Source organism: Halomonas sp. C22, assembly GCF_007655045.1.
In the GTDB taxonomy this organism is placed as follows: Bacteria; Pseudomonadota; Gammaproteobacteria; order Pseudomonadales; family Halomonadaceae; genus Vreelandella; species Vreelandella hamiltonii.
The window spans coordinates 1-115343 of the sequence record NZ_VBVC01000002.1 but is presented as its reverse complement, the minus strand read 5'-3'; the positions used below and the strand labels follow the sequence as shown (position 1 = coordinate 115343).

Below are 115343 nucleotides of genomic sequence, written 5' to 3'. Positions count from 1 at the left end.
GACGGCCAGCCGCTCGGGCGTATCCTTGAAGCCGAACATGTCGGCGATGGTGCGCTGGTGATCGAACAGCAGGCGGTCTTCGGCGCGCCCGGTGAGCATGTGCAGGGCGTAGCGAACCTGCCACAGGAACGACTGCCCCTGGCTGAGGATGCGCAGCTCGGCGTCGTTCATGAACCCGTTGGCGACGATGTCGGTGTACTGCTCGGTGCCGAAGTGCCGCTTGGCGACCCAGCCGATCATCTGAATGTCTCGCAGGCCGCCGGGCGAGCTTTTCAGGTTGGGCTCCAGGTGGTACTCGGAGTTGTTGTAGCGATAGTGGCGGGAGATCTGCTCTTGCCACTTGGCCTCGAAAAAGCGGTCGGCGGGCCATACGTGGGGGGCGCTCAGGCGCTCACGCATCTGTTCACGCAGGTGCTCGGGACCTGCGATCAAGCGCGACTCCAGCAGGTTGGTGATGACCGTCACGTCGGCTTCGGCCTCCCGCTCGCAGTCGTTGAGCGAGCGTACGCTATGGCCGATCTCCAGACCGATGTCCCACAGGAACGTCACGAAGGCGCTCAGCGGCTCCCGGTAGGGGGTATCGTCATCGTGTTCGAGCAGCAGCAGCAGGTCGATGTCCGAGTGGGGGTGCAGCTCTCCGCGCCCGTAGCCGCCCACCGCCACCAGGGCGATGCCGGTGTCGGGCCAGGCATGGCGCTGCCAGGCAATCGCCAGCAGCTGGTCGAGATACCATGCGCGGCCACGTACCAGGTCACGAATGTCTGCACCCGCGCGAAACTGCTCGTCGAGGCGCGCCTGAATCTCCTTGAGCGCTGCCTTGAACGGAGCGATGGGAGAGCGTGCCCCGGCCAGCTCGGTGCGAAACAGCGCCAGATCGAACAGCGACGTATCCGGCTCGAACCGGTAGTGGTGTAGTAGCATCAGGCGTTCAGGAAGCCGAAGTCTTCGTCGCTGCGCGCGGTGAGCACTTCCACGCCGGTCTCGGTGACCAGTAGCGTGTGCTCCCACTGTGCCGACAGGCTGCGGTCCTTGGTCACCGCGGTCCAGCCGTCGCGCAACACTTTGGTCTTGTAGCCGCCCACGTTGATCATCGGTTCGATGGTGAAGCACATGCCCGCGTCGAGGCGAATGTCGGCATCCGGGGCGTAGCCATCGTAGTGCAGGAACTGAGGGTCTTCGTGGAAGTCGGCACCGATGCCGTGGCCGCAGAAGTCACGCACCACCGAGTAGCCATGGGCTTCGGCATGCTGCTGAATCACGCGGGCCAGCTCGGAAAGACGCACGCCGGGTTTGACCAGGGCGATGCTCTTGTACAGACACTCCTGGGTGATGCGGCACAGCCGCTCGCCCTGGATGGTCTCGCCGATCACGAACATCACGCTGGAGTCGCCGTGGTACCCGTCGGGGGTGCGCACGGTAATGTCCAGGTTCATGATGTCGCCGCTTTTCAGCTTTTTGGCGTCATCCGGGATGCCGTGGCATACCACGTGGTTGATCGAGGTGCAGGTGGCCTTGGGGAAGCCGTGATAGTTCAACGGCGCCGGGACCGAGCCCAGTTCGTTGACGATGTACTCGTGGCACAGGCGGTCGATCTCGCCGGTGCTGATGCCTGCCTGGATGTGCGGCGTGATCATTTCGATGACGCTGGCGGCCTGGCGTCCGGCTTCGCGCATTTTCTCGATTTCAGAAGGCGTCTTGATAGGAACGTTCATGAATTCTCGATGTGGCTTCAGAGTAGGTGATGAGTAGCAATTTCGGCGGGTAAACGCAGCGGCGACTTCATCTTGGCAATGATCTATGGTATAAAGCCGCGCGCTTTCCTGCAATCGCCATCCGCAGCTTCTTTTGCTGGCGCAGGCGGCAGGCAAGGGCAACAAGAGCGCAACTCAGCATGGCTGGGTTGCAAGATAGCAAGCCTTGAAAACACACATGCACCGGCACATGGTCCCGGGTGCCTTTAGCAACGCCTGGCGGTGCTACTGGTCGGATCCATGGGGTGCGTGGAGGCCTAACCCGAGTTTCAGGAGTTTTACCATGTCTCACGTCAATATGCGTGACCTGCTGAAGGCAGGCGCTCACTTCGGTCACCAGACCAAGTACTGGAATCCGAAGATGGGCAAATACATCTTCGGCGCGCGCAACAAGATCCACATCATCAACCTTGAGCACACTCTGCCGGCGCTGAACGAAGCGATCGACGTGATCGAGAAGATGGCGTCTTCCAACAACAAGATCCTGTTTGTTGGTACCAAGCGCAGCGCGAGCAAGATCATCAAGGAAGAAGCCAACCGTGTTGGCCAGCCGTTCGTCAACCATCGCTGGTTGGGCGGCATGCTGACCAACTTCAAGACCATTCGTCAGTCCATCAAGCGTCTGCGTGACCTGGAAGTCATGCGCGAAGACGGCACGTTCGACAAGCTGACCAAGAAAGAAGTCTTGATGGCCACGCGTGAGCAAGAGAAGCTCGAGCGTTCTATCGGTGGTATCAAGAACATGGGCGGCCTGCCGGACGCACTGTTCGTTATCGACGTTGACCACGAGCGCATCGCGATCAACGAAGCCAACAAGCTGGGTATCCCGGTCATTGGCGTGGTAGATACCAACTCTAACCCGGATGGCGTTGATTACGTGATCCCGGGTAACGATGACTCCATCCGCGCGATCCAGATCTACGTGAAGGCGATTGCCGACGCGTGCACCCGTGCGAAAGAAGGTCGTCCCGAAGAGTTTGTCGAAGTGACGGAAGAAGCCGCTTCTGCCGACGCTGACGCTGCTGCCGAGTAACACTGGCAGTGGGTGCGGCGGGCAGTTGAGCCGCATCGTCAAGAGGGGGCCTTATGCCCCCTTTTTCCCGCTTTGGGCGCGCCCAGGCGGGCCGATCACGCCGAGCACCAGGTGCCGGCAAGCGCTCTGCACCGTGATACGCAACGGTCATCTATCGTGCGTATACTCTGTAGCGCGTTTAACTCTCAGTTAGAACCATTTCCGAGGTGAAATCTCATGGCAGCTATCAGCGCCTCTCAGGTTAAGGAACTGCGCGAACGTACCGGTCTTGGCATGATGGAGTGCAAAAAAGCACTCACCGAAGCCGGCGGCGACATTGACGTGGCGATCGAAAACCTGCGTAAAAGCTCTGGCCTAAAAGCCGCTAAGAAAGCGGGTCGTACCGCTGCAGAAGGCGCCGTGGTAACGCGTGTTGCTGAAGACGGCAGCTACGGCGTCATGGTCGAAATCAACTCTGAAACCGATTTCGTTGCCCGCGACGACAACTTCATCGCTTTCTCCAACAAGATCGCTGATGCGTTCTTCGCTGCCAAGAGCGAAGACGTGGCTGCCGTGATGGCGGGCGACCTGGAGTCTGCGCGTGAGCAGCTGGTTCAGAAAATCGGCGAGAACATCGGCGTGCGTCGTGCCGTCGTGGTAGACGCAGTGGACGCTGGCCTGGTTGGCGAGTACGTTCACGGTGGCCGTATTGGCGTATTGACCGTGCTGAAAGGCGGCAATGCCGAGGTTGCCAAGGACGTTGCCATGCACGTTGCTGCCATCAACCCGGCCGTGGCTCATCCGGCCGACATGCCCCAGGAAGAGCTGGACAAAGAAAAAGCCATCATCCTGGCGCAGCCGGACATGGCAGGCAAGCCCGAGCAGATCGCCGAGAAGATGGTCGAAGGCCGTCTGAAGAAGTATCTGGCCGAGAACAGCCTGACCGAGCAGCCCTTCGTCAAAGACCCGAACCAGACCGTTGCCGAATTCGTCAAGGCAGCTGGCGGTGAAGTGGTCAGCTTCACTCGTTTCGAAGTGGGCGAAGGCATCGAGAAAGAAGAAGTCGACTTTGCCAAAGAAGTTATGGAACAGGCTGGCCGTCGCTAAGGTCGAATGTTTCTGTAAGATGATGGCGTGCGCGCGAGCGCACGCCTTCGTGTATCCGGCCCCTGTGAAATACAGGTGCTGTCTCGCCCACCTGTGTCCAGGTCTGCCTCAGGAGAGATGCCATGTCACGTGAGATTCAAGAGTCTGCCCCCGCTGCCACGAAACTCGACAAGTCGAAATCGAAATACAAGCGTATTTTGCTGAAGCTGTCGGGCGAAGCACTGATGGGAGAGCACGATTTTGGTATCGACCCCAAAGTGCTGGACCGAATGGCACTGGAAATCGGCCAGCTGGTCGGGATCGGTGTGCAGGTGGGTATCGTGATTGGAGGTGGTAACTTGTTCCGTGGCGCTGCGTTGAACGAAGCGGGCATGGACCGAGTGACGGGTGACCACATGGGAATGCTGGCCACCGTGATGAATGCCCTGGCCATGCGCGATGCGCTGGAGCGCTCGAATATTCGTTCACGGGTGATGTCGGCGATTCCCATGAGCGGTGTGGTGGAGCACTATGACCGCCGTACTGCCATTCGCTACCTGACTTCCGGTGACGTGGTGCTGTTTTCTGCAGGCACCGGCAACCCTTTCTTTACCACGGACTCGGCCGCCTGCTTGCGCGGTATCGAAGTGGACGTGGACGTCGTCATCAAAGCCACCAAGGTGGACGGCGTGTACAATAAGGACCCGGTGAAGTACCCCGACGCCGTAAAATACGACCAGCTCTCCTACGACGATGCTCTGGAGCAGAAGCTGGGCGTGATGGATTTGACCGCAATCTGCCTGGTACGTGACCATGATATGCCGGTGCGGGTATTCGATATGAACAAGCCTGGTGCCCTGCTGAATCTGGTAGTAGGGGGCAAGGAAGGCACGCTGATAGACAGAGGGTAACAACGTGATCAACGACATCAAGAAAGATGCAGAATCTCGCATGAAGAAGAGCGTCGAGGCGCTGCACGTCAACTTTAACAAGATTCGTACCGGGCGTGCGCATCCCAGCATCCTGGATGCCGTGACCGTTGAGTACTACGGTGGCCAAGTGCCGTTGAATCAGGTGGCCTCGGTCAGCGTCGAAGACGCGCGCACCTTGGCCGTTGCTCCTTGGGAGCAGGGTATGGTGCCGAAGATCGAAAAAGCGATCATGACCTCTGATCTGGGGCTCAACCCCTCCAGTGCGGGTAACGTGATTCGCGTGCCCATGCCGATGCTCACCGAAGAAACGCGCAAGGGCTACATCAAGCAGGCGCGTGGCGAGGCCGAGACGGCCCGTGTGGCGGTGCGTAACGTGCGTCGTGACGCCAACGGTGACTTCAAGTCGCTGTTGAAAGAGAAAGAGATCACTGAAGATGATCAGCGCCAGGGCGAAGACGAGATCCAGAAGCTGACCGACAAGTACATCGCCGAGATCGACAAGGCGTTGGCAGCAAAAGAGCAGGATCTCATGCAGGTATAACGATGTCGTCGACATCGCAGACTGCGTTCACTTCACCACGGGCAGCCTGGCTGCCCGTGGGCCATCGCTTGGCTTTAATATGATTGATCTTTGGTGCGAGACCCCATGACCTCCCCCCAGCTTCCCCCACAGCAGCCGGGCGGCACGGAGCCTTCTCGATCCGAGGGGGTGATGCCGTCCCATGTTGCGATCATCATGGATGGTAACAATCGCTGGGCTCGGGCGCGTGGGCTGTCAGGTGCGCGGGGCCATCGAGCGGGCGTCGAAGCCGTGCGTGCCGTCATCGAGCGTGCCGCCGAGCGGGGCGTTGGAACCCTCAGCCTGTTTGCGTTCTCCAGTGAAAACTGGAAGCGTCCAGCGGCCGAGGTCAACGCGCTGATGGAGCTTTTTCTGATGGCCTTGAAACGCGAGGTCAAGAAGCTTCACGAGCGCAATATACGGCTTTCCATCATTGGCGAGCAGCGTGGCTTTTCCCACGCCATCCAGAAACACATTCAGCGTGCTCAGGCACTGACTGCCGACAATACGGGCATGCACCTGGTGATTGCCGCCAACTACGGCGGCCAGTGGGATATCACTCGCGCCGCACGCCAATTGGCCGAGCAGGTCGCCGCAGGCGAGTTGAGCCCCGACGCCATTGACGAAGCGCGGATGGATGCTGCCATGGGGGTCGAGCAGGTGCCGCCGGTGGATCTGTGTATCCGCACCAGTGGCGAGCAGCGCCTGTCCAATTTCCTGCTTTGGCAGCTGGCCTATGCAGAACTGCATTTTTCACCCTTGCTGTGGCCCGACTTCAACGGGGCGGCTTTCGACAAGGCGGTCGACGATTTCTGCTTGAGACGTCGCCGTTTTGGCATGACCGACGAACAAATAGAGGCGCAAGGTGCTTAAACAGCGAATCATCACCGCTGCCTGGCTGGCACCCCTGGTGCTGGCCGGGCTGTTTGGATTACAGGGCGGCGCGTTTGCGCTGTTTACCGCCGTCGTGGTGCTTCTGGGTGCCTGGGAGTGGACCAATCTCGCAGGCGTGACGCAACCGAGCCAGCGGCTCGGTTGCGTCGTCGGAATGGCAATGCTCATGGCGCTGCTGTGGTTCAGTGGGGCGGCTTATGCCATCTGGCCGCTATGGCTGGCTGCCGCCGGTTGGCTGCTGAACCTGTACTGGGTGACCCAGTACCCGGCGGCGGGCCAGCAGTGGCAGAGCACCACCCGGCGGCTGTCGATGGGCGCCTGGGTGCTGCTGCCTTGCTGGGTGGGGTTCAACGTCCTGCGTGATAGCGGCGCCGTGTGGCTGCTGTTCGTGCTGCTGTTGGTGTGGAGCGCGGACATCGGCGCGTACTTTGCTGGCCGCCGTTGGGGCAAGCGCAAGCTGGCCCCGCGGGTCAGCCCCGGCAAGTCCTGGGAAGGCGTGCTGGGCGGGCTTGCCGCTACGAGCTTGCTGGCGCTGCTGTTCGCCCTGTGGCAGCCCTTGGGCGTCGCTGGTGGCATCGCGCTGCTGTTGGTCACGGCCGTCGTCACGCTGATCTCGGTGCTGGGTGACCTGCTGGAAAGCATGCTCAAGCGTTACCGTGACATCAAGGATTCCAGCCAGCTGCTGCCCGGCCATGGGGGCGTGCTGGACCGTATCGATAGCCTGACCGCCGCCATACCGATCTTTGCCTTGTTCTACCTGCTGGTACTACAGGCCCAGGTGAGTGCGCTATGAGTACCGTGCCTGTTCAGCAAGTGACGGTGCTCGGGGCCACGGGCTCGATAGGCACCAGTACTCTGGATGTGATCGCCCGCCACCCTGACCGCTATCGCGTTTATGCGCTGACGGCCCATACCTCAAAAGAAGCCCTGCTGGCGCAGTGTCGGGAACATCGGCCCCGGTTTGCGGTGCTGGATGACGCGAACGATGCCGAGTGGCTTCAGCAGGCACTCGCACCAACGGGCATCGATACCAAGGTGCTCTCTGGCCCCGAGGCGCTATGCGATGTCGCCAGTGAGCCAGAGGTCGATACCGTCATGGCCGCCATCGTGGGGGCCGCTGGCCTTCTGCCAGCGCTGGCGGCGGCAGAGGCAGGCAAGCGCGTGCTGCTGGCCAACAAAGAGGCGCTGGTCATGAGTGGCGCGCTGTTCATGGAGGCGGTCGAGCGCTCTGGTGCCATCCTGCTGCCGATCGATTCTGAACACAATGCCATCTATCAGTGTCTACCCAGCGAGCATCGTGGTGGGCTGGCCAAGCATGGCGTGCGTCAACTGCTGTTGACCGCGTCGGGCGGTCCCTTCCGGGGCTGGGCGGCGGCCGACATCGCCAAGGTGACGCCCGAACAGGCGTGTGCACATCCGAACTGGTCCATGGGACGCAAGATCTCCGTCGACAGCGCCACGCTGATGAACAAAGGGCTGGAGCTGATCGAGGCCTGCTGGCTGTTCGACGCCGCGCCTGAGCAGGTACAGGTGGTCGTACACCCGCAAAGCGTCATCCACTCGATGGCAGCCTATGACGATGGCTCGGTGATTGCCCAACTGGGCAACCCCGATATGCGTACCCCGATTGCTTACGGCCTGGCGTGGCCGGAGCGCATCGATGCTGGCGTCGAAGCGCTGGATCTGTTCCAGGTGGCACGACTGGATTTCGAGGCGCCTGACGAGGCACTGTTTCCCTGTTTGCGGCTGGCGCGAGAAGCGATTCAAAAGGGTGGCGCGGCGCCAGCCATTCTCAATGCGGCCAACGAAGTGGCGGTGGATGCCTTTCTGACCGAAACCATCGGCTTCAGCGAGATTGCCGAGGTGGTGGCAGCGGTCATGGCACAGCCTTATCAGGGCGATGCCGCGTCTCTCGAGCAAGTATTGAATGCGGATCGCTGGGCGCGTGAGCAGGCGGAAATCATCGTGCGCCAGCGAATGGCTGAGCACTCTCCACTTTAACGGCGGGTCATGTAAAGGAGCACGGCGTGGGCCTGATACAGAATATTCTAGCGGTTATCGTGGTATTGGGCCTGCTGGTCACGTTTCACGAGTTTGGCCACTTTTGGGTGGCGCGCCGGTGCGGTGTGAAGGTGCTGAGGTTCTCGGTCGGTTTCGGCAAGCCGCTGTGGTCGACGGTGGACCGCCACGGGACCGAATTTGCGGTGGCCGCCATTCCTTTGGGTGGCTACGTGAAAATGCTCGACGAGCGCGAAGCGCCGGTCCCTGAAGATCAGCTGGACCAGGCGTTCAATCGCAAGACCGTCTGGCAGCGTATCGCCATCGTGGCGGCGGGCCCCATCGCCAATTTCCTGCTGGCCATCGTGGCTTATTGGGCGCTGTTCGTGGCCGGTACCACCACGGTGGCGCCGATTGTCGGGCCGGTCACGCCCAACTCGCCAGCGGCCGAGGCCGGCTTGCCTCAGGGCAGTGAAATTACCGCCATCCAGGGCGATGCCATGCGCTCCTGGGAAGAGATCAATTTGAAGCTGGTGTCGATGATCGGCTTCAATGGCGAGCTGGAGATCGAAGCGCGTCCGGAAGGCAGCAGTGCCTCGCGTGCGTATCAACTGCCGATCAGCCGCTACATGGTTCGCCAAGACCCGCCGCAACCGCTGGAAACGCTGGGCTTCGTGCCGTGGCGGCCTGATGTCCCTGCCGTGCTTGGGCAGGTGCTTGAGGGGCAGGCAGCGGCCGAGGCTGGCCTCCAGCCGGGAGATCGTATTACGTCGTTGAACGGTGAGCCGGTTCGCGACTGGATGCAGTTCGTCGAGATCATCCGTGACAGCGCAGGCGAAGCCCTTCGCGTGGATTACCAGCGCAACGGTGAATCCGGCACGCTCACCATGACCCCAGGTCGCAATACGCTGGAGAGTGGCGTCGAGGTTGGGTACATTGGGGCAGGTGCCGAGCCGGTCAACTGGCCTGACGAGCTGCTGCGCGACATTCGCTATGGACCCATCGAGGCATTGGGCCAAGCGTTGTCACGTACCGGTGACATGGTCGTGCTCACGGTAGATGCCATTCGTAAAATGCTGGTGGGGCTGATTTCGCCCTCCAACCTGTCGGGGCCCATCACCATCGCGCAAATCTCCGGAGATTCGGCGCGTGCGGGCACCGAAGCCTTCGTCAGCTTTCTGGCGTATCTGTCGATCAGCCTGGGTGTGCTAAATTTGCTGCCTATCCCCGTGCTCGACGGTGGTCATTTGCTTTACTATTTTGTCGAGGTGCTGCGCGGGCGACCGGTATCCGAGCAGACACAAGCAATAGGTCTTCGCATAGGGCTGGCCATGGTAGGCACCCTGATGCTGATGGCGCTCTATTTTGACTTGATGCGCCTGTGGTAATAACGCGTGTAGCGCGTGGATGGCTTGTCATCTGCCTGCACAAATGTATATGGTGCCTGTCTCAACGACAGGCAGACCAACGCGAGCGAACTGACTGCATGAAAATCAAGACCCTTGGAATGGCGGCACTCTTGCTGGCGGGCGCCAGCGGCGCCCAGGCACAATCCTTTGATGTTTCGGACATTCGTGTGGAAGGACTACAGCGGGTATCCGCCGCCTCGGTCTTTAATGCGTTTCCTGTCAGTGCCAATGATCGCGTCGATGAGCAGCAGCTGGCCGCCGCCGCGCGTGACCTTTTCGCCACCGGCCTGTTCGAGGACGTCTCGCTGGCCCGCGAAGGCGATGTTCTGGTCATCCAGGTCGTCGAGCGTCCCACCATTGCTCGCCTGAACATTACCGGCAACCGTCAGATTTCCGATGACGACCTGCGTAATGGCCTGCGCCAGTCCGGCCTTTCCGAAGGGCAAGTGCTGCAGCTCTCTACCCTGGACGACATCGAGCGTGAACTGGAAGGGGTGTACCAGGCGCAGGGCCGCTACAGTGCCAGCATCAATGTCGCCGTGGATGAAATCGATGAAGGCCGAGTGCAGGTCAACATCGATATCAACGAAGGTGAAGTGGCCAAGATTCGCCAGATCAATATCGTGGGCAACCGTGACTTCGATGACGACACGCTGCGTAGCGTCTTCGAGCTGAACGACCGCCCAGGACGTTTCTTTGGCTGGTTCTCGCGGGACGAGTACTCCCGAGAAGCGCTCTCGGGGGACATCGAGCGCCTGCGCTCTTTCTACCTCGACCGTGGCTATGTCAACTTCGACGTGACCTCCACGCAAGTCTCGATTGGGCCTGAAAAGTCCGAGATCTTCGTGACGCTGAACATCGACGAAGGCACCCAGTATCGGGTCGGCAACATTCGGTTTGCCGGAGACCTGCAAATCAGCGAAAGCGAAGCGCGCAACCTGCTGCAGGTCAGCAGTGGCGAGATTTTCTCCCGTGGCGACGTCAACGCCTCTACGGAAGCCCTGCGTCAGCGCCTGGGGGCCGAAGGCTTTGCCTTTGCCGAGGTGCGCGGTATCCCTGAAATGGCCGGTGACGGTGAAACGGTCGATCTGGTGATCGCCGTGGACCCAGGCCAGCGTACTTACGTGCGTCGTATCGAATTCTTTGGTAACACCACCACGCAGGATGAAGTGTTGCGCCGTGAAATGATTCAGTTGGAGGGCGCGCCTGCCTCCACGGAATCCATCACCCAGTCGCGCCAGCGTCTGGAGCGTCTTGGCTTCTTCAGCCAGGTGGAAGTCGACACTCAGCCCGTGCCAGGGCAGCCTGATCTGCTGGACGTGACCTACAACGTCGAAGAGCAGCCGTCTGGTTCGGTCTCGGCCAGCGTCGGTTTCTCGCAGAGCGCCGGGGTGATCTACGGCGTCGGCCTGGCCCAGAACAACTTCCTGGGTACCGGTAACCGCGTCAACATCGGCGCTCAGCGCAGTGACACGTTCACCAGCGTGAACTTTGCCTTTACCGACCCGTACTGGACCCTGGACGGTATTTCACGGGGCTATAACGTTTTCTATCGCGAGACGGACTACGCCGACTCCGATATTTCCACGTTCTCCACCGACGCCTACGGCGCGGGCATCAACTTCGGTTACCCCATCAGTGAGCTGTCGCGGCTCAACTTCGGGGCGAGCATCGAAGACATCACCGTCAAGACCTACTTCGATACGGCCTCTGAAATTCGCCGTTACGTAGAAGATGAGGGTGACAACGCTCAGAGCCTGAAGCTGACCGCCAGCTGGACCCGCAACAACCTGAACCGCGGTATCATGCCGACGGCAGGTAATTACCAGCGTCTCTCGCTGGAAACCGGTGTGCCGGGCAGCGATGCGGAGTACTACAAGGTTCAGGCCCGCGCGCAGCAGCTCTTCCCGATCAACGACGATGAGACCTGGGCATTCAAGTTCAGCGGTAACCTGGGCTATGCCGATACTCTGGCCAGCAATGACCCTTACCCCTTCTACGAGAACTTCTATGCAGGGGGCCTGGGCTCGGTGCGTGGCTTCACGTCCAATACTCTGGGGCAGCGCACCACGCCCGCCCGCGAGGGTGCACGTGACCGTACCCTCGGGGGTAACGTGCTGGTTCAAGGCAGCGCAGAAGTCCTCTTCCCGATGCCGTTCGTCGAGAACCAGCGCTCGGTACAGCCTTCGCTGTTCCTGGATGCCGGTAATACCTTCCTGAGCTCCTGCTATGACGTGCTGGAAGAAGACGCGGGCCGCCAGCGTTGCAGTTCCGGCGTGGATCTGGGCGATTTACGCTACAGTGTGGGTATTGGCCTTTCCTGGCTGACGCCCGTGGGTCCCTTGACCTTCAGCATCGCAGAGCCGTTAAACGATGAAAGTGGCGATGATACGCAGTTCTTCCAGTTCTCGCTTGGCCAAACGTTCTAATTCAAGGAGTGTCATGATAATGCGTAAACTGACCGCCGCTGTGTGCCTGTTCGGGGCCATGACGCTACCCGCCTACGCGGCTGAAGTCGCTGTACTGGATTGGCGCGCAGCGCTGATGAACACTCAGTCGGCACAATCCTCGCTGAGCCAGTTGGAAAGCCAGATTGGTGGCCAGCAGCGCGAAGCTCAGTCGCTGGGTAACGAGCTGCAGCAGCTGCAAACTCGCTTGCAGCAGCAGGGCGAGACCATGTCGCAATCCGAGCGCGATGCGCTGATTGCCGAGCTGCAGCAGAAGGGCAGCCGTTTCGAGCAGCTTCGTCGTGAAGTGATGCAGGCGCAGCAAACCTCCGAGCAGCAGTTCCTCGAAAGCGCCGAGTCGAAGCTCGAGCGTGCCGTCGAGCAGGTGCTGGAGCGTCACAACATCGACGTGCTGGTAGAGCCGCAGGGAGTGCTGCACTCTTCGACGGATCTTCCCAACGTGACCAACGAGGTCACGCAGATTTTTGATTCGCTGAACTAATTCATGACCGTGGGTGCGGCGCTCGTTGGCCGCACCGCTGCTTTCCTGGGCTCCCATGACGCACGCTTCTCAACACCTCACCCTAGCCGATATCGCACGTCACTTGGACGTTGATTTCGAGGGCGACGCCGACCAGCCAATTCGTGGCCTGGCCACCCTCAAGGAAGCAACGCCCGATCAGGTGGCGTTTCTTGCCAATCGTGCGTATCTCAAAGACCTGGCCACCACGCGTGCAGCCGCCGTTCTGCTGCATCCAGAGCACGGCAAGAATTGCCCCGTGCCGCGGCTGGAAATGAGCAACCCCTATCTTGGCTATGCCAAGCTGTCGCAGCTGTTTGACCCGTTGCCTGCGCGTGATGTCCCGGGTATCCACCCGAGTGCCATCGTGGCGGAAGATGCCACCTTGGGCGAGGGTATCTCGATTCAGGCCAATGCGGTGATCGAGTCTGGCGTGGTGCTGGGGGATCGCGTGGTGATTGGCGCAGGCAGCGTGGTGGGTGCCGACAGCCGATTGGGCGACGATACTCGGCTGCACGCCAACGTGACGGTGTGCCACGGTGTCATCGTCGGGAAGCGCGCCATTTTGCAAAGCGGCTGTGTGATCGGTGGCGATGGTTTCGGCTTCGCTCATGATGGTGCCGGTTGGCACAAGATCGCTCAGTTGGGCGGCGTGATTCTCGGCGATGATGTCGAGGTCGGCAGCTGTTCGAGTATCGACCGTGGTGCGTTGGGTGATACGGTCATTGGCAATGACGTCAAGATCGACAGCCAGGTGCAGATCGCCCATAACGTCACGATTGGCGACCACAGCGCCCTGGCGGGCTGTGTAGGCATTGCGGGCTCCACCAAAGTGGGCAAGCACTGCATGCTGGGTGGCGGCGTTGGCCTGTCGGGTCATCTGACCCTGTGCGACGGGGTGCAGGTAACGGGCATGAGTCTGGTCACCAACTCGATTCATGAGCCAGGTGTCTACTCCTCCGGCACGGGCGCCATGAGCAACACTCAATGGCGCAAGAACGCAGTGCGCTTCAAACAGCTGGATGATATTGCCAAACGATTGGCGCGATTGGAAAAAAGCCAGCGAGAATCGTGAAGCAAACAAGGAATTCAAGGACGAGTGGCTTGAGGCTTGATAACAGCAAGTTATAATCCTCTGCCTTTTGGCCAGCAGGAGTGCTGGTACCTGCCTGACAGGGTTCAGGCGCTATGTCTATTTAGAGGTCGTTACGATGGTTATGGATATCAACGAAATTCGCGAATACTTGCCCCACCGCTATCCCTTCCTGCTGGTGGATCGAGTCACGGAACTGACCGTGGGCGAAGCCATCGTGGCGTACAAGAACGTAAGCATCAATGAGCCATTCTTCAATGGCCATTTTCCGCATCACCCCATCATGCCGGGCGTGCTGGTCGTCGAAGCACTGGCGCAAGTGTGTGGCATTCTGGGCTTCAAGACGGTCAACAAGCTCCCGGCAGATGGCTATGTCTACTATCTGGTCGGCAGCGATAACGTACGTTTCAAGCGCCCGGTCATGCCGGGTGACAAGCTGACGCTGGAAGCCAACGTCATTCGTGGCAAGCGCGGCATCTGGAAATTTGCCTGTCGCGCCACGGTGGACGGCGAGCTGGCGTGTGAAGCAGAAATCATTTGTGCCGAGAGGAAGGTGGCTTGATACATCCTACTGCACTGGTCGACCCCACGGCACGACTGGCCGATGACGTCGAGGTCGGCCCTTTTAGCGTGATCGGGCCCGATGTCACCATCGGCGCCGGTTCCGTCATCGGCCCCCACGTGGTAATCAAGGGGCCTACCGTGCTCGGCGAGCGCACGCGTATTTTCCAGTTTGCCTCGGTGGGTGAAGATTGCCAGGACAAGAAGTACGCCGGTGAGCCGACGCGGCTGGTCATGGGCGACGATAACGTGATCCGTGAAGGGGTGACGCTGCACCGTGGTACGGTGCAGGATCGCAGCGAAACCACCATCGGGTCGCGCAACCTGTTCATGGCATACGTGCACGTTGGCCATGACTGCGTGATCGGCAACGACTGCATCCTGGCCAACCAGGTCACCCTGGCAGGGCACGTGACGCTGGGCAACCATGCCATTCTGGGCGGGCTCTCGGCGGTGCATCAGTTCTGCCATTTTGGGGACCATGCCATGGCGGGCGGTGGCTCGATCATCACCAAGGATACCCCGGCGTTCGTCATGATCAACGGCAACCCTGCCGAAGCGCGTGGCCTGAATCTGGTCGGCCTCAAGCGCCGTGGCTTCAGCCGCGAGGCGATTGCCGCCCTGACCACTGCTTACAAGCTGGTCTACCGCCAAGGGCTGACCGTCGAACAAGCTGTCAGCGATATGCGCAGCCGCTTCGACCTGCCGGAAGTCGCGCAGTTTGCCGACTCCATCGAGCGCTCCACGCGCGGTATCGTGCGCTAATACACCTCAACTGGCTGTCTTGTCTCCATGACACTGCAACGCGTATACCTTGTGGCAGGCGAACTCTCTGGCGATATTCTGGGCGCGGGGCTCATGCGTGAGCTACGCGCCCGGTTTCCTGACGTGGAGTTTCGCGGGATGGGCGGGCCACGCATGGAAGCTCAGGGCCTGCAAAGCCGCTTTCCACTGGAAACGCTATCGGTGATGGGGCTGGTCGAGGTGCTCAAGCACCTTCCCGAGCTGATTCGCGTACGCCGTACTCTGCGGGAAGACGCGCTGGCCTGGCAGCCGGACATCATGATTGGCATCGATGCGCCCGATTTCAACACGGGGCTGGAGAAACAGCTGCGGAAAGCGGGCGTGACCACGGCCCATTACGTCAGCCCTTCTGTATGGGCTTGGCGCCAGGGGCGGGTCAAGAACATTGCCAAGGCCGTGGATGGCATGCTGACGCTGCTGCCCTTCGAGGCCGACTTCTACCGTCAGCATTGCGTGCCGGTGGCGTTCGTGGGCCATCCCCTAGCGGATGAGCTGCCCTTGGTCAACGACCGTCAGGCGGCCCGTGAAGCATTGGGCTTAAAGCTCGACGGGCCGGTGTTGGCGCTGCTGCCGGGCTCCCGTGGCAATGAAGTCCGCTTCATGGGAGCGACCTTCCTGGCGGCGGTCACGCTGCTTTGCCAGCGCCATCCTGGCCTGCAGGTCGTGATCCCTGCGGCGACAGCCCAGCGGCATCGGGAGCTTGCCGAGCTGCTGTCCGGCTATCCCGCATTGCATCCGTCGGTAACGCTGCTGGACGGCCAGGCAAGAGAGGCCATGGTGGCCAGCGATGCCGTGCTCCTCACCTCAGGTACGGCCGCTCTCGAAGCGATGCTGTGCCACCGGGCCATGGTGGTGGCCTACAAGATGGCGCCCGCAACCCATTGGCTTGCCCAGCGGCTGGTCAAGACGGCCTGGATCTCCTTGCCCAACTTGATCGCCCAGGAGAGTGTGGTTCCCGAGCTGATTCAGCACGCCGCCTCGCCGGAGGCCATTGCCCTGCAGGTGGGCGAGCTGCTGGAGGGTGCTTCCACCCGTCAGGCGCTGGAAGAGCGCTTTGCCGCCATGCACGCCGCGCTACAGCGCAATGCCAGCCAGCGTGCTGCCCAGGCCGTGGCGGCGCTGGCGGCGGGGCAGCCGCTGGAGGCCGTCACGGATGGCCATTGATTCCAGTGATTATCCCCCGCTGGTAGTGGCCTACACCGGCCCCTACCTGGCCGGTGTGGATGAAGTGGGGCGTGGCCCGCTGATCGGCAGCGTGGTGGCGGCGGCGGTGATACTCGACCCCCAGGCGCCCATCGAAGGGTTGACCGATTCGAAAAAGCTCACGGCCCGCAAGCGGGAGCAGCTGGACGTGCAGATACGGGAGCGGGCATTGGCCTTTGCGTTGGCCGAGGCCAGCGCCGCCGAAATCGACACGCTCAACATCTATCATGCCACGCACTTGGCCATGCGGCGCGCCATCGATGCCCTGATGCCCGTCGCCGAATACCTGCTGGTGGATGGCAACCGGCTACCGGGGCACGCCTTGCCGGGCCAGGCCGTCGTCAAAGGCGATGCGCGCCACCCTGCGATTGCCGCCGCCTCGATTCTGGCCAAGGTGGCCAGGGACGCACAGATGGCCGCGCTGGATTTACGCTATCCTGAGTATGGTTTTGCGCGCCACAAGGGCTATCCGACCAAAGAGCACTTGGCGGCTCTGGAAGCCCATGGCCCGCTGGCCGAACACCGCAAAAGCTTTGCACCGGTACAGCGTCAGTTAGCGCTGCTGTAGCGCTGCCTTTTTTCATTTGCGCTTTATGCTGAGAGTCTCATGACGGTTCCGTTCGTTCATCTTCGTTTGCACAGTGAATACTCCCTGGTCGATGGTCTGGTCAAGCTCAAGCCGCTGGTCAGTACCACCGCTGAACGGGGGATGCCCGCGCTGGCGCTGACGGACGAGACCAACCTGTTTGGCCTGGTGAAGTTCTACAAGGCGGCGCAAGGGGCGGGGCTCAAGCCCATCATCGGCAGCGACCTGTGGCTGGCCAATCCCCACGATGAAGCGCACCCGTATCGCATTACGCTGCTGGCCATGAACCAGGACGGCTATCGCAACCTCACCGAGCTGATCTCCAAGGGGTGGACCCACGGGCAGCGCCAGGGGCGGGCGATTCTCGACAAGCAGTGGGTACTGGCTCAGAGCGACGGACTGATTGCGCTGTCCGGCGGCCGCGATGGCGACATTGGCCGTCATTTGCTGTCGGAACACGATCGTGAAGCGCGCCAACTGCTGGAGGAGTGGCAGCAGGCATTTCCCGACCGTTTCTACCTGGAGCTGGTGCGCACAGGGCGGCCGCTGGAGGAAGCCTGCGTGCACGCCAGCGTCAAGCTGGCCATCGAGACCAACACGCCGGTGGTGGCCACCAACGACGTACGCTTTCTGGCCCGCGACGATTACTGGGCCCATGAAACCCGTGTTGCCATCGGGGAAGGCAAGGCGCTGGACGATCCACGTCGCGAGCGCCGCTATACCGAAGAGCAGTACCTGAAAAGCCCGGAAGAGATGGCGGCCCTGTTTGCCGACATTCCGGAAGCGCTGGAAAACAGCGTGATGATTGCCGAGCGCTGCAGCGTGGATGTGCGCCTGGGCGAGATATTCCTGCCGGAATTCGGCATCCCCGAGGGCATGACCCAGGATGAGTTCTTCCGCCAGGTCTCCCATGACGGCCTGACCGAGCGGCTCGACTTTCTGTTTCCCGCCGAGGAGTACCCCCGCGACGGCGACGCCTTCCGTGAGATCGAGCAGCGCTACCGTGACCGCCTGGAGTTCGAGCTCAACGTCATCATCCAGATGGGGTTTCCAGGCTACTTCCTGATCGTCATGGACTTCATCCAGTGGGCCAAGGACAACGGCGTGCCCGTTGGCCCTGGGCGGGGTTCCGGCGCGGGCTCGCTGGTGGCCTACGCCCAGAAGATCACCGACCTGGACCCGATTGGCTACGACCTGCTGTTCGAGCGCTTCCTCAACCCCGAGCGTGTCTCGATGCCCGACTTCGACGTCGACTTCTGCATGGAGAAGCGCGACCGGGTCATCGACTATGTTGCCGACCGCTATGGCCGCAACGCGGTCTCCCAGATCGTCACTTTCGGCACCATGGCCGCCAAGGCCGTGGTGCGTGACGTGGCCCGTGCCCAGGGCAAGCCGTACTCGCTGGGGGACAAGCTCTCCAAGCTGATCCCGTTCGAAGTGGGCATGACGCTGGCCAAGGCCATCGAGCAGGAGCCCGCCCTCAAGGAGTTCATCGACAACGATGAAGAGGCGGAAGAGATCTGGGAAATGGCCCTGAAGCTGGAGGGCACCACCCGGGGCACCGGCAAGCACGCGGGGGGCGTGGTCATCGCGCCCACCAAGCTGACCGATTTTTCGCCGCTGCTGTGTGACGAGGATGGCGCCGGGCTGGTGGTGCAGTTCGACAAGAACGACATCGAAGACGCCGGGCTGGTGAAGTTCGACTTCCTGGGGCTGCGGACCCTCACCATCATCGACTGGGCGCTGGAGATGGTGGACAAGGTGCGCGATGCAGCAGGCCAGGGCCCGCTCAATATCGATGCCATCCCGCTGGACGACGGCAAGACCTTCGAAATGCTCAAGCGGGCAGAGACCACGGCGGTGTTCCAGCTCGAATCCCGCGGCATGAAGGAGCTGATCAAGCGGCTGCTGCCCGACTCCTTGGACGACATGATCGCCCTGGTAGCCCTGTTCCGTCCGGGCCCGCTGCAGTCGGGCATGGTGGATGACTTCATCAACCGTAAGCATGGCCGGGCGGAAGTATCTTATCCACACCCGGATTACCAGCATGAACTGTTGAAACCGGTACTGACGCCGACCTACGGCATCATCCTGTACCAGGAACAGGTCATGCAGATTGCCCAGGTGATGGCGGGCTACACCCTGGGCCAGGCGGACATGCTGCGCCGGGCCATGGGCAAGAAAAAGCCCGAAGAGATGGCCAAGCAGCGCTCCGGTTTCATGGAAGGCTGTGCCGCCAACGGTATCGACAAGGACCTGGCGGGCAACATCTTCGACCTGGTGGAGAAATTCGCCGGTTATGGCTTCAACAAGTCGCACTCGGCGGCCTACGCGCTGGTTTCTTACCAAACCGCATGGCTGAAGGCCCACTACCCAGGCCCGTTCATGGCGGCGGTCATGTCCACCGAGATGGACAACCTGGACAAGGTGGTACCGCTGATCGAAGAGTGCCGCCACCTGAAGCTCACCGTGACACCCCCGGATGTCAACGTGGGTGGCTACAAGTTCACCGTGGATACGGAAGGCCGCGTAGTTTACGGCCTGGGGGCTATCCGGGGTGTGGGCGAAGGCCCGATTGGTGCCATCGTCGAGGCGCGCAATGCCGATGGCCCCTTCAAGGACCTGTTCGATTTCTGCCGCCGTATCGACCCCAAGCGCATGAACAAGCGCACCCTCGAAGCGCTGATTCGCTCCGGGGCGCTGGACACCCTGGGCCCCAACCGTGCCGTGCTGGCGGCCGCCATGGAAGACGCCCTCAAGGCCGCCGCCCAGAACCATGCCAACCAGAATCTGGGCATGCTGGACATGTTCGGGGACGCGTTTGCTGCCGAAGAAGAGGCTGGGGATGTGTACGCCGAGTACCGCCATGCCCGGGAGTGGACCGACCGCGAGCGTCTTTCGGGGGAAAAAGACACCTTGGGGCTTTACCTCACCGGTCACCCCATCGATGAGTACGAGCGCGAGCTCAAGCGCTTTGTCTCTACGCGCATCAGCGACCTCAAGCCGTCCCGCGAGCCCCAGCGGGTGGCAGGGCTGGTGGTGGCCATGCGCACCATGAAGTCCAAGCGTGGCGACACCATGGCCTTCATCACGCTGGACGACCGCACCGGGCGTATCGAAGCGTCGCTGTTCGGTGAGCTGTTCGACCAGTTGCGCGGTCAGATCGAGTCGGATCAGGTCATCATCGTCGAGGGAGAAGTCTCCAGCGATGACTTCTCGGGCGGGCTGCGCCTGCGCGGCAAGGACGTCACCCCGATGGTCACCGCCCGGGTGCGCTATGGCCAGGCCGTGGAACTGGCGCTGGATGCCGGGCAGATCAATGGCCGCCTGGTGGATAGCCTGCGCGACAGCCTTGCGCCTTACCGGGATAGCGAAGGCCTGCCGGTGAGGTTGCAGTATCGCCATCCGGACGCCGTAGGGTGGCTGGAGCTGGCCGATGAGTGGAAAGTGGCCCCCAGCGACGACCTGCTGCTGGCCCTGCGTGACGTTCAGGGCCAGGTGGGGGTTCAGCTACGCTATCGCTGAGCCCTTGCGTGGTGGGGTCAGGGTGCGATAATGGCCCCAACCGAGATGCGTTTTGACAATGCCTTTTTATGACAGGCAGCTTACAGGCAGAGCCGATGAATCCAAATTATCTTGATTTTGAACAGCCCGTTGCCGAGCTCCAGGCAAAGATCGAAGAGCTGCGTCTGGTCAGCTCCGACAGCCAGGTGAACCTCTCTGACGAGATTGCTCGACTGGAAGAGAAAAGCCGCAAGCTGACGGAGTCGATCTTCAAGGACTTGACCCCCTGGCAGGTTTCCCAGCTATCGCGGCACCCGCAGCGCCCCTATACGCTGGATTACCTGGAGTACATCTTTACCGACTTCGACGAGTTGCACGGTGATCGCAACTTCGCCGACGACGCGGCGCTGGTCGGTGGCGTTGCTCGTCTGAACGATGCGCCGGTCATGGTCATTGGCCATCAGAAGGGCCGCGACGTCAAAGAGAAAGTGCGCCGCAACTTCGGCATGCCGCGTCCGGAAGGCTACCGCAAAGCGTGCCGGTTGATGGAGATGGCCGAGCGCTTCAAGATGCCCATTCTCACCTTCATCGACACTCCTGGCGCCTACCCCGGCATCGATGCCGAAGAGCGTGGCCAGTCGGAAGCCATCGCCTATAACCTGGCCGTCATGTCGCGGCTGAAAACGCCGATCATCTCTACGGTGGTCGGGGAGGGTGGCTCCGGTGGTGCCCTGGCGATTGGCGTGTGTGACGAGCTGCACATGCTGCAGTACTCCACCTACTCGGTCATCTCGCCGGAAGGCTGCGCCTCCATTTTGTGGAAGAGTGCCGAGAAGGCCTCCGACGCGGCTCAGGCCATGGGTATCACGGCCGAGCGCCTCAAGGAGCTGGGGTTCGTGGACTCGTTGATCAAGGAGCCGCTGGGCGGCGCCCACCGTCATCCCGTCACCACCGCAGAGCGGGTCAAGGAAGCGCTGACGGCAAGCCTCGATCGGCTCCAGGCGCTGGACCATGAGGCGCTGCTGGAGCGCCGCTACGCACGCTTGATGAGCTATGGCGCCCCTGCCGCCTGACGCACTGCTTGCGCTGCTCGACGACGCCCTGGCGGAGACCCCGCCGGGGCGTTGCGTTTGGGTGGCGCTCTCGGGCGGACTGGACTCCTCGCTGCTGCTGACTCTGGCTGCAAGGGCCTGCCAGCTGCGTGGCCGCAGCCTGCGTGCGCTGCACGTTCACCATGGTTTGCAGCCTGCCGCCGCCGACTTCGAAGCCCACTGTACAGCGCTTTGCCAGCGGCTCGGCGTCCCGCTCAGCGTGGCGCGGGTCAGCGTCGAACCGCAGGGGGAGGGTATCGAAGGCGCTGCCCGGCGGGCGCGCTATCAGGCCTTTTTCGAGTACCTCGCCCCCGGCGACACGCTATGGCTGGGCCAGCATCAGGATGATCAGGCAGAGACCTGGCTGCTGGCAGCGCTGCGCGGAAGCGGTATTCGTGGGTTGGCTGGCATGCCTTGGCGCCGTGAGTGGCAGGGGCGTGTACTGCTGCGCCCGTGGCTGCGCGTTCGGCGAGACCAGCTGCGCGAGGCTGCCCGGCACGAGGGGCTGGCGTGGTGCGAAGACCCTACCAATCAGGATACCTATTACGATCGCAACTACCTGCGCCACGCCGTGCTGCCCGTGCTCGGCCAGCGTTGGCCCGGGGCCGCCCGGGCGTTGGCCCGCAGTGCCGCCTGGGCGGGAGAGGCCGATGGGCTACTGGCCAGCTACGCTGCCGATGAGCTGGCCGGTTTGGCGCTGTCGCCCGGGTGTATCGACGCCCATGCCCTGGCCGCGCTGCCACTCCCTCGCCAACGGCTGCTGGTGCGGACGCTGTGCCAGCAACACGGGTTACCGACGCCGCCACAGGCGCGGTTGGCCAGCCTGCTGGACCAGTTGCGTGCTGCCGCTCAGGCGTGCGTGCACATCACATGGCCCGGGGCAGAAGCGCGGGTATGGCGGGGCGGGCTTTACGTGATGGCTCCGCAGGCACCGCTGGATGGCTGGCAGGCGGTGTGGGATGGCCGAGCAGGTCTGACGACGCCGCTGGGCACGCTGGCGCTCGAGGTAGCAACGGAAGCACAGGATGCGGCTAGCGCCTCATTCGTGCTGCGCGGGCGTCAGGGCGGAGAAGCGCTGGTGCTGCCGGGGCGTGGCCGTCGTGACCTGAAACGCTGGTTGCAGGAGCAGTCGATCCCCCCTTGGGAGCGTCAGCGGCTGCTGCTGGTGATGGAAGGAGAATGCTGCCTGGCCATATTGCAGCCGCCTGCCAGAGTGCTCTGGCAGGCGGCGGGGGTGACGGTGCGGTATCCTGACTAGCTGACGAGCGTCAGCACGAAACCCGCCCCCGCAATATGCCCCTGCTCTTGCTCCAGGTCGGTGCTCAGCAGGGTAGGCTCATCGCTCTGGGGGAGCGTGATCACCAAACCTTCGCCGCTGTCATCGACCACGATGTGTGGCAGCGCCGGAGGGCTTTCGGGCCGAGAGTGATTGAGCAGAACCGCCAGACGCAGCAGGCGAGCCAGCTTGCCCGCCGTGGGCTGTTGGGATGCGGGCAGTGCCTGCCACTCCTTGAGCGGAAACTTGCGTCGATGGGCGCGCACCAGAAAGGCCAGCAAGCGCTGTTCCGGGCGTGAAAACCCGGCCAGGTCCGAATGCTCCAGTAAGTAAGCGCCGTGACGATGGAACTGGCTATGGGAAATGGCGAGCCCGATCTCGTGGACATGGCTGGCCCAGTTCAGGAAATGTCCCTGTTCGTTGCTCAACCTCCAGGAGGACTGGAGTCGTTTGAACAGCCGCCCAGCGGTGTCGGCCACGTTCTCGGCTTGCCGGGTATCCACATCGTAGGTGCGCTTGAGCAGCTCCAGGGTACGCGAGCGAGTGTCTTCGGCACTGTTGCGCCCGGCCATGTCATACAGCACGCCTTCCCGCAGCGCGCCATCGGCAAAACGCATCTGGTGCAGGTCGAAGGCTTCGAAAACGGCATTGAGAATGGCGATGCCCGCCGGGAATACCCGGGCGCGGTCTGCCTTCAGGCCATCCAGCTCGACCTTGTCCAGGTGCTTGCACTTTACCAGCCGCTCTCTGAGCTTTTGCAGGCCGCTGCGGGTAATCACCCCTTCCTGGGGCGCATCGCCGTAGGCGAACAGAACGCTGGCGGCAGCCTTGATCGTGCCGCTGGAGCCCACCGGGTCATCCCAGCCCAGGCGCTGGTAAGGCCGCTGGATATTGGCCAGTTCCGAGAGTGCCGCCAGCTCGGCGCGGCGCATGCGCTTTTCGGTAATCTCGCCATCGGCAAAAAAGCGCTGGCTGAACGTCACGCAGCCCATGCGCAGGCTCTCCAGCGCCTTGGGCTCGAAGGCTTCACCAATGATGAATTCCGTGGAGCCCCCGCCAATGTCGACGATCAGGCGGCGGCCGTTCTCGGCCAGGGCATGGGCGGCACCCAGATAGATCAGTCGGGCCTCTTCACGCCCCGCAATGATTTCAATGGCGTGGCCAAGCTGGGCTTCGGCGCGTTCGATGAAGTCCTGGCTATTGTGGGCGTCGCGCAGCGCGTTGGTGCCCACCACCCGCAGGTTGGCACTCTCTATGTCGGTCAGGAAGGGCGCAAAGCGGCACAGGCAATCCAGCGCCCGCTGCATGGCGGCTTCGCTGAGGTAGCCATTAGCATCCAGGCCTGCAGCAAGCTGCACCTTCTCACCCTGCCGGGCAACGACTTGCAGCCGCTCGTTCTGGTAGTTGGCAACCAGCAAGTGAAAGCTGTTGGAGCCCAGGTCAATGGCGGCCAGGCGCTGAGGGGCAGCGCTGTCTACTTCGCTGTTAGGCGCATCGGTGGGGAGCGAAATGTCCTTGGGCATGAGCTATCCTTCAAGTTGGCTATGCCAAGGTTGCGGCGCCCTCTGGCTATTGTCAATTGCCAAAGGCTTGCGTTTGTCGCGGGGCTTGACTACCATCGGGTAACTGGCCTGATCCGAGTTGGCTTGTACGTCCAGACAAGCGTGTTGACTCGGCACCCCGAGCAAGACGTATTCCGATGGCATCAGCCAGATGTCCAAGTCGTCAGATAACCTACCCTCACGCCCAGCGGTCACCAATTACGGCTAATGGCTACATCATGGCCGACGCGACTGCCCATACTTATCAATCGAGCGTGTGCCTGGATGGAGTCTGAACGCATCACTCGGCGCTTTGCCCTAATGACTTAGGCCTCGCCTCCTGTCTTATTCCCGGCGCTCGTCGCCCAGCTTTCATGAGCAATTTTCTAACACACCGATGAATCTCACTGAACTCAAGCAAAAAACCGTTCCCGAGCTGCTCGATATTGCCCGCGAGATGGGTATCGACAACCTCGCCCGTTCGCGCAAGCAGGACATCATTTTCGCCATCCTCAAGAAACACGCCAAAAGTGGCGAGGACATCTATGGCGACGGTGTACTGGAAATTCTTCAGGACGGCTTTGGCTTCCTGCGTAGCGCGGATAGCTCGTACCTCGCCGGACCGGACGACATCTACGTCTCGCCTTCACAGATTCGTCGTTTCAATCTGCGCAAGGGCGACTCCATTTCTGGCAAGATCCGTCCGCCGAAAGAGGGTGAGCGTTACTTTGCCCTGTTGAAGGTGAGTCAGATCAACTTTGACCGCCCGGAAAACGCCAAGCACAAGATTCTCTTCGAGAACCTGACGCCGCTGTTTCCCACCGAGCGTCTGCGCATGGAGATCGGCAACGGCTCCACCGAAGATCTCACCGCACGTATCATCGACCTGACCGCCCCCATCGGCAAAGGGCAGCGTGGTTTGCTGGTGTCGCCCCCCAAGGCGGGTAAGACACTGATGCTGCAGAACATCGCCACTTCCATCACGCGTAACAACCCCGAGTGTCATCTGATCGTACTGCTGATCGATGAGCGCCCGGAGGAAGTCACCGAGATGTCGCGCACCGTGCGTGGCGAAGTCGTGGCCTCGACGTTCGATGAGCCGCCGGCGCGTCACGTTCAGGTCGCCGAAATGGTCATCGAGAAGGCCAAGCGGCTGGTCGAGCACAAGAAAGACGTGGTGATTCTGCTCGACTCCATCACCCGTCTGGCGCGGGCCTACAACACCGTGGTGCCCAGCTCTGGCAAGGTACTGACCGGTGGTGTCGATGCCCACGCGCTGGAGAAGCCCAAGCGGTTCTTTGGTGCGGCGCGTAACATCGAAGAGGGCGGCAGCCTGACGATCATCGCCACGGCGCTGGTCGACACCGGCTCCAAGATGGACGAAGTCATCTTCGAAGAGTTCAAGGGTACCGGCAACATGGAAGCCCACCTGGACCGCAAGCTGGCCGAAAAGCGCGTCTTCCCGGCCATCAACATTCGTCGCAGCGGCACGCGTCGCGAAGACCTGCTGGCGTCGGAAGACGAAATGCAGCGCATGTGGATTCTGCGCAAGCTGCTCAACCCGATGGAAGATACGGCCGCGACCGAGTTCCTGATCGACCGTCTGAAAGATACCAAGACGAATCTGGAATTCTTCGAGGCAATGAAGCGCCGTTAAGGCGCTGCATTGTGGCGCCACCCGCTACGCGGCGACTGATATCCGGGTTGAGGAGAGGACCTTGAAGTACAACGACTTGCGCGATTTCATAGCAGCGCTGGAAGCTCAAGGTGAGCTCAAGCGCATTACCGCCGAAGTTGACCCCTACCTTGAAATTACCGAAATCTGTGACCGTACGCTGCGTGCCGGTGGCCCGGCACTGCTGTTCGAAAATGTCAAAGGTCACGACATGTCCCTGTTGGGCAACCTGTTTGGTACGCCCAAGCGTGTTGCGCTGGGCATGGGGCAGGAGTCGGTAGAAGCCCTGCGGGAAGTCGGCAAACTGCTGGCGTTTCTGAAGGAGCCTGACCCGCCCAAAGGGCTGAAAGATGCCTGGGAGAAGCTGCCGATCTTCAAGCAGGTGCTCAGCATGGGGCCGAAGAACGTCAAACGCGCCCCGGTCCAGGAAGTGGTCTACGAAGGTGACGACGTAGACCTGGACCGTCTGCCCATTCAGCACTGCTGGCCGGGTGATGCAGCGCCGCTGGTGACCTGGCCGCTGGTGATCACCAAAGGGCCGCACAAGAAACGTCAGAACCTGGGGATCTACCGCCAGCAAAAGATCGGCAAGAACCGGCTGATCATGCGTTGGTTGTCTCATCGTGGGGGCGCGCTGGACTTTCTGGAATTCCAGAAGGCGCATCCTGGCGAGCCCTTCCCCGTGGCCGTGGCCCTGGGGGCAGACCCCGCCACGATCCTGGGGGCGGTCACCCCGGTGCCCGATTCGCTCTCGGAGTACGCGTTTGCCGGGCTGTTGCGCGGGTCGCGCACCGAGCTGGTCAAGTGCGGCCATGCCGAGCTGGACGTGCCTGCCTCCGCCGAAATCATGCTGGAAGGGTTCATCTACCCCGACGACATGGCCCCGGAAGGCCCCTTCGGCGACCACACCGGCTACTACAACGAAGTAGACCGGTTCCCGGTGTTTACCGTGACGCGCATGACCATGCGCCGCGACGCGATCTACCACTCTACGTACACGGGGCGTCCTCCCGATGAGCCCGCCATTCTAGGCGTGGCGCTCAACGAGGTGTTCGTGCCGATCCTGTGCAAGCAGTTCCCCGAAATCGTCGATTTCTACCTGCCGCCGGAAGGCTGCTCCTACCGCATGGCGGTGGTCACCATGAAGAAGCAGTATCCGGGCCATGCCAAGCGGGTGATGATGGGGGTGTGGAGCTTTTTGCGTCAGTTCATGTACACCAAATTCGTGATCGTGCTGGACGACGATGTCGATGCCCGTAACTGGGAAGACGTCATGTGGGCAATCACCACCCGCATGGACCCGGCCCGGGACACGGTGATGGTCGAGAACACCCCCATCGATTACCTGGACTTTGCCTCGCCGGTTTCCGGGCTGGGCTCCAAGATGGGCCTGGACGCCACCAACAAGTGGCCCGGGGAAACCGACCGAGAGTGGGGAACGCCCATCGTGATGGACGATGCCATCAAGACCCGCGTCGACCAGCGTTGGGAAGAGCTGGGTATCGATATTCCCCTGCCCGCACCGCGACACGGCTAGTGCTGCCGTGGGACTGAACGATTTGCCAAAAAGAGGCTTTCATGAGCGTTAATACGTCAACGTGTAAAACGCTGACCTGCCAGGTGACCGCCGTTGAAGATCTCACCCCCGATGTCTTCAGGGTGGCGCTTGCCGGACGCGCAGAGGCAATGCAGCATGCGCCCGGCCAGTACCTGGAACTCAAGCTGGACGACGATACCTGGGTGCCTTTCTCGATTGCCAGCGCCGACCGCGGCGACGGCACCTTGGAACTGCAGATCCAGCACTGGCCCGAGCGCGAGAACTCCCGTCGGTTACGCCAGTTGCTACAGGTAGCCAACCAGTTGACCGTACGCCTGCCCAGCGGTGTCTGTGTGCTGGATGGGCAGAGTGAGCGCCCCTTGCTGCTGATCGCCGCAGGAACCGGGTTCGCGCAGATGAAAGCCATCGTCGAGGCGGCCCTGCGTGACCAGCCACAGCGGCCGATATCGCTGTGGTGGGCAAACCGCGAGCACCGCGACCTGTATGCCGAAGACCTGGCATGCCAGTGGGCTCAGCAGGCCGAGCAGCTGTCGTTTCATGCGGTGACCGAGTTTCCGCTGACCGAACCTCTCGCTGCTGGCGAGCGTATTCACCACCACCAGGGGCGGGTAGACCTGGTGCTGGAGAGCCAGTTGGTGAAGGCGCTGGAAAAAACGCTGGGCACGCCGGAAAGCTGTGATATTTACCTCTCTGGTTCGCCGGGCATGGTGTACGCCTGCGTCGATGTGCTGGAGCGGCTGGGCGCGAGCAGTGAGCGTATGTTCTCGGATGTGTTTGCCTACGCTCCACGCCCTCACTAGAATGATCCACCGACGTAAGCAATAGAGCGGCAAGAGCCGCCTGTAGACCCTTGACGAGGAGGCTATATGGCCCATCATGATGAAGACTTCAAAGATGAATCCGGACTGCTGCCTATCGTGCTGGGCATCGTCGTGCTGGTCAGCATGAGTGCGCTGCCCGCCACCATCGGCTGGATTCAGGCCTTCAGTAACTGAGGCTGCCGCTGGCCTGGCGGGCAGGCCAGCCCCTTGAACGGAAAATCTTGCATGAAGAACCTCGAATGGCGGGTTGCCATTTGGCGTTTTGGCAGGCAGGATTAAGCAGTATCGTCGTTATGACTTTTCATGAGGAAGCCGCCATGCATCATGCTGCGTGTTCAGACCGCCGCCAGCGCCAACCGGAAACGGTGGCGAGCGCGTGGGCGAATACGTCGCTGAGCGTCGCGTCTTCCCAGTCCGTTTGTTATGCAGCGTATTGGTTTAGCCAGGGTGTGCCGCTGGCCGACGCCTGATGTCGGGCCGGCAGGCACACCGCACAGGTGACCTGCCGCATGCAAAAAAGCCTCGGTGGGGTAACCCACCGAGGCTTTTTTCGTTTTACGCTGCGGTCAGCCAGGCTGGCCTGAACGGGCCACGGGTTTTCATTCAATGCAACACAGGAGCTGCACCATGTCTTACCGCAACCGCGCAATCGTTAGCCCCCAGGCCTTCCGTCATATCGGTTATGGCTATGGCTGGCGATTTAGTGACGCGCGGTCGGTGCAAGCTGCCACCTCCGATCGTGCTTGCCTGGGTGGCAAGGAAGAATTGCGATGTTTAGCGCTGTGTCCCACGATCTCGGAGAGTTGACCCATGAATGCCCCTATTGCCCCCCAACGTGCCCCGCTGGCAGACGACCACGTCTCCTTGTCCTCCACACCCTTGCCGTTGCCCGCTGAGTTGCGCCAGCGCATTGCCATCAGTGCCCCCTTGGCCGCACAGATTGCCGAGCAGCAGCGTGCAGTGCAGCGTATTTTGAATGGCCAGGATGACCGCCTGCTGGTGGTGGTCGGGCCTTGCTCCATTCACGACCCGGATGCCGCACTGGAGTATGCCGACCGCCTGGCGGCGCTCAGCGACGACATTGGCCAGCATATCCTGCCGGTCATGCGTGTCTACGTGGAGAAGCCGCGTACCACGGTGGGCTGGAAGGGGCTGGCCTACGACCCGCACCTGGATGGCAGTGGCGACATGCCTCATGGGATTGCCCTGTCGCGGGAGTTGATGCATGCGGTGGCCTCGCGCGGCTTGCCGGTAGCGACCGAGCTGCTGCAGCCCATGCTGGCGCCTTACCTGGATGACCTGCTGAGCTGGGTGGCGATTGGCGCGCGGACCACGGAGTCCCAGCTGCACCGGGAGCTGGCCAGTGACCTGACCGCCGCAGTGGGTTTCAAGAACGCCACCAGTGGCGATGTGCAGGTGGCCATCGACGCCATGCAGGCCGCGGCGCACGCCCATCAGCGGTTTGCCATGGACCGCCAGGGGCGCCCCATCATGCAGGAAACCGCCGGTAACCCGCACACCCATGTGGTGTTGCGTGGCGGGCACGGCGAGCCCAATTACCAGGCCCACCACGTGCAGGCGGCCATCGACACGCTGCAACGTGCGGGGCAGAACCCGCGCCTGATGGTGGACTGCAGCCATGCCAACGCTCGCAAGGATCATCGTCGGCAAAGCGAGGTCATGCGGGAGGTGCTGGCGCAGCGCCAGGCAGGCGAGGCCCGCCTGGTCGCGCTGATGCTGGAGAGCCATCTGTTCGAAGGCAAGCAGCCGCTGAGCCCGGGCCAACTGCGCTATGGCGTCTCGGTCACCGATGCCTGCGTGGGTTGGGAGACCACCGAGCGGCTGCTGAAGAGCGCCGCCGAACAGCTGGCCTGAGCGCGTTGACTGACCTGGTCAGCCCCGTATCATAAGAGGTTCCTTTCGATAACGAGGTTGGCCATGGCCTTTACCCTTGAGCACCACGACCCAGATACCTATCGGCGCAAGGCGCGCATCATCAGCATCATCATGGCAGGGCAGCTGGTGGTGTTCGGCCTGCTGTTCTCCATGCTGCTGACCGCGACTTTCGGCAGCAGCTTCTGGCTGAATGCCCTCGGGGTGTTGCTGGGCCTGCTGGCGACCAGCGCCATGTTTGCCGCCCTGCGTGAGCGGCCCTGGATGGTGGAGATGCGCTACGTCTGGCAGCTCAAGCATCACCTGTCGCGTATCAGCAGCTATCTGCAGCCGCTGCGTCGTGGGGTAGAAGAGGACAATCGTCTGGCGCTGGATATCCTGACCTTTTATCACCAGGGCATGTCGCAACTGGCCGAACTGAACGGCCGCACCACCGATGACGATGCCGAACGGCTGGCCGAAAAGATGCAGGTCAAGGTCCGGCGCGAAGCGCTCGGCTTGCCCGCAGAGGTAACGTCTTTCGATCCGCACGATCTCAGCGCCTTCAAACCGTCATAACGGGAACCTGCCTCATGATCGCCAAGCCCATTACCTTTCGTCCGCTGTTGGCCATGGCCTCGGTGGCCCTGCTGGCAGGCTGTGCCAGTGCCCCACCTGCGGCGGAAGCCCCCACCCGCACCACGGTGCATAGCACCGCGCCCTTGCTGCCTTCTGCGCTGTTTCCCGGCAGTGCGGAGCAGTTCCAGGCCTGGCATTGCCAGCCTGCTCATCAGGATCTGGTCACCGCCTTGAATGGCGACGAATTACGCTTGTGGTCGCTGCACGGTGCCTGGCGTTTGCCGCAGGCCGTGGTGGCCAGTGGTGCGCGTTATCAGGATGGCGAGATCAGCTTCTGGAACCGTGGCGAGCAGGCCCAGGTAGAGACGCCGCGTGGCCAGTTGCAGTGCCAGCAGGGGTTGGCACGCGCTGCGGCCACCCGTTCGGCACATCCGGGCGTCATGTTCCTGGCGCGAGGCAACGAGCCCGGCTGGAGTATCGAGCTGGCCCATGACGCACCGGTCATGACCTGGACCACGCAGTACGGCAGTGAAACGACCACGCTGCCTTATATGGTCAGCGTCATGGATAACGCCGCGGGTCGTGTGGTGATCGAAAACGCCGATGCCGAGTCGTTTTTCCGGGTAAGGATCGAATCAGGGGCCTGTTTTGACGACATGAAAGGCCAGCCGTACCCAGCCCGTGTCACGGTCAGTATCGGCGGCGAGCAGTACAAGGGGTGTGGCCAGGGCATTGCGCCCTGACCACAACTCTGAACTTCCCTTCATGCGGGGTCAGCAGCGATAGAGGAAGGGCTCTGCTCGCCATTGAGGATCGACGAAGTCAGTGGCGCAGAGTGCCGAAATATCGCCGCCTGCCCGTGACGCCAGGCGCGCCAGCGTTTCCAGCTCCAGCCCGCGAGGGGTGCTGACCTGTTCGCTGCTCTCCAGCGGTACCCAGCGCTCATCTTCCCGGGTGGCCAGGGTGAAGTTGAAGGGGTGAAAGCCGGGGAACCCGAGGCGAATGTCGGTGGCGACCAGCGTATCGACGCCATCGATCTGGCGGATCTCGTAGCGCAGGAATGGCCCCGTGAACCAGGCCAGGCGCTCCCCTTTGGGGTTGCCAAGGGCCGCGCTTTCCAGTGCCACGTTACGCCGCAAGGGCTCAAGCGTAGGTGTGCGCTGGCGGTCGAACACGCTGATCAGACTCTCGTAGTAGTGATCGTCGTCAATGATCGTGGCGCGCCATAGGGCAATATTGAAGGGGGTGGGCTGCACCATTACCGGCGCCTGCTGCAGGTTGGCCTCGGCCAGGGCGGGGGCCAGGCGCTGCTCGACGTGCCACTTGGCGCCCGCTGCCAGCAGCAGGTAGGCGCTGGACACCGCCAGACCCACGCGACACGCTTTTTGCACCTTGTGGGTCGAGGCGCCAATCAGCAGGGCCAGCAATAGCGGCAGCGTATAAAGCGGGTCGATGATGAACACGATCGGCCAGGCAGCCGGGGGCACGTCCAGCGGCCAGAACAGCTGAGTGCCGTAGGTGGTCAGGGCGTCCAGCAGCGGGTGGGTGGTGAGGCAGAGGACGTAAAACCACCACCAGTGGCGCAGGTGAACGGGGCGCTGCCGCGTGGCGGGCCAGCGGTAGGCGGTCAGGAGGGCCAGCAGCGTACCCAGCCCCGTCAGCACGAACAGCGAATGGCTGAAGCCACGGTGCTCGGTCACATTGGCCACCGCATCGCCGTAGTCCAGCACCACGTCCAGGTCGGGCAGTGTGCCCAAAAGCGCGCCCACCACGATGGCCTTGCGGCCCCAGCGGCGCCCCAATATCGCGCCGCCCACAGCGGCGCCCAATGCCGCCTGTGTAATCGAATCCACTGATGCCTCCCGGGGTCGTCCCGTCTATCGCGTGATGGTGTTAGTATTATACAGATCTTTAGTGATGGTGATGAAATGTCAAAAAAACGTCTAATAATGCCGCTGTTGATGATAGCAGGGCTGGCCGTATCGTTGTCGTCTGCACAGGCCGCTCCCGTGATCGAGGTACACAGTGACCCACACTGCGGCTGTTGCAGCGACTGGGTCAGCCATCTGGAAGAGGCTGGCTTCGAGGTCGACCACCACCGCCATGATGGGGTGCGCGCCATCAAGATAGAGCATGGCGTTACCCCTGAGCTGGCGTCCTGTCATACGGCGCTGGTAGAGGGCTATGTCATCGAGGGCCACGTGCCAGCGGGTGACATTCAGCGCTTGCTGGAGGAGCGCCCGGCTATTGCTGGCCTGGCCGTACCCGGTATGCCGCATGGTTCACCGGGCATGGAAACCGGCAGGGTAGACGACTACGCGGTGCTAGGATTCACCCGCGATGCGCGTCCGCCTGCTATCTTTAGCGAGTATCTTCAACCATAGCAAAGGGTTAGCGCTGACCTACTGGCGCTGCACTTGACCAGAGAGAGACGACTCAATGCAATTTCTACATACCATGGTTCGCGTCCATGACCTGGACGCTTCGCTTCACTTCTATTGCGACCTGCTAGGTCTCAAGGAAGTACGCCGTAAAGAGAACGAGAAAGGGCGTTTTACGCTGATATTCCTGGCTGCGCCGGACGATGAAGAGCGCTCAGCGCGCCTGACGGCGCCCGAGCTGGAACTGACCTACAACTGGGACCCCGAGGAGTACACCGGCGGGCGCAATTTCGGTCACCTGGCTTACCGTGTCGAGAACATCTACGACCTGTGCCAGAAGCTCCAGGACAATGGCGTCACCATCAATCGTCCGCCTCGGGATGGCCATATGGCGTTCGTGAAGTCGCCGGATGGCATCTCCATCGAACTGCTGCAAAAAGGCGATGCCCTGGCACCGCAAGAGCCCTGGGCATCCATGGAGAACAGCGGTAGCTGGTGATTCAGTCGCGGTGGCGCTCCTTGTAGATGTCACCGCTGAATTCCATGTGGAGCTCTACGGTTTCACCGAAGGGGTTGATGGCGCGTAGCTCCACGTGGCGTGACTTGTACTCCACACCGCCCAGCGGCTGATACCCCGCCTGGCTTGCCTGCTCTCGGAAAAAATCATCATCGTTGCGGAGTTCGGTCAACGAGGCATGTGCCACGGGTGCCGAGCGGTCCAGCCGGTTTCCTGCCAACGGGGGCGATGTCATTGGCTCGTCTACTTCTATCAGCGCGTTACCGATCACCAGCCAGCGTGCCTGCATGCGCTGGCCGTCCGGCAGGCCGAAAACCCCGACCTCGTCACCCGGTTGCACCTCGGTGTTGGCACTGCCTTCGGGCCAGGTGTCGATCAACAGCCGCCCGCTGGCATCTTCCAGCACGAAACTGGTGCCGAAACGCTCGCTGACCACGCCTTCGACGTACAGCCCCGCACTTTGTGCCGTGGCAATGGGCGTTGCGGGGGTATCCAGGTCCGGTTGAGCCTGTGCCGGCAGGGCCAGGAGAGCCAGACACAGCGCCCCCAGGCGCATGAGCGGGGCGATGATGGCCGTCGCCTTCGCTTGCCAATGGTATAGCAGCATAGTGGTTACCCATTTTATTAACGCAATACGTTCGGCCATTATAGGCCCTGCAAGCTGACGGTAACCTGAACGGCAGCGCTGTTCAGTCAGGGTTAAGGCGATGCTGGCTATAGTAGCAAGCCCCATTTCAGAGTGGTCTTGCAAGGAGTCGCGACGATGATTAAACGCTTCAATCACATACGAGCCCTCATGCTGGGCGCCAGCTGGCTGTTGCTCGGGTTGCCTGCCATGGCCATGGCCCAATTGACCGCCAACGAGGCCATCGACATCGTTCAGCAGCGTTATCAGGGCGAGCTGCTGGATATCGAGGTCAAAAGTGGCCGAGGGTGGGAGAACAGCGACCAGGTATACGAGCTGCGCTTGTTGACCGAGCAGGGCAACGTGCTGAAGATTCGCATCGCCCGTGAGAATGGCCGTTTTCTGGAAATCGATGGCCGGGGTCAAATAGAGGCTCGTCTGCTGCCTGCCTCCGCCTCGGAGGGAACCTGAATCATGCGTATCCTGGTGGTGGAAGACGAGACGCATCTGGCCGAGCAAATGCGTACGGCCCTTGAAGTTAGTGGTTTCGTGGTGGATGTGGTCGGCGACGGCAACGAAGCGGTCTACATGGGCAATCAGGAAAGCTACGATGCGGCAGTGCTCGACCTTGGCCTGCCGGGGCGTGATGGGCTCAGCGTACTGCACGATTGGCGGCAACACGGCCGCACTCTGCCCGTCGTGATTCTGACCGCACGGGATGGCTGGAGTGAAAAGGTCCAGGGGTTTCGTGCAGGCGCGGATGACTATGTCACCAAGCCCTTTCGCATGGAAGAGATCATCATGCGGCTGCGTGCGCTGATCCGCCGGGCGTCAGGTCATGCCGATGTGGTGCTGCGCTGTGGTGAGCTGGAGTATGACTCCCAGCTGGGGGTCTTCAGCTTGTCGGGTCTGCCTCTGAAACTGACGGCCTTCGAGACGCAACTGCTGGTATACCTGATTCATCACGCCGAGAAGGTGGTGAGTCGCACCGAGCTCTCTGAGCATTTGTACTCCTATGACAGTGACCGAGATTACAACTCGCTGGAAGTGATCATCAGTCGGCTGCGCCGCAAGGTCGGGGCTGGGCGTATCGAAACCCTGCGTGGCCAGGGGTATCGGCTGTGTCGTCAGCCATGAATCTCTCCTTGCGGGCTCGTCTGCTGGGGTCTGCGGGGCTATGGAGCGCTCTGGCGCTGATAGCGGTAGGCATCTTCATCTATTGGCTGTTCAAGGCGCATGCCGAACGCACCTTCGATGCACGTCTGGAAGCCAACTTGCTGGGGCTGATGGCGTCGGTGGAGTTCAACGAGCAGGGGCAACTGGTCAAGACGCGCGATGTTGGTGGGCCGCAGTTCGACCGTATCTATTCGGGCTGGTACTGGCAGATTGCCCACGAGGGGGAGGTGCTGATTGCCTCGCGCTCCTTGCTGGATGCCAGCCTGGCCGTGCCGCCCGTCTCGGCAGGTGCCTTTAGCCTGGCTGGGCCCGATAAGGAGCCTTTGCGCGCCAGGGCACGCCAGTTTTCGGCGCCGGGCAGTGGGCCTGGGCTCACCATTACCGTGGCAGGCCCTCAACAGGATATCGACCATGCACTCTCCCAGATCATTCTGCCTTTGGGGGCGTCGCTGGCGGCGCTGGGCATCGGGCTTGGCCTGGCGGTATGGTGGCAAGTGCGCTGGGGATTGACGCCGCTGACGCGGCTGCGGCGCGATCTGTTGGCGGTGCGACAGGGGCGTCGCGATCGACTCGCCCTTGCCACGGTAGAGGAACTCAAGCCGCTGGTGGAGGAGATCAATGCCCTGGTACAGCACAACCGCGAGGTGATTGCCCGCAGCCGACAGCACGTAGGCAACTTGGCCCATGGGCTCAAGACGCCCCTGGCCATGCTGGTCAATACCCTGACCAAAGCGCAGGTCAACGACCCTGTGATCAGTGAAGCGCTGACCCGTCTTCAGCGGCTGGTAGACCACCATCTGCGTCGCGCTCGTGCGGTAGGCGCCGGTTATCATCTGGGCGAGCGTACCTCTGTGGCCGATACCCTGGAGGGCCTGGTGGTGGTAATGCGCCATGTCTATCCGCAGGTGGCAATCGACGTCCGCTGCGATCCTGAGCTGGCCTTTCGCGGGGAGTCCCAGGACCTGGACGAACTGCTGGGCAATCTGTTGGATAACGCCTGTAAATGGGCGCAGCGCCAGGTAACGGTGGAGGCCCATCTGGAAACCCCCAACACCCTGCATCTGGTCATCTCGGACGACGGCCCCGGTATGTCGGAGCAACAGCGTGTGAAGGCCGTAGAGCGAGGTGAGCGTTTCGATGAGTCGACGCCTGGCGATGGTCTGGGGTTGGCCATCGTGCAGGACTTGGCTCAGCTCTATGGCGGTCAACTGACCCTGGCTGAGGGCTCGGCGGGGGGGCTGAGTGTTCAACTGGTGCTCCCGGCTGCGGAAAGGCCGCCCTAAGGCGGCCCTGATGGGGCGAAGCGTTAGTTGAAGAAGCCCATGGTGTAGTGGCGTTTTTCACGGTAGACCTGGCCTGCATAATCGACGTGCAGTTCCACGGCTTCACCGCGACTGTTTTGGGCCAGTACTTCCAGGTGGCGGCCCTTGCTGTCGACGATTCTGGGGCTGGTGTAACCCTGCTGTGCGACCAGCTGGCTGACTTGCGCCATGGGCACCGTGCCCCACTCACCGGCACGCGGCCGCGACTTGCCTGGGCGATGGATGCGCCACTCACGGAAGCTGCCGTCATGTTCGAAGCGTACTTCTACCGGCATGCCATTGGCGGTGGTCTGTACACGAACATGGCTACTCTTGGGCTCTACCCGATAGATGTCACCAAAGCCACGCTCCTGCAACTGAGCCTGCAAGGCGGCGATATTGGCTTGTGGCGCATGCCACTGGCCTCGCGCTCCCTGTGCCATGTGGGGCGCGGGAGAGAACGCAGATGCGCTGCTGAGGGAAGTGCCATCACTGTTGAGCACTTCCTGTGCCTGCAGGGTGCCCTCGAAGCGCTGTCCGGTAACCGTGACGGTGTCTCCCTGGGTCACGTTGGCGCTGGCATGCGGAGATTGGCGAACCAGAACCCGCTCGCCGTTGGCTTCGATGACGAAGTCATGGCCGAAGTGCTCCTGTACTTCGCCCTCCAGGGTGCTGAACCCTGGGGTTTGGGCCACGCTGCTCAAGGCCGTGGCGCTGAGTAACAGTGCAAGCGTGGGGGTGATGACGCGACGCGTGAGACGTGTTTTGAGTGCTGTGTTCATGAGATGTCCTCTCTATTGGTCAGCAAGTCTGGTCGGCATGTGCCGGGTTATTGGGCGGGCCACTCGGGAAGGCGTTTTTCCCGGTAAACATCGCCGCGGTAGTCCACGTGCAGCAATACCGTCTGCTCATCGGCATTGCTGGCGACCCACTCCATGTGTCGGCCTTTGAACTCCAGCAGCGTGGCATTGAGGTAGCCCTGCTCTGCCAGTGAATCGATCACGCTCTCTTGCGCCAGGCTGTCCAGCGTTTCGTCACGGTGGGGGCGGTCATGGCCTGGGCGCTTGATATGCCAGCTCAACAGTTCGCCCTGTTCATCGATGTCGCTGCGCACCTCGAAGCCATCGCTGTTGATGCTGGTGATACGGAACGTGGCGTCGCGGCGCTTCAGCTCCACCATGTCGCCGAACGCTCGCTCTGCCAGCAGTTGCTGGATGGCAGCCACGTCTGGCGCACGCACCGATGGGCGCTGAGGCTCGGCGTCCTGGTCACGCTGCTGTGGCGAGCCCACCACGGCCTCGGTGATGGTGTCGCCTTCCAGGCGGCCTTCGATGCGGATTTCGTCACCTACCTGAAAGGTCTGTTCAAGCGCTTCGGCTGGGCGAACCAGCAAACGGCGGTCGCCCTCGTCAATGATGAACAGATCATCGAAGCGCTCGACGATTTCGGCGTTGAGTTCCACGTTCTCCTGCGCGGCCAAGGGGGTGGCGAGCGCCAGGGTGCAGACGGCAGTCAATAGGGTTTTTAAAGGCAGTTGTGGCATGTCGATATCCTCTGATGGTGAAGTGAGGCATGCTTGTGGTGCGCTAGCCCCTCAGGTAACAATGTGAACTTTAAGCAATAGGGGCTGAACCCTGACTAAATCGCTGGTTCAAGTTTGATTCAGGTTAGGCATATCCCATGGAGAGACAGCAGATATGAAATACGATGGCGTGAAGTGGGTACTGGCTGCCTTGGGGGCAGCCGTGTTGGTAGGGTGCAGCAGCGCGCCTGAGCAGGAACGAATCGAAGCGCCGCAATCCACGCTGTCGGGGCCGGTCGTCGAGCAGCGCTGGAACCTGCTGCTGGTGGGGACCGATGAGCGTTTGTCGATGCCCAGTACGCCATTTTTCCGCATTGGGCGTGACGGCAAGGTGAGTGGTTCGGATGGCTGCAACCAGTTTACCGGTACGGTCAGCCTGGGAGAGAGTCAGCGCATCGAGTTCGGTGGGCTAGCGTCCACCCGCATGGCCTGCCCGAACATGGAAGATGCCAAGCGGGTCACGGACATGCTGGATAACGCCTACCGCTACCTGATCGACCATGATCGGCTGGTATTCTTCGGCCCGGATAGCCGGGTGCTGGGCGGCTGGCGCAAAGCCAACGGCTAGCAGCGGCAGGGGCGGTGTTAATGCGTGAAGGGCGGATTGAAGCGGGCAATGAAGCGCGCATCGATCCGCTTTTTCCATTCCCATACCCAGCGGCCTGAAAAACCGATGGCGCCTCGACTGGCAATGGCGCGACCGTCCCCCGTGCCAATCAGTGCCAGCACACGCCTGGGGGGCTTCCAGGTGGCCAGCGGGGCGCCGTGGCAAGCGGCTCGCAGGTTGTCGGCCAGCACGGGCCCCATGCGCACTGCGTATACGCCGGCCTTGGGCAGTGGCGGCGTGTGCTGGGCCAGCGCTGCACAGTCTCCCGCCGCAAATATCCCCGAGTGGCCTGTGACTTCGAGGGTTGTGTTCACGCTGATGAACCCCCGTTCGTTGCGGGGCAGCGCGGTTTGCTCAAGCCAAGGCTGGCCCACGGCGCCGGTGGCCCAGAGCACTATATCGGCGTCGATACGCTGGCCTGCTTGTGTATTCACGCCGCCCGCCACCAGGGCGCTGCCCCGTAATCCCGCGTGTACGGCAATATTGGCCCGTTGAAGTGCGCGCAGCACCAGTCTGCGCGGTAGCCAGCCAGCGCCAGGCAGCAGCGAGGGGGACGCGCTGATGATGGCGCCTTTCCATGCTACGTCGGGACGCCGCTGGCGCAGCTGTACCAGTACGCTCATCAGGGTTTCACAGCCCGCCGCACCGCCCCCCACGCTTACCACGTTCTGCCGTGTGCCGGGAGTCAGCTGGTCGACATCCTCCAGCAGCGCCTGCCAGCGATGGTGCAGAGAACCGAGTGGCCGCATGGCCAGCAGGGCGGGCAGCGTGCGCTCAGCGTTTTCGGCGTGCTGAGGCTGCTGGAGAGTTGCGCCCACGTTGAGCGAGGCCACGTCGAAGGGCACCACATGGCCATCTGCCAAGGTGACCTGGCGTTTCATGGGGCACAGGGCCACGGCCGGTGAGGTGATGAGTCGAGCCCCCGCCCGCTGGCAGAGCGCGGCGATATCCAGCTGGGTGTCGCGCAGCGTGCACTCCCCCGCAAGCCAGGCAGGCACGCCACCGGAATAGGCGGCAAATGGACTATCGCTGACCACCGTGAGCGATATCGTCGGGTCCGGGCGCTGGGCAAACGCTTCCAGCACGAAGGCGTGGGCGTGGCCTGCGCCGATGAGTAGCAGCCGCTTGGATGGGGGCATCGGGAGTGCTCTTTTGTCGAGGGCTGCAGGGCAGCATCAAGGGCAAAGAACGCACCGGTTCTTGCCAGCCTGCTTGGCAAGATAGAGGCCCTGGTCGGCGCGTTCAAGCCATTGCCGAGGCGATTCATGGGCGTGTACCAGCGTGGCTCCCATACTGATCGAGACCGGCGCCGCCACGGCGAAGCGGGCGCTTGCGACGGCTAGCCGTACGCGGTTGGCAAACTGCAAGGTGCCCTCATGGTCGAGCTCCCTGGCCAGAATCATGAACTCTTCGCCGCCCCAGCGGCCAAGGTGGTCTCCCTGACGCAAGGTGCCCTGCACCACTGCGACCAGATCGCGCAACACATCATCGCCTACCGCATGTCCATGAGTGTCATTGATGCACTTGAAATCGTCGATGTCGAACAGAATGAGCGCCATGGTGGTGTGGGTAGGGTCGATACTGTCGAGCACCAGTTCGGTATAGTAACGGTTCCAGCACTGGGTCAGGGCGTCCTTGTGCGCCAGGGTTTCCAGCCACTGATTCGTGGCAACGAGCTGCTGGTTGAGATTGGCGATTTCGATGGCCGTGATGACCGAGGTCAAGTCATCGGCCAGCTCGGCAAGGCTGTGGATCTCGGACGCGAGCCAGCAGCCGACAGGAGTATGCGGGCAGCTCAGTTCGGGCAGCAGTGGCACGGCGTGACGACGACGAAACAGCATCAGCCACGCTGGCTGTGCGTCGGCAACATCAACACTGACGGCAATCCCGCCCGCGCACTCGCCATCGAGCTCGATGGTCTCCGTGTCATCCAGCGGTGCTGCCAGGGACGCGATGGCCGCTAGAAGCTGGCGCTCAGGGGGGCACTGGCCAAAGCAGGCCAGCTCTTCCTGATAATAGAGCGCTATGCCGACCGCTTGAAAGATGTGACACCAGCTTTGTCCGTGACGTTGAACGAGATGCTCGATACTGCATGTGTGCTGCATGTCTTTGAGAATCGAGCGTCTTCGCCGCCTCAGGCGTATACGCCGCTGCGTTGCATTGGCGGCCTTCAAAAGACGCAGGCGCTGGCTGGCAAGGTCGATGAAGAGCGTCAGCCACTGGGTTTGCTCATGAGTATCCGGCGTTGGATAAGCCACATAGCCCCAGGTGCCGAACTCGCCTTGGATGTCGCGATAGTCCAGCCCGAGCGTGGACAAAGAGGCGAGCGAGGTGATGAGCCGCAGCGCATGGGGGGCTGCCTGTTGGCCAGCAGGCGAAAGATAGTAGGTCAGGTGCAGTGCTTTGGCGTCGTGAAGACGGTACAGGGCGATGGGCTGCTGACGGTTGATATGGTAAAGCGTGCTGGCCAGCCCCTTCAGCAGCGTATCCGGGTCGGGTGCCGAACCAAGGGTCGATAACGCACGGTGCAGATAACTCGGTTCAGGAAGATAAGGCGTCTGGCTCATCCTGGCAGACTCCTGGCGCGCTAGTGGCCGTCTTGCGTATCTGTGGGGTGCGTGGGGGTGCATGCACGGCGTAGTTTAATTCGGAATTGAAGTAATGATTCAATCAGAAGGTTAACCGTTATTCAACTCTTATTGAAGAATCACTTCACATTGGCGGCATGAATGAAAAAAGCATGTTTGCCGAGCGTTTGATAGCCGCCATGCAAGCGGCAGGGTACGAAGCCCGACCCTCCGTTCTGGAGCGTGAATTCAATCTGCGCTATTGGGGAAAACCCATCACCTTCCAGGCGGTCAGGCGCTGGTTGCGGGGAGACTCGTTTCCAAGCCAGGAAAAGCTGCTGGTCCTGGCCCAGTGGTTGTCCGTCTCTCCGCACTATTTGCGTTACGGCGCGGCTGAGGTGGCGGGTGTCAAGGAGCCTGCCGCCGCCTGGCAGGTATCCCCCGATGCCGATGAGCTGAGGCTGTTGGACCTGTATCGCCAGTTACCCCAGGCACAGCGGAAGCTGGTGCGCGACATCATGGAAAACTTCGTAAACGACCCTCAGCACCCCTGACCCATCGCATCCAGGCGCCCCTGCCCACGTTGGTCATTCGCCACGGCGCCAGTGAAAGTAGCGGTTCAACCAGGCCAGCACACGCTCGGGTTTGTGCGCGTTCTTCCATACGCCTGCGGTGGCCTTGGCCGCTTCGCCCAGGGTGGGGTAGGGGTGAATGGTGCCGAGCAGCTTGTTCAGCCCCAACCCGTGTTTCATGGCCAGGGTGAATTCGCCCAGCCACTCGCCAGCATTTTCCGCCACGATGGTGGCGCCCAGAATCTTGTCCTTGCCGGGCACGGTCAACACCTTGATAAAGCCTTCGGTGGCACCTTCGGCAATGGCGCGGTCGCTGTCGCGCATGGCGTAGCGGGTCACTTCGTAGGCAATGCCTTTGGCGGTGGCCTCTTTTTCATTCAGCCCCACCCGCGCCACTTCCGGCTGTACGTAGGTCACGGCGGGCATGAAACGGTAATCCACGGCGAAGCTTTTCAGCTCGCCAAACAGGGCGTTGACGGCGGCGTGCCAGGCCTGATGCGCCGCCGCATGGGTCAGCTGATAGGGGCCTGCCAGATCACCGCAGGCCCAGATGTTGGGCACCCGGGTTTGCAGCCGCTCGTTGAGGGCCAGGGTGCCGGCCTGGGTCGTACTAATGCCCAGTGTTTCCAGCCCCAGGCCTTCCACGTTGGCCTGACGCCCCGCGCTGACCAGCAGATAATCGAACGCCAGCGTCAAACGCTCCCCCTGGTGCTCGATGACGAGCTGGTGCGCACCGTCTACTTGGCTGACTTCCAGCGCAGTGGCGCCCGTCATCACCGTCACGCCTTCCCTGGAGAGCGTGCCTGCCACATGCTCGCCTACCTCGCTATCTTCCCGGCCCAACAGCTGGGGCGCACCTTCAACCAGGGTGACCTGACTGCCCAGCCGAGCAAAGCTTTGGCTGAGTTCGCAGCCAATGGCGCCGCCGCCCAGCACCACCAGGCGCTTGGGCAGCTCGGTGAGTGACCACAGGTTTTCCGAGGTGAGCAGCGGCGCGTGCTCGATGCCGGGCAGCGGCGGCACCCGTGGGCGAGCCCCCGTGGCCAGCACGATATGGCGCGCGGTGAGCGTGGTATCCCCCACGCGAACTTGCCAGGGCGTGACGAGCTGGGCGTGGTCCTGGTACACCGTGACCCCCAGCCCGGTATAGCGTTCGACGCTGTCGTGGGGCTCGATGTCGGCAATGGCTTGATGGACATGGCCCATTACTTTGGCAAAGTCCACCTCGGGGGCACTGGCGCTGACGCCAAACCGATGGGCGGTGCGAATCTCGTGGGCCGCCCGTGCCGCCCGTATCAGCGCTTTGGAAGGCACGCAGCCGGTATTCAGGCAGTCGCCGCCCATCTTGTGCTTCTCAACGAGGGCTACCTTGGCGTTGACGGCGCTGGCGATGTAGCTGGTGACCAGCCCCGCCGAGCCACCGCCGATCACCACGATGTCGTAGTCGAAGCGTGCAGGCCGGGTAAAGCCCTTATAAGCCTTTCGCGTTTGCACGGCAGCGGCAATACGCCGGGCCAGCCAGGGAAACACCGCCAGCAGTGCAAACGAAGCCAGCAGCCCCGGCGAGACGATTCCCCCCAGGCTCTCCAACTCACCTAGCTGGCCGCCCGCGTTCACATAGACGGCCGTGCCCGGCAGCATGCCCAGCTGGCTCACCCAGTAAAACGTGGTGAGCTTGATCCGCGTGAGCCCCATGACCAGATTGATCATGAAAAACGGGAATATCGGCACCAGGCGCAGCGTGAACAGATAGAACGCGCCGTCCTTCTCCACGCCCCGGTTGACCGTCTCGAACTGGCGGGGAAAGCGCTTTTCAATCGGCCCACGAAACAAGAAGCGCGAGAGCAGGAACGCCAGGGTGGCCCCCAGGGTGCTGGCAAAGGAGATGATCAGCAGCCCCCAGCCCAGGCCAAACAGTGCCCCGCCCAGTAGCGTCAACAAGGCTGCGCCGGGCAAGGAGAGCGCTGTCATCACCACATACACCGCGAAGAACAGACCCGCCACTTGCCAGGGAGACTGCTGGAACGCGGCCTGAAACTGGCTGCGGTAGGCCTGCAAGGTCTCTAGGGTAAAGAAGGTGTGGGCGCCACTGACGTAAAAGCCCAGTATGGCCAACAGCAGCAGGGTGATGAGCAGCAGACGCTGACGATTCATGGCAGGCTCCGGGAGGGGAAAAGGTGATGGTCAGTGACGATACGCGAGAGTGCCTTACACACTCGCTTGATGAAGTTGTTGCCAGCGAAACCAGTCTTCGGGTCGGTCGATGTCCCACATGGTGTCGGGGTAGGCGGCCTCCAGGCCCAGCGCGGCAAGGCGCTCGCGGGTCACGCTCAGCACCTGCTCGGTGCCCCAAGGAATCGCCGTGAACAGCTCGGGGTAGTCCTGTTGGCTGCCAATCAGCCCGTAGCCGCCATCTTCGGCGGGCAGAATGACCACATCGAAGGTGGCCAGGGCTGCTTGACAGCGTCGCAGCATGGCCACGCTGATGCTGGGGCAGTCGGTGCCCATGACCATGGCCGGATAGCCTGACGTGTGATTCAGTGCCCGACGAACGCGCATGCCCACGTCGCCAGGCTGCTGGGCCGCCAGGGCAATGCCATGCTGCGCCTGCAGCTCCAGAAACAGCGGGTGATTATGCGCCAGCGAGGTCCAGAGCGTGACCTGGCTCGCCCCCAGGGCCTCGCAGGCCGTGGCCACGCAGTGGCGCACCATGGTGGCATGGGCATCGGCAGCCCCCTGAGGGCCCAAAGCGGGGATCAACCGGGTCTTGGCGTGGCCGGGCAGTGGGGCCTTGGCCAACAGGTGCAAGTGGGCAGGCAGCGAGTCAACGGGCATCACGGTACTCCTTGGCCAGTTGCGTGGCACTGACGCCACGCCAGTAGCGGTAGCGCAGCCGCCACATCAGGCAGATGGTTGTCCAGGCGCCCTGCTGGTCCCAGCGCCTGCCCGAGCTTACCACTTTATGGGGCAGACAGGCGGGCGGTGAGTACGCCTTCAGGCGCTTGCTGAGTTCGATATCTTCCATCAGCGGCTGGTCGGGAAAGCCGCCCAGCGCAAAAAACGTCTCACGACGCACGAACAGCCCCTGGTCGCCGGTGGCGATGCCGCTGAGCCGAGAGCGTCGGTTCATCAGCGCGGCGACGAACGGCAGCCAGCGGCTTTTCCCTGCCAGACGAATGTCAAAGCGCCCCCAGTGGCGGTGCAGCAGCGCCTGGCAAAGCGCATCGATGGCCCGGGGTTCATGGCCCTGGGGCAGGTGGGTGTCGGCGTGCAGGAACAGTAGCAGGGGCGCTTGCGCCTGCCGGGCGCCCAGGTTCATCTGCCGCGCTCTGCCCGGCGGGCTTTCGAGCACCGCGTCGGCCAGCGGGGTGGCGAGTGCCACGCTGGCGTCGCGACTGCCGCCATCCACCACCAGCACTTCGACGCCTTGCGAGCGCAGCGGTTGCAGGCGCATCAGCGTGGTGCGGATGCTCGCCGCTTCATTGAGCATCGGGATGATGAGCGTCACCCTGGGAAGCCCAGGGCCATGGTCAGTCGAGGACAAGCACGTCGCCTCCCGCTGCCGAGGCGTCGGCCTCGTCGTGGGTGACCAGCAGGGTCGGCAGCCCGGCGTCGCGGAGCTGCCCGAACACCAGCGCACGCATTTCCTGGCGCAGCGCCGTGTCCAGTTTGGAAAACGGCTCGTCCAGCAATACGGCCCGGGGCTGGGAGAGCAGCAAGCGCATCAGTGCGACCCGGGCTTGCTGCCCGCCGGAAAGGGTGGTCGGGTCACGCGCTTCGTAACCGGCCAGCCCGACCTGAGCCAGCGCATGGGCCACCTGTGCCTGGGGTTGCGGGCTGCGCCTGGGCAGGCCAAAGCGCAGGTTGCCCGCCACGCTAAGGTGGGGGAACAGCAGCGGGTCCTGAAACAGCAGGCCGATACCACGCCGCTCTGCTGGCAGGGGGGAGAGCTCGCGCTCGCCCAGCCATAGACGGCCTTCGGCACGAAAGGGGGCAGCGAGAAAACCGGCCAGCAAGGCCAGCAGGGTCGATTTGCCCGAGCCGGAAGGCCCCATGACGGTTAGCACGTCGCCGGGGGCGATGGTGGCTTCGACGTGGAGCAGTTCGCGCTCGGCCAGGAAAATGCGCACCTGCTCCAGGGTCAGGGCGTGTCGAGCAGTGTTCATTACCGGGCTCCTTCATTGGACGAGACGCTGCGGGGCACTCCCAGCCAGCGGGGGATCGCCAGCGCCAGCATGAAACCCGCCAGCGGCAGAACGGCCTGCACCAGCGCCCAGACGCCAATCAAGCGTCGATTGCCGCCGGAGGCGAGGGCGACCGCCTCGGTTGTCACGGTGGAAACCCTGCCCGCCCCCAGCAGCTGCGTGGGCAGGTACTGGCTGATGCTCACGGCCAACCCGACGGCCAGCGACGTCAGCAGCGGGGCAAGCAGCAGCGGCAGCCGCACCCGCCAAAACGCGCGGTTGGGCGTGACACCCAGCGACTGTGCCATGTGAATCCAGCGCGGGTCTAGCTGTCGATAGGCTTCCGCCAACGACAGGTAAAGATAGGGCAGCACGAACAGCAAATGGCCCGCCATCACCAATGCCAGCTGCGGGCGAATCCCGAGGCTTTCCGCCGCCACGATCAAGCCAAACAGAAACGCAATCTGCGGCACCAGTAACGGCAGGTACAGCAGCCACAGGGCACGGGAAGGACGAATCTGCTGGCGCTGCTCATGCTCCAGCGCTGCGACCACCAGTAGCGCCGCCACCCCCGTGGAGACCACCGCAATGGCCAGGGTCGTCCGCAGGGGGCCTGCGAGTTGAGGGGCGCTGCGCTGCCAGTGGTCGAGGGTCAACGCTTGCGGGAACAGCTCAGGAAAGCGCCAGAAACCGGCCACCGAAAATAGCGCAAGCCCCGCCAGGGCTGCCAGGGCGGCGACGGTTACCAGGGGCAGGCCGCCTCGGCCCGCTATTTTCACTGCCGTGGCGCCGCGCTGGCGGCTGCCGTTGACGAGCCAGCCCCTGCTTGATCGGCGTACACCCTGCTCCATGAGCCACCAGAGCAGCAGGGCCAGCACCGTGACTCCCAGTTGCAGCACGGCCGCGGCAGAGGCCATCAGGCGGCGGGTGATGTCCGGGTCGTTGAACCATCCCAGAGTCGACACGCTGAGGGTCGGCGGCAGGCGCGGGCCCAGAATCAGCGCCATATCCACTACCGAGGTGGCGTAGGCGATCACCGCGTAGACCGGCAGCCGAATCAGCGGGTAGAGCGAGGGCAGCACCACCTTCAACCAGCCGATCACCGGGGTATAGCCCAGCGACCGGGCAAGCCGAAGCCGCTTTTCGGGCTGCAGCTGGGGCAGCGCTGCCAGGCTCATCAGCAGTAGGAAGGGCGCTTCCTTGAGCACCAGGCCAAGGGTCAAGGCCACCCCCCAGGGGTCATTGACCACCAGCGCGTCTGGCGGGCTCTCCCAGCCGGTCAGCCAGGGCGAGAAGAGCCGCGCCGTCAGGCCGGACGGGGCGATCAGGAAGGCAAAGCCAAAGGCCACCGCCGCATGGGGAATCGACAGCAGCGGCGACACCCATCGCCGCAGGCTGCGGTCCAGCCAGGTGCCCTGGCTGGCGGCCAGAAACAGCACCACCACCAGCAGCGCCAGGGCAGTGCTGGCCAGGCCGCTGAACAGGCTGACCAGCACCGAGCGGCCCAGCCCCGGCTGGGCCAGCAGCTGCTGCCAGGGGGCGAGGCTCAGCTGCTCGTGACCAATGACCGGCAGATAGCCAAAGGCGGGCAGCAGCACCATGGCCAGCCCTGCCGTCACCGGCAGGACCAGCAGCGCCACGAGGGTGATGGGCGCCAGTCGCAGCATCATGAACGAAAGGCCATGCTCAGTTGACGCCGTAGCGCTCGAGCCAGTCGGCTTGCAGGGCGGTCATCCAGCTGGGGTGGGGCTCGGCGAGGGTATTGGAGAGGGCGTCGGCAGGCAGGGCCGAAGGATGGTGGTCGCCCTCTTGGAACAGTGCCTGTTGCGCGTCGCTGAGCTGGTCGATGGCCAGCACGCTGCGGTCGCCCCACATGCTCAGCGACTGCTTCTGCGCTTGCGCCTCCGGAGAGAGCAGGAAGTTGGCCAGCGCCATGGCGCCCGCCTTGTGGGGCGAGTTATAGGGAATCGCCACAAAGTGGACGTTGCCCAGGGTGCCCCCTTCCAGCACATAGCTGCGCACGCTGTCCGGCAACTCGTACTCCATCACGGCCACGGCGGCATCGGTGGGGTAGAAGGAGAAGGCCAGGCTGATCTCGCCATCGCTCATCAGCGTGCGCAGGTTGGGGCCGGATGCAGGGAAGCTGCGGCCGCTGCGCCACAGGTGGGGGTGCAGCGCATCCAGGTAGGCCCATAGCGGGGCCGTGATGGCCTCGAAATCCGCGTCTTCGACAGGCTGGTAGAGCGCCTCGTCTTGTTCCGTCAGTTCGATCAGCGCCTGCTTCAGGAAGGTACTGCCGGTGAAGTCGGGGATGCGCGGATAGCTGAACTGGCCGGGGTTCTGCTGCGCCCAATCCAGCAAAGCCTCGATGCTCTGGGGAGGCGTGTCGATGTGGGCGCTGTCGTAGAAGAAGGTGATTTGTGCCTTGCCCCAGGGGGACTCATAGCCTTCGGTGGGCAGCGTGAAGTCCGTCACTACCTCGGGGTTGTCGTCGGGGTGGGTGAGGGCGAAATGGGGCAGCGAGTCGGCAAAGGGGCCGAACAGCAGGTCCTGGGCGCGCATGGCGGCAAAGTTCTCGCCGTTGATCCAGATCAGGTCGATGCTGCCATCGTCGTGATTCCCTGCCTGCTTTTCCCCCAGCACCCGAGCCACGGCGCTGCTGGTGTCATCGAGCTTGACGTGCTCGACGCGCACGCCGTAGGTGGTGCGCATCTGCCCGGCGACCCAGTCGATGTAGCGATTGGTGCGGTCATCGCCACCCCAGGCGTTCCAGTACACGGTCTGGCCTTCGGCATCGGCCAGGACGCTTTCCCAATCCTGAGCATGCGGCTGAGCGTTCAAGGGCAGAGCCAGCGAGGCGATGGCGAGCGTGGTAGCGAACAGTGCGCCGTGAGATACGCGTGATGACATTATTCACCCTCTTAATCAATATTTTACAAAGCTGTTTGCAGACGTTGTAGCTCGCCATGGATATGATCGATGATCGGCAACGAAAGATAATGGTTCACGCGTTCGCGGGCATGCTCGATGACCGCGGGATTGGTCAACTCTGCCGACCAATCCTCTCCCTGACGGGAGCCATCCTGACGCTTCAGGTGCTGCGCACGCCACTTGGCACACCAGGTCAGTGACCAGAGCCAGGTCGCTCGACGGCAGGCGATCAAATGGGTGGCGCTGGGCCCTGTCTGGCCATGGGTATGGTGCATCTGCTGGCGCCAGCGTCGATAAAAGGCGACCACGTCATCCAGTTCCAGTACCGCATGGCTGTGAATGTCCCACGTGGTGGAGGTATACAGCGAAGTGTGGGCCAGGTCGATGCCGGGCAGTCCGTAGCGGCACTTTTCCAGGTCGACCAGGACTGCCTTGCCCGTCTCCGTCACGATGAAATTGCCAGGGTGGGTATCGAAACTGATCAACGTGGGGGTGGCGTCCTCCAGGGCTTTGGGCAGCAAATCCAGCTCCTGCTGAATACGCAGATGAACACTACGGGAGAGCTGTGCCTCGTCCAGCCAGGCTGCCTGCTGGTGAACTTCATCGATCATGGCTTGCCAGGGCGATGCCGGGGCAAGCAGAGGCGCGTGCTGCTGAGGCTGCGGCTGGCAGTGCAGGCTGGCCAGCGCATCGGCAATGGCGGGCAAGTCGTGAGGTAACGTCGCCAGCTTCCCTGCAATGGCATCCACCAGTAAGGCGCCTCGGGGCAGTGCCTGGGTTGGTGGCAGCACATGGTGCAGGCGAGGTGTATGGCCACCCTGGCTGGCACGCTCATAGCAGGCGGCCTGGTAGTCCAGGTTTTCCTTGGGCGGCAAGTTCATCTGGCTCTGCTTGGGCAGCCTGGCGACCCAGTCGCCCCCCGCGCGGTGAATCCAGACATGGTCATGGGCCAGGCCGGTGTCGGCCATGGGGGAGAGCGACCGATAGTCGATCCCTTCGCGCTGCAAGGTCGCTGCCAACGCTTGCAGGCGTGGCTCTGAAAGAGTGGACATAGTCGTCATTCTGCCTGGTTGAGGCCATGGTGAAGCCGATGGATGAAGTGGTCACCGATGACGCTTGGTGTTTGTCATGGTGAATACCTTACACTGTTCATCCTGAAAAAAGATGACGACCGTGATGATGAATTTTCAGGGGCGCTGACCAAAACGGCACCCCAGGGGGTGCCGTCGTGTCGTGCATCAGCGGTGCAGCGTTACATGGCCGCAATCTTGGCCTGCTGCTCTTCCAGCAGCTGCCGAGTGGCCTGGAACTCGGCGAGTTTTGCCCGCTCCTTTTCCACTACCGCCACGGGGGCCTTGGCAATGAAGCCATCGTTGCCCAGCTTCTTCTCGATGCCGCCAATCAGCTTGTCCTGCTTGTCGATCTCCTTGGCAAGGCGGGCAAGCTCGGCGTCCTTGTCGATCAGGTCGGCCATGGGCACCAGCACTTCCATATCACCGACGAGCTGGGTAGCCGAGAGCGGCGCTTCATCCGGGTTGGCCAGCCACGTGACGCTTTCCAGTTTGGCCAGCTTGGCCAGGAAACGACGGTTCTGGTCCAGGCGTTCGGCGTCTTCCGGCTGGCCTTTGGTCAGCAGCACGTCCAGCGGCTTGCCGGGGGCAATGTTCATTTCGGCGCGGATATTGCGCACCGCGATGATCACGCCCTTCAGCCACTCGATATCCCGGGTGGCCTGCTCGTCGATCTTGTTCTCGTCGGCTTCTGGCCAGGCCTGGTGCATGATGGACGCGCCCTCGCCCATGTAGGTGCCCGCCAGAGGGGCGACCCGCTGCCAGATCTCTTCCGAGATGTAAGGCATCATCGGGTGGGCCAGGCGCAGGATGGTTTCGAGTACCCGCACCAGGGTGCGGCGCGTGCCGCGCTTACGCTTCACTAGCGCTTCCGCTTCCGACGTCCTGTCTCCCGCGGCATTGGTACTTCCCTGTACGTCATCCTCCCACAGCACCGGCTTGGAAAGCTCGAGATACCAATCGCAGTACTCGTTCCAGACGAACTCGTAAAGCGCCTGGGAGGCGTGGTCGAAGCGGTACTCGTCCATCGCCTTGGTGACCTGCGCTTCGGTTTTCTGCAGCTGGGAAATGATCCAGCGGTCGGCCAGCGAGAGCTCCACTTCCTCGCCCAGGGTGCCGCAGTCTTCGCCTTCGGCGTTCATCAGCACGTAGCGCGAGGCGTTCCACAGCTTGTTGCAGAAGTTGCGGTAGCCATCCAGGCGGTTCATGTCGAACTTGATATCGCGCCCGGTGGTGGCCTGTGAGAGGAAGGTAAAGCGCAGCGCATCGGTGCCGTGGGGCTCGATGCCATCTTTAAATTCCTCTTTGGTGGCTTTGGCAATCGCCTTGGCTTTCTGGGGCTGCATCATGTTGCCGGTGCGTTTTTCCAGCAGCGCATCCAGGGTGATGCCGTCGATCAGGTCGATGGGGTCGAGCACGTTGCCCTTGGACTTGGACATCTTCTGGCCTTGGCCGTCGCGCACCAGGCCATGAACGTAGACGGTCTTGAAGGGGACTTCGCCGGTGAATTTCAGCGTCATCATGATCATCCGGGCGACCCAGAAGAAGATGATGTCGAAACCGGTGACCAGCACGCTGGAGGGGTGGAAGGTTTCCAGCTCCGGGGTTTTTTCCGGCCAGCCCAGGGTGCCGAAAGTCCACAGGCCCGAGCTGAACCAGGTGTCCAGCACGTCTTCGTCCTGGGTCAGTACGACGTCAGCGCCGAGGCCATGCTTCTCGCGGGCTTCCTCTTCAGTTCGAGCCACGTACACATTGCCGTCGGCGTCGTACCAGGCAGGAATGCGGTGGCCCCACCACAGCTGGCGGGAGATACACCAGTCCTGCAGGTCGCGCATCCAGGCGAAATACATGTTTTCGTAGTTTTTGGGCACGAATTGGATGTCGCCATTCTCTACCGCCGCGATGGCGGGCTTGGCCAGGCTTTCCACCGCCACGAACCACTGGTCGGTGAGCAGCGGCTCGATGACATCGCCGGAGCGGTCGCCGTAGGGCAGCGTGTTGTTGACGCTTTCCACTTGCTCCAGCAGGCCGAGCGCGTCCATGTCCGCAACGATCTGCTTGCGTGCCTCGAAACGGTCCAGGCCTGCGTATTTAGCCGGCAGGCTGGCGTCTTCATCGGGCTGCGGTTGACCTTTCAGGTTGAAAATTTCTGCCTGCTCCAGAATCGTCGCATCTTTGGTGAAGACGTTGATCAGCAGGTGGTTCTGGCGCTTGCCGACTTCGTAGTCGTTGAAGTCGTGGGCCGGGGTGATCTTCACGCAGCCAGAGCCCTTCTCCATGTCGGCGTGCTCGTCGGCCACGATGGGAATGCGGCGGCCCACCAGCGGCAGTTCGATGAACTTGCCGACCAGCGATGCATAGCGCGGGTCTTCCGGGTTCACGGCCACGCCGGTGTCGCCCAGCAGGGTTTCCGGGCGGGTAGTGGCGACCACCACGTAATCCTTGCCGTCGTCGGTTTTGACGCCATCGGCCAGCGGGTAGCGGAAGTGCCAGAAGCTGCCCTGCTGCTCCTTGTTTTCGACTTCCAGGTCGGAAATGGCGGTGTGCAGGGTGGGGTCCCAGTTCACCAGCCGCTTGCCGCGATAGATCAGGCCCTCTTCGTGCAGGCGCACGAACACTTCCTGAACCGCCTTGTAGAAGCCGTCGTCCATGGTGAAGCGCTCACGGCTCCAGTCGACGCTGGTGCCCATGCGGCGCAGCTGGCGGGTGATGTGGCCGCCAGACTCCTCCTTCCATTCCCACACCTTGTCGATGAAGGCATCCCGGCCCAGGTCATGGCGGGTCTTGCCTTCTTCTACGGCAATCTTGCGCTCCACCAGCATCTGCGTGGCGATACCCGCGTGGTCGGTGCCTACCTGCCACAGGGTGTTGTTGCCCTGCATTCGTTTCCAGCGCGTCAGGGTATCCATGATGGTGTCCTGGAACGCGTGGCCCATGTGCAGGCTGCCGGTGACGTTGGGCGGCGGAATCATGATCGAGAATGGTTGGCCATGGCCCGATGGCGCGAAGCGATTGTCGGCTTCCCAGCGCTCGTACCAGCGGGTTTCGATCTGTTCGGGTTGGTAGGTCTTATCCATGGAGTCACTCACAGCAGAGACGCCCCGCTTGGCGAGGTATCGAATTCATAGGTCAAGGATGCAAAATGGCGACAAGTATAGCGCGACTCGCCTGGGGGCGTCAGGGGGAGGGTCGTCTCCTCCCGCTGGTTTAATCCCTCAGCGCACGATCACGGACCTTGACGACGGGCTCCATCAGGTAGTCCAGCACGCTGCGCTTGCCGCTGAGAATGTCGATTTCGGCCACCATGCCCGGAATGATCGACAGCGGCTGGTTGTCGGCATCGTACAGATAGCCTTCGGTGCGCACTTCGACCGGGTACATCAGCTCTCCCGTTTCCGGCATTTGCACGGCATCGGCAGCAATGGTCACCAGCTCGCCGTCGAGACCGCCGTAGCGGGCGAAGTCATAGGCAGTGAGCTTCACCTTGACCGGCTGCCCGGGGTAGAGAAAGGCGATATCGGAAGGCCTGATGTGGGCCTCCACCAACAGTGCATCGTCGGCAGGGACGACCTCGATGAGCGGCTCGCCGGGGCGGGCCACGCCGCCAACCGTGCTGATGTGCACCTGATTGACCACACCGGCCACCGGCGAGCGTATCGTGGTGCGTGCCACCTGGTCGGCACGGCCGGGCAGCGTTTTTTCCAGCTCGGCGACCTGCGAGGTGGCTTCGGCCAGTTGCGCCAGCGCATCGGCTTCGAACGCGTTGCGCGCCGCTACCTTGCGGTCCTCTATTTCGGCAATGGAGGCTTCGGCCCTGGCCACGGCGCTCTGCTGGCGAGCCACGTCACCGCGCAGCTCGTTGAGGGTTTGTCTTACCCGCAACAGGGAGGTCTCAGGCTCGATGCCGCGCTGGGCCAGTGGCTGGATGATCGCCAGCTCCTGCTCGGCGAGCTGGACACCGGCTCGGGCCGTGCTGAGGGCCGCTTCCAGCTCGGCTTTTTCCTGGCGGCGCTGATAGCCTTGTTGTTCCAGTACCTGCAACTCGGCCCCCAGCTCGAGCTGGCGACCGTGGAACAGGCGCGTTTCGCTGGCCGCGACGCTGGGCGCGCCCTGGCTCAATGCCTCATCCAGTGCCAGCGGCACCTGATTGATTTCGGCTTCGAGCCGCTGCAGGCGCAGCTGCAGTGACCGCAGGCGCTGCAGGCTCTCTTCGTAGTCCCCTTCCAGCGTGCCGCCGCTCAGGGTCATGAGCGTATCTCCCTGGGCCACCACATCACCACGGCGTACGTTGATTTCCGTGACGACCCCGCCTTCCAGGCTTTCGACGACCTGCAGACTGCGCGAGGGCACGACCTTGCCTTGGCCACGCGTGACCTCGTCGACCTCCGTGAGGTAGGCCCAGATGAAGCCCACCAGCAAAAAGCCGATGATGGTCATCAGCAACAGGCTGCTACCCATGGACCGCCTGGCGCGGCCGTGACGCACGAAATGCTCGAAATCCAACGGAGAGTGCGACTGGCTCACGGGGCTGTTCCTTCACGCGTACGAGTGGGGGAGGCTTCTACCGGGCGCATCACGCTGGCTTTGGGGCCGTCGGCGATGATGCGGCCCTGGTCGAGAATCACCACGCGGTCGACCAGCTCCAGCAAGCTTGTCCGGTGGGTCACCACCACCAGCGTCTGATGCGTGCTGGCGGCCTTGAGCCGTGCGATGACCTCTTTTTCGGTCTGGATATCCATGGCGCTGGTAGGCTCGTCCATCAGCAGGATAGGCGGCGCGCCCAGCAGCGCGCGCGCCAGGCAGATCAGCTGCCGCTGGCCGCCGGATAACCCCTCACCGCGTTCGCCAATGGGCATGTCATAGCCCTTCGGGTGACGGGCAATGAAGTCGTGGGCTCCCGCCAGCCTGGCAGCGTTCAGGATCTGTTCGTCGGTCGGGTGGTGTGCACCGATGGCGATGTTCTGACGTACCGTGCCGGAAAAGAGCCAGGCTTCCTGCAGGACACTGCCGATGTTGTGGCGCAGGTCCGCAGGATCGATTTGCCGCAGGTCCGTGTCGTCCACCAGAACGGCGCCCTGCTCAGGCGGGTAAATTCCCAGCAGTAGTCGCGCCAGGGTGCTTTTTCCAGAACCGACACGACCCAGCAGGGCGACCTTTTCGCCGGGATGGATGGTCAGGTTGATATTGGCCAGCGCGGCGGTGGTCTGCTCGGGGTAGCGAAAGCTGACATCCTGCAGGCACAGCTTGCCGTCAAGCGAGGGGCGGCTCAAATAGTGGCGCCCGGCGGGGCGCTCGGATGGCATGCTCATGAGCTGGTCGAGGGCTCGGTACGAGGTGCGAGCCTGATTGATGCGCGTCATGGTCTGGGCCAGCTGGGCCAGCGGCGCGAGGGCGCGGCCGGTGAGAATGACACAGGCAATCATGGCGCCCATGGAAATCACCCCATCCCCGACCAGGAACACGCCATAGACGACGATGCTTACCTGGGCGGCCTGCTGCGCCAGGGCCGTGGCGTTGAGCGCAAACTGCTGAATGGCGCGACCCTGACGACCCACCTTCGACTGCTGCTGAACGCTCTCTTCCCAGCGCTGGCGAATCATCGGGGCTGCACCGCTGGCCTTGATGGTTTCAAGACCCGCCACGGCTTCGATCAATACCCCCTGCTTGGAGCGGCTCTCTTCGAAGGCCTGCCCGGACAGCCGCTTGAGGAAGGGCTGCACGGCCACGCCAATCAGCAGCACCAGCGGGACCGCCACCAGTGGCACGATGGCCAAGGGGCCGCCAATCAAATAGATGACGCCGACGAAGAGTAGTATGAACGGCAGGTCCACCACGGCCACGAGGGAGGCAGAGGCGAAAAAATCGCGCAGCGTTTCGAACTCCCGCAGGGTATTGGCAAAGCCGCCGGTGGAGCCCCGCTTGGCGCTCATCTGCAGGTTGAGGACGTGATCGAAGATACGTCGCCCCATGCGCAGGTCCGCTTCCTGGCCTGCCCGCTCGATGAACAGCTGGCGCAAGGTCTTGACGGCAAAGTCGAAGACCAGCGCAATACTCACCCCTATGGTGAGCGCGACAAGCGATTCGATGGCCTCATTGGGCAGCACGCGGTCGTACACCACCATGATGAACAGCGAGGTCGCCAGGCCGAGAAAGTTGGTCAGGGCGGCGGCGATCACCACTTGGGTGTACACCCAGCGGTTGTTCGTGAGTGCGCTCCAGAACCAGTGGCCACCCTGTACCTCGGGAGCCTGATTGAGCGCGACGGGACGATAGCGGGCGCGCACGGCGATCACATGGCCGATATATTCGGCCTGCAGCGCTGTTAGGGTGGTCTCCACCGGCTGGTCACCCAGGGCCGGGTCGTAAAGCGCAAACCGCTGCTGATCGATACGCCCGATGATCACCACGGCGCGGCCATGCTGGAGCAGGGCAACGGCTGGCAGCAGCGAGTTACCCAGCGTTTCCAGGCCGTGCTCGCCCAGCGCCGCCACCATGCCATGGCGCTCGGCGGCGTCGATGAAGCCATCGGGGGTCATGGCGGTCTCGTTACCAACGCGATGCGCCCGTACGGCTGCTGCCGACACCGGCAGCTCCAGATGCGAAGCGACAAACGTCAGGCATTGTTCAAGGGCGTCGGAGCGCGAATCAGCGGCGTTCAATATGTATCTCCAGGGCGTCCAGCAGTTCGCCGGTCACGGCCAGCTGTTGAAAGCTGGCCTGCTCCCAGCGTACTCGGCGATTGACCAGCTCGAAGGCGGCTTGAAACAGGTCTCGTTGGGCATCCAGCAGGTCGTTGATGCTGCTGCGGCCGACGGCAAATTGATCACGGTATGCCAGCAAGGCTTCCTCTTCGGCGGCCAGGGTGGCGGTCTGGGCTGCCAGTTCGGCACGCCGGGTATGGGTATCGGTCAGCGCAGAGCGGACTTCGCGCTCCAGTTCGCGGCGCAGCGCCTGCTGCTCGTATTGGCTTTGCTGCTGGCGCTCGACGGCCTGGGCCACGCGCGCGGAAGTGGCGCCGCCGCTGTAGGGCGTGTAATCCACATTGAACAGCAGGGCCACGTCGTTATCGGACTCATTGAAGTCGTTGACATCGAACTGGCGACCCTCGACGGCGACACTGACGCTGGGTAGACGCGCATTGCGGGTGGCCTGCGCTTCGGCGCTGCTGGCTTCGCTGGCCAGGGTGCGGCTGCGTAACGCGGCATTGCGGCTGAGGGCGCTGTTCAGCAGCTGGTCGGCGTTGACGTCGCGCAGCATGGCGGCGCTTTCAGGCAGCGCCAGGGTGTCCGGTGTCGTGAAGAAGGCTTCCTGATAGACATTGATGGCACGGGCCAGCTCGCCTTCCAGGGAGATCAGTCGAGACTCGGCATCGCTCAAGCGGCTCTGTGCGCGCAGAACGTCCGCTCGCGAGCCCGCCCCGGCATCGCGCCGCAGGCTGACATCCGTGAAAATGCGCTGGTGCTGCTGAAGATTGTGCTCTGCCAACTGTCGCTGCGTGGTCAAGCGCGCGACATCCAGGTAGGCATTGATGGCGTAGAGGACTTCCTCTTCGATGCTGACCTGGGATTGCCAGAATGCCGCTTCCGCGCTGAGATCAGCGGCGCGCAAGCGCTCACCGCTGGCGCCAAAGTCCAGCAGCAGTTGGCTGAGGGTGACCACGGCGTCCATCCGCGAGCCGCGGTCGGGCAGCGCCTCGGTGCGCTGGAGATCATTGCGATACTCGAGGCCTGCGTTGACTTGCGGGCGACGTACGGCGCGTACTTCATCGATCTGCAGCACCGACTCACGCTCCCGGGAGCGCTGAGCAAGAATTCTCGGCTGCTGTTCCAGCGCGCTCTGGAGGCGGTAGCGCAAGTCATCGAGGCCCTGGTGCCGTTGAGCTGAGCGACCTTCCTGCCAGCGGAACGCGTCCAGCTGCTGGCGCAGTTCGGGCGTAAACACCGGGCCTTCCAGTGACGAGGCGGGCAGGGGGAGCAGTTCCTCCTGAGCGTCGGATACAGGCTGTGCCACCAGCAGCGGGCAGGTCAGCAACAGCATGGCCCCCAGGCAACAACCCAGGCGTACTCGGCGAGGCAGCGCCATCACATTTACGTTCATACACTTTCCTGATCTAGGTGGTGCCGAGCACTCACTTACGAGGGTCTTGCCAGTGGTATTGCTCTTCATCGTTCAGCGCTTCCTGCCACTGTGCCAGGGTGGAAGACGTGTCGGCAGGCGAGGCGGCCGGCGCGGGGGGAGTGCGGCGCTGTCGATAGGCCAGCAGTCGCCCCAACTGGTGCTGCGATTGCAACTGAGCGTACACCAAAGGCACGGCTCCCAATTGCCAGAAAAGCCCCAGTTGTGTGTCGGTAAGTGATTGCCAGGCGCTTTCGTCCACCTGATGCAGCGTCACGCTCCCCTGGTAGGCCTTTGGCGCCCAAGGGGTGAGCAGCCTGGCCTGGTCGAGGGCGGAGAGCGCCTTTGCAACACGCTGGCAGCCTTGCGCTCGCTGGGTCAAAAAGCGCAGCACCTGTTGTGGAAAGTGGGCCAGGCCACCCTGTTGCTGAAACAACGGCTCGCCATCGAGGGCCTCGACCACACAGGGGGAGTGGGTGTCGATGCAGAGTTGCCCCGGCGCGTCGGGATGCAAGCCAAAGGGGTGGCTGCGCAGGGCCGAAGGAACGTAAGCGGCTTGCCAGCGGCCGTCGGCATCGACCAACAGGTTGTGGGTATCATCGAGGCTCAGCAGCGCCACCGCTTGCCACCCTTGAGCACCGTTCACGAAGGCCATTGGAAAACAGGCAGCCGCATGCCGCAGCTCCGCATCGGCCAGGGGCGTCATGAGGGTGTGGCGGGCAAAGTGGTAACGGGTAAAACGTCGCCACATCAACGCGCCGTGGCGTTTTGGGTCCAGCGGTTCCCAGTGGGCTGCAAGGGTCATGGGGCACACCTTATATCGTCAAGCGCGCACCTTACCAAATCCAGCTCGGTGCGTCAGCGCAAGATCAGCCTGCGCATGGTCAACAGGCCAATCACGGGGCCGGGCAGTAGCCACCAGGTCACCCAGGGCCCCTGGCTTTCCCATAGCGACGTTACCAGCGCGATGGACGGGATGGTCAGCGCAAAGCCGATGGCATTCATCATGGCCAGGGCGGCACCCAGCCGCTCGGGGGGCGCGCTGGCCGACGCCAGGGCCGAAAACTGCGCCGAGTCGGCAATCACGCTGATGCCCCAGAGCGCCAGCAGGGCCAGCAGGAACCCTGGGGAAAGGCCCGCCAGCAGCGGGTATAGAAGGCAGAGGGTGCCGGATGCCGCCAGCGCTACGAAGGCCACCTTTGCGCTGCCTATGCGACGGCTCCAGCGGCCTGCCAGCACACACCCGGGCAGGCCCAGCGCGATCACGGCAAAGCTGAGCCACGGCTGAAGGCTGGCGGCGGCGCTGAGCCGTTCCAGCTCTCTGGTCACTAGCAAGGGGACCAGCGCCCACAGGGCGTAGAGTTCCCAGCAGTGGCCAAAATAGCCCAGCGACGCGGCGCGGAAAGCTTTCTGTTTGAAGGCAGCAAGCCCTGCCCAAGGGCGGCCTGCCGAGGCCTTGGCAGGCAGGTGAGGCCCTGTGCCCAGCCGCAGAATCAGCAGGGCGGCCAGCAGCGCCAGCACCGAGGAGAGCAGCAGCGGCCACTGCCAGGGCAGGTGCAGCGTGACGCCCCGCAGCAGGTGCGGCGAGGCAATGCCGAGGGTCAGCATGCCGACCAGCCAACCCAGTGCCGAGCCTGCATGGCGGGGTGTCCAGCTGACCACCAGCTTCATGCCCAGCGGGTAGATGCCTGCCAGGCAAAGCCCCACCATGAAACGTGCCATGGCTGCCAGCGAGAGGCTCTCCACCACGCCAATGAAGGCGGCATTGAGCACGGCGCCCAGCACGGCCGAGACGGCAAACAGCTGGCTGGCCCGTACGCGGTCCGCCAGGCCCGTGGTGGCGATGGCCAGCGTGCCGGTAATGAAGCCCGCTTGAACGGCCATGGTCAGCAGACCCAGGTCGCGCTCGCTGAGCCCCGCCGCTTCCTGCAGCGCCAGGCCAACGCCGTTGATGCTGAACCAGAGCGAGGTACCAAAGAGCTGAGCAATGACAATGACGGCAAGCGGCCAGCGGGCCAGGACAGTTGACGGCATGGGGTGTCCCATCCTTGGAGTTGTTGTTATTGAATGATGCTTGGAGGACGGCAGGGGGTGAGTTGCTCGGAGCGCCTGGCCCTCAGCCTAATTTGTGCGGCACCACCTCGTGCCCCAGCTCCTTGTAGCGCTGCCAGCAGGCGCGCTTGGCCAGCAGCACCTGCTGGTGCTGGTTGATGATTTCCGCGACTCGGGCGTAATGCTCGAAACCCTCGGGGATCTCAGGGTGCAGATTAAGTAACGCGGTCGCTTCCGTGGGCACCGGCAACCGCTGCCAGCCCAGAGTGATGGGCACGCTGGCCGCCAGCTCGCTGTCTTCCAGCGCATGGGGCAGGTAGGCATCGTCGCGAAAGTGCCACAGGGCGTCGTCGGCCTGCTCGGCCAGCGCCTTGTCTTCGCAGTGCAGGTGCAGGCGGTAGCCTTTGCGATGGATGGTCTCTGCCAGTTTACAGGCGAACTGCAGGCGGGCGTCGAGGGTGGTGTCGGGAAGAATATAGAAATCGATACGCGCCATCGGATGGCTCCAGCAGTCTGGCGGTGCTCCCCCCGGCCGAGCAGCGGCCGGGGGGCAAAGCCCGGTGTGATTAGACCAGGCGGGTCAGCCAGCCGTACTTGTCTTCGCTGCGGCCATACTGAAGGTCGAGCAGCGTCTTGCGGATGCGCTTGGCTATTTCGTTGTTGCCGTCACCCTGCAGGCGGATACGCTCGTTTTCGGTCACCAGTTCCCCCACTGGCGTGATCACGGCGGCGGTGCCACAGGCAAAGACTTCGGTGATCTCGCCGGAGGCCGCGCCTTCGCGCCATTCGTCGATGCTGATGGCGCGCTCTTCGGGCGTCAGGCCCGCATCCTTGGCCAGGGTCAGGATAGAGTTGCGGGTCACGCCTTCGAGAATGGTGTCGGTCAGGCGCGGTGTGACGATGCGGCCATCCTTGTAAACGAAGAACAGGTTCATGCCGCCCAGCTCTTCGATCCACTTGTTCTCGGCCGCATCCAGAAACGCCACCTGGCTACAGCCATTGGCAGCCGCTTCTTTTTGAGCTGCCAGGGAGGCCGCGTAGTTGCCGCCACACTTGGCAAAGCCGGTGCCGCCGGGGGCCGCGCGCTTGTAGTGGGAAGAGAGCCAGATGGAGACCGGCTCGATGCCGCCTTTGAAGTAGGCCGCCGCGGGCGACGCAATCACGTAGTAATCGACTTCGTGGGCCGGACGCACGCCCAGAAACGCTTCCGAAGCGATCATGAACGGACGCAGGTAGAGGCTGCACTCGTCGGCGTCGTTGGCGGGGGTGGGTACCCAGACGTGATCCTGGGCCAGCAGCGCTTTCAGCGAGCCGAGGAAGTCTTCATCGGAGAGTTCCGGCAGGGCCAGGCGGCGAGCACTGCGGCGGAAACGCTCGGCGTTCTTCTCGGGACGGAAGGTCCACACCGAGCCATCCGCGTGACGGTACGCCTTGATGCCTTCGAAGATTTCCTGGCCGTAGTGCAGCACAGAGGCGGCAGGGTCCAGGGTCAGCGGGCCGTAGGGGCGCACCTGATGGCCGTGCCAGTCGGCATCGATGGTCCAGCGTACGTGGGCCATGTGGTCGGTGAAGTGCTTACCGAATCCTGGGTTTTGCAGAATATTGTCACGAATCGCATCGGCCACCGGCTGGTTGGAGGGCAGCGTTTCAAAACGTGAGTCGAACTGAGCATCTGAAGCTGTGGGCACGGCGTGTTCTCTCCGCTAGAGCCAGGCCCCGAAGGGCGTAAAAGCGTTGTATGGGGTATCGCGTGTGCCGAGGTAGCCCCGGCACACGCTTATGCTGTCAGGTTTAACGGTTGCGCTACGGAAAGGCAACCATTGTTGGCCTGTTTTGGCGTCAGTCGCCGCTGTTTTCCACTTGGGCGTCGGCTTCACGGTCCAGCAGGTATTGGGTCAGCAGACCCACCGGGCGACCCGTGGCGCCTTTCTGTTTGCCGGAGTGCCAGGCTGTGCCCGCGATGTCCAGGTGCGCCCAGGGGAAGTGGTCGGCGAAGCGCGACAGGAAGCAGGCCGCCGTGATGGTGCCCGCTGGGCGGCCACCGATGTTGGCCAGGTCGGCAAAGTTGGAGTCCAGCTGCTCCTGGTACTCGTCCCACAGCGGCAGGTGCCAGGCGCGGTCCCAGGCGGTTTCACCGGCGTCCAGCAGGTCGAGGGCCAGGTCGTCGTCATTGGCCAGCAGGCCGGTGGCGTGATGGCCCAGGGCAACGATGCAGGCACCGGTCAGCGTGGCGATATCCACGACGCTGGCCGGCGTGAAGCGCTCGGCGTAGGTGAGCGCATCGCACAGCACCAGCCGGCCCTCGGCGTCGGTGTTGAGCACTTCGACGCTCAAGCCCTTCAGGGTCTTGATGATATCGCCCGGCTTGGTGGCAGCGCCGTCGGGCATGTTTTCGGCCGCAGCGACGATGAACACCGCATTGAGCTTGGGCTTGATGGCCAGCACGGCCTTGACGGTGCCGAACACGCTGGCGGCGCCGCCCATGTCGAACTTCATCTCGTCCATGCCTTCGCCGGGCTTGAGCGAGATGCCGCCGGTATCGAAGGTAATGCCTTTGCCGATCAGCACGTGGGGCGCTTCGTCGGCATCCTCGGCACCTTGATACTTCATCACGATCAGGCGCGAGGGTTCGCGGCTGCCGCGACCCACGGAAAGTAGCGAGTGAGCGCCCAGCGCTTCCAGCGCTTCCTCGTCCAGGATGTCGACGGCCAGCGCACCTTGTGAATCGCGCCCCAGCGCTTCGGCCTGTTCGGCCAGGTAGCGGGGCGTGCAGACGTTGCCGGGCAGGTTGCCCAAGGTGCGAGTGAAGTTGATGCCTTGCCCAATCGCGCAGCCCAGCGCGGCGCCTTGTTTGGCCAGCAGGCCTTCGGCGGCGTCCGTCACGATCAGGTGAAGCTTGGCCAGGGTGGGCGGTTTGGCGGGCGCGAACTTGAAGTGATCGAAGCGGTAGAGGGCACGCTCGGCAGCTTCGAGGGTCTTGCGCGCTTTCCAGCTGGCATCGCGGCCTTCCAGCGGCACGTCGGTGAAGGTGGCGCTGGCTTCATCGATGGGTAGCTTGACCAGCGCTGTCATGGCCGCATCCAGTGCCTTGAGGAAAGCGGCTTCCTGGCATTTGCCGCGCTCTCCCAGCCCGACCAGCAGCAGGCGCTCGGCGCCGAGCCCCGGCGCAAAGGGAATCATCTGCACATTGCCCAGGGCGGCGTCGAAGTCACCGCGGCTCAGCAGTTGGCCGATCAGCCGCTCGCTGGCATCGTCGAGTTTGGCGACAGCGGGGAGTAAGTCGCTATCCTTGTAGACAGGCAGAACGAGGCAAGCCGTTTCGGCTTTGGCTGGGTTTGCGGTCTGAACGGAAAATTCCATGACGTCTCCAACAAGACAAGCAACGAGTGATTCGGGATAATGCCCCGTCATTTACGACCAGTGTGATCAGTGTATCCAGTTCAATGAATAGTGTACCCAAGCCACGGGCGCATTGCATGGCAACCTGCACCGCTAGCCGGAGAGTACGTTGATATTATTTCGGTACTTAACTCGTGAAGTATTACTGACCATGTCTGCGGTGGCAGGCATTCTGCTGCTGGTGATCATGGGTAGCCGGTTCATCCGCTATTTCTCGGATGCGGCCGAGGGCGATTTTCCCGTGACGATTCTGGGCAGCCTGATGGTGTTCCATCTGCCTGGGTTCATGGAGCTGATTCTGCCGCTGTCGTTTTTCCTCGGCATTCTGCTGGCGTATGGCCAGCTCTACATGAACAGTGAAATCACCGTCATGGTGGCCTGTGGCATGAGCCCGACCCGGCTGCTGCGGGTGACGCTGCTGCCCGCTTCCGTGGTGGCCGTGCTGGTGGGGCTGTGCAGCCTGTGGCTGACGCCTGCCGGGGCCTTGCAAACCGAAGCCACGCTGGAAGAGCAGCGTAGCCGCCTGGACGTCTCGGTACTGGCCCCCGGACGTTTTCAGGATTTTGGCGGTGGGCGTACCGCGTACATCACCGATTTCAGCAGCGATGGCCGACAGATGCAGGAAGTGCTGGTGCACGAACAGGCGCGACCAGGGGCCGAACAGCCGCACAGCTACGTGACCCGGGCCGGGTCGGGCTACCAGGAAACCAGCGTCGAGACAGGCAGTCGCTTCCTGGTGCTGGAAAACGGTGAGCGCTACGGCGTCACCCCAGGACTTCTGAATGCCGAACGTCTGACCTTCGAGCGCTATACCCTGCGGCTGGGTTTGAGTCGAGACCGTCAGGAACTGGATTCTCTTGAGTATGCCAGTACCCTTGAGCTGTGGAACGACGCAAGCCCCCGCGCCCAGGCGCAGTTTCAGTGGCGGGTAGGCCTGCCGCTGATGGTCTTCGTGCTGGCCCTGCTGGCACAGCCGCTCTCTCGGGTGAACCCGCGCCAGGGGCGCTTTGCCAAGCTGCTGCCTGCGGTGTTTCTGTATGTCGCGTATCTGAGCCTGCTGCTGGCGGCGGTGGATGCCATCGGCGGTGGCTCGCTGCCTACGGCTATCGGCGTATGGCCGGTGCATGGCCTGTTCCTGGGGCTGGGCTGTTTGCTGCTGTGGCACTCGCAACGGAAAGGAATGCGCTAATGCTGAATGGGTTGATGGGGGCTGACCGCCTGGATCGCTATATCGCCCGCAACGTGCTGGCGGCCATTATCGTCGTGCAGTGTGTCTTGCTGGGGCTGGACATCACGATTGCCTACATTGGTGACTTGAGCGATACCCAGGGCGATTACACCGCTCTGGATGTGCTGCTGTATCTGGCCATGCGCCTGCCGTGGCGTTTTTATCAGTATGCGCCGGTGGCGGTGCTGATCGGCGCGCTGATTGGCCTGGGCAGCATGGCCTCCAGTAACGAGCTGACCGTGATGCGGGCAGCGGGTCGCTCGCTGGCGCGTATCGTATGGGGCGTCATGAAACCGGTGCTGCTGGTCGTCGTCGTGGTGCTGCTGGTGGCCGAGTTCGTGACCCCGCGCACCGAACAGTACGCCGAAGCCTGGCGGCTGGAGCAGCGCCAGGGCGAAGGCGCGATGCTGACCAGTCGCAGCGGCTGGCAGTTCGAAGGCGACAGCGTTTACCGTTTTGGCGCCATCCGTGCCGACAACGTGGTGCTGGATTTGACCCGTTACCGCTTCGACGAACGGCGGCTGGTGGAGGCGACCCATGCGCAGCGCGCGCACTGGGAAGAGGGCGCCTGGGTGCTGGAAGAGGTCACCACGACTCGAATATACGATGCTCGGACCGAATCGGATTACCAGCAAACGACTGCTTGGGACACGGATCTGACGCCGACGCAGCTGGAACGCTTGCTGCGCGATATCCAGAGCCAGGCACCCAGCGAACTCTGGGCCTATGCCCAATTCCTCAAGAGCCAAGGGCTACAGGCGGACCAGCCGCTGCTCTACTTCTGGCAGAAGGTGCTGCTACCGCTCACCATGGGCTCGCTGGTACTGATTGCAGCGTCCTTCGTGTTTGGCCCGCTGCGTACCGTGGCGGCGGGGACGCGGGTCTTCTATGGCGTGGTCACCGGGCTGCTGTTCAAGTACGTACAGGACCTGCTGGCCCCGGCCTCCACGCTGTTCGGGTTTTCGCCGGTCTGGGCCGTTCTGGTGCCCACCCTGGCCTGTGCGGCGGTGGGCATCTACTTCCTGCGCCGCAACGGTTGAGCGGGGTATACGCATTGAAAAGAGGATGGAAAGAGTGACCCATACAAGACGCTTCACCCAGTTAGACAGCGTGTGGCCTGCGGGGCTGGGACGCCGTCTGGGTGCCATGATTTACGACGGTTTTCTGGTGCTGGCCATCTGGATTGCAGCCACCGTCGCCCATCTGGCGTTCTTTCGTTTCGTACTGGGCCAGACGGCGGATGAAATCGGCACGACGGCGCTGGACATCTGGAGCTTGCGACTGATGCTGGTGTTCTTCGTGACGCTGTTTTTCGTCTATGCCTGGCGACGTGGCGGCATGACGCTGGGGATGCAGGCCTGGCGGCTGCGCGTGCAAACGCTGGACGGGCATGCCATCTCCTTGCAGCAGAGCCTGATTCGCTGTGCGGTGGCCTGGGTGTCGCTGGCCGCCCTGGGGCTGGGCTACTGGTGGGTGCTGTTCGACCGGCAGAGCAGAAGCTGGCCCGACATCGTATCGCGCACGGAAACCGTGGTGCTGCCCAAAAAATGATAAAAAATGATGAAGAAGTTGGGCTATGGAAAGGATGAAAAATAGCTTTTCGTCAATCGGTTAGCTATCCATTAGCAGAACCTCAAGAAGAATCGCTACTAAAGAGTAGTGTTTTCTACTTGAAAAGATGTATGCGAATCATTTACATTCACCTCATGTCTTGTATGAGGTGCCGCTATGTACGTATGCGTGTGCAAAGGAGTAACCGATCATCAGATTCGCCAGCAAGTGAGCGACGGAGCGCGCAGCTGGCGAGAAGTGCGTGAAGCTACCGGCTGTGGCACGCAGTGCGGCAAATGCGCCTGCTATGCCAAGTCGCTGACCCGTGAAGCGGTCCAGGTGGCGCGGGCCGAAGCCGACATGAGTCTCGCTTACGCCGTATGACGCGAATCACTCTTGTTGGTTTTATATTTAGCAAATAACTGATTTACTTGAATTTTTTGTGTGCCCGCCTATACTCCCGACAACGTTGGGAGTAAGCCTTTTTATGGCCTATACTCCTTGTTTGACGCAGCTGTAATCAACAGCACTGTACGCTAAAAGAAGGTGACGGCATGAAAGGTGATCCGAAGGTCATTCAGCATCTCAACATCGCACTCGGCAACGAACTGGTCGCCATCAACCAGTACTTCCTGCACGCCAAGATGTACAAGGATTGGGGTCTGAAAACCCTGGCCAAGTGGGAGTACGACGAGTCCATCGAAGAGATGCAGCACGCTGACAAGCTGATCGAGCGCATCCTGTTCCTGGAAGGCATCCCCAACCTGCAAGACCTCGGCAAGCTGCACATCGGCGAGAACGTCAAGGAAATGCTGGAAGCCGATCTCAAGATCGAGCACGACGGCCGCAACGACTACATCGAAGCCATCACCTACTGCGAAAGCGTCAAGGATTACGTGACCCGCGACCTGCTGCGCGACCTGCTGGCCGATGAAGAGGGTCACATCGACCACATCGAAACGCAGCTGAAGCTGATCGAGCAGGTCGGTATTCAGAACTATCTGCAAAAGCACATGGCGCTGGCGACCGACGAAGAGTAACGCGTCAAGCCGGGCATGCACTGCATCGCCCCGCCAACCAAAACGGGCAGCCCCAAGGGGCTGCCCGTTTTTTATGCGCTTCGGAATGAATGGCGGGTCACTGGCCCTGAGGCGCCAGCTGGCCCCCCGGATTCGCTGGGGCCTCGAGAACGGGTTCATCGACGCTGAAGGTCGTCCGGCTCAGGCGACGTACCCGCTTCATGAACAGCGCGATGCACACCAGCGTACCGCACGCGGCAACTACGTAGCTGACCTGCAGCGGCAGGTTGAAGCCAATGGGGGCGTAGGCGAGGTAGGTGAACGTTGCCATGGTCATGAAGACCGCCGGGATGGAGGTGATCAGGTAGGGCTTGCGTGAGAGTACCAGGTACATCGTCGCAGTCCACAGGGCGATGACGGCGGTGGTCTGGTTGGCCCAGGAGAAGTAGCGCCACAGCAGCGTGAAGTCCATGTGGGTGAGCGCATAAGAGGCCACGAACAGCGGCAGCGCGATCATGATGCGCTTGGCGATCGGTTTCTGGCCCACTTTCAGATAGTCGGCAATGATCATGCGCGCACTGCGGAAAGCGGTGTCGCCGGACGTGATGGGCAGCACGATGACACCCAGTACTGCCAGCGTGCCACCTACGGCGCCCAGCATGGTGGTAGAGACTTCGCTGACCACGGCGGCCGGGCCACCGGACGCCAGCACGTCGGACAGGGTCTGGTCGCCGTAGAACAGGCTCATGGCGGCGGCGGCCCAGATCATGGCAATCACGCCTTCGGCAATCATCATGCCGTAGAAGATCTTGCGGCCATTGGTTTCGTTTTCAGTGGTTCGCGAGATGATCGGTGTCTGGGTGGCATGAAAGCCGGAAAGCGCACCACAGGAAATGGTCAGAAACAGCAGCGGGAAAATGGGCGCATTGTCCGGGTGCATGTTCTGGAAAGAGAGTTCGGGAATGGGCGCCCCAGTGACCACGAGGCCGATGCCGATACCGGCGGCACTGAACAGCAGCAGCGCTCCAAAGTAGGGGTAGATACGTCCAATCACCTTGTCGATGGGCAGCAGCGTGGCCACCAGGTAATAGGCAAAGATGGCCAGGATGATCAGCGTGACCGAGAAAGAGGTCATGTTGGCCAGCAGGGCAGCGGGCGACGTCACGAACACCGTACCCACCAGCAACAGCAGCAAAATGGCAAAGCCGTTGACCACGTGCTTCATGGCTTTGCCCAGAAACTTGCCAGCCAGTTGGGGCAAGTGCGCGCCGTGATTGCGAATCGAGATCATGCCGGTCAGGTAGTCGTGAACGGCACCGGCGAAAATACAGCCAATGACGATCCAGACGAACGCCACCGGGCCGTACAGCGCCCCCAGGATCGGGCCGAAAATAGGGCCTACGCCTGCAATGTTAAGCAGCTGGATCAAGGAGTTGCGCGTCGTATTCATCGGCACGTAGTCGATGTCGTCGCGCATGCTGAAAGCGGGAGTCTGGCGCTTACGATCAGCGACAAACACGCGCTCGACGAACTTTCCGTAGGTAAAGTAACCCACGATCAGCAGCAGTATCGAGAGAATGAAGGTAATCATGTAAAGCACTCAACAGGTCTGGGGGAGTGCGTGGCCCTTGACGGGCCACGCTTATTTAGCCGGAAGGAATGTACAGAGACCTGTCAGGTCATGCCTTACAACTTTAGTGGTTGACGACTTTAGTGGAATTACGAGCTGATCACGCCACACGCCATGCGAGCACCGCCGCCGCCCAGGTGAGGTTCGTCATCGTAGGTGTCGCCGCCTTCATGAATGATCAGGCTGCGGCCCAGCACGTCTTCCATGCTTAGGCGCGGTGCCAGCACCGGCAGGTTGGCTTCTCCGTCCTCATTGACGGTCAGCACCGGCAAATCACCCAGGTGGCCATCGCCATAGGGGCCCTGGTGGGTGTCGGTCTCTTCGGGGTCGTAGTGGCCACCAGCCGCTTGCGCTGCGGTCATCTCGCCATCTTCGTTTTCAGCCGGGTCGCAGCTGGCGTTTTCATGCATGTGAAAGCCGTACACGCCTGGCTCCAGATCACTCAGGGAGGGCGTGAAGAGCACGCCGTGATCGGTATGCTCGATGGCGATGGTACCAATCGACTCTTCGATACCTTCAGCGCTCACCTTGTGTATCTCGACGTCCAATGCTTCATTGGCCTGTGCCGCGCCTGCCAACAGCAGGGCCGCAGCGATACCGGTCAGCGGTAATGAATAGCGCATGTGATGGCTCCTTTCCTTGTCCATGGAAGCCCTGGCACAGCGTGGCGTGCCAAGGGGTGCCTTATCAAGGTAGTTGGCGAAGGGCTAACCCGCCAACGTCAGGGCCATCTGACGATCACACACTTTCTCGATCAAGGCCGGGTCATGGCTGACCAGCATCACCGCACAGCCCTGTTCCCGGGCCAGCTCGATGAGCAGGCTGAGGGTGTGCTGCTGAGTGACGGGGTCGAGCCTGGACGTGGGTTCGTCGGCGAACAGGAAGCGCGGCTCGAGCAGCAGCACGCGCAGCATCGCGAAGCGCTGCAGTTCGCCGCCGGAAATCTCCCCCGGCCGTCGGGCCAGCAGGTGGTCGTCGAGCCCCAGGCGCTGCAGCAGCGGTGCTACCCGTGCCGGGTCGAAGCGGTGACGCCGCTGTAGGTCGGCCAGCAGCTGCGCCAGTGTCCAGTGTGGCGAAAAGGCGGCCGGAGGGTCTTGGTAGAGCTTCTGGCGGCCCAGTACGGGAATACTTTGATGGTAGTCGACGCGCCCCTGGTTGGGCCGCGTGACGCCCAGCAGAATATCGCCCAGCGTGCTCTTTCCGCAGCCGGAAGGGCCCACCGCGCCGACGATTTCGCCGGGGCGCAGGCTGACCTCCAGCTGGGAGAAGAGCTCTCGACCGCCGCGCGTCATGGCAAGCCCCTGGGCGCTGACCACGGGGGCCTCGGCGTGGCCACGAAACACGGGGGGATCGGGCCAGCGGCTGGGTTCGGCGGCCAGCAGGCGTTGGGCATACTCGGTATTCGGGTGGTTCAGCAGCACCTCGGCAGGGCCGCGTTCGACCACCTGCCCCTTGCGCAGAATGATCACTTCGCCCCCCAGTCGCCGGGCGACTTCGATATCGTGCGTGATGGTCAGCAGGGCGCCGCCACGCTCGGGGGTGCTGGCCAGTAATTCGACCACTTCATCCCGGCGCGGGGCATCCAGCCCTTTGGTGGGCTCATCGGCAATCACCATGGCAGCACCCGCAGCGCTGGCGGCCGCGAAGGCCACCCGCTGGGCCATGCCGCCGGAAAGCTCCCCCGGGAGTTTATGCAGCGCATGGGCAAGACCCAGGCGGCTCAACTCGGCCTTGGCGGCGGCTTGGGCGTCTGCTGCTGTTTTGCCAGCGACGAAACGATGGGTTTCTGCCACTTGTGGCAGGGCGCGCATGGTGGGGTCCAGCGCGTTCCAGGGCTCCTGGGGCAGCAGCGCCAGAGTGCGGCCCCACAGCGCCTGCCGGCTTTGCGGGGCGTTGGCAGGGTAAGTCACACCGGCAATTTCCAGCGAACCTTGCGCCGCCAGCCCCGGCGGCAGCGTGCCCATGATGGCCTGGGCAATCAGGCTCTTGCCCGAACCGGTTTCCCCCAGCAGGGTCAGGCGCTGGCCAGCGGCCAGGCGAAAGCTGATCGGGGCGATGGTGACGCCATCGCCAGTGATCTCCAGATCACTGACATCCAGCAGTTGAGTGGTGAGCGTCATGGAGGTCATCGTGGGTCCTTCCCTGCCAGCAGGTTCAAGCTCAAGACCACCACGAACAGCACGAAAATCGGCTGCACCATGGCCCAGGGGGCTTCGTGGTAGTAGGGCAACAGCTCGATCATCATCAAGCCCAGTTCCGCCGTGGGCGGCCGCAGGCCAACGCTGACAAAGCCCAGCGCGGCCATGGCGAGAATCGCGCTGGCGGCACCGAAGGCGGCCAGCGTAAACACCTGGGGCGCCAGCTCCGGCCATAAGTGGCGACGAAACAGCATCACCGGGCCAAAGCCCAGCAGTCGGCTGGCTTCGATCTGTGGCGAAGTGACCAGCGCTTGGGTGCGCGCTCGTACTACCCGGAAATACTCGATCCACAGCACCAGCGAGATCCCCACATAGAGGGTCCAGAAGTTGCCGGGGGCGATGGCGGCCAGCAGCAGCACCAGCAACAGGCCCGGCAGCGCCAGGCAGGCATCGGCAACGCTACCCAGCAGGCGGTCGGTCCAGCCGCCCCGCCAGCCCGCCACGACGCCCAGCAGTACGCCGGGAATGGCGGCGGTGGCTACGCTGAGCAGTGCCATGCCCAATGAGAGCCGAATGGCTGCCGCCATACGCGCCAGCATGCTGCGGCCAAGGTGGTCGGTACCGAAGGGCTCGGCCAGCGAGGGTGCCTGCAGGATGCGGCTGAGCTGCTGGCGGGCGGGGTCTGCGTCGACCAGCCAGGGCACCAGCCAGGCAAAGGCGAGCAGCAGGGCCAGCAGGCCCGCGCCCCACCATTGGCGCGCCGATAGCAGTGTCGTATGGCCATGCAGGGGGCGGGAGGCAGATAGCCGTGACGAGGTAGTGCCCATCATGCTTGGCGTCTCCTTGGGTCGAGTAGGTGGCAGGCGATATCCACCGCCGTATTCAGCAGCACGAACAGCAGGCCCATGACCAGCGCCGTGCCCTGAATCATCGGCACGTCTCGGGCCACGATGGCGTGCACCAGGGCGTGGCCGATGCCGGGCCAGGCGAACAGGGTTTCGACCACCACGACACCTTCGATCAGGTAGACGAACTGGACGCCCAGATAGGCCACCACGGGCACCGATGCGTTGCGCAGACCGTGGCGCAGGAAGCTGCGCCGTGGCCCAAGGCCCTTGGTATGAGAAAAGGCGTAGTAGGCCGACTGGGAAACCTCGGCCATGGCGTTGCGAGCCACGCGGCTGGAGACCGCCGCCAGGCCCAGCGCCAGCGTCAGGGCCGGTAGCACGGTATGCATCGGCCCACCGTGGCCTGCCACCGGCAGCCAGCCCAGGGTGACGGCAAACAGCATGATCAGCAGTAGCCCGACGGCAAAGGCGGGCAGCGCGCGCAACACGCTGGCGGCGACTTCGCTGGTGCGATCCAGCAGGCCGCCGGGGCGGCGCCCGGCCGCCAGCCCCAGCGGGGGCCCAATCAGCAGCGAGAGCAACACCGCCACCACGGCCAGGCTCAAGGAGTGGCCCAACTGGTGGGAAAGCTCTTCCAGCACCGGCCGCCCGCTCACCAGCGAGCGGCCCAGGTCGAACTGGACGAGATCCCATAGCCAGCCCAGGTAGGCGCCCAGGCCCGACTGGTCCAGCGCCAGCTCGGCCCGCACGGCCTCGGCGGCGGCGCCATCCACCATGTCATGCCCATAGCGACCGGCAGCAATGCGGTAGGCCATATCGCCTGGCAGGGTGCGGGTAATGATGAACGTCAGCGTGCCCACCAGCCAGGCCACCAGCCCTGCCTGCAACAGCCGCGACCACAGTAGTCGGCCCAATCCATGGTTCCAGCGTGATATCACTCTGCCCACCCCATTTGGTCGATGCGGTAACTGCGCTCCAGCGGATCGATGGAGAACCCTTCCAGGGCGCTGTTGACCGCTGCGGTTTGTTGATACCAGGCCACGGGAATCAGCGGCATCTGCTGGTGAAGGCGCTCTGCGACCAGCGGTGCCAGGTCATCGAGGGTTTGCTCGTCGGTGGCTTGACGCAGCGCGTCCAGCCACTGAGCCACCTCTTCGTCACGCCAGTTCATGGTGCCCCAGTCGCCGCCCATCGAGTTGGCGTCACTGCCGATATCGTCCATCAGCGAGCCCAGTGGGTTGGGCACCAGACCGTAGTTGCGGCCTACCAGGCCGACTTCCAGGCTGTTGTCGTGGTGGCCGGAAGGGATCTCGCTGGCGTTACCCACGGCGACTTCCAGCGCGACACCAATATCGCGCCACTGATCCTGCAGGGCAGTGGCCACGACCGGAAGCTCGGGGCGATCCGCATAGGTGCGCAGGGTCAAGGCAAACGGCTGGCCATCGCGCTCCAGCATGCCATCACGCCCTGCTTCCCAGCCCAGTTCGGCCAGCAGCGCCTTGGCGGCCTCGATATCCTGGGCATCCGCAGGGTCAAGCCCCAGGTGCCAGGGGCCAAGGCTATCCGGGAAGAGTTCGGCGGCCGCGGCTTCCGGGGTGCGCAGCAGGCCCGCCGCAATGCCCTGCCGGTCGATGGCCATGCTCAGCGCCTGACGAGCGCGCGCATCTTCCAGCAGCGCATGGCCTGCATTCAGTTTCAGCATGATGGTGCGTGGCAGCGGCTCGGCGTGCAGCGCTAGCCGTGCGTGACGCGCCAGGCGTGCCTGGCTGGCGGGGTCCAGGGTGTACACGATATCGGCGTCACCGCTTTCGGCCATCAGGGCGCGGGTTTCGCCTCGGCTAACGGCCAGGTAGCTGGCGCTGGCAATGTTGGCGGGCTCTCCCCAGTAATCCTCGAACCGCGTGACGGTCATGCGCTGCGGTGGCGAGAGCGCCTCCACCTGATAAGGGCCGCTACCGATCATCGCCACGACGTCGCCATTATCGGCAAACGCCGCATCGGCAAGAATCAGCGCGGTGGAGTGTGCCAACAGGGCCGGCAGGGGCGAGAAGGGGCTTTCCAGCTCGATGACCACGGCACCCTGGTCGGCCCGCATCTGCTGAATCGGGGCGCTGTCGAGTATGCCCGGTTTGGCACGGGCGACTTCCAGGCTGTGGAGCGCTGCCTCGGCGGTCACGGCGCTGCCGTCATGAAAGGTGGCTCCCTCCCGCAGCGTGAAACGCCATGTCAGGCCGTCTTCGGAGACCTCCCAGGCGCTGGCGAGTCCTGGGGCAAGCTGCCCGTTCGAGTCGGTGTCCACCAGGGTCTCGGCCACGCGCATGCGGCCAAATACATAGCCCGAGATGGCCGGGTCTGGCCCTTTGATTTCCCACGGGGCGACGATATCCAGGCGCTGTTCGTTCGCCCATGCAGCAGGCGTTACGGGTAAAGCCAGTAGGAGGGTGACTCCCGCAGCAAAGGCGTGCTTCATAAGAAACTCCTGATGGAATAAAAGAGTTATTTTATAACATATCAGGTTAGGTATGAAAGTCATTCTCGTCTGTGCAACGGATGACATTCACCTCTGTAGCCGCGACAATAGCCCGCCGGGCATATCGCCACCCGGGTCGTCGTTTCATGCCGTTAGTAGGGAATTCCATGCCGCCACTCAACATCCTCTATCAGGATGAGCATCTCGTTGCCGTGCATAAGCCTTCCGGGCTGCTGGTGCACCGCTCCGCCCTGGCGCGGGGAGAAACCGAATTTCTGCTCCAGCGCCTGCGCGACCAGTTGGGCAAGCGGGTATATCCCGTGCATCGGCTGGACCGCCCCACCTCTGGGGTCATGGTGCTGGGACTCTCGTCGGAAGCGGCGGCGCTGCTGGCCGAGGCGTTCAGCGAACGCCAGGTGGAGAAGCGTTACCTGGCCGTGGTGCGCGGCAAGGCACCTGAGCAGGAGCGGCTGGACTACCCGCTCAGGGAGGAGGACGGCACCCGACCCAAGGCGGAAATGCCCGCCATGCCCGCGATGACCGACATTCGCCGCCTGGACAGCGTCGAGCTACCCGTGCAGGTAGACCGCTACCCGGTGGCGCGTTACTCGCTGGTGGAGGCGCGCCCCCTGACCGGGCGACGGCACCAGATACGCCGCCACTTGTCCCGTCGCGGCTACCCGATCATCGGCGACGCCAAGCACGGCAAGAGTGTCCACAACCGTTTTTTTGCCGAACAGCTGGCAGCGCCACGCCTGCTGCTGGCAGCGACTTACCTGGCCTTCGATCATCCGCTGCTGGATAAGCGCATTCAGCTTGGCTGTGCCGTGGACGACACCATGAAGCACCTGTTCGAGCAGTTTGGCTGGCAGGGGCATTTACCCCTGGATAGCGTGCGAACGCCACCCATTGCCAAGCCTTCTGTCCTGCAAGCCCTGTGAGTCAGCCCATGTCATTGAATGAATCTACGCCCTCTTCCAGCGATTATGATTTCCGCTTTGGCGGTATTCGGCGCCTTTACGGCCAGCGTGCGGCGCAGGCATTTCGCCGTGCCCACGTGGTGGTCGTCGGGGTCGGTGGTGTGGGTAGCTGGACGGTGGAAGCCCTGGCCCGCTCAGGCATCGGCAAGCTCACGCTGATCGATCTGGACGACGTTTGCGTCTCCAACGTCAACCGCCAGCTTCACGCGCTGGATGGCACGATTGGTCAGCCCAAAGTAGACGTGTTGGCCCAGCGCTGCCGCCTGATAGCCCCCGAGACCGAGATCGTGGCGGATACCGCCTTCGTCACGCCCACCAATCTGGCCGAGCGCATTCCCGACGATGCCGACCACGTGGTGGATGCCATCGACAGCGTCATCGCCAAGGCCGCGCTGATTGCCTGGTGCAAGCGGCGCAAGATCCCGATTACCGTCACCGGTGCGGCAGGCGGGCAAACCGACCCCACGCGCATTCAAGTGGCGGATTTGACCCGCACCGAGCACGACCCGCTGCTTTCCAAAGTGCGCTCCCGGCTGCGCCGCGACTACGGCTTCTCCCGTAACCCCAAGCGGCGTTTCTCGGTGGAGTGCGTCTACTCCGACGAGCAGCTGATCTACCCCGGCGCCGACGGCGAAGTGTGCCTGCAAAAGCCCGGCAGCGGCGATGCCACACGGCTGGACTGCGCTTCCGGCTTTGGCGCGGCGACCTTTCTCACCGGCACCTTTGGCTTCGTGGCTGCCTCCAAAGTGCTGGAGCGGCTGGCCAAAAAAGCGCAGCAGCCCGCCGCCACACACACAACCGAAAAGGAAAGCGAATGACCACCCCGACCCCTGGCATTTACCGCCACTACAAAGGCAACCTTTACGAAGTAATGGGCACCGCCCAGCACAGCGAAAGCGAAGAACCGCTGGTGGTCTACCGCGCCCTCTACGGCGACTACGGCCTTTGGGTGCGCCCGCTGGCGATGTTTACCGAAAGCGTCACCAAAGAGGGCCACACCCAGCCGCGCTTTGCGTTGGAGAAGGCGTTTTAAGGACACACCACCCGGCCAGCGAGTGGTGTGCAGGTGAGGTAGGTCAAGGAAGCGCGGCGGAGCTGAGCTTCAAGTGCAGCAACTCGGCGGCGCTTTTGCCTGCTACCGCGCCCAGCACCACGGCGCTCAACAGCCCGTTGCCGGAAAGATAGCCGCTGTCGTTGGAGCCCGACACCCCGCGCGCCGCGCCGCCTGCGGCAAACAGGTTGGGCAGTGCCTGGCCCTGGGTATCGAGCACGCGGGCCTTGCGGTTCACTTCCAGGCCGCCTTGGGTATGGAACAGCGCCCCAGTGACGCGAATGGCGTAGTAGGGGGCTTTCAGCAGGTTGGCGGGTTCGAAGCGGCGGCCAAATGCATCGGCCGTTTGCTGCTCGGCATGCTGCTGCATCTGGGTGAAGGTGGCTTGCAGTGCGCCCAGGGGGAGCTTCAGGCCCGTGGCCATCTCTTCCAGGTTTGAGAAACTGCGTACCGCGCCGCTCTCCTCGGCATTACGATAATCTTCGAACGCCTGCGCAGACTCATGAATGCGCGCATCATACAGGTTCCAGGCCACTTGCTCCGGCTGCGCCAGCACCTTGGCCGCCTGTTCGGAGTAGCCGCCATGCTCATTGGAAAAGCGCTCGCCCTTGATATTGACCTGAATACCCCCTTGCATCATCAGCGCCCAGCTGATCAGCGTTTGGTGCGGCGTGGCGAGGGAGCCATGGCCCTGGCAGGCGCCCAGATCCTTGGTGCTCGCGCCCATTGCCTGGCCCCATAGCAAGGCATCGCCCTGGTTGCCTTCGTGGCCGTAATAGAGTGCGTGTTTCAGCGTGGGCAGGTAGCGCTCGACCAGCTCAGGGTTACCGCCATAGCCGTTGCAGGCCAGAATCAGCGCGTCGCAACCAATGCTTTCGCGGCTGCCGTCTGGGCGCTCCAAGGTGACGCCGCGCACGCGCTGTGAGCTGTCCACGTGCAGATCCACTACTCGGGCCTGGGTCAGGATGTCGATGCCTGCGGCTTCGGCGGCGTTGAGCAGCGCGCCCATCAACTCTTCCCCGGTGCGCCGAGGCGTGGCGTGCATGCGCAGGTGGCGGTGGCCAGGGTAGAGAAAGCCTTCCACCAGTTCGAAAGGCACACCGTGCCGGTCTGCCAGCCACTCGATGGTGGGGCCGGACTGGCTGGCCAGCAGGTCGACGATGGCCGGGTCCGCCTCGAAGCCATTCTTCTTTTGAATATCTTCTGCCATGGCCTCGGCGGAGTCGGTGACGCCCAGCTCATGCTGAAAGCGCGTATTGGCGGCAGGAATAAAGCCCGACGACATCGCCGTGCTGCCACGGGGCAGGGCATCGCGCTCTAGCACCGCAAGCTCGATACCCGCTTCCTGTGCTGCCAGGGCGGCCACTAGCCCGCAGGCACCCGCACCGATGATCAGCAGCGGCAGGTGGGCATCGAAACCACCGGGTGAATAAGGAAGTATCGCCATTACGCTTGCTCCGCAGCTTGGTGGAAGGCATCCAGAATCTCGCCCGCCGGGGCCTGCCATACGTCGGCATGCCCGCTGATGTGTGCCAGCACCTCTTCCAGGCAGGCGATGCGGTGAGGCTGGCCCACCAGCCAGGGGTGCAGGTTCAGCGCAAACAGCCGCCCACCCTGTTCGCGGGACTCTTCCAGCAGGAAGTCGAAGGCGTCCTTTACCTGCGTCGCCCATGAGTCTTCCGAGTGCAGGTTCTGGCTCATCACGAACTGATCTTCGATCTCGGTGGCCAGTGGCATCATGGTCAAGTGGCCGGTGTGGGTGGCACAGGCATAAGGCAGGTCGTCGTTCACCCAGTCGGCGCAGTACTCGAGGCCATTTTCTGCCAGCAGGTCCAGGGTGTTGAAGCTCTGGTGCTTGGCGGGGCTGAGCCAGCCGCGTACCGGTTGGCCGGTCACCCGCCGCAGGGTGTCTACGGAGCGCTTGACCAGCTCGGCCTCTTCTTCAATGGGCTGGCCGCCGTAGTGCAGGTGATCCATGTTCCAGCCGTGGGCAATGAACTCGCCGCCGTGCTCTTTCAAGCGCTGCACCAGATAGGGCGTCTGCTCGGCAAGCTGGGCGTTGATCGCAAAGGTCGGTGTGATGTCGTGCGCGGCCAGCGCTTTCAGCACACGATAGATGCCCACGCGGTTGCCGTAATCCCGCAGCGAGAAGTGGCGCAGGTCCGGGTAGGGCATGGTCATGCCGTTGGGTACCTTGAACGGTACGCCGCGCTGGTCGAGCGGGTAGAACTGCAGCGATATGTTGATCCACACCGCCAATGTCTTGCCGCCGGGCCAGGTAACGGGGGCGCGCTCGCCCAGCATCGACCATGCATAGCGGTCGTGGTCGTAGCCGTGGCGGCGCAAGGGGTAATCGAGATAGTCGTCGTTGAGCGCCATGTCGTTGGATGCCATGGGGTTAGCCCTCCCTGCGTGCGGTGGCGGCCTGGGCCTGGATGCTGTCGAGGGCGGCATCGTAATGGTGGGCCAGGTAGTAATCGGCAATCTCGCGGCCCGTGGCGACCCACACATCCGGGTGACCGGTGATGTACTCCAGCGCTTCTTCGAATGCCTTGATGCGGTGGGGGCAGCTCACCTGATAGTTGTGGGTGGGAATGCACATCACCGTGCCGGACTCTGCGCCCTCCAGGTACAGGCGGTCAAAGTGGCGCTTGAGCATAGTGGCGTACTGGCGCGGCTCGACCTTGTTCACCGCGTAGACGATGGTGTCGTTCATCTCCAGCGAGTAGGGCATCGAGATGAACCGCTTGCCGGAACGCACGCTGACCGGCGTGGGTTGGTCATCGTGGAACAGGTCGCAGGTGTAAACACCGCCTTGCTCGCCGAATAGCTCCTCGCCCACTTCGGCAAACAGGTCCAGGGTGCGCTCCGAATGGGAGAGCGCAGGCGCCAGATACCCGGCGCAGGCCTGGCCGGTGTGGCGATGGATGGTCTCCATGCTGTCGCGGATCATCGCCCGCTCCTGGGCTTCGCTCAGCCCATAGGTGTAGCGGGTGTTGTAGATGCCGTGGCTGAAGAACTCCCAGTCGCGCTCCTGGCACATCTGGATGATTTCGGGATGATGCTCGCAGAGTGCCGTGGATAGCGATACCGAGCCGCGGATGCCGTACTTGTCCAGCAGGGCCATTTGGCGTTGGTGGCCCACCCGGTTGCCATAGTCGCGAATGCTGTAGCCGGGCACCGACGGGTGGGGGTGCGGCCACGGTTTGCGGCTCGGGTTCTGCGGCGGGTCGATCTCGTAATACTCGATATTGGGGGCCACCCAGAAGGCTACCTTTGCGCCGCCGGGCCAGGTGATTTTCGGGCGCTGGTCGTAGGCCCAGTAGTCGTAAACGCCAAGTGACTCTTTCATCGTGGGCTCCTCGCCTTATGCATCGCCCTCGAGCCACGCCAGCACGTCAGCCACGGGCATGACATCGGCGTACTTGAGGTGCAGGTCGGTCAGGTTGGCGTAGTGGTAGCTCTCGTGCTTGTCGGCCACGCACTCCATGGGCACGATGGTGCGGTAGCCGCGGGACAGGCTCTCCACGGCAGTGGCGCGGATGCAGCCCGACGTGGAGCCACCGGTGATGATCACCGTGTCGACCTGGTGCCATACCAGCAGTGACTGCAGCGGCGTTTCAAAAAATGCCGAGGGCATGCGCTTGGTGTAGATTACGTCGCGGCTGCGGTCGATCTCGCAGCGCTCGTCGAACTCGGCGCGCTCGGAGCCGTACTTGATGTTTTGCAGCGAGTCGGGGGTGTCGGTACGGGTGCCCCACACGCCTGCATCTTCGGCGGAGTCCAGAAAGGCAACATGGGTCCAGACCACCGGCCAGCCCTTCTCCCGAAAGCCACGCGCCAACTGGTTCGTATACTCCAGCTGTTTGGGGTCGGTTTCGTAGGCGGTCTTGAAGAGGTCGGTGCGGGTGTAGGCCTTTTGCGGGTCCACATTGACCAGCACCGCTTTCTTGCCAAAGCCGAAGGGCACTCGCTGCGGGTTGGCCATGACCTCGTGAAAGATCTCTTTTGCCGTTTTGTCGGTGGTCTGCATCATCGTCTCCTGAATCGTTATTGGTTGGCGGCACGGGTCACTAATCGCAACGTACCGATGAACGAGCGCTAGCGATTGTCGTACTGTTCGCCCAGCTCGAGCATCGCCTGGGTGCCCAGGTAGTCGTTGAGCTGTTTGAAATCGAGCATCTGCCCGCGAAACGCATCGGTGGTGCCATCCTCTTTCAGCGTGGCAAAAAAGCGGCTGGCCATGTGGGTGATGGCCCGGACCAGGGCGCCTGGGAAAATCACCATCGAAAAGCCCAGCGCTTCCAGGGCTTTGGCATTTTTCAGCGGGGTGTCGCCGCCTTCCACCATGTTGGCCATGATGGGCACCTTGCCTTTGAACTGTGCCATGATCTTGCCGATATCTTCGTCGCTGCGAATGCCTTCGATGAACAGCATATCGACGCCCGCTTCATAGTAGGCCTGGGCGCGCTCGATGGCGCTGTCGGTGCCTTCGACACCCAGTGCGTCGGTGCGGCCGATGATCAGCGTACTGTCGCTTTCCCGAGCGTCCAATGCGGCATGCAATTTGCCGACCATTTCACCTTTGGAGACCAGCGTTTTGCCACGCAGGTGGCCGCAGCGTTTAGGATAGGTCTGGTCTTCCAGCTGAATGGCATTGGCGCCTGCGCGCTCCAGCAAACGTACGCTGCGCATGACGTTCATGGCGTTGCCGAAGCCGGTATCGCAGTCCACCACCACCGAAAGCTGCGTGCGCTCGCGAATGTGCGACATGGCGGTGCAAATTTCGGTAATGCTGAGCAGGCCAATGTCTGGGCGGCCCAGCTGGGTGTAGGCCAGGCTGGCACCCGACAGGTAGACGGTGTCGAAGCCTGCTTGCTCGGCAAGCGATGCGCCGAGGGCATCGAAGACGCCGGGGGCCACGACGATCCTGCTGTCGTTCAAGTGCTGCTTCAGTTGGGCTGGCTGGTGCGCCAGGGGAGAGGAAGCCTGATGGGAAATATTGTGTTGGCGTGTCATAGCGGTCTCGTCATGTGGGGGGCGGGTTGCGCCAGCGCCAGGTCATTCCAGACATCCTGGCGGGTAATCAGTCCATCGGTTAATTCGAAGCGGTCAATGAAGCGCACGCTGGCGCTGGTGCTGCCGTCCAACCACTCGACGGCCAGCTCGCCGTGGCACACGACGATGCTTTGGCGAGGTGTCAAACAGTGGTTCACGGCATGAAAGGTTTTACTGACGCGGCGATAACGGTGTCGGGCCCACGCCACCACGTCGTCGAGATGATGCATGGCGGGCGCTCCCGGAAACTGCATGACGACATGCTCGGCCAGACAGCGCTGGGCAAGCGGTAGATCGCGTGCTTCCATGGCGTCCAGAAACGTCAGCACCTGCTGCACGTCATGGGGGTGAACATCGAGGCATTGCGTATTCTTCACGGCGCATTACTCTTGTTGATATGGCAAATGCGGTATGCTGATACGGTGTTTTATATGTATTATATTTAATACATTTTTATGTCTATTGTTGTTCTCGCGTCAAGCCCGATGTGAATATTTTTTGAAGCATACCCTGGAGGGGCGTGAATGAGTGATGCACAGTCCTCGGCGGTGGGTGGGACTAAATCGCACCGGATATACCTGCTGCTGAAAGATGCCATTCTCAGCGGCAGGCTGCCCGCCGACAGCAAGCTGCCGGGCGAAAACAAGCTGGCCGAGCAGCACGGCGTTTCCCGCGTGACCGTTCGGCGCGCCATGGAGGCGCTGCAGTCTGCCGGGCTGGTCGATCGCAGGGCGGGGGTGGGAACCGTGGTGCTGGAGCAGCCGCTGGATGCCACGGTGATGACGGCCAGCGTCTCCAACCTGATGCCCAACATGGTCAAGATGAGCCAGGCGTCCCAGGTGCGCCTGCTGGAGTTTGCCTACATTCCGCCCCCGGAGATGATTCGCGAGCGGCTGGGCATGGCCAAGGGCGGCAAGGTGCAGCGTTCGGTGCGGGTGCGGATGGTCGATGGCAAGCCGTTTTCGCATCTGATTACCCACGTGCCGGAAGCCATCGCGCTGCACTACAACGAGATGGATCTGGCCAATACGCCGCTGTTCGTGCTGCTGGAGCGCAGCGGCGTGAAGGTGGACCACGCGTCGCAATCCATTTCGGCCACCCTGGCGAGCCATGACGTGGCCCAGGCGCTGGATGTCACCGTGGGCTCGCCGCTGATCTCCCTGACCCGCGTGGTGTTCGATGAGCAGGGGCGAGGAGTGGAGCATCTGGAGGCGCTGTATCGGCCTGATCGCTATCGTTTTCAGATCGATCTGGAGCGCAACGGCAATGGCGATGCGCGGTACTGGGAGCCCCGTGTGGGCGGCGGGCCCACCCAGGGCGAGGGGTAAGTAGGCATTTTTGCTCTGCTTTTAATGTATTAAATTTAATACAGATTTAAAATTTTAAAAAATACATTTGACCTGTGCTGGATAACTGCGCTAGTTGTATTGGGGTAACAATGACAAGCCTGGCAAGGCGCACTGAGGCCGCGAGTGACGACAATGAGTTCCCCCAAGACCCTATTCGACAAGGTATGGCAAACCCACGAAGTGCATCGCAGCGAAAGCGGCCAAAGCCTGCTGTGGGTAGATCGTCACTTTGTCCATGAAGGGTCGTTCCACGCCTTCAACAAGTTGAGCGAAAGGCAGCTACCCGTCGCCCGACCAGACCTGACCTTTGGTATTGCCGACCACTATGTGCCCACCCAGGCACGCGACCTTGCCGACGTGGCAGACGCCAAGGTGCGCTCGATGATCGAGCAGCTCAGCCATAACACGCGACAGCACGGGGTGACGCTGTTTGGCCTGGAGGACCCTCGCCAGGGGATCGTGCATGTATTGGGCCCCGAGCAGGGGCTTACTCAGCCCGGTATGGTGATGGTGTGCGGCGACAGCCATACCGCCACCCACGGGGCGTTCGGCAGTATTGCTTTCGGGATTGGCGCGTCAGAAGTGGCCCATGTGCTGGCCACCCAAACCCTGTGGCAGAGCAAGCCCAAAGTGATGCGTATTACGGTGGATGGCCAACTGGCGGCAGGTATCACTGCCAAGGATATCGCCCTGACCTGGATTGCCAAGCTGGGGGCCGACGGTGCTCGCGGCTATGCCCTCGAGTATGCGGGCGAGGCGATTCGGGCGCTCTCCATGGAAGCGCGGCTGACGCTATGCAACCTCTCCATCGAAGGGGGCGGGCGCTGCGGCATGATCGCCCCGGATCAAACGACGTTCGACTACTTGCGTGGACGCCCCTGGTGCCCGAAGGGTGAGGCTTTCGAGCAGGCCTGTGCGCACTGGGCGACGCTATGCAGCGACCCTGATGCGGCGTTCGATCTGGAAGTGGTGCTGAATGCCGACGAAATTGCCCCCACGGTGACCTGGGGCGTCTCGCCTGAAGAAGCGTTGCCCATTGATCAGCACGTGCCCGATCCTGCGCAATTGGATGACCCCGCCAAAGCGCGCCAGGCCCGGGAGAGCCTGGCCTACATGGGATTGACGGCAGGGCAAAAGCTTACTGATATCACCATCGACCGCGTCTTCATCGGTTCCTGCACCAATGCCCGGATCGAAGACTTGCGTGCCGCCGCCGCCGTGCTGGCAGGCCATGAAAGCCGCGTGCCGGGCATGGTGTCTCCGGGCTCGACCCTGGTAAAAGCCCAGGCCGAAGCCGAGGGGCTTGACCGTGTTTTCAAGGCCGCAGGACTGGAGTGGCGCCACTCCGGCTGTTCCATGTGTGTGGGCATGAACGGGGACCTGGTGGCCAGCGGCGAGCGCTGTGCATCCACCACCAACCGTAACTTCAAAGGGCGCCAAGGCCCGGGAGCGCGTACCCATTTGATGTCGCCCGCCATGGTGGCCGCCGCGGCCATCAACGGGCGGCTGACCGACGTGCGCCAGCTCGCTTCCTCCTCACCCCGCGCCTCGGGAGAGCCGTCATGAAACCCATCACCATCCTGGACACTCTGGGGGTGGCGTTACCCGCCGCGAACGTCGATACCGACCAGCTGATTCCTGCCCGCTTCATGAAGGAGCCACGCAGCGTGGGGTACGGGCAGTTTCTGCTGCATGACGTGCGCCATGACGAACAGGGCCAGCGGGTGCCGAACGTCATGCTCAATCATCCCATGGCGAGCCAGGCGGAAGTCATGGTCAGTAGACGCAACTTTGGCGCTGGCTCTTCCCGCGAGGCGGCAGTCTATGCGCTGGTGGACGATGGCTTCCGCTGCATCGTGGCGCCGAGCTTTGGCGATATCTTCGCCTCCAACGCCGTCAACAATGGCTTGCTGCCCGCCGTGGTGACGGAGGAGGCCGCAGAACAGCTGCTGCAGGCGCTGTCCGAGGCCCCTGCGCCTATCGTGGTGGACCTGGAAGCGCAGCATATTCGCGTCGGCGAGCTGTGCGTATCCTTTAGCGTCTCGGCCGTGTGGCGCACCAAGCTGCTGAACGGTTGGGACGATATCGATATGACCCGGCAGCATCTTGAAGAGATCGATACTTTCGCCGCGCACTACGAACAGCAGTTTCCATGGGTGGCGCCCGTGCCGCCCAGTGCCGCGATCATCAGCAAAGGATAAAGCGGCCCGGGCCAAGCGGCCGTCAGAGCAGCCACCCCGCGCCGAACATGATGGACCGATAACAACACGACGCACGCTTGCAACAATGGTTTTAGGCAGTAGATCAACACAATAACCGCTACAAAAGATCACCTTGTGCAGGAGACACACATGAAAAAAGTAACCCTTACGTTGGGCATGCTCACGGCGTTGGCGTCTACCCATGCCTTGGCGGTGGATCAAATCACCGCCGTCCATGCTTTTCCTCCTTCGCTGATCTACACCCAGAGCTTTCTGGAGTTCGTCGACAAGGTCAACGAGCGCGGTGAGGGCGTGGTGCAGATCAACGTGCGCGGCGGCCCTGAGGTCATCGGTCTTTCCGAGCAACCCGACGCGGTGCGCAACGGCGTGGTGGACATGGCCTACACCGCCGCCAGCTTCTATGCAGGCACGGTGCCTGAGCGTGATGCCATGGTGGCGTCCAATACCAACGCTATCTTTGCCCGTGAAAATGGCGGTATCGATCTGCTCAACGAGATCCATCAAGCGAAGATGGGCACCTATTATCTGGGCTGGTTCGATAGTGGCGTGAGCTACAACCTCTACACCATCAACGAGCCTACCATCGATGCAGAGGGCAACCTCAGTGTCTCGGGGCTGCGCCTGCGCAGCAACCCTGTCTATGATGCGTTCTTCCAGGGCTATCTGGGCGCCCAGCCCATCAGCTTGCCGACCACCGATGTTTACGCGGCCCTCGAGCGTAGCGTGGTCAATGCCACCGGCTGGACGCAAATCGGCCTGAAAGACCTCAACTGGGATCGCTTCCTCAACTACCGGGTAGATCCCGCGTTCTTTTCCACGGACATGGGCGTGATCGTCAACCTCGACAAGTGGAATCAGCTCAGCCCCGAGGCCCAGGAAATCCTTCAGGAAGTGGCCATCGAGCACGAGCGTGACAGCGCCGAGAAGCTGGCAGCCCTTTCCGAAGAGCAGCAGGCTGCTCTGGAGGCCGATGGCATGCAGGTGATCACCCTGGAGGGTGAGGCCGGCGAGCGTTATGCCGAAGCCGCCCGTGAAGCCACTTGGGAACGTATGCGTCGCCAAATGGAGCGCCACCCCATGGGGCTGGAGCACTACGACGCGCTGCTTGAGAAGTTCAACGACTTATAAGTAAGCGACCCCGGTGGGCGCTGCCCTGCTTGGGCAGCGCCCACCGGTTTCCAGGCGACTTCCAGGACTTCCTATGCGTTACGCACAACGTGGCTATTTGCTGCTGCTCAACGGCATGGCGCTACTGGCAGCCATCATGCTGGTATGGCTGATGGTGGCCGTGGTGCTCTCGGTCGTGATTCGTAATTTGGGTCTGCAACCTTCGGCGTGGTTCTTTCTCTCCACCGAGTACGCCATGTTCTATCTCACCCTGCTGGGCGCGCCCTGGCTGGTGCGACAGAAAGGGCATGTGCACATCGAGCTGTTGACCTCCCTGCTGCCGCTGCCCGCGCTGAATATTCTCAGCCGGGGTGTCTCGCTGCTGTGTGTGGTGGTGTGTGCCGTGCTGGCGTGGAAAGGGCTGGATCTGGTGATGCTGAATATCGAACGCAGCGACTATGACGTACGCGCGTTCTTCGTTCCCAAATGGCTATTGACCATCGTATTTCCCATCAGCTTTACGCTGATGGCCATCGAGTTTGCTCGCTTTGTGGTGGGCCATGAACTCCTTCACAGCGGCGAAGCGGGGATTAAAGAATAATGGAATGGTACTTTGCGCTCGCTTTTCTACTGTCGCTGATCCTCATCTTCATGGCGATCGGTACGCCGATTGCACTGGCCTTCCTGGCAGCCAACGTGATTGGGGCCTGGCACTTCATGGGCGGGCAGGCAGGCATCATGCAGATGCTGAACAATGGCTTTGGCGCGCTTTCAAGCTTCAACCTGGTGCCCATCCCGCTGTTTCTGCTGATGGGTGAACTCTTCTTTCGCACCGGGCTGGGCATGAAAATGTTCAACGCGGTCGATCAGCTGCTGGGCAAGGTGCCGGGGCGCTTGTCCTACGTCACCGTGGTAGGTGGCACGGCTTTCTCCACGTTAAGCGGCTCTTCCATGGGCTCTACGGCATTGATGGGGTCGTTGCTGGTGCCCGAGATGGAACGCCGAGGCTACAAGAAGAAGATGGCCATTGGCCCCATTCTTGGAACCGGCGGTCTGGCGATCATCATTCCTCCGTCAGCACTGGCGGTGCTGCTGGCGACGCTGGCAAAAGTGGATATTGGCGCACTGCTGATTGCCGGTATTCTGCCTGGCCTGACGTTGGCGGGTTTTTATATCGTGACCATCTTCATCCAGACCCGGCTGGATCCGCAGGCAGCGCCTGCCTATGAGCTGGAGCCCGTGCCGTTGAGGGCCAAGCTCAAGCTGATCGTGACCGATATCCTGCCCATGCTGAGCGTCATGATTATCATCGTGGGCATGATGTTGATGGGCTTTGCCACGCCCTCCGAGGCGGCTGCCTTCGGGGCCCTGGGCGTCATCATTCTGGCGTTCATTTTCCGCTGCATGACCTGGGAGTCTTTCAAACTCTCGGTCACGGGGGCGCTGAAAGTGACGCTGATGGCTTATCTGATCGTGTTCGGCTCTGCCACGTTCAGCCAGCTGCTGGGCTTTTCCGGAGCGTCAGGCGGCTTGATTGGCTGGGCCACCAGCTTTGATCTGTCGCCGCTCTTCATGCTGCTGGCCATGTTTGCCGTACTGCTGGTGCTGGGTACCTTCATGGAGCAGATTTCCATCATGATGCTGACCGTGCCGATTTTCTTCCCGTTGGCGCAGGCGCTGGGATTCGACCTGATATGGTTTGGTATCGTGGTGCTGCTGGCGCTGGAGATCAGCTTCTCGACACCGCCGCTTGGGCTGTTGCTGTTCGTGATGAAAGGCGTGGCGCCAGCGGGGACGACCATGCGTGAAATCTACTCGGCGGCAATCCCTTATATTCTCTGTTCGATGCTGCTGGTTGCCGTGCTGATCGTGTTTCCGGGGCTGGCGACCTGGCTACCCAGCATGTTGCAGTGAACGATATTAGGGGGGCGTAGGAACATCGCAAAAGAGAGGCAGCTGCCTCTCTTTTGCTTTGGATGACGTTGGGTGGGCGGCGTGTGCTTATTCCCAGGCAGGGAAGGGGTCCGGGAGCTGCTTCCACGCTTCCATGCCTTCCAGCAACTCTGCTTCGCTCAGCAGGCACTCATCCAGCGCAGCACGCATGCGGGATTGATCCATGTTCTGGCCAATGAACACCAGCTCCTGGCGCATGTCGCCAAACGGCTCTTGCCATTTCTCCAGGATGAACTGGCGGTATTCCGGGTCTTCCGGCCAGTTGGCTTCCGGGATGGCTTTCCAGAACACCCCGGCGGGGCCGTGATGGGCAATGCCGCCTGCCTGGCTCCACTGGCCCGCGTAGCGGGGGCGAGTGGCCAGCCAGAAAAAGCCTTTGGAGCGCAGCAGGCCCTTGCCGAACCACTCGGCATTCAGCAGGTCGTGAAATTTTTGCGGGTGGAAGGGGCGGCGGGCGTGGTAGGCGAAGCTGCCAATGCCGTACTCTTCGGTTTCCGGCACGTGCTCTCCGCGCATCTCCTTGAGCCAGCCGGGCGCCTGCTGGGCGCGCTCGAAATCGAACTTGCCGGTATCCAGCACCTTGTCCAGCGGGACACCGCCCTGGGTGATGGGCACCAGCTCGGCCTCCGGGTTGAGCGAGCGCAGGATCGCTTTCAATGACGCCAGTTCGGTCTCACTGATCAAGTCCGTCTTGCTGATCAGCAGCACATCGCAAAACTCGATCTGGTCCACCAGCAGGTCGGCGACGTTGCGCTCATCGTCCTCGCCCAAGCTTTCTCCCGCCTCGGCCAGGCTCTGCGCCTCCTGGTACTGAGCCAGGAAGTTGGCGCCATCGACCACGGTGACCAGCGTGTCCAGTCTTGCGACCTGGGAAAGGCTCTGGCCGCTTTCGTCTTCGAAGGTAAAGGTTTCTGCCACGGGCAGCGGCTCGGAGATGCCGGTGGACTCGATGACCAGGTAATCGAACTTGCCCTCGCGAGCCAGTTGGCTCACCTCTACCAGCAGATCTTCGCGTAGCGTGCAGCAGATGCAGCCGTTGCTCATTTCGACCAGCCGCTCTTCCGAACGATTCAGCGCGACATCACTGTCCAGGGTCGGCTCGCCGGGGCCGCCGCGTACCAGTGCGCCATCGATATTGACCTCGCTCATGTCGTTGACGATCACCGCCACGCGACGTCCCTCGCGATTGGCGAGAATATGATTGAGCACGGTGGTTTTACCCGCGCCCAGAAAGCCGGAAAGCACGGTCACGGGTAAAGGAGCGAACGCAGACATTGCCAGTACCTCTAAACGGGTTTATGTTATGTAATAATATAACAGTTGATCGCTGATGGAAACGGTACCTTGAATACTGGCTGATCAGGACGTGAGCTTACCGCTTGTATTGGGTTGGGCAGTAACCGCGCAGAACCTCTGGGGAGCGCAGTGCAGCATGCTTGGTGGTTCTACCCGATACCCGTTGGCGCCATAGGCGAAAAGAGGTCGGTTTGAGCTGGTAACGCATGATGGCGATCACCTCAGGCTCGCCTAGCCCGAACAGTGATGCAATGGCCTCGAAAGGAGTACGATCCTCCCAAGCCATCTCGATGATGCGAGACTGCTCGTCGAGCGGCAAACGATGAAAGCGTTTTACAGCAGCATGGGGCATGGCGGGGTCAATGGCGCAAAGAGTGGTACGTTCATTGTACGCTATGAATAGCTTGTATTGGTACTGTCTGGTTTGTCTTTGGCTGCCAGCAGGGCTCGAAAAAGCCCGTTCATCAGCACTGGCCGATCATGACGAATCCGAAAACCTGCCTGCGTCAGCAGTGGGGTTGCTTGGCGAGTGATGTCGGTAGCGATAAAAGAGGTCAGCAGATTCAACGCCCGTCGCCCCCTTCCCGCTGCGTGGGTGTCAGGCTGAAACTTGTCCAGGACGCACAGCTGCCCGCCGGGCTTCAAGACGCGAAACGCTTCTGCCAGCCCTTTTTCGGGTTGGGGCATGACCGCCAGGATCAGATGCATGACCACCACATCGAAATGCCCATCGGCATAATCCAGTGCCGCAGCATCCATGATCTTGCACAGCACGTCTCGCTGGTGGCGGTTGGCCCGGGCATCGGCGCGCTTCAACATGGCGGGCGTCACATCGGTCAAGTGCACTTCCAGCTCACGGGGGAGAAAGTGAAGGTCCAGCCCCGTACCGGCTCCTACCACCAATACGCGCATGCCCGGTTCCCAATCCACGTGGCTTAGCGCCACCTGGCGCGGTTTACGCAGTGCTCGTGAGATCAGAACGTCATAAACAGGTGCATACAGGCTATAGCGCAGACGATTCCAGGCGGTGGTATTCAGCATGAGCGTTACCTTGTGATGCGCATTGGGCAGTCGGGCGTGTTGGCGCGGAAGGCATGAACATCTATAGCATGAATATCGAAAGGCTACCAAGCAGTACGATTTATTCTTGGATACACTTTGAATCCATTTTGTTACTTATGGATACATTTTGTGGTGGTTTGACGTGGTGCGGAGGGGCAGATTACTCACCCAAAGAGGCCTGTTGCTGTAAGCGGTGGGCAAGACTTTCGGTAATGTCCAGTATCAGTTGTCGATCTTGTTGCTTTAATGGCGCTAATAAGAGTTTGATTCTTTGCGTCTGGTCATCGATATGTACACTGGCTTCTCCGAGTAATTCCGCGGCCTCACAATTGAAAATCTCGGCTAATTCAAGTAAGCGCACAATATTGGGTATGACGCGCCCTCTCTCAATACGTGATACCGCTTCGTTGCCTACCCCCAACCGCTCGGCAACCTCTTCTTGAGTGAGTTGGCAGCGTATTCGCTGCTTGGCAATGGCTCGTCCGATATTTCCAGCTAGCCGTTTCTGTTCAATTTTGTTCACACTTTCCTCCATATAGCCCTGAATGGTTGGGGAACGGCCTATTGACATGAAGGACTGTTTAGGTTGAATATCATCCTGATGGGTTGAGTGATGATGAGGTCCCAAGCTTTTTTTTCACGCCAGCGCGCACGCGCAGCGTTAAACCGATTAACTTTTTTTAAATTAGTCATTTGATTAAATGTTGATGCTGGTGGGGAGAAAGTGAAGTGAGTTTCATTAGGTTTTGAAACCCAGTCATGAATCGTTTTTAAGATGACGAAAAAAGAGTCTTGTTGAGTGCGTTAAAACAGCAAGATAGTGAATGCAGGTGAGCAGTACAGAAACTCGAATCAAGTCAGTGAGCCCGCTAAAGGGTTGACTACTCATACCATCACTGTATGGCTCAGGGATGATCACACAGCGGTCAATAAGGCTTATTAAAAAGCATTTGGCTTGCCATCGTGGCTGACCTATAGAACCCGAAGGCGCTAAATATCATGGCTTCCACGACGGCTCCAGAAATTTTTCAGCAACTCGCCGCCAGCTTGACGCGTGTCAGCCAGGGTGACTTTTTTTGTCACGTTGCTGAGTCCCTTGCTGCTCTGCTCGATATCGACCATGTCATGATTGCGCGTATCGAGCCTCGCAAGAAAAGAGCGCTGCCACTGGCCACATGGTCGTGCAGCGGCTTTGTCGATGCGCCGAGTTACGATTTGAAGCATACCCCGTGTGCCCAAGTGTCGTCAGACACCTGTTTCCACATGCCATCCCAGGTAGCTGCTCGCTTTCCTCATGACCCCAAGCTGGCGGTGTATGATGCCGAAGGTTATCTTGGCGTGCCCATGTCGGACGCATCTGGGCAGTGTCAGGGCATCATTGCCATGATGCACTCGGCCCCTCTCGAATTGCCTGATTATGCCACTGAAGTGCTGCGTATCGTGGCTTCCCTGGCAGGGTTCGAGTTGTCTCGACGTCAGGTTGGCGCGAGAGCCGATGAACAAATCGCCAGCAAGCAGCGTGCCCTGAGGCTGTTGAGTCGCGTCAACGAAGCACGTTTTCACGCCACCGACGAGCAGGGGTTGCTCCAGGCGGCCTGCCGAGCCATGGTCGAAGTCGGTGGCTACAGTGCTGCCTGGGTGCACGAGCGCCCGCCGTCGTTTGCCCAATGTGAGCTGGGGCCGGTCACGGCCAGCGTTGATGAAGAAAGTGGCGACCTGGCGTGGTTGAGCCCCAGGCAGATGTTGATCGAAGGGGGCAGCCGTGCCCTGGCGCTGACGGCGCTGGAAACCCAAGAAGCCGTGGTCTGGGCCCCGTCGCTGGCGGGTGAATATCCTGAACAGGCCTTCATGCTACGAGAGCTTGGTGTCAATGCCTTCGTTGCACTGCCGCTGATCTACCGAGGGCAACGGCAGGGTGTCATGTGCCTTTACCAGGCAGAAGACGCGACGATAACCACAAGAGAGCTGCGGCTATTGAGTGAGCTGGCTGACGATGTTGCCTTCGGGGTCGACAACCTCTTGCATCGGCGATCCGAAGCGCGTATCCAGCACGCAGTGGCGCAGGTGGCGACAGCCGTTTCGGCTCAGCATGGGCAGGCCTTTCTGACCCAACTGACGGATCACATGGCCAATGCGTTGGCGGCCGAAGTAGGCTTCATTGCCACACTAGATGAGCGTGACCCCAATCTCGCCAACGTCTTGTCGCTGTTCGTGAACGGTCAGCCACAGGCACCTTTCAGTTACCATCTGGCCGGGGTGCCGTGTCAGGATGTGCTCATCGAGCAGGAGTGCGTCGTTCTTGAAGGAGCAGGTATCCGCTTGCCCAAGGAAGCCAACGGCGCATTGGAATGGGTCAATGCTTATGTGGGGCGTCGGCTGGACGATGTCGAAGGACGGCCCGTGGGCATCATCGGGGTCATGTTCAAGGCACCTTTGGAGGATGCCCATATCGTCTGCACCGTGCTGCAAATCTTCGCGGCGCGGGCTGCCTCGGAGTTGGGACGTCAAAAAGATGAAGCGCGCATTCGACAGCTGGCATTCTGCGATGCCGATACCCAACTCCCCAATCGGGCAGATTTCATTCAACACCTCGAAGAGCGAGTGATTCGCAAGACGAGTTCGCGCTTTGCATTGCTGCTCCTGGATCTCAATCACTTCAAGGAGATCAATGATACCGCGGGACATGACATTGGCGATCTGGTGTTGAAAAAAGTCGCCCAGCGCTTTCGTCATGCATTGCCCGCCGGGGAGTACCTGGCGAGGCTGGGAGGAGATGAATTTGTCGTGGTGTGTGACAACGCCAACGATAAAGGCCGTGCCTTGATAACCGCCGAGCGGCTATGCAACAGTTTAGAGAATCCTATTGTTATAGAGCAGCACTCTTGCGAATTATCGGTCAGCGTGGGCATTTCGCTCTATCCGGTACACGGGCAAACAGCGCAGGCGTTATTAAAGCATGCGGATATCGCCATGTACCAAGCGAAACGTCACAAGCTGTCTGCTCGTACGTTCGAACACTGGATGGGCCGCGCCGTGGCCGATCAACTACGCATTGCCAAGCGCCTGGCAGTGGCGTTGTCCAACCACTCCCTTTATCTGCACTTTCAACCTCAGGTCGACATGCGTACCGGCGAACTGATCGGTGCCGAGGCGCTGTGTCGCTGGCGGGACGATGAGCTTGGCGAAGTCCCGCCCAGTCAGTTCGTGCCTATTGCGGAAGATCGAGGGATGATCGTGGCGCTGGGCAATTGTGTCATCGAGCAGGCGTGCCAGCAGTTGGCTGCCTGGCAGCGTCAAGGGTGCCAATTGAGCGGCCAGCTCTCCATCAATATTGCCGCAGACCAGTTTGAAGATAGCGAACTGGTGGCCACCTTACTGAATAGTTGCCGACAGCATAGTATCGCCCCCGACCAGCTGAGCGTCGAGATCACGGAAAGTGGCATCATGACTCACCCTGAGGACGCCATTGCAACCACCGAGATCTTGAAGGGTCATGGCCTGGGTTTATCCATCGACGATTTCGGCACGGGCTATTCGTCGTTGGCCTACCTGAAGCGTTTTGCCGCCGACCGGATCAAGATCGATATTTCGTTCATCCGTGACATGCTGGTCAGTGATAGCGACCGCACCATCGTGGCCACGATCATCGCCATGGCCGACACATTGGGGCTGCAAACCATCGCCGAGGGCATCGAGTGTCAGGCCCAGGCAGAAGCGCTGCTGGAAATGGGCTGTTATCAGGCGCAGGGCTATTTTTACGACGCACCGCTCGACCCGCAGCAGTTTGCCCAACGCTGGCTGCTACCTGGCTGAGACGGAGGCATGGCGGCAACGACGTGCCGCCATGCATTGACCAACGGTCATCTTGGCGCGTTGATCATCGGTAACGTCTAGAACTCGCTCCACTCAGGTTCCAGAGGTTGCCGAGCGGTGGCGTTGCGAAGGCCCGCTTGAAGCTTGGCAGGCAGAGTGTTCAAGACGGTGGCGGGCTTGGCAGTGAAGCTGGCGCTTTTCTGCTGGCCATTGATCTTGAAGGTCGCAATCAGCTCGGCCAGCCGGTTCGCTTCGTCCTGCAAAGAAGCGGCGGCGGTGCTGGTTTCAGAGACGAGCGAGACGTTTTGCTGAGTGGCCGAGTCCATCTGAGTAATGGCCGTGCTCACTTGGCTGATGCCACTCTCCTGCTCATTGACTGCCAGCGCAATCTCCTGCATCAGTTCATTGACCTGCTTGACTGCCGTGACCGTACTGGCCATCCCTTCGGCACTGCGTTCGGATTGACGGGCCCCTTCCTTGATGCGCGCGGCAATGTCATCGATGATCGTGCGAATCTGTGCAGAAGATTCGGAGGTCTTGGTCGCCAGCTTGCGAACCTCGCCTGCCACGACGGCGAAGCCCCGTCCGTGAGCGCCTGCCCGTGCGGCTTCTACCGATGCATTGAGCGCGAGAATACTGGTTTGAAACGCGATTCCTTCGATCACTTGAATGATGTCTTGCACTCGCTGTGAATGACGCTCCATATCTTTCATCAACGCCGTGGTTTGTTCGACTTCTTGCCGAGCAGCGCTGGCCTTGGCAGAGGCAGTGACCGTCAATTCACTGGCCGTACTGGAGGTCTGGTTATTTTGGCTCACCGTCGATGACATCTGCTCCATGCTGGCGGCGGTTTCTTGCAAGGCGCTGGCCTGCTCTTCGGTGCGCGACGCCAGGTCTTCGCTGCCGCTGGCAATATCACGAGCATTCTGCGCCACCATCTGGCTGGTCTGAGAGAGTGTCAGCATCATCTCCGTAAGCCGGGTTTGCATCGCTGCCATCGCCTGGTAGAGCTTGCCGATTTCATTGCTTCCCTGGTCGTTGATAGGGCGGGTCAAATCACCTTGGGCAATGTGGTCGCAAATTTCCACGGCTTGTCCAAGAGGTGACACGATGTACCTTCTCAGAACGACCTGCAGCGTCACCAACAGTATCAAGGAGGCGAACAAGACCCCCGCCACGGTCCACACGATGTGCTGGTTCGTTGCTTTGGCCTCGCTCTGCATCTCGTCGGCAATCGTGTTGGCAAAGCGTGAAAACTCACGGGTGGCTAGCGTAAAGGCAGTCGCTGCGCTGTCCATCCGTCTCGATTCACTCTCGATGAGGGAGACATTGCCAGCAGCTACTGCTTGACGAAGCGTTGGAGTGATCATCTCGTTGTAACGCTGAATGACCTCCATGTAATAGGGGTAGCGCTGTTGCTGCTCTGTGACGTTATAGCCGTTGAGCTCTTCGAAGCGTTGGGTGGTACGCTCCAGGCTTTCACGCATCAGCGACTGTGCCTGGCTCATGTCGGGATGATTGTCTCGGGCCAGGTCCGTGTAGCGCGCCATGCGCAGTCGCAGTTCCATCAAATTGACGTCCATACGGTTCGACGCATTGACCTGTTTCGCCGTCAATTCATTCAGTTCACTCATGTTCCTGACATTTTTGCGTGCTGCGGTAATGGCAAATGCACCTACCAGCAGTATGAGTATGGTGAGAAGCACCATAGAGGCGGTCAGGCTATGCTGAATTCTAATGTTCTTCATGGGGTGTACCGTCGAGGAGTGAGTCAAGCAAGTGGGAGTAAGTTGTCAACGGCATAAATGAGGGAGGCAAACCGCCTTCGGCATTTTGTTCGTCATGTGGAATTTAGTGCGCCTTATAAATGCCCGCAATTTTTTTTGTACGGTTATGCTTAAGCTGTATGGGCCTTGTACTGCTTTTTGCTGCCTACCAAAGGACGAAATTTAAAATGCTGTTTCTTATACAAGGTTTTACAATTGGGGAAGATTCTTAACATTTTAATTTTAATAATGATAATCATTTGCTTTTTATATGCAGCGTATGTGATGGGCACTCGCCAAATTGACGCCGATAGTCGTGGGCAAACTGCCCCAAATGGCAAAACCCCCAGTACGTGGCAATCTCGGTGACCGTCTGGGGCGGCACGGCGGCGCGCAGGGCGCGTCGCACATGGTTCAGCCGCGATAGGCGTAAAAACTGAAGTGGGCTGATCCCCAGAATGGAGGTAAAGCTGTATTGCAGCGTGCGTCGGCTGACATGGGTCAGATCGCATAGCGCTTCCATGGTCATGGGCCCTTCGTGATGCTCTTCGACGTAGCGTTTGACGCTGTCCACCACTGCCTTGCGGTGTGCATGGCTGGGGGGCAGCTCCTCATTGGGTTGCCAGGTGCCCAATAGCTCCAGAAGGCCCATCATGACGATGTCCTGGTGCAGCCGTTCGGCAACGGGGGCTCCTTGTTCTCCCAATAGCCGCTCCAGAACGAACATCAAGGCGTGCCGTGTCGATGGGTGAACCATGCGTCTTGGTTCCCGCCTCCAGCGTTCATCCAAAGCAATACCCTGCTGCTGAGCGGCAGCGTAGAGTGCAGGCAGTCGCACGACCAGCCCGTAGATATCGAAGTGGCCTGGGGTCACCAGCTCGAAAGCCTGGCCACCCGGGCGGCACATGATCTGGTTGCTTGCCAAGGGTTGCCCATTGATGCGTGAGCCGTGGGGGCGAACGGGAATCCCCAGCCACAGCGAATCCTCCCACACCTGGCAGTCCTGGCGCAGCGCCTGTTCGGTGTGCTCCTTGAAGAGCTGGACGGCGGGCAGCGCGATTTCATCCAGCCGCCCGTAAAAGCGGCCTGGGCTGAGCTGGTCGTACTGCTGCTGCCAGTGCGTCAGGTTCTGGGCGTGCTCGTCGGCATCGCAGGCTTCTCGTGTGCACTTTTGTGGTGCGTTATTCGACAACGTCATCTCCATGACCTGCTCCTGAAGGTGTCGCCATGTGTCTGTTCTGCGATGGGGTTTTTGGCAAGATTTTGTTTTCGTTTGTTTTTCGATCCTGTCGGGTGGTTTGCCAAAACTCGATACTCCCCGTTAAGTGATAGCGCTATTGTGACAACAAGCAAGTTTTGTTCCGTTTACCAGCACAAAACAGCACAGCCCAATACGAGGCAGGGCAGGAGAGGCCTATGGCGCACTATCACTCGACGGTGGGCAGCCGCCATTATCGATTCAAGGGGCTGACCGAACTGATGGCCAAAGCCACGCCGCCGCGTTCGGGAGATCGACTGGCCGGCGTCATGGCAGACACTGCCGAAGAGCGGGTGGTGGCCCAGATGGTACTGGCGGAGCTGCCGCTCACGACCTTCTTGAACGAAGCGCTGATTCCCTACGAGCAGGATGAAATCACTCGCCTGATCATCGATGACCACGATGCCCAGGCCTTTGCACCGCTGCAGCATCTCACCGTGGGCGACTTCCGCAACTGGCTGCTCTCTGATCACGCCACCAGCGAGGCCCTGGCCGCTGCCCGCCCTGGCATCACACCGGAAATGGCCGCAGCAGTGAGTAAGCTGATGCGCAACCAGGACCTGATGCTGGTGGCGAAGAAGTGTCAGGTGACCACGGCGTTTCGCAACACCATCGGCCTGCCGGGACGGCTTTCCACTCGCCTGCAGCCCAATCACCCCACCGATGACGTGACCGGTATCGCGGCCAGCATTCTCGATGGCCTGCTGTATGGCAGTGGCGATGCGGTGATCGGCATCAACCCCGCCACCGATAACGTCGCCCAAAGCATCAAGCTGATGCGCCTGATGGATGAGGTGATTCAGAAATACGAGATTCCCACCCAATCCTGTGTGCTCACTCACGTCACCAATACCCTGGAAGCCATCGAGCAGGGCGCGCCGGTGGACCTGGTGTTTCAATCCATCGGCGGCACCGAAGCCACCAACCGCAGCTTCGGGTTCGATTTGAGCACTTTGGCCGAAGCCGAAGCCGCCGCGCAAACTCTGAACCGGGGCAGCGTAGGTCGCAACGTGATGTATTTCGAAACCGGCCAGGGCAGCTCGCTCTCGGCCGACGCCCATCACGGGCTGGACCAGCAAACCTGCGAAGCCCGCGCCTACGCCGTGGCGCGCAAGTTCAACCCGCTGCTGGTCAATACGGTGGTCGGGTTCATCGGCCCTGAGTATCTGTACGACGGCAAGGAGATCACCCGTGCGGGGCTCGAGGATCACTTCTGCGGCAAGCTATTGGGCGTGCCGATGGGGTGCGACGTGTGCTACACCAACCATGCCAACGCCGACCAGAACGATATGGATAACCTGTTGACGCTGCTGGGCGTGGCGGGCTGCAATTTCGTGATGGGTATCCCCGGCTCCGACGACATCATGCTCAACTATCAAACTACCTCGTTTCACGACGCGCTCTATGCCCGCCGGGTGCTGGGGCTGAAAGCCGCGCCGGAGTTCGAACAGTGGCTGGCCAGGATGCAGATCTTCCAGGATGTGAGCACCCATCGCCTGAACGACCAGCTTCCCGCCGCCTTTGCCAACAGCCTGCGTCACTTGCCGAAAGGGAGCGACTAAGATGCCGAAGCCACCCTCGCAGGACACCAGGGCGCCCATCGTGATCGAGAACCCCTGGGAGCGCCTGCGCGCTTTTACCGATGCGCGCATCGGGCTGGGGCGTGCCGGGGTGAGCCTGCCCACCCATCAACTGCTTGCATTTCAACTGGCCCATGCCCAAGCCCAGGACGCAGTGCACTGCCCGCTCGCGTGCGACGCACTGGCCGATGAACTCACCCGGCAACTGGCGTTGGGCAGCGCGCCGCTGGTGGTACACAGCCGCGCTGAACACCGTGCCATGTACCTGCAGCGCCCCGACTACGGCCGACGGCTCGACGAGCCATCCCGGCAGGCACTGCAGCAAGCGGCGGAGAGCGGCCAGCGCTATGACCTGGCGGTGGTGGTGGTGGATGGCCTCTCGGCTTTGGCAGTGCAGCAGAACAGCGCCCCGTTTCTGGCCGCCCTTTACGACGCACTGCAGCGCGACCACCACGACTGGAAGCTGGCGCCGCTGACCCTCGTCGAGCAGGGGCGCGTAGCCATTGGCGATGAAGTGGGCGCGCTGCTCAATGCCGACGCCGTGCTGGTGATGATTGGTGAGCGCCCCGGCCTCAGCTCACCGGATAGCCTGGGACTCTACATGACCTGGGCCCCCGAAGTGGGCTTGAAGGATGACCGACGCAACTGCATCTCCAACGTGCGCCCCGCTGGGCTGGCCTATGCAGAGGCGGCAAGGCGACTACTGCTGCTGTTGCGCGAAGCGCGGGAGCGCAAGCTCTCTGGCGTGAAGCTCAAGGACCGCAGCGAAGACAACGTGCTGGAGGGCAGCCACTCGACCCGGAACTTCCTCGTGGCCGATTGAAAAAACAGGCAACGGTTCAATGCGCGAGATGACTTCTCCGCTCGCGCTCTGAATGGCCATTTCCACACAACAAGAACATCGCCAATCACAACGCAAACAACGCAGCACGCCGCTGACACCCATTGCGTTCCACACTGAAAAAGGGCGAGACCATGACACAACCAACGGTTGATCAGACGTATCTGGCGAAGCGCCAGCTGCGTAAGGGTACGGCAGGCTGGATGCTGCTGGCGGGACTTGGGGTTTCCTACGTTATTTCGGGGGATTTTGCGGGCTGGAACTTTGGCATTGCCGAAGCGGGCTGGGGGGGCTTTGCCATCGCCGCCTGTCTGATGGCCGTGATGTACCTGGCTCTGGTGCTCTCCCTGGCCGAAATGTCCGCAGCGATCCCGGCGGCAGGCGGGGGCTACAGCTTTGCCCGCCAAGCCATGGGGCCGGCGGGAGGCTACTTGACGGGGCTGGCGGTATTGATCGAATACGCGCTGGCGCCTGCAGCCATCGTGATCTTCATCGGTGCGGCGGTCGAGGCCTTGTTGGGTGTCAACGGCCCGCTGGTGTATCTGCTGTTTTATGCGGTGTTCATCGGCATTCATCTCGCCGGGGTGGGCGAAGCGCTGAAGGTGATGATGGTGATCAGCGGCTTGGCGGTCTTTGCGATTCTGGCCACCGCCGTGGCGCTGATCGGTGACTTCGATGCGGCCAACCTGTTCGATATTGCCCCCACCGAGGCGGCGGGGGCGAGTACCTTCATGCCCTTTGGCTGGTACGGTATCTGGGCGGCACTGCCCTTCGGCATGTGGCTGTTCCTGGCGGTAGAAGGCGTGCCGTTGGCGGCGGAAGAAGCCAAAGACCCCGCCCGCGACATGCCCAAGGGCATCATCGGTGCCATGCTGTTTTTGCTGTTCACGGCACTGCTGGTGGTCGTGCTGCTGGCGGGAGCCACCAGCGCCGAGATGATCGGCCAAAGCGGCGTGCCGCTGGTGGATGCCTTGAATGCTGCAGGCAACCCGACGCTGGCGACCCTGGTCAATGTGCTAGGCCTGGCGGGCTTGATTGCCTCGTTCTTCTCGATCATTTATGGCTACAGCCGCCTGGTGTTTGCGCTCTCCCGGGCGGGCTATCTGCCTAAACGGCTGTCTCTGACCAGCGAACGTAAAGTGCCTTACCTGGCGCTCATCGTGCCGGGGGTGTTTGGCTTCCTGGCCTCGCTGAGCGGGGAGGGTGACCTGATGCTGGGCATGGCCGTCGTGGGGGCGACCATTTCCTATGCGCTGATGGCGTTCAGCCATATCTGGCTGCGCCTCAAACAGCCTGAGCTGCCGCGCCCCTACAGAACGCCGGGTGGTATCGTCACCTCGTCGGTGGCCCTGGTACTGTCGCTGGTGGCCATGACCGGTGTATACGCCTTCGACCCCCGCGCATTCAACTACACCCTCCTGCTGTTTGTGGCGGGGGCGGCTTACTACTTCCTGTACAGTAAAAATCATCTGGTGGCGAAAACGGCCGAGGAGGAGTTCGCGCTGGTCACTGCGGCGCCAGAAGAGATCGAGCCCTCTGCTGCGGGCGTCGCCGCCGCCAAGCTTTAATCAGCGTGGCGAATCACCTAGTCTGAAGCTCGGCAGCCCGCCTCTGGCCCTGGTGCCAAGGTGGGCTCATTGGCCAAGCGACAGAGGGAAACCGTGATGATGCTCGATTTTACCGACCCAGCTCTGGGCGATGCCGAACAGGCGCGCTGGTACGCCGTGGACGATGGCGTGATGGGCGGCGTGTCCCACAGCGGCTTTCGTGTGGAAGAGGGGCATGGCTGCTTCTATGGAGAGGTCTCGCTGGAAAATGGCGGCGGCTTTGCCTCGGTGCGCCGTGAGCCCGGCGCGTTTGAGCCAACCCTGGCCCAGGCCAAGGGCATCACGCTGCGGGTGCGCGGCGATGGCCGTCGCTATCAACTGCGCTTCAAAAGCCACGCGCTGGACGATGCAAGTGCCTACCGCGTGGCGTTCGCGCCCAGTGCCCAGCAGTGGGAAACGCTGCATTTCAGCTGGGCGCAGTTCGACGCCGTGCGCCGGGGGACGCTGCTGTCCAACGCGCCGCCGCTCGAGCCCGGCACCGTTCACCAGCTGGGCTTTCTGATTGCCGACCGCACCGCCGGACCGTTTCAGCTGGACATTGCCTTCATCTCGACGTATTCGCAGGACTCATTTTCACAGGACTCATTTTCACAGGACTAAGGTCGTCTCGTATGTAGTTTGCCGTTCGAGGAGTCTGTGAAGCCTTTTATCGACGTGAGCCCGCTTGATGAAACACTCTCCGGCCTACCGCCTGGCGGCGACGGTACTGCATGGGTTCGATGAGTACCGTGCACGCTTCCAGCAGATCACTCAGGACGCCAGCCGCCGCTTTCGCGATGCGGCGTGGCGCGAGGCGCAGCAAGCCTCGGCGGCGCGGATCAATCTCTACGGCGAAAAAGTCCAGGACACGCTGGGGCGCCTGCAGCGTACGTTTCCCCAGGACGTGCTGGCCTACTGCGAGACCTGGCGAGAAGCCCGCCGACACTATGCCAACCTGATCGGCCAGCGGTTGGATTACGAGCTGGCAGAGACCTTTTTCAACTCGCTGTTCTGTTCGGTGTTCGAGCATCGTCATATTCGCAACGACTGGATGTTCGTCTACAGCTCCCGTGAAGATGCCGCGCACCGTTCGGGCATCGAGCTGTGCCGCCGTCATGCGGTCAACGGCGACTGGGCCGGAGCGCTGGCCTGGGCGCTGCAAGAGGCGCCGCTGGAAACGCCCTTTGCCCATCTGGAACGCGATAGCCAGTTGGGGGCGGGCTTGCTGGAAGCCCAGCTGCCCGCCCGTCTCTGGCAGGCGGCGGATGCGCGGGTAGAGCTGCTCAACAGCGTCTTCTACCGCAACAAAGGGGCCTACCTGGTGGGGCGTATACTCGGCGGCGGCGAGCAGGTGCCGCTGGTGCTGCCGATTCTGCATGGCGAAGGGTACGGCGAGCAGCAGGGCGGTGACCCCCGCCTGCATCTGGATACCGTGCTCACCGAAACCGATGAAGTGTCGATCATCTTCTCGTTCACCCGTGCTTACTTTCAGGTCGATGTGCCGGTTCCCGGGGAGTTCGTGGGCTACCTGAAACAGCTCATGCCCCACAAGCCGGAAGGCGAGCTGTACGCTGCCATCGGCTTTTTCAAACACGGCAAAACCGAGTTTTTTCGCGCCCTGAACCAGCAGGTGGCCAAGCGCGAAGAGCGCTTCATCATCGCCCCGGGGGTGCGGGGCATGGTAATGGCGGTGTTCGTGCTGCCCAGCTTTCGCACCGTGTTCAAGATCATCAAGGACAAGTTCGACCCCGCCAAGGAGGTCACGCCAGCCATCGTGCGAGAAAAATATCGGCTGGTGAAGCGTCACGACCGGGTAGGACGCATGGCCGATACCCAGGAATTTTCCAACTTCATCGTGCGCCAGGATCACTTCGCGCCGGAGTGTCTGGCCCATTTGCTGGAAGTCGCCCCCTCCACGGTAGCGCTGAAAGGCGACAAGGTGATCATCAAGCACTGTTATACCGAGCGGATGATGACGCCGTTGAACCTCTATCTGGAGCAGTGCAGCGCCGATGAGCGAGTGATGGTGCTGAAGGATTACGGCAATGCCATCAAACAGATGGCGGCCGCCAATATCTTTCCGGGCGATATGTTGCTGAAGAATTTTGGCGTTACCCGTCACGGACGGGTGATTTTTTACGACTACGACGAAGTGAGCTACCTTACGGAGTGTCGTTTTCGCCACATGCCCAAAGCCCAGCAGGGCGATAGCTACATGGATGGCGGCGCTAGCCTCTCCATCGGCCCTCACGATATCTTCCCCGAGGAGTTCGGCCCGTTCATGTTTGCCAACCCCGAACTTCGCGCGCTGTTCATGGAGCAGCACCCGGAGCTGTTCGACCCGGACTACTGGCTAGGGTTGCAGCAGGCCATTCGCAATGGGCGGGTGATCGATGTCTACCCTTACCGCAACAAGCAACGGTTCTCCGGAACCATCGGCCAACTGGTACATTAGTCATGACTCAACCCCCTCACCTGGTGGTATTGACCGGATCGGGTATTAGCGCCGAAAGCGGCATCAAGACCTTTCGGGCCAGCGACGGCCTTTGGGAAGATCACCCCGTGGAGGACGTCGCCACGCCCGAGGGCTGGCGGCGCAATCCCGAACGGGTGCTGGCCTTCTACGACCAGCGCCGTGAGCAGATCCGCCGGGCAAAACCCAATGCCGCCCACAAGGCGCTGGCCGCGCTGGAGCAGGAAGGCTTCCGAGTCAGCGTGGTGACGCAGAATATCGATGACCTGCACGAGCGTGCCGGTTCGCGCCACGTGCTGCACCTGCACGGCGAGATTCTCAAGGCACGCTCATCCGTCGATGCCCGGCTGCGCTACCCGCTGCCCAAGGGAGGAATCCGCCTGGGGGAGGTGTGCGACAAAGGCAGCCAGCTGCGCCCGGACGTGGTGTGGTTCGGTGAAGCCGTGCCGCTGTTCGAAGAGGCCTGCGAGCTGGTCAGCCAGGCCGATTTCCTGCTCGTGGTAGGCACCTCGCTGGCGGTGATGCCCGCCGCGTCGCTGCTGACCTACATCGACTACGATACCCCCAGCGCACTGATAGACCCCGATGCCGATGCGCTCAGCCCGCCTGGCGTGCTGGCGATCAACACCACGGCGGGGGAAGGCGTGCCAGCGCTGGTTCACCAGTGGTGCAAGCAGGGGAACTTGCTCTTGCCTTGAGTCAACGACGGGGCGGGGTGAGCGAACCGATGAATGGCAGATTACCGGCGCGCTTCCAGAAACCACGCTTTCATGACTCCGGTAATCTGGATGAGCTCGACGTCCGTCGCGATGTAGGCGGGCATGGTGTAGAGCCAGCGGCCAATGGGGCGCAGCCACACGCCCCGTGCTCTGGCAAACGCGGCCACCCCCGCCAGCGCCTCGCTGCCATGGGTCTCGATCACCGCTGTCGCGCCCAGCACCCGGACATCTGCCACTGCCGGGTGCGCGCGCAGTGCCGCGTCTTCCAGCAGCTCGCGCTGTAGCACTTGGCTGAGCGCGGCGATTTTCTCCAGGTAATACTCCTCTTCGAACACCCGCAGGCTCTCCAGCGCCACGCGGCAGGCCAGTGGGTTGCCCATGAAGGTGGGGCCGTGCATGAAGGCGTGCTGCTGACTGTCGCCAATGAACGCGTCGTGCACCCGGTCGGTGGCCAGCGTGGCCGCATGGCCCAGATACCCGCCGGTCAGCCCCTTGGAGAGCACCATGATATCCGGCGTGACGCCCGCGTGGTCGGCGGCAAACAGCCTGCCGGTGCGGCCAAAGCCGGTGGCCACTTCGTCGAAAATCAGCAGCACGCCAAACTCGTCGCACAACGCTCGGGCGCCGCGCAGGTAGTGCGGCGAGGTCATGTTCAGCCCGCCTGCCGCTTGCAGCAGCGGCTCCATCAGCAGTGCGGCGATCTCCTGGTGGTGGCGCGACAGCACCTCTCGGAGCGCAGCGAGGTCATGCTCTACCTGGGCTGGCGTGGCATCGAACGGTGCCGTGGGGGCCGGGGCGAAGTGGTGCTGAGGCAGCAGGCTGGCGAACAGGCCGTGCATGCCCTCTTCGGGGTCGCATACCGCCATGCAGCCGGTGGTGTCGCCATGGTACGCCTTCATCAGCGAGAGCATCTTGCGCTTGCCGGGCTGGCCGGTGAGCACCTGATACTGCAGCGCCATCTTCATGGCCACCTCCATGCCCACCGAACCGCTGTCGGAGAAGAACACGTGGTTCAGCCCCGGCGGGGTAATGCGCACCAGCGCCCGTGCCAGCTGGTCGGCGGGGGCGTGGGTCAGGCCGCCCAGCATCACATGGCACAGCTCGCCGGCCTGTTCGCGGATGGCGGCCACCAGGCGCGGGTGGCCGTAGCCGTGAATCATGCACCACCAGGAGCAGGTGGCATCCAGCAGGCGTTCACCGCTTTCCAGCGTAAAGTGGCTGCCGCTACCGCCCACCACCTTGGGGGCCGGTGTCTGGGTCTTGAGGTGGGCGTAGGGGTGCCACACGGGAGAGTTCATGGCGTAGCCTCCTGAGCGGAGAGGGAGAGCAGCGTATCCAGGAAGATAAAGCGCTGCGCGATGTGGGCATCTGCCTGTACCAAATAGGGAATGAGCCCTAAACAGGGGATAGGCAGCGCGCGTTCGAGCAGCGCCACATTGGCCGCAAAGCGTGCGCTATCGCTGGCAAAGGCCGGGTCCACCACGCTGCCCACCCAGCCCGCCAGCGTCACGCCATCGGCGGCGATGGCCTCGGCGGTGAGCCGCGCATGGTTGAGGCAGCCGAGTTTCAGCCCGACGACCAGAATCACCGGCAGGCCCAGCGCACGAGGCAGGTCGGAAAAATCCTCCTCCTCATTGAGCGGCACTCGCCAGCCGCCGGCGCCTTCGATCAGCGTCAGGTCGCGTGGCGTTTGGCTCAGGGTTTCGCGCAGCGCTTGAGTCACGCTTGCCACGCGCAGCACCATGCCCGCTTCCAGAGCCGCCAAATGGGGCGCAATGGCGGGGGCAAAGGCCCAGGGGTTGACCGTCGCGTAATCCACCGGCGGGAAGCTTTGTGCCTGTAGTGCCAGAGCATCGCGGTTGCGCAAGCCGCTGGGCGCGGCCTCGCTGCCGGAGGCAATCGGTTTCAACCCCAGCGTGGTGTACTGGCGCTGACGGGCAGCACACAGCAGTGCGCTGGCGGCCAGGGTCTTGCCCGCATCGGTGTCGGTACCGGTGATGAAATAGGTGTTGTTCATTTCGCGCTTTCCAGACATAGCGTCAGGCAGTGGTAGCTCACCGGCAGTCCCCGCGGCGTGCGTAGTGCTTCATAGCGCAACCGGGCATCGGTCAGTGCCTGGCGGGTGAGCTGCGCGTTGGGTCTTGCCACCTGAGCGCCCACGCCCTTGATGGAGGCCATGACGGCATTCAGGTCGGGGTAGAAAAAGCGCCGCTGCTCGCACACGTGGTGGGAAAGCCGCAAGCCGCTTCGTGCAATTGCCCGTTGCACGGTGCTGGCGTCCGGCGTTTGCAGCAGGGCCTCGGGCCGCTGCCAGGCGGTGGCCACCTCATGAAGCGTGCCGGGCAGCAGGGTGGTGATGCGCGCCTGCCCGCCAGGGGCAAGCACCCGCGCCAACTCCTGCATGACATCCTCGATGCTCGGGCACCACTGAATCGCCAGATTGGAGAACACCAGCTCAACGCTGGCGTCGTTTTGCGGCAGCGCCGCGGCGTCCCCCAACTGCCAGCGGATAGCCTCGCCATAGGTTGCCTGGGCGTAGGCGAGCATGCCCGGGGCCAGGTCGAGCCCGGTGATGGCGGCCTCCGGGTAACGGGTGGCCAGCCGCTGGGTCCAGTAGCCGGTGCCGCAGCCCAGGTCGAGCACCTGCTGGGCGCTCTTCGGCAGCGTTTGCCAGAGCGCTTCGCCGATATCGCGCTGGGCGCTGGCGAGCGCGTCATAGCGCGGCGCCGCTCGGGAGAAGGCCCGGGCAACGCGGGTCTGCCAGTGGGGTACGGGGGTAGAGAGCAATGGTGAGTTCATCGTGGTGCCTGTGTCGCCTGCTCGGCCAGCCGAGCGGCGAGCTGGGCCGGGCGTGAGAGCATCGGGCAGTGCCCGGCGTCTTCCAGCCGCGAGGCCTGTTGGCGAGTGCGGTTTGGCAGCAGCGGGTCCTGGGCGCCTGCGAGCAGGTGGATAGGACAGGGCGGTGCCGCGAAGTGCGCGCGGTTGTCCAGCGTGGCCAGCCATGTCAGGCCTTGGGCCAGGGTGGCAGAGTCCGCGCAGGGCGCGTCGCCCAGCAACCCACTGAGTTGGCGGTGGGCCTCGCGAGCGTTGGGTTCGCCCTGGCACTGCCAGCGTAGAAAGTGGCGCCATGTGGCCATGGCGTCGCGGCGAAAGGCGCGCTGAAAGCTGGCAAGCTCGCCACTGGTCACGCCGCCGTCTTCCGCATCGTCGTAAAAACGCTGGCCAATACCCAACAAGAGCAGGGCGTGAGGGGGTGACAAATGATCCAACAGTGCCGTGGCCAGCAATCCCCCCAGCGACCAGCCTACCCAAACGGCATCGCTGGGGAGTTGGCTGGCCATGCGCTCGGCCAGTGCGGCAAGGCGAGCAGAGGCGGGGAGCGCTGGCGAAACACCGTACCCGGGCCACTCGACGGTAATCGGCTCGACGGTGTTGGGCCAGTGCGCTTTCAGGGGCTGCCAGATACGGCTATCGATGCCCCAGCCCGACAGCAGTATGAGCTTCATCGCGGCTCCTCGTGCAGGCAGGTCGCGGCCACGTCCAGCAGTCGGTCGATATCGCTCTGGGTATGGCGGGCGCTGAGCGTGATACGCAATCGCGCCTCGCCGTTGGCCACCGTGGGCGGGCGTATCGCGCCTACTTGAACGTTGTGTTTATCGAAACGGGCGGCCCAGGCCATGGTGCGCTGCTCGCTGCCCAGCAGCAGCGGCTGAATCGGCGTTTGGGAGTGGCCCAAAGGAAGCCCCAGGGCCGTGGCCTGCTGGCGGAAGTAGTCGATGTGGCGCGCAAGCCGCTGGCGGTGCTCCGGTTCCCGCTGGACGATGGTGAGCGCTTCCAGGGTGGCGGCGGCAATGCCGGGCGGTTGGGCGGTGGTGTACACATAGCTGCGGGCAAACTGAATCAAGTGCTCGATCAGTGCCGCATCCCCCGCCACGAAAGCGCCCGCGGTGCCCAGCGCTTTGCCCAGGGTGCCGACCAGGATTGGCACCTGCTGGCTATCGAAGCCTGCCACGCAGCCTGCGCCGTTTTCGCCGAGGACGCCAAGCCCGTGGGCATCGTCGATCATCAGCCAGGCGCCGTGTTGCTGGCTGAGGTGGGCGAGCTGTTCGATGTCGGCGATATCACCGTCCATGCTGAACACGCCGTCGCTGACCACCAGCTGATGGGTGGCCCGGCTGCGCGCCAGTAAACGCGCCAGATCCTGGCCATCGCGGTGGTGGTAGCGTCGGGAACGGGCGCCGCTCAGCGCGGCCCCGTCGAGTAGCGAGGCGTGATTGAGGCGGTCCTGAAAAATCGCGGTGTGGGAATCCGCCAGCGCTTGCAGCACGCCCAGGTTCGCCATATAGCCGGTGGAGAACAGCAGCGCCCGCTCGCGCCCGGTCCACTCGGCCAGCGCAGCTTCCAGGGCGTCGTGAATGCTCAGATGGCCGCTGACCAGATGCGACGCCCCAGCCCCGGCACCAAAGCGCTTGGCGCCTTCTGCCTGGGCGGCCTGCACCCGTGGGTCCTGGGCGAGGCCCAGGTAGTCGTTGCCGGCAAAGTCCAGCGCATCGTGAGACGCGACTCGGCGGGAGCGCCAGCGCTGCAGGCGCTCTCGCTGGTCGCGGGCGGTTGCCAAGCGCTGCTGCCACGCCTCAGACACTGGCGTCCACCGCCAGCGCCGCGGCGCGTTCGGCCTGGGCATTGCGCTGAGCCTGCTGAGCCAGCCGCTCGCTATGCTGCGTGTCGTCTTCGCAGGTATCGCGGCGCTCGGGGTGCAGGCCCAGCTTGGCAAACAGCGCGCGGTCGCGCTCTGCCTGGGGGTTGCCGGTGGTCAACAGCTTGTCGCCGTAGAAGATCGAGTTGGCACCGGCCAGAAAGGCAAGCGCCTGGGTGGATTCGCTCATCTGCTCGCGGCCTGCCGAGAGGCGCACATGGCTCTGGGGCATCATGATGCGCGCCACGGCAATGGCGCGGATGAACGTCAGCGGGTCCAGGTCCTCCGCGTTTTCCAGCGGGGTGCCCGGCACCTTTACCAGCATGTTGATCGGCACCGACTCAGGATGCGGGGAGAGCCTGGCCAGCTGTTGCAGCAGCGCGCTGCGATCCTGGGCGCCTTCGCCCATGCCGAGAATACCGCCAGAACACACCTTCATACCGGCGTCGCGCACGGTGGCTAGAGTTTCCAGGCGGTCGCTGTAGGTGCGCGTGGTGATGATCTCGCCGTAGTAGTCGGGGGAGGTGTCGAGGTTGTGGTTGTAGTAGTCCAGCCCCGCGGCGGCCAGCCGGGTGGCCTGTTCACCATCGACCATGCCCAGCGTCATGCAGGTTTCGAGCCCCAGCGCTTTCACCTGGCGCACCATCTCTTCCACCGCCAGCAGATCCTTGTCCCGGGGGCTGCGCCAGGCCGCTCCCATGCAGAAGCGGCTGGCGCCCGCCTCTTTGGCGGCCTTGGCCTGGGCCACCACTTTCTCTATTTCCAGCAGCTTCTCTTTTTCCAACTGAGTGTTGTAGTGACCCGACTGGGGGCAGTACTTGCAGTCTTCCGGGCAGGCCCCGGTCTTGATCGACAGCAGGGTAGACACCTGCACTGCGTTGGCATCGAAGTGTGCCCGATGCACCTGCTGGGCCTGAAACAGCAGGTCGTTGAAGGGCAACGCAAACAGCGCGTCGATTTCCTCGAGGGTCCAATCATGGCGCGGAGCGGCATCAGCCGCGTGAGAAGCCGTCGTGTGAGTGGTCACGGGTAAACCTTTTTTAATTTGAAAGTTGACAGGACTCTAGCGGTGAGATGTCAAGGGTGTCAACTTTTAATGATTGGTTGGTTTACTGGAGGGCGGGGGAAGGGAACATTCGTCACGATGCACGGCCTGCTTTATACTCTGCGCCCTTTGATCACCACTGGAGCGCAGATGCCTGACGCGACCTCGCTGCCCCCTGAACATGACGCCTTGACCGACCGCGACCCGGCCACGGGGCACCCGCGACCGCCGCGGCGCGAATTCAAAGCGCGCGGCAGCTTCGTCAAGCGCTGCGAAGGGTGCAATCTGCCCGAGTTGAACTGCCTGTGCCCTTATCAGGTCAAGGCAGAGAGTGACGCCCAGGTGTGGCTGCTGACCCACTCCATCGAGCACTTCAAGCCGACCAATACCGGCCGCCTGATTGGTGACGTGCTGACCAACACTCGGGTATTTACCTGGTATCGCACGGCGCCGGACGAGGCGCTGGCCGCGCTGCTGCAAGATCCGCGCTACGCGCCGTTCGTGATTTTTCCTGATGATCAGCCGGATTACGCGGAGCGGGTGGTGGGGCTGGAGGCCGTCCAGGCGGTCAAGCAGCAGTCGCGTATTCCAGTCTTCATCATTCTGGACGGCACCTGGCGGCAGGCCCGGCGTATGTTCCGCAAGAGCCCTTACCTGGACACGCTGCCGGTATTGCCGCTGCGCACCGAGCGCGAAACCCGCTACCGGCTGCGCAAGCCCGCCTCGAAAGCCCACCTGTGCACCGCCGAGGTGGCCATCGAACTGCTGCGTCAGAGCGGTGATGAAAATGCCGCCAGCGTGCTGGACGACTACTTCGATGTGTTCAACGACAGCTACGCCGAGAGCCGCTACTACCGCAAGATCGAGGAGCCGACGGCGGCCATGACTCGGCTGTTGGCCCGAAAGGCGGAGGATGCGCCGCGCTGATCAAGGCCTGGCGCCGGGGAGCCAGCGCAACAGCACCTTGCGCACCCAGTACCAGCGGTTGATCAGCAGGGCCGCGAAAATCAGCGCGCAGCCGGTGAGCTGAAGCGCCGACATGGTTTCGTTGAACCACCAGGCGGCCAACAGCGCCGTCCAGACCGCCTCCAGCATCAGAATGACCGCTGCATGGCTCGGCGTGGTCATGCCCTGCGCCTTGATCTGAAGAAAGAACCGCAGTGAGCTGGCCAGCAGCACGCTGGCCAGAAACCAGCCCAGAATCGGGGCATCGAGGGAGAGGGTCTGCTCTTCCACGACCCATGAAACAGCGGTCAACACGATGCCCACGGAAAGCAGCTGCAGCGTCGTCAACGACAGGGCAGGCACATTGCGCACCACCCGCGTATTGACGTTGATCAGCAGCGCAAAGCACAAGGCCGCGCAAAGCATCAGCAGTTGGCTGGCCTCCACCCGAAAACCGGCATTCAGCGATAACAGCGCAAAGCCTGTCAGCGCGACGGGCAGGGCTACCCAGGTGCTGGTGGCGGGACGGTCGCCAAACAGCAGGCGGGCCACCACCGGCACCAGCAGAATGCCCAGGCTGTTGATGAAGGCGCTTTCTCCCAGATGCTGGGAGTGATGCAATCCCAGCACCCAGAAAGCGATGGCCGCACTGAACAGTACGCCTACCAGCAGGCCGCGCCGAATACGCCGGGCAGGCAAATGGCGCAGTGTCGGCCAGGCGAAGCCCAGTAGAATGACCCCCGCGAGCAGAAAGCGGGTGCCGATGAACAGCAGCGGAGGCATGCCTGCCAGCGCTTCCTTGGAAAATATCCACCCGCCTGCTGCCAGGGTGGTCACCAGCAGCAGTAGGGCATCGGCCTGCCAGGGAGCTTGCCGAATGGTGCTATGGCTCACGCGGCGCCGCCAAACAGCGCCCCGGCAATTCTGAAGCCTGCCACCCAGGTGCCAATGGCCGAACCTACCGTGGCGAGAATGAACACCAGCAGCGTGCGTGACACGCGGTTTTTCCACCAGCCTTTCAGTTGCGTCACGTCATGGCGCAGGGTGGAGAAATCGCGCACCTTGGGTTTGCGCATGTAAAGCTCGACCCCGGCGGCCACGAAACCGGCGCCAATGGTGGGGTTGAGCGACGTCAGCGGTGCGGCAAAGAAGGTCGCGATCACGGTGAGCGGATGCGCCAGGGCAATCAGGGTGGCTCCCCCGGATAGCAGGCCGTTGATCAAGAACCACTCCATCACCAGCTGCCAGCCCAGCTCGGTATTACGCGAAAAACCGACCACGAAGCCGGTGAGCACCAGCGCGGTGATCAGCCAGGGCATGACTTTCCATAGCTTGGAGGGCGGCGGAGTAGCTTCCAGCGATTCCCGCTCTTGGGTCGGGTTTTCCGGTAGCGGTGTTTCCAGGTGCTCGCCGGTGCCTTTCAGGTGGCCTGCGCCGAGCACGACCAGCACGTTCGAGTAGCGCCCGGGAGGTGCCTCTTCGGCCAGACGTAGCGCCATGTAGCGGTCGCGTTCGCGGATCAGCGGGGTGTAGAGCGTTTCCGATTCCGCCGCGAATTCGCTGAAGGTGGCTTCCAGCATATCGCCCTCCTTGAGCTTTTCGATCTCCTCCTTGGAGACATCCTGGCGGGAGAGCACGCTGCCAATCAGCCCGGAAAACAGCGAGAAGCGCTGCCACCAAGGCACGTTGCTGTAGATGCGCTTGAGTGTGATGCCCACATCGCGGTCCACCAGCAGCAGCGGCAGCTGGCGAGCACGGCACTCGTCTACTGCCGCGCGCATTTCAGCCCCCGGCTGGATGCCTGACTGCTCGGCGATACGCTGCTGGAAGGCCCCCAGCGCCAGGCTGGCGGCGACCATGCCGGCCTTGCCCTGCTTGAACACTTGAAACAGGTCCTGCTCGCCCATGGCATCGGGGTTGTCCATGCTGTGATGGCGGGCGTCACACAGCTCGATGGCCACCGCATCGAAATGGCCGGTAGCAATCAATTGGCGCACGTCGTCGGCGCTTTCGGCCGAGACATGGGCCGTGCCCAGCAGGGTGTAGCAGGTGTCGCCCACGGTCACGGTTTTCAGCGGGCCGCTAGTGGAGGGCAGGGGCGGCGTCGGTGGCCGCGTAGTGTCATCGTGGGTCATTCAACAGTCTCGATGTATAAGTATAAAAAGGTGAAAACGTACACAAGCCGTCAATACGGGGCTCTGTGGTGTATCAACGCCGCCAGAAGGCCGGAGTAAAGAGCACCAGGACGGTGAAAATTTCCAGGCGCCCCATCAGCATGGCCAGTACCAGAATCCATTTGGCCAGGCTGGGTAAGTCGCCGTAGTGGCTGCTGGCTTCGCCCAGCGCAGGGCCCAGGTTGTTGAGCGCCGAGCCCACCGCTGACCAGGCGGTCACTTGATCCACGCCGGTGGCCATCACGCCCACCAGCATCAGGAAGAACAGCATGACATAGGCCGAAAAAAAGCCCCATACCGCCTGCGCGATGCTGTCGGGAACGCTGACCTTGCCGACCTTCACCGCAATCACTGCGTTGGGGTGAATCAGGCGCATGACTTCGCGCATGCCCTGCTTGAGAATCAGGATGATGCGGATCACTTTCATGCCGCCAGCGGTGGAGCCCGAGCAGCCCCCTACGAAGGCGGCAATGAACAGCAGAAACGGAATTGCCCCAGGCCAGCCTGAGAAGTCGGCCACGGCGAACCCGGCCGTGGTAGCCACGGAGACGACCTCGAACAGCGCGTGACGCAGGCCGGTGATGTCGTCATAGGTCTTGGTCAGCCACAGGGTAATGACGGTAATCACGGTCAGACCCGTCAGGAACAGCAGCAGAAACCGGGCTTCCGGGTCCTGAAAGTAGTGGGTCAGGCGCTTCTCGCGCCAGGCCACGAAGTGGAGGCTGAAGCTCACCGCCGAAATCAGCATGAAGCTGATGCAGATCAGCTCGATGGCGGCGCTATCGAAATAGCCGATGCTCAGGTCATGGGTCGAAAATCCGCCGATGGCGACCGTGGAAAAGCTGTGGCCCAGCGCATCGAACCAATCCATGCCCGCGATCATGTAAGCCACGAAGCAGGCAAAGGTCAAGGTGGCGTAGATATACCACAGCGCCTTGGCGGTTTCGGTGATGCGCGGCGTCAGCTTGGAGTCTTTCAGCGGCCCCGGAATTTCCGTGCGGTACAGGGCCATGCCCCCGACCCCCAAGGTCGGCAGGATGGCCACCGCCAGTACCACGATGCCCATACCGCCCAGCCACTGCAGCTGCTGGCGGTAGTAGCGGATCGACTCGGGCAGGAAATCGATGCCGGTAATGACCGTGGCCCCGGTGGTGGTCAGGCCCGAAAAGGATTCGAAGACGGCATCGGTAATGCTCAGGGAGTCCTCGCCAAACAGCATCAGCGGCAGCGAGCCGAACAGTGCCAGCACGGTCCAGAACATGGCCGCGATGATGAAACCGTCCCGAATGCGCAGCTCCTTGCGCGCCCGGCGGTTCGGCAGGTAGATCAGCAGGCCGGTGATGACGGAAATCGCAATGCCGCTCATGAACGCATGCCAAACGCCGTCGCGAAACCACAGCGACATCAGCATGGGAGGCAGCATGGTGAGGCTGAACAGCATCAGCAGCAGGCCCAAGATACGTAGAATAATCCGCAGGCTCATGGCAGGGAGGGTCTCATTGCTGGCTGGTTCCTAGAAAAACGTCAATCCCACCTGGAAAAGCCGCTCGACGTCGCGGATACGCCGTTTGTCGATCACGAACAGAATCAGGTGATCACCGCTCTCCACGCGCACGTCGCCGTGGGCAATCATC

The 115343-nt window shown here is 62.2% G+C and carries 106 protein-coding genes (1 of these 106 running past the window's edge); 54 read left to right on the top strand and 52 right to left on the bottom strand.

Features of this window, described 5'->3' with window-relative positions; genetic code table 11:
* Both FEU76_RS03775 and map read right to left on the bottom strand, forming a co-directional pair.
* On the bottom strand, positions 1-921 hold the beginning of the coding sequence (locus FEU76_RS03775; protein WP_144980479.1) for a [protein-PII] uridylyltransferase. 1755 nt of this gene lie to the left of the window's left edge; only the first 921 of its 2676 coding nucleotides appear in the window; the start codon lies at positions 919-921; its stop codon lies beyond the left edge, outside the window.
* Positions 921-1712 carry a type I methionyl aminopeptidase gene (gene map, locus FEU76_RS03770; RefSeq protein WP_039175230.1) on the bottom strand — a complete coding sequence of 264 codons (792 nt, stop codon included), beginning with the start codon at positions 1710-1712 and terminating at the stop codon, positions 921-923. The genes FEU76_RS03775 and map overlap by 1 nt, the downstream gene beginning before the upstream one ends.
* A 322-nt stretch (positions 1713-2034) precedes the next feature.
* Here map and rpsB point away from each other — a divergent pair, with 322 nt between their 5' ends.
* The 18 genes from rpsB (at position 2035) to tilS (ending at position 22708) form a co-directional block, all read left to right on the top strand.
* Positions 2035-2784, top strand: coding sequence for a 30S ribosomal protein S2 (rpsB, locus tag FEU76_RS03765; RefSeq protein ID WP_039175231.1), 750 nt, complete (start codon positions 2035-2037; stop codon positions 2782-2784).
* A 216-nt stretch (positions 2785-3000) separates the two neighbouring features.
* Positions 3001-3870, top strand: coding sequence for a translation elongation factor Ts (tsf, locus tag FEU76_RS03760; RefSeq protein WP_039175232.1), 870 nt, complete (start codon positions 3001-3003; stop codon positions 3868-3870).
* 122 nt (positions 3871-3992) lie between these two features.
* Positions 3993-4760, top strand: a complete 768-nt coding sequence (pyrH, locus tag FEU76_RS03755; protein WP_039175233.1) for a UMP kinase — start codon at positions 3993-3995, stop codon at positions 4758-4760.
* Between the two features lie 4 nt (positions 4761-4764).
* Positions 4765-5322, top strand: coding sequence for a ribosome recycling factor (frr, locus tag FEU76_RS03750; RefSeq protein WP_039175234.1), 558 nt, complete (start codon positions 4765-4767; stop codon positions 5320-5322).
* A 105-nt stretch (positions 5323-5427) separates the two neighbouring features.
* Complete coding sequence (gene uppS / locus FEU76_RS03745; protein ID WP_039175235.1) at positions 5428-6213, top strand: polyprenyl diphosphate synthase; 786 nt, start codon at positions 5428-5430, stop codon at positions 6211-6213.
* Entirely contained in the window at positions 6206-7027 is an 822-nt protein-coding gene (locus FEU76_RS03740) for a phosphatidate cytidylyltransferase (protein ID WP_144980476.1), read from the top strand. Before uppS ends, FEU76_RS03740 begins: the two co-directional genes overlap by 8 nt.
* Positions 7024-8235 (top strand): 1-deoxy-D-xylulose-5-phosphate reductoisomerase, encoded by a 1212-nt coding sequence (ispC, locus tag FEU76_RS03735; protein ID WP_096922081.1) that lies wholly within the window; start codon positions 7024-7026, stop codon positions 8233-8235. The genes FEU76_RS03740 and ispC overlap by 4 nt, the downstream gene beginning before the upstream one ends.
* A gap of 26 nt (positions 8236-8261) precedes the next feature.
* On the top strand, positions 8262-9620 hold the full coding sequence (gene rseP, locus FEU76_RS03730; protein ID WP_039175238.1) for an RIP metalloprotease RseP: 1359 nt from the start codon (positions 8262-8264) through the stop codon (positions 9618-9620).
* Between the two features lie 98 nt (positions 9621-9718).
* Positions 9719-12070 carry an outer membrane protein assembly factor BamA gene (bamA, locus tag FEU76_RS03725; protein WP_373294982.1) on the top strand — a complete coding sequence of 784 codons (2352 nt, stop codon included), beginning with the start codon at positions 9719-9721 and terminating at the stop codon, positions 12068-12070.
* 19 nt (positions 12071-12089) lie between these two features.
* Positions 12090-12590: an OmpH family outer membrane protein gene (locus FEU76_RS03720; RefSeq protein WP_039175240.1), complete on the top strand. Its 501-nt coding sequence runs from the start codon at positions 12090-12092 to the stop codon at positions 12588-12590.
* A 55-nt stretch (positions 12591-12645) separates the two neighbouring features.
* Complete coding sequence (gene lpxD / locus FEU76_RS03715) at positions 12646-13683, top strand: UDP-3-O-(3-hydroxymyristoyl)glucosamine N-acyltransferase (protein ID WP_039175343.1); 1038 nt, start codon at positions 12646-12648, stop codon at positions 13681-13683.
* Between the two features lie 136 nt (positions 13684-13819).
* Positions 13820-14263, top strand: coding sequence for a 3-hydroxyacyl-ACP dehydratase FabZ (gene fabZ, locus FEU76_RS03710; RefSeq protein ID WP_026001844.1), 444 nt, complete (start codon positions 13820-13822; stop codon positions 14261-14263).
* Positions 14260-15027, top strand: a complete 768-nt coding sequence (lpxA, locus tag FEU76_RS03705; RefSeq protein WP_039175241.1) for an acyl-ACP--UDP-N-acetylglucosamine O-acyltransferase — start codon at positions 14260-14262, stop codon at positions 15025-15027. The genes fabZ and lpxA overlap by 4 nt, the downstream gene beginning before the upstream one ends.
* Positions 15028-15054: 27 nt before the next feature.
* Positions 15055-16230 (top strand): lipid-A-disaccharide synthase, encoded by a 1176-nt coding sequence (gene lpxB, locus FEU76_RS03700; RefSeq protein WP_144980473.1) that lies wholly within the window; start codon positions 15055-15057, stop codon positions 16228-16230.
* The gene (rnhB, locus tag FEU76_RS03695) at positions 16220-16837 is read left to right on the top strand and encodes a ribonuclease HII (protein WP_144980470.1); all 618 of its coding nucleotides are present in this window, start codon (positions 16220-16222) and stop codon (positions 16835-16837) included. Before lpxB ends, rnhB begins: the two co-directional genes overlap by 11 nt.
* Before the next feature lie 39 nt (positions 16838-16876).
* Entirely contained in the window at positions 16877-20380 is a 3504-nt protein-coding gene (dnaE, locus tag FEU76_RS03690; RefSeq protein WP_144980467.1) for a DNA polymerase III subunit alpha, read from the top strand.
* Positions 20381-20475: 95 nt separating this feature from the next.
* A complete protein-coding gene (gene accA / locus FEU76_RS03685; protein WP_039175245.1) occupies positions 20476-21432 on the top strand; it encodes an acetyl-CoA carboxylase carboxyl transferase subunit alpha in 957 nt (318 codons plus the stop codon).
* The gene (gene tilS, locus FEU76_RS03680) at positions 21413-22708 is read left to right on the top strand and encodes a tRNA lysidine(34) synthetase TilS (protein WP_144980464.1); all 1296 of its coding nucleotides are present in this window, start codon (positions 21413-21415) and stop codon (positions 22706-22708) included. Before accA ends, tilS begins: the two co-directional genes overlap by 20 nt.
* Here tilS and ppx read toward each other — a convergent pair.
* Positions 22705-24249, bottom strand: coding sequence for an exopolyphosphatase (gene ppx / locus FEU76_RS03675; protein ID WP_144980461.1), 1545 nt, complete (start codon positions 24247-24249; stop codon positions 22705-22707). The genes tilS and ppx overlap by 4 nt on opposite strands.
* A gap of 415 nt (positions 24250-24664) precedes the next feature.
* Between ppx and rho the strand changes: the two genes are divergently transcribed.
* The 7 genes from rho to FEU76_RS03640 all read left to right on the top strand — a co-directional run bounded on the left by rho (position 24665) and on the right by FEU76_RS03640 (position 31515).
* Complete coding sequence (gene rho / locus FEU76_RS03670) at positions 24665-25924, top strand: transcription termination factor Rho (RefSeq protein WP_016915030.1); 1260 nt, start codon at positions 24665-24667, stop codon at positions 25922-25924.
* A 61-nt stretch (positions 25925-25985) separates the two neighbouring features.
* Entirely contained in the window at positions 25986-27479 is a 1494-nt protein-coding gene (ubiD, locus tag FEU76_RS03665) for a 4-hydroxy-3-polyprenylbenzoate decarboxylase (protein ID WP_039175248.1), read from the top strand.
* Between the two features lie 41 nt (positions 27480-27520).
* Positions 27521-28300 (top strand): FAD-binding oxidoreductase, encoded by a 780-nt coding sequence (locus FEU76_RS03660; protein ID WP_144980459.1) that lies wholly within the window; start codon positions 27521-27523, stop codon positions 28298-28300.
* Between the two features lie 66 nt (positions 28301-28366).
* Positions 28367-28495: a hypothetical protein gene (locus tag FEU76_RS18680; RefSeq protein ID WP_016915027.1), complete on the top strand. Its 129-nt coding sequence runs from the start codon at positions 28367-28369 to the stop codon at positions 28493-28495.
* A 636-nt stretch (positions 28496-29131) separates the two neighbouring features.
* A complete protein-coding gene (locus FEU76_RS03650) occupies positions 29132-30196 on the top strand; it encodes a 3-deoxy-7-phosphoheptulonate synthase (protein ID WP_144980453.1) in 1065 nt (354 codons plus the stop codon).
* Between the two features lie 63 nt (positions 30197-30259).
* Positions 30260-30772, top strand: a complete 513-nt coding sequence (locus FEU76_RS03645; protein ID WP_016915024.1) for a DUF3087 family protein — start codon at positions 30260-30262, stop codon at positions 30770-30772.
* Positions 30773-30786: 14 nt separating this feature from the next.
* Positions 30787-31515 (top strand): MliC family protein, encoded by a 729-nt coding sequence (locus FEU76_RS03640; RefSeq protein ID WP_144980450.1) that lies wholly within the window; start codon positions 30787-30789, stop codon positions 31513-31515.
* A gap of 30 nt (positions 31516-31545) precedes the next feature.
* On the opposite strand, the gene FEU76_RS03635 is transcribed toward FEU76_RS03640, so the two are convergent.
* Positions 31546-32625, bottom strand: coding sequence for a metal-dependent hydrolase (locus tag FEU76_RS03635; RefSeq protein WP_039175251.1), 1080 nt, complete (start codon positions 32623-32625; stop codon positions 31546-31548).
* A gap of 75 nt (positions 32626-32700) precedes the next feature.
* On the opposite strand from FEU76_RS03635, the gene FEU76_RS03630 reads away from it, so the two are divergent.
* Positions 32701-33156, top strand: coding sequence for a DUF411 domain-containing protein (locus FEU76_RS03630; protein ID WP_026001843.1), 456 nt, complete (start codon positions 32701-32703; stop codon positions 33154-33156).
* Positions 33157-33211: 55 nt separating this feature from the next.
* Positions 33212-33652: a lactoylglutathione lyase gene (gloA, locus tag FEU76_RS03625; protein WP_016915020.1), complete on the top strand. Its 441-nt coding sequence runs from the start codon at positions 33212-33214 to the stop codon at positions 33650-33652.
* A gap of 1 nt (position 33653) precedes the next feature.
* On the opposite strand, the gene FEU76_RS03620 is transcribed toward gloA, so the two are convergent.
* Positions 33654-34277: a hypothetical protein gene (locus FEU76_RS03620; RefSeq protein WP_052196302.1), complete on the bottom strand. Its 624-nt coding sequence runs from the start codon at positions 34275-34277 to the stop codon at positions 33654-33656.
* A 156-nt stretch (positions 34278-34433) separates the two neighbouring features.
* On the opposite strand from FEU76_RS03620, the gene FEU76_RS03615 reads away from it, so the two are divergent.
* Genes FEU76_RS03615 through FEU76_RS03605 form a run of 3 tightly spaced genes read left to right on the top strand, consistent with a single transcriptional unit; the run spans position 34434 to position 36754 of the window.
* A complete protein-coding gene (locus FEU76_RS03615; RefSeq protein WP_052196303.1) occupies positions 34434-34766 on the top strand; it encodes a PepSY domain-containing protein in 333 nt (110 codons plus the stop codon).
* A 3-nt stretch (positions 34767-34769) separates the two neighbouring features.
* Positions 34770-35432, top strand: coding sequence for a response regulator transcription factor (locus tag FEU76_RS03610; RefSeq protein ID WP_144980447.1), 663 nt, complete (start codon positions 34770-34772; stop codon positions 35430-35432).
* Positions 35417-36754: an ATP-binding protein gene (locus FEU76_RS03605; protein WP_144980444.1), complete on the top strand. Its 1338-nt coding sequence runs from the start codon at positions 35417-35419 to the stop codon at positions 36752-36754. The genes FEU76_RS03610 and FEU76_RS03605 overlap by 16 nt, the downstream gene beginning before the upstream one ends.
* A 23-nt stretch (positions 36755-36777) precedes the next feature.
* On the opposite strand, the gene FEU76_RS03600 is transcribed toward FEU76_RS03605, so the two are convergent.
* On the bottom strand, positions 36778-37554 hold the full coding sequence (locus tag FEU76_RS03600) for a hypothetical protein (RefSeq protein WP_096922096.1): 777 nt from the start codon (positions 37552-37554) through the stop codon (positions 36778-36780).
* A gap of 47 nt (positions 37555-37601) precedes the next feature.
* On the bottom strand, positions 37602-38315 hold the full coding sequence (locus tag FEU76_RS03595) for a hypothetical protein (RefSeq protein WP_144980441.1): 714 nt from the start codon (positions 38313-38315) through the stop codon (positions 37602-37604).
* Positions 38316-38469: 154 nt separating this feature from the next.
* On the opposite strand from FEU76_RS03595, the gene FEU76_RS03590 reads away from it, so the two are divergent.
* Positions 38470-38922, top strand: a complete 453-nt coding sequence (locus tag FEU76_RS03590; protein ID WP_039175255.1) for an META domain-containing protein — start codon at positions 38470-38472, stop codon at positions 38920-38922.
* Between the two features lie 17 nt (positions 38923-38939).
* On the opposite strand, the gene FEU76_RS03585 is transcribed toward FEU76_RS03590, so the two are convergent.
* Both FEU76_RS03585 and FEU76_RS03580 read right to left on the bottom strand, forming a co-directional pair.
* On the bottom strand, positions 38940-40100 hold the full coding sequence (locus FEU76_RS03585; RefSeq protein WP_144980438.1) for an FAD-dependent oxidoreductase: 1161 nt from the start codon (positions 40098-40100) through the stop codon (positions 38940-38942).
* 36 nt (positions 40101-40136) lie between these two features.
* Positions 40137-41528 (bottom strand): GGDEF domain-containing protein, encoded by a 1392-nt coding sequence (locus FEU76_RS03580; protein ID WP_186299088.1) that lies wholly within the window; start codon positions 41526-41528, stop codon positions 40137-40139.
* Between the two features lie 173 nt (positions 41529-41701).
* Between FEU76_RS03580 and FEU76_RS03575 the strand changes: the two genes are divergently transcribed.
* On the top strand, positions 41702-42082 hold the full coding sequence (locus FEU76_RS03575; RefSeq protein WP_260851347.1) for a transcriptional regulator: 381 nt from the start codon (positions 41702-41704) through the stop codon (positions 42080-42082).
* Between the two features lie 33 nt (positions 42083-42115).
* Here FEU76_RS03575 and FEU76_RS03570 read toward each other — a convergent pair whose 3' ends face one another.
* From FEU76_RS03570 to FEU76_RS03495, 16 genes are all read right to left on the bottom strand, one after another.
* Positions 42116-44254 (bottom strand): FAD-dependent oxidoreductase, encoded by a 2139-nt coding sequence (locus FEU76_RS03570; protein ID WP_144980429.1) that lies wholly within the window; start codon positions 44252-44254, stop codon positions 42116-42118.
* 54 nt (positions 44255-44308) lie between these two features.
* Complete coding sequence (locus FEU76_RS03565; RefSeq protein ID WP_144980426.1) at positions 44309-44935, bottom strand: TIGR04282 family arsenosugar biosynthesis glycosyltransferase; 627 nt, start codon at positions 44933-44935, stop codon at positions 44309-44311.
* Positions 44925-45644 (bottom strand): TIGR04283 family arsenosugar biosynthesis glycosyltransferase, encoded by a 720-nt coding sequence (locus FEU76_RS03560; RefSeq protein WP_260851344.1) that lies wholly within the window; start codon positions 45642-45644, stop codon positions 44925-44927. The genes FEU76_RS03565 and FEU76_RS03560 overlap by 11 nt, the downstream gene beginning before the upstream one ends.
* Complete coding sequence (locus FEU76_RS03555; protein WP_039175265.1) at positions 45631-46266, bottom strand: ATP-binding cassette domain-containing protein; 636 nt, start codon at positions 46264-46266, stop codon at positions 45631-45633. The genes FEU76_RS03560 and FEU76_RS03555 overlap by 14 nt, the downstream gene beginning before the upstream one ends.
* Entirely contained in the window at positions 46266-47954 is a 1689-nt protein-coding gene (locus tag FEU76_RS03550; RefSeq protein ID WP_186299087.1) for an ABC transporter permease, read from the bottom strand. The genes FEU76_RS03555 and FEU76_RS03550 overlap by 1 nt, the downstream gene beginning before the upstream one ends.
* Before the next feature lie 16 nt (positions 47955-47970).
* Complete coding sequence (locus FEU76_RS03545; RefSeq protein ID WP_144980423.1) at positions 47971-49194, bottom strand: ABC transporter substrate-binding protein; 1224 nt, start codon at positions 49192-49194, stop codon at positions 47971-47973.
* 23 nt (positions 49195-49217) lie between these two features.
* Positions 49218-50267, bottom strand: coding sequence for a phosphotransferase family protein (locus FEU76_RS03540; RefSeq protein ID WP_144980420.1), 1050 nt, complete (start codon positions 50265-50267; stop codon positions 49218-49220).
* A 200-nt stretch (positions 50268-50467) separates the two neighbouring features.
* Positions 50468-53362, bottom strand: a complete 2895-nt coding sequence (locus tag FEU76_RS03535; protein ID WP_144980417.1) for a valine--tRNA ligase — start codon at positions 53360-53362, stop codon at positions 50468-50470.
* A gap of 130 nt (positions 53363-53492) precedes the next feature.
* Entirely contained in the window at positions 53493-54809 is a 1317-nt protein-coding gene (locus FEU76_RS03530; protein WP_144980414.1) for an HlyD family type I secretion periplasmic adaptor subunit, read from the bottom strand.
* Positions 54806-56944, bottom strand: coding sequence for a type I secretion system permease/ATPase (locus tag FEU76_RS03525; protein WP_144980411.1), 2139 nt, complete (start codon positions 56942-56944; stop codon positions 54806-54808). Before FEU76_RS03525 ends, FEU76_RS03530 begins: the two co-directional genes overlap by 4 nt.
* A complete protein-coding gene (locus FEU76_RS03520; RefSeq protein WP_144980408.1) occupies positions 56931-58382 on the bottom strand; it encodes a TolC family protein in 1452 nt (483 codons plus the stop codon). Before FEU76_RS03520 ends, FEU76_RS03525 begins: the two co-directional genes overlap by 14 nt.
* A 31-nt stretch (positions 58383-58413) precedes the next feature.
* On the bottom strand, positions 58414-59205 hold the full coding sequence (locus FEU76_RS03515; RefSeq protein ID WP_144980405.1) for a SapC family protein: 792 nt from the start codon (positions 59203-59205) through the stop codon (positions 58414-58416).
* 53 nt (positions 59206-59258) lie between these two features.
* Entirely contained in the window at positions 59259-60434 is a 1176-nt protein-coding gene (locus tag FEU76_RS03510) for an MFS transporter (RefSeq protein WP_144980402.1), read from the bottom strand.
* Between the two features lie 82 nt (positions 60435-60516).
* The gene (locus tag FEU76_RS03505) at positions 60517-60948 is read right to left on the bottom strand and encodes a DNA polymerase III subunit chi (RefSeq protein ID WP_039175280.1); all 432 of its coding nucleotides are present in this window, start codon (positions 60946-60948) and stop codon (positions 60517-60519) included.
* 70 nt (positions 60949-61018) lie between these two features.
* On the bottom strand, positions 61019-62140 hold the full coding sequence (locus tag FEU76_RS03500; RefSeq protein WP_096922110.1) for a branched-chain amino acid aminotransferase: 1122 nt from the start codon (positions 62138-62140) through the stop codon (positions 61019-61021).
* 151 nt (positions 62141-62291) lie between these two features.
* The gene (locus tag FEU76_RS03495) at positions 62292-63812 is read right to left on the bottom strand and encodes a leucyl aminopeptidase (RefSeq protein WP_039175283.1); all 1521 of its coding nucleotides are present in this window, start codon (positions 63810-63812) and stop codon (positions 62292-62294) included.
* Positions 63813-63960: 148 nt separating this feature from the next.
* Here FEU76_RS03495 and lptF point away from each other — a divergent pair, with 148 nt between their 5' ends.
* From lptF to bfr, 5 genes are all read left to right on the top strand, one after another.
* The gene (lptF, locus tag FEU76_RS03490; protein WP_144980399.1) at positions 63961-65040 is read left to right on the top strand and encodes an LPS export ABC transporter permease LptF; all 1080 of its coding nucleotides are present in this window, start codon (positions 63961-63963) and stop codon (positions 65038-65040) included.
* Positions 65040-66119 (top strand): LPS export ABC transporter permease LptG, encoded by a 1080-nt coding sequence (lptG, locus tag FEU76_RS03485; RefSeq protein ID WP_446718793.1) that lies wholly within the window; start codon positions 65040-65042, stop codon positions 66117-66119. Before lptF ends, lptG begins: the two co-directional genes overlap by 1 nt.
* A gap of 25 nt (positions 66120-66144) precedes the next feature.
* Positions 66145-66630, top strand: coding sequence for an RDD family protein (locus tag FEU76_RS03480; RefSeq protein WP_144980396.1), 486 nt, complete (start codon positions 66145-66147; stop codon positions 66628-66630).
* 177 nt (positions 66631-66807) lie between these two features.
* Positions 66808-67014: a (2Fe-2S)-binding protein gene (locus FEU76_RS03475; protein ID WP_016914996.1), complete on the top strand. Its 207-nt coding sequence runs from the start codon at positions 66808-66810 to the stop codon at positions 67012-67014.
* Between the two features lie 170 nt (positions 67015-67184).
* Positions 67185-67670 carry a bacterioferritin gene (gene bfr, locus FEU76_RS03470; protein WP_016914994.1) on the top strand — a complete coding sequence of 162 codons (486 nt, stop codon included), beginning with the start codon at positions 67185-67187 and terminating at the stop codon, positions 67668-67670.
* Positions 67671-67767: 97 nt separating this feature from the next.
* Here bfr and FEU76_RS03465 read toward each other — a convergent pair whose 3' ends face one another.
* The 6 genes from FEU76_RS03465 to FEU76_RS03440 all read right to left on the bottom strand — a co-directional run bounded on the left by FEU76_RS03465 (position 67768) and on the right by FEU76_RS03440 (position 74735).
* Positions 67768-69240, bottom strand: coding sequence for a carbon starvation CstA family protein (locus FEU76_RS03465; protein ID WP_144980393.1), 1473 nt, complete (start codon positions 69238-69240; stop codon positions 67768-67770).
* Positions 69241-69368: 128 nt separating this feature from the next.
* On the bottom strand, positions 69369-69902 hold the full coding sequence (sodC, locus tag FEU76_RS03460) for a superoxide dismutase family protein (protein ID WP_016914992.1): 534 nt from the start codon (positions 69900-69902) through the stop codon (positions 69369-69371).
* A gap of 84 nt (positions 69903-69986) precedes the next feature.
* A complete protein-coding gene (locus FEU76_RS03455; protein ID WP_144980390.1) occupies positions 69987-71408 on the bottom strand; it encodes an ABC transporter ATP-binding protein in 1422 nt (473 codons plus the stop codon).
* On the bottom strand, positions 71405-72247 hold the full coding sequence (locus FEU76_RS03450) for an ABC transporter permease (protein WP_186299086.1): 843 nt from the start codon (positions 72245-72247) through the stop codon (positions 71405-71407). The genes FEU76_RS03455 and FEU76_RS03450 overlap by 4 nt, the downstream gene beginning before the upstream one ends.
* Positions 72244-73179 (bottom strand): ABC transporter permease, encoded by a 936-nt coding sequence (locus FEU76_RS03445; RefSeq protein WP_096922117.1) that lies wholly within the window; start codon positions 73177-73179, stop codon positions 72244-72246. Before FEU76_RS03445 ends, FEU76_RS03450 begins: the two co-directional genes overlap by 4 nt.
* 20 nt (positions 73180-73199) lie before the next feature.
* Positions 73200-74735, bottom strand: a complete 1536-nt coding sequence (locus tag FEU76_RS03440; protein ID WP_186299085.1) for an ABC transporter substrate-binding protein — start codon at positions 74733-74735, stop codon at positions 73200-73202.
* Between the two features lie 167 nt (positions 74736-74902).
* Between FEU76_RS03440 and FEU76_RS03435 the strand changes: the two genes are divergently transcribed.
* Genes FEU76_RS03435 through FEU76_RS03425 form a run of 3 tightly spaced genes read left to right on the top strand, consistent with a single transcriptional unit; the run spans position 74903 to position 76748 of the window.
* Positions 74903-75676: a pseudouridine synthase gene (locus FEU76_RS03435; protein WP_016914986.1), complete on the top strand. Its 774-nt coding sequence runs from the start codon at positions 74903-74905 to the stop codon at positions 75674-75676.
* A gap of 8 nt (positions 75677-75684) precedes the next feature.
* Positions 75685-76533: a tRNA cyclic N6-threonylcarbamoyladenosine(37) synthase TcdA gene (gene tcdA, locus FEU76_RS03430; protein ID WP_144980384.1), complete on the top strand. Its 849-nt coding sequence runs from the start codon at positions 75685-75687 to the stop codon at positions 76531-76533.
* On the top strand, positions 76530-76748 hold the full coding sequence (locus FEU76_RS03425; protein ID WP_039180446.1) for a DUF1653 domain-containing protein: 219 nt from the start codon (positions 76530-76532) through the stop codon (positions 76746-76748). Before tcdA ends, FEU76_RS03425 begins: the two co-directional genes overlap by 4 nt.
* A gap of 43 nt (positions 76749-76791) precedes the next feature.
* Here the strand turns inward: FEU76_RS03425 and FEU76_RS03420 are convergent, their stop codons facing one another.
* From FEU76_RS03420 to FEU76_RS03395, 6 genes are all read right to left on the bottom strand, one after another.
* A complete protein-coding gene (locus FEU76_RS03420; RefSeq protein WP_144980381.1) occupies positions 76792-78213 on the bottom strand; it encodes an FAD-dependent oxidoreductase in 1422 nt (473 codons plus the stop codon).
* Positions 78213-79160 (bottom strand): polysaccharide deacetylase family protein, encoded by a 948-nt coding sequence (locus FEU76_RS03415; RefSeq protein WP_227407039.1) that lies wholly within the window; start codon positions 79158-79160, stop codon positions 78213-78215. Before FEU76_RS03415 ends, FEU76_RS03420 begins: the two co-directional genes overlap by 1 nt.
* Before the next feature lie 4 nt (positions 79161-79164).
* Positions 79165-80118 carry a polysaccharide deacetylase family protein gene (locus tag FEU76_RS03410; RefSeq protein WP_039180439.1) on the bottom strand — a complete coding sequence of 318 codons (954 nt, stop codon included), beginning with the start codon at positions 80116-80118 and terminating at the stop codon, positions 79165-79167.
* A 15-nt stretch (positions 80119-80133) separates the two neighbouring features.
* On the bottom strand, positions 80134-80799 hold the full coding sequence (locus FEU76_RS03405; RefSeq protein ID WP_039180438.1) for an isochorismatase family protein: 666 nt from the start codon (positions 80797-80799) through the stop codon (positions 80134-80136).
* Positions 80800-80867: 68 nt separating this feature from the next.
* Positions 80868-81785 carry an isocitrate lyase/PEP mutase family protein gene (locus tag FEU76_RS03400; protein WP_144980378.1) on the bottom strand — a complete coding sequence of 306 codons (918 nt, stop codon included), beginning with the start codon at positions 81783-81785 and terminating at the stop codon, positions 80868-80870.
* Positions 81782-82201 carry a nuclear transport factor 2 family protein gene (locus FEU76_RS03395; protein ID WP_016914976.1) on the bottom strand — a complete coding sequence of 140 codons (420 nt, stop codon included), beginning with the start codon at positions 82199-82201 and terminating at the stop codon, positions 81782-81784. Before FEU76_RS03395 ends, FEU76_RS03400 begins: the two co-directional genes overlap by 4 nt.
* 147 nt (positions 82202-82348) lie before the next feature.
* Between FEU76_RS03395 and FEU76_RS03390 the strand changes: the two genes are divergently transcribed.
* The 6 genes from FEU76_RS03390 to FEU76_RS03365 all read left to right on the top strand — a co-directional run bounded on the left by FEU76_RS03390 (position 82349) and on the right by FEU76_RS03365 (position 88416).
* Positions 82349-83152, top strand: a complete 804-nt coding sequence (locus FEU76_RS03390; protein WP_039180436.1) for a GntR family transcriptional regulator — start codon at positions 82349-82351, stop codon at positions 83150-83152.
* A 153-nt stretch (positions 83153-83305) separates the two neighbouring features.
* Positions 83306-84739 (top strand): 3-isopropylmalate dehydratase large subunit, encoded by a 1434-nt coding sequence (gene leuC / locus FEU76_RS03385; protein WP_144980375.1) that lies wholly within the window; start codon positions 83306-83308, stop codon positions 84737-84739.
* Positions 84736-85374: a 3-isopropylmalate dehydratase small subunit gene (gene leuD, locus FEU76_RS03380; RefSeq protein WP_144980372.1), complete on the top strand. Its 639-nt coding sequence runs from the start codon at positions 84736-84738 to the stop codon at positions 85372-85374. The genes leuC and leuD overlap by 4 nt, the downstream gene beginning before the upstream one ends.
* Before the next feature lie 150 nt (positions 85375-85524).
* Positions 85525-86523 carry a TRAP transporter substrate-binding protein DctP gene (gene dctP / locus FEU76_RS03375; RefSeq protein ID WP_144980369.1) on the top strand — a complete coding sequence of 333 codons (999 nt, stop codon included), beginning with the start codon at positions 85525-85527 and terminating at the stop codon, positions 86521-86523.
* 73 nt (positions 86524-86596) lie between these two features.
* The gene (locus tag FEU76_RS03370) at positions 86597-87103 is read left to right on the top strand and encodes a TRAP transporter small permease (protein ID WP_096922125.1); all 507 of its coding nucleotides are present in this window, start codon (positions 86597-86599) and stop codon (positions 87101-87103) included.
* On the top strand, positions 87103-88416 hold the full coding sequence (locus FEU76_RS03365; RefSeq protein WP_039180426.1) for a TRAP transporter large permease: 1314 nt from the start codon (positions 87103-87105) through the stop codon (positions 88414-88416). Before FEU76_RS03370 ends, FEU76_RS03365 begins: the two co-directional genes overlap by 1 nt.
* 87 nt (positions 88417-88503) lie before the next feature.
* Here FEU76_RS03365 and zigA read toward each other — a convergent pair whose 3' ends face one another.
* From zigA to FEU76_RS03345, 4 genes are all read right to left on the bottom strand, one after another.
* Positions 88504-89730, bottom strand: a complete 1227-nt coding sequence (gene zigA, locus FEU76_RS03360) for a zinc metallochaperone GTPase ZigA (protein ID WP_039180423.1) — start codon at positions 89728-89730, stop codon at positions 88504-88506.
* Positions 89731-89827: 97 nt separating this feature from the next.
* Complete coding sequence (locus FEU76_RS03355) at positions 89828-90103, bottom strand: TIGR03643 family protein (protein ID WP_039180420.1); 276 nt, start codon at positions 90101-90103, stop codon at positions 89828-89830.
* 41 nt (positions 90104-90144) lie between these two features.
* Complete coding sequence (locus tag FEU76_RS03350) at positions 90145-90792, bottom strand: class I SAM-dependent methyltransferase (RefSeq protein WP_144980366.1); 648 nt, start codon at positions 90790-90792, stop codon at positions 90145-90147.
* A 181-nt stretch (positions 90793-90973) separates the two neighbouring features.
* Complete coding sequence (locus FEU76_RS03345; RefSeq protein ID WP_026001833.1) at positions 90974-91336, bottom strand: helix-turn-helix domain-containing protein; 363 nt, start codon at positions 91334-91336, stop codon at positions 90974-90976.
* Between the two features lie 476 nt (positions 91337-91812).
* Here FEU76_RS03345 and FEU76_RS03340 point away from each other — a divergent pair, with 476 nt between their 5' ends.
* Positions 91813-94626, top strand: coding sequence for a putative bifunctional diguanylate cyclase/phosphodiesterase (locus FEU76_RS03340; RefSeq protein WP_260851343.1), 2814 nt, complete (start codon positions 91813-91815; stop codon positions 94624-94626).
* A gap of 77 nt (positions 94627-94703) precedes the next feature.
* Here the strand turns inward: FEU76_RS03340 and FEU76_RS03335 are convergent, their stop codons facing one another.
* Both FEU76_RS03335 and FEU76_RS03330 read right to left on the bottom strand, forming a co-directional pair.
* On the bottom strand, positions 94704-96374 hold the full coding sequence (locus FEU76_RS03335; protein ID WP_144980363.1) for a methyl-accepting chemotaxis protein: 1671 nt from the start codon (positions 96372-96374) through the stop codon (positions 94704-94706).
* 274 nt (positions 96375-96648) lie between these two features.
* Positions 96649-97596, bottom strand: coding sequence for a helix-turn-helix domain-containing protein (locus FEU76_RS03330; RefSeq protein ID WP_144980360.1), 948 nt, complete (start codon positions 97594-97596; stop codon positions 96649-96651).
* 212 nt (positions 97597-97808) lie between these two features.
* Between FEU76_RS03330 and FEU76_RS03325 the strand changes: the two genes are divergently transcribed.
* The 6 genes from FEU76_RS03325 to FEU76_RS03300 all read left to right on the top strand — a co-directional run bounded on the left by FEU76_RS03325 (position 97809) and on the right by FEU76_RS03300 (position 104828).
* Positions 97809-99212, top strand: coding sequence for an ethanolamine ammonia-lyase subunit EutB (locus FEU76_RS03325; RefSeq protein WP_096922128.1), 1404 nt, complete (start codon positions 97809-97811; stop codon positions 99210-99212).
* A gap of 1 nt (position 99213) precedes the next feature.
* On the top strand, positions 99214-100053 hold the full coding sequence (gene eutC / locus FEU76_RS03320; RefSeq protein ID WP_144980357.1) for an ethanolamine ammonia-lyase subunit EutC: 840 nt from the start codon (positions 99214-99216) through the stop codon (positions 100051-100053).
* A gap of 152 nt (positions 100054-100205) precedes the next feature.
* Positions 100206-101639 carry an ethanolamine permease gene (gene eat / locus FEU76_RS03315; RefSeq protein ID WP_144980354.1) on the top strand — a complete coding sequence of 478 codons (1434 nt, stop codon included), beginning with the start codon at positions 100206-100208 and terminating at the stop codon, positions 101637-101639.
* A gap of 96 nt (positions 101640-101735) precedes the next feature.
* On the top strand, positions 101736-102278 hold the full coding sequence (locus tag FEU76_RS03310) for a CIA30 family protein (RefSeq protein WP_144980351.1): 543 nt from the start codon (positions 101736-101738) through the stop codon (positions 102276-102278).
* A 67-nt stretch (positions 102279-102345) separates the two neighbouring features.
* The gene (aceK, locus tag FEU76_RS03305) at positions 102346-104112 is read left to right on the top strand and encodes a bifunctional isocitrate dehydrogenase kinase/phosphatase (protein ID WP_144980349.1); all 1767 of its coding nucleotides are present in this window, start codon (positions 102346-102348) and stop codon (positions 104110-104112) included.
* Positions 104113-104114: 2 nt separating this feature from the next.
* On the top strand, positions 104115-104828 hold the full coding sequence (locus FEU76_RS03300; RefSeq protein ID WP_144980346.1) for an SIR2 family NAD-dependent protein deacylase: 714 nt from the start codon (positions 104115-104117) through the stop codon (positions 104826-104828).
* A 41-nt stretch (positions 104829-104869) separates the two neighbouring features.
* On the opposite strand, the gene bioA is transcribed toward FEU76_RS03300, so the two are convergent.
* Genes bioA through bioB form a run of 6 tightly spaced genes read right to left on the bottom strand, consistent with a single transcriptional unit; the run spans position 104870 to position 110572 of the window.
* Positions 104870-106147, bottom strand: a complete 1278-nt coding sequence (gene bioA, locus FEU76_RS03295) for an adenosylmethionine--8-amino-7-oxononanoate transaminase (RefSeq protein WP_144980343.1) — start codon at positions 106145-106147, stop codon at positions 104870-104872.
* Positions 106144-106866, bottom strand: coding sequence for a dethiobiotin synthase (gene bioD, locus FEU76_RS03290; RefSeq protein ID WP_096922135.1), 723 nt, complete (start codon positions 106864-106866; stop codon positions 106144-106146). The genes bioA and bioD overlap by 4 nt, the downstream gene beginning before the upstream one ends.
* On the bottom strand, positions 106863-107648 hold the full coding sequence (locus FEU76_RS03285) for a methyltransferase domain-containing protein (RefSeq protein WP_144980340.1): 786 nt from the start codon (positions 107646-107648) through the stop codon (positions 106863-106865). The genes bioD and FEU76_RS03285 overlap by 4 nt, the downstream gene beginning before the upstream one ends.
* Positions 107645-108355, bottom strand: coding sequence for an alpha/beta fold hydrolase (locus tag FEU76_RS03280; protein ID WP_144980337.1), 711 nt, complete (start codon positions 108353-108355; stop codon positions 107645-107647). Before FEU76_RS03280 ends, FEU76_RS03285 begins: the two co-directional genes overlap by 4 nt.
* Positions 108352-109491, bottom strand: a complete 1140-nt coding sequence (gene bioF, locus FEU76_RS03275; RefSeq protein WP_260851342.1) for an 8-amino-7-oxononanoate synthase — start codon at positions 109489-109491, stop codon at positions 108352-108354. The genes FEU76_RS03280 and bioF overlap by 4 nt, the downstream gene beginning before the upstream one ends.
* The gene (gene bioB / locus FEU76_RS03270; protein ID WP_039180379.1) at positions 109484-110572 is read right to left on the bottom strand and encodes a biotin synthase BioB; all 1089 of its coding nucleotides are present in this window, start codon (positions 110570-110572) and stop codon (positions 109484-109486) included. The genes bioF and bioB overlap by 8 nt, the downstream gene beginning before the upstream one ends.
* 168 nt (positions 110573-110740) lie before the next feature.
* Between bioB and FEU76_RS03265 the strand changes: the two genes are divergently transcribed.
* The gene (locus FEU76_RS03265) at positions 110741-111517 is read left to right on the top strand and encodes a tRNA-uridine aminocarboxypropyltransferase (protein WP_144980331.1); all 777 of its coding nucleotides are present in this window, start codon (positions 110741-110743) and stop codon (positions 111515-111517) included.
* On the opposite strand, the gene FEU76_RS03260 is transcribed toward FEU76_RS03265, so the two are convergent.
* The 3 genes from FEU76_RS03260 to FEU76_RS03250 form a co-directional block, all read right to left on the bottom strand.
* The gene (locus FEU76_RS03260) at positions 111518-112429 is read right to left on the bottom strand and encodes a DMT family transporter (protein WP_096922139.1); all 912 of its coding nucleotides are present in this window, start codon (positions 112427-112429) and stop codon (positions 111518-111520) included.
* Positions 112426-113670 carry a TraB/GumN family protein gene (locus FEU76_RS03255; RefSeq protein ID WP_039180375.1) on the bottom strand — a complete coding sequence of 415 codons (1245 nt, stop codon included), beginning with the start codon at positions 113668-113670 and terminating at the stop codon, positions 112426-112428. Before FEU76_RS03255 ends, FEU76_RS03260 begins: the two co-directional genes overlap by 4 nt.
* A 73-nt stretch (positions 113671-113743) precedes the next feature.
* A complete protein-coding gene (locus tag FEU76_RS03250) occupies positions 113744-115192 on the bottom strand; it encodes a TrkH family potassium uptake protein (protein WP_039180372.1) in 1449 nt (482 codons plus the stop codon).
* Positions 115193-115343 lie beyond the last annotated feature (151 nt).

Bases quoted from the DNA above. Each gene is read 5' to 3' on its own strand.
- FEU76_RS03340 (WP_260851343.1), top strand. From the start codon at position 91,813: ATGGCTTCCACGACGGCTCCAGAAATTTTTCAGCAACTCGCCGCCAGC.
- FEU76_RS03540 (WP_144980420.1), bottom strand. From the start codon at position 50,267: ATGTCCACTCTTTCAGAGCCACGCCTGCAAGCGTTGGCAGCGACCTTG.
- FEU76_RS03390 (WP_039180436.1), top strand. From the start codon at position 82,349: ATGAGTGATGCACAGTCCTCGGCGGTGGGTGGGACTAAATCGCACCGG.
- lptG (WP_446718793.1), top strand. From the start codon at position 65,040: ATGCTGAATGGGTTGATGGGGGCTGACCGCCTGGATCGCTATATCGCC.
- FEU76_RS03365 (WP_039180426.1), top strand. From the start codon at position 87,103: ATGGAATGGTACTTTGCGCTCGCTTTTCTACTGTCGCTGATCCTCATC.
- lpxB (WP_144980473.1), top strand. From the start codon at position 15,055: ATGACACTGCAACGCGTATACCTTGTGGCAGGCGAACTCTCTGGCGAT.
- FEU76_RS03505 (WP_039175280.1), bottom strand. From the start codon at position 60,948: ATGGCGCGTATCGATTTCTATATTCTTCCCGACACCACCCTCGACGCC.
- FEU76_RS03510 (WP_144980402.1), bottom strand. From the start codon at position 60,434: ATGCCGTCAACTGTCCTGGCCCGCTGGCCGCTTGCCGTCATTGTCATT.
- FEU76_RS03335 (WP_144980363.1), bottom strand. From the start codon at position 96,374: ATGAAGAACATTAGAATTCAGCATAGCCTGACCGCCTCTATGGTGCTT.
- FEU76_RS03405 (WP_039180438.1), bottom strand. From the start codon at position 80,799: ATGCAGACCACCGACAAAACGGCAAAAGAGATCTTTCACGAGGTCATG.
- FEU76_RS03280 (WP_144980337.1), bottom strand. From the start codon at position 108,355: ATGAAGCTCATACTGCTGTCGGGCTGGGGCATCGATAGCCGTATCTGG.
- sodC (WP_016914992.1), bottom strand. From the start codon at position 69,902: ATGCGCTATTCATTACCGCTGACCGGTATCGCTGCGGCCCTGCTGTTG.
- FEU76_RS03250 (WP_039180372.1), bottom strand. From the start codon at position 115,192: ATGAGCCTGCGGATTATTCTACGTATCTTGGGCCTGCTGCTGATGCTG.
- dnaE (WP_144980467.1), top strand. From the start codon at position 16,877: ATGACGGTTCCGTTCGTTCATCTTCGTTTGCACAGTGAATACTCCCTG.
- FEU76_RS03515 (WP_144980405.1), bottom strand. From the start codon at position 59,205: ATGACCCTTGCAGCCCACTGGGAACCGCTGGACCCAAAACGCCACGGC.
- FEU76_RS03620 (WP_052196302.1), bottom strand. From the start codon at position 34,277: ATGCTGCTATACCATTGGCAAGCGAAGGCGACGGCCATCATCGCCCCG.
- tsf (WP_039175232.1), top strand. From the start codon at position 3,001: ATGGCAGCTATCAGCGCCTCTCAGGTTAAGGAACTGCGCGAACGTACC.
- FEU76_RS03420 (WP_144980381.1), bottom strand. From the start codon at position 78,213: ATGGCGATACTTCCTTATTCACCCGGTGGTTTCGATGCCCACCTGCCG.
- aceK (WP_144980349.1), top strand. From the start codon at position 102,346: ATGAAACACTCTCCGGCCTACCGCCTGGCGGCGACGGTACTGCATGGG.
- FEU76_RS03425 (WP_039180446.1), top strand. From the start codon at position 76,530: ATGACCACCCCGACCCCTGGCATTTACCGCCACTACAAAGGCAACCTT.
- FEU76_RS03535 (WP_144980417.1), bottom strand. From the start codon at position 53,362: ATGGATAAGACCTACCAACCCGAACAGATCGAAACCCGCTGGTACGAG.
- FEU76_RS03475 (WP_016914996.1), top strand. From the start codon at position 66,808: ATGTACGTATGCGTGTGCAAAGGAGTAACCGATCATCAGATTCGCCAG.
- map (WP_039175230.1), bottom strand. From the start codon at position 1,712: ATGAACGTTCCTATCAAGACGCCTTCTGAAATCGAGAAAATGCGCGAA.
- FEU76_RS03325 (WP_096922128.1), top strand. From the start codon at position 97,809: ATGGCGCACTATCACTCGACGGTGGGCAGCCGCCATTATCGATTCAAG.
- FEU76_RS18680 (WP_016915027.1), top strand. From the start codon at position 28,367: ATGGCCCATCATGATGAAGACTTCAAAGATGAATCCGGACTGCTGCCT.
- FEU76_RS03410 (WP_039180439.1), bottom strand. From the start codon at position 80,118: ATGAAAGAGTCACTTGGCGTTTACGACTACTGGGCCTACGACCAGCGC.
- FEU76_RS03415 (WP_227407039.1), bottom strand. From the start codon at position 79,160: ATGGCATCCAACGACATGGCGCTCAACGACGACTATCTCGATTACCCC.
- zigA (WP_039180423.1), bottom strand. From the start codon at position 89,730: ATGTCTGCGTTCGCTCCTTTACCCGTGACCGTGCTTTCCGGCTTTCTG.
- FEU76_RS03440 (WP_186299085.1), bottom strand. From the start codon at position 74,735: ATGAAGCACGCCTTTGCTGCGGGAGTCACCCTCCTACTGGCTTTACCC.
- FEU76_RS03585 (WP_144980438.1), bottom strand. From the start codon at position 40,100: ATGCCCCCATCCAAGCGGCTGCTACTCATCGGCGCAGGCCACGCCCAC.
- FEU76_RS03555 (WP_039175265.1), bottom strand. From the start codon at position 46,266: ATGAACACTGCTCGACACGCCCTGACCCTGGAGCAGGTGCGCATTTTC.
- FEU76_RS03355 (WP_039180420.1), bottom strand. From the start codon at position 90,103: ATGCCCCATGCTGCTGTAAAACGCTTTCATCGTTTGCCGCTCGACGAG.
- rpsB (WP_039175231.1), top strand. From the start codon at position 2,035: ATGTCTCACGTCAATATGCGTGACCTGCTGAAGGCAGGCGCTCACTTC.
- FEU76_RS03640 (WP_144980450.1), top strand. From the start codon at position 30,787: ATGATCGCCAAGCCCATTACCTTTCGTCCGCTGTTGGCCATGGCCTCG.
- FEU76_RS03595 (WP_144980441.1), bottom strand. From the start codon at position 38,315: ATGCCACAACTGCCTTTAAAAACCCTATTGACTGCCGTCTGCACCCTG.
- FEU76_RS03310 (WP_144980351.1), top strand. From the start codon at position 101,736: ATGATGCTCGATTTTACCGACCCAGCTCTGGGCGATGCCGAACAGGCG.
- FEU76_RS03255 (WP_039180375.1), bottom strand. From the start codon at position 113,670: ATGACCCACGATGACACTACGCGGCCACCGACGCCGCCCCTGCCCTCC.
- lpxD (WP_039175343.1), top strand. From the start codon at position 12,646: ATGACGCACGCTTCTCAACACCTCACCCTAGCCGATATCGCACGTCAC.
- FEU76_RS03520 (WP_144980408.1), bottom strand. From the start codon at position 58,382: ATGAACGTAAATGTGATGGCGCTGCCTCGCCGAGTACGCCTGGGTTGT.
- tcdA (WP_144980384.1), top strand. From the start codon at position 75,685: ATGTCATTGAATGAATCTACGCCCTCTTCCAGCGATTATGATTTCCGC.
- bioA (WP_144980343.1), bottom strand. From the start codon at position 106,147: ATGAACTCTCCCGTGTGGCACCCCTACGCCCACCTCAAGACCCAGACA.
- tilS (WP_144980464.1), top strand. From the start codon at position 21,413: ATGGCGCCCCTGCCGCCTGACGCACTGCTTGCGCTGCTCGACGACGCC.
- fabZ (WP_026001844.1), top strand. From the start codon at position 13,820: ATGGTTATGGATATCAACGAAATTCGCGAATACTTGCCCCACCGCTAT.
- FEU76_RS03580 (WP_186299088.1), bottom strand. From the start codon at position 41,528: ATGAGCCAGACGCCTTATCTTCCTGAACCGAGTTATCTGCACCGTGCG.
- pyrH (WP_039175233.1), top strand. From the start codon at position 3,993: ATGTCACGTGAGATTCAAGAGTCTGCCCCCGCTGCCACGAAACTCGAC.
- FEU76_RS03575 (WP_260851347.1), top strand. From the start codon at position 41,702: ATGTTTGCCGAGCGTTTGATAGCCGCCATGCAAGCGGCAGGGTACGAA.
- FEU76_RS03720 (WP_039175240.1), top strand. From the start codon at position 12,090: ATGCGTAAACTGACCGCCGCTGTGTGCCTGTTCGGGGCCATGACGCTA.
- FEU76_RS03570 (WP_144980429.1), bottom strand. From the start codon at position 44,254: ATGAATCGTCAGCGTCTGCTGCTCATCACCCTGCTGCTGTTGGCCATA.
- FEU76_RS03615 (WP_052196303.1), top strand. From the start codon at position 34,434: ATGATTAAACGCTTCAATCACATACGAGCCCTCATGCTGGGCGCCAGC.
- bioD (WP_096922135.1), bottom strand. From the start codon at position 106,866: ATGAACAACACCTATTTCATCACCGGTACCGACACCGATGCGGGCAAG.
- FEU76_RS03400 (WP_144980378.1), bottom strand. From the start codon at position 81,785: ATGACACGCCAACACAATATTTCCCATCAGGCTTCCTCTCCCCTGGCG.
- gloA (WP_016915020.1), top strand. From the start codon at position 33,212: ATGCAATTTCTACATACCATGGTTCGCGTCCATGACCTGGACGCTTCG.
- ppx (WP_144980461.1), bottom strand. From the start codon at position 24,249: ATGCCCAAGGACATTTCGCTCCCCACCGATGCGCCTAACAGCGAAGTA.
- FEU76_RS03610 (WP_144980447.1), top strand. From the start codon at position 34,770: ATGCGTATCCTGGTGGTGGAAGACGAGACGCATCTGGCCGAGCAAATG.
- FEU76_RS03660 (WP_144980459.1), top strand. From the start codon at position 27,521: ATGAGCGTTAATACGTCAACGTGTAAAACGCTGACCTGCCAGGTGACC.
- FEU76_RS03370 (WP_096922125.1), top strand. From the start codon at position 86,597: ATGCGTTACGCACAACGTGGCTATTTGCTGCTGCTCAACGGCATGGCG.
- FEU76_RS03495 (WP_039175283.1), bottom strand. From the start codon at position 63,812: ATGGAATTTTCCGTTCAGACCGCAAACCCAGCCAAAGCCGAAACGGCT.
- leuD (WP_144980372.1), top strand. From the start codon at position 84,736: ATGAAACCCATCACCATCCTGGACACTCTGGGGGTGGCGTTACCCGCC.
- accA (WP_039175245.1), top strand. From the start codon at position 20,476: ATGAATCCAAATTATCTTGATTTTGAACAGCCCGTTGCCGAGCTCCAG.
- FEU76_RS03285 (WP_144980340.1), bottom strand. From the start codon at position 107,648: ATGAACTCACCATTGCTCTCTACCCCCGTACCCCACTGGCAGACCCGC.
- ispC (WP_096922081.1), top strand. From the start codon at position 7,024: ATGAGTACCGTGCCTGTTCAGCAAGTGACGGTGCTCGGGGCCACGGGC.
- FEU76_RS03265 (WP_144980331.1), top strand. From the start codon at position 110,741: ATGCCTGACGCGACCTCGCTGCCCCCTGAACATGACGCCTTGACCGAC.
- FEU76_RS03590 (WP_039175255.1), top strand. From the start codon at position 38,470: ATGAAATACGATGGCGTGAAGTGGGTACTGGCTGCCTTGGGGGCAGCC.
- FEU76_RS03435 (WP_016914986.1), top strand. From the start codon at position 74,903: ATGCCGCCACTCAACATCCTCTATCAGGATGAGCATCTCGTTGCCGTG.
- FEU76_RS03550 (WP_186299087.1), bottom strand. From the start codon at position 47,954: ATGATGCTGCGACTGGCGCCCATCACCCTCGTGGCGCTGCTGGTCCTG.
- dctP (WP_144980369.1), top strand. From the start codon at position 85,525: ATGAAAAAAGTAACCCTTACGTTGGGCATGCTCACGGCGTTGGCGTCT.
- FEU76_RS03630 (WP_026001843.1), top strand. From the start codon at position 32,701: ATGTCAAAAAAACGTCTAATAATGCCGCTGTTGATGATAGCAGGGCTG.
- rho (WP_016915030.1), top strand. From the start codon at position 24,665: ATGAATCTCACTGAACTCAAGCAAAAAACCGTTCCCGAGCTGCTCGAT.
- eutC (WP_144980357.1), top strand. From the start codon at position 99,214: ATGCCGAAGCCACCCTCGCAGGACACCAGGGCGCCCATCGTGATCGAG.
- bfr (WP_016914994.1), top strand. From the start codon at position 67,185: ATGAAAGGTGATCCGAAGGTCATTCAGCATCTCAACATCGCACTCGGC.
- FEU76_RS03650 (WP_144980453.1), top strand. From the start codon at position 29,132: ATGAATGCCCCTATTGCCCCCCAACGTGCCCCGCTGGCAGACGACCAC.
- FEU76_RS03600 (WP_096922096.1), bottom strand. From the start codon at position 37,554: ATGAACACAGCACTCAAAACACGTCTCACGCGTCGCGTCATCACCCCC.
- eat (WP_144980354.1), top strand. From the start codon at position 100,206: ATGACACAACCAACGGTTGATCAGACGTATCTGGCGAAGCGCCAGCTG.
- FEU76_RS03565 (WP_144980426.1), bottom strand. From the start codon at position 44,935: ATGCCCGTTGACTCGCTGCCTGCCCACTTGCACCTGTTGGCCAAGGCC.
- FEU76_RS03450 (WP_186299086.1), bottom strand. From the start codon at position 72,247: ATGATGGGCACTACCTCGTCACGGCTATCTGCCTCCCGCCCCCTGCAT.
- FEU76_RS03465 (WP_144980393.1), bottom strand. From the start codon at position 69,240: ATGATTACCTTCATTCTCTCGATACTGCTGCTGATCGTGGGTTACTTT.
- FEU76_RS03480 (WP_144980396.1), top strand. From the start codon at position 66,145: ATGGAAAGAGTGACCCATACAAGACGCTTCACCCAGTTAGACAGCGTG.
- FEU76_RS03330 (WP_144980360.1), bottom strand. From the start codon at position 97,596: ATGGAGATGACGTTGTCGAATAACGCACCACAAAAGTGCACACGAGAA.
- FEU76_RS03350 (WP_144980366.1), bottom strand. From the start codon at position 90,792: ATGCTGAATACCACCGCCTGGAATCGTCTGCGCTATAGCCTGTATGCA.
- bamA (WP_373294982.1), top strand. From the start codon at position 9,719: ATGAAAATCAAGACCCTTGGAATGGCGGCACTCTTGCTGGCGGGCGCC.
- FEU76_RS03645 (WP_016915024.1), top strand. From the start codon at position 30,260: ATGGCCTTTACCCTTGAGCACCACGACCCAGATACCTATCGGCGCAAG.
- uppS (WP_039175235.1), top strand. From the start codon at position 5,428: ATGACCTCCCCCCAGCTTCCCCCACAGCAGCCGGGCGGCACGGAGCCT.
- FEU76_RS03455 (WP_144980390.1), bottom strand. From the start codon at position 71,408: ATGACCTCCATGACGCTCACCACTCAACTGCTGGATGTCAGTGATCTG.
- rnhB (WP_144980470.1), top strand. From the start codon at position 16,220: ATGGCCATTGATTCCAGTGATTATCCCCCGCTGGTAGTGGCCTACACC.
- leuC (WP_144980375.1), top strand. From the start codon at position 83,306: ATGAGTTCCCCCAAGACCCTATTCGACAAGGTATGGCAAACCCACGAA.
- FEU76_RS03545 (WP_144980423.1), bottom strand. From the start codon at position 49,194: ATGTCATCACGCGTATCTCACGGCGCACTGTTCGCTACCACGCTCGCC.
- FEU76_RS03300 (WP_144980346.1), top strand. From the start codon at position 104,115: ATGACTCAACCCCCTCACCTGGTGGTATTGACCGGATCGGGTATTAGC.